This is a genomic window from Paenibacillus sp. YAF4_2, from assembly GCF_052113225.1.
GTDB lineage: Bacteria > Bacillota > Bacilli > Paenibacillales > Paenibacillaceae > Pristimantibacillus.
In genome coordinates, this window is sequence record NZ_JBFRCT010000006.1 from 115,343 (window position 1) to 230,685 (window position 115,343).

At 47.0% G+C, this 115,343-nt stretch carries 110 protein-coding genes and 1 pseudogene (2 of these 111 running past the window's edge); 77 read left to right on the forward strand and 34 right to left on the reverse strand.

Going from position 1 to position 115,343, the window contains the following annotated elements:
- The 5 genes from AB4Y93_RS15680 to AB4Y93_RS15700 all read left to right on the forward strand — a co-directional run.
- On the forward strand, nucleotides 1-2,198 hold the final stretch of the coding sequence (locus tag AB4Y93_RS15680; RefSeq protein ID WP_441893489.1) for an S-layer homology domain-containing protein. Its footprint begins 3,757 nt before the window's first position; 2,198 of the gene's 5,955 nt are visible here — the last part of the coding sequence; its start codon lies off the left edge, out of view; the stop codon is at nucleotides 2,196-2,198.
- A 157-nt stretch (nucleotides 2,199-2,355) separates the two neighbouring features.
- The gene (locus tag AB4Y93_RS15685; protein WP_441893491.1) at nucleotides 2,356-3,324 is read left to right on the forward strand and encodes a Gfo/Idh/MocA family protein; all 969 of its coding nucleotides are present in this window, start codon (nucleotides 2,356-2,358) and stop codon (nucleotides 3,322-3,324) included.
- A 188-nt stretch (nucleotides 3,325-3,512) separates the two neighbouring features.
- The gene (locus AB4Y93_RS15690) at nucleotides 3,513-4,736 is read left to right on the forward strand and encodes an enolase C-terminal domain-like protein (protein WP_441893493.1); all 1,224 of its coding nucleotides are present in this window, start codon (nucleotides 3,513-3,515) and stop codon (nucleotides 4,734-4,736) included.
- 28 nt (nucleotides 4,737-4,764) lie between these two features.
- Entirely contained in the window at nucleotides 4,765-5,604 is an 840-nt protein-coding gene (locus AB4Y93_RS15695) for an NAD-dependent epimerase/dehydratase family protein (protein WP_441893495.1), read from the forward strand.
- A gap of 153 nt (nucleotides 5,605-5,757) precedes the next feature.
- Complete coding sequence (locus tag AB4Y93_RS15700) at nucleotides 5,758-8,349, forward strand: GH116 family glycosyl-hydrolase (protein ID WP_441893497.1); 2,592 nt, start codon at nucleotides 5,758-5,760, stop codon at nucleotides 8,347-8,349.
- A gap of 57 nt (nucleotides 8,350-8,406) precedes the next feature.
- Here AB4Y93_RS15700 and AB4Y93_RS15705 read toward each other — a convergent pair whose 3' ends face one another.
- The 8 genes from AB4Y93_RS15705 to AB4Y93_RS15740 all read right to left on the reverse strand — a co-directional run bounded on the left by AB4Y93_RS15705 (nucleotide 8,407) and on the right by AB4Y93_RS15740 (nucleotide 16,013).
- Nucleotides 8,407-9,276 carry a carbohydrate ABC transporter permease gene (locus tag AB4Y93_RS15705; RefSeq protein WP_441893499.1) on the reverse strand — a complete coding sequence of 290 codons (870 nt, stop codon included), beginning with the start codon at nucleotides 9,274-9,276 and terminating at the stop codon, nucleotides 8,407-8,409.
- Entirely contained in the window at nucleotides 9,270-10,235 is a 966-nt protein-coding gene (locus tag AB4Y93_RS15710) for an ABC transporter permease (protein ID WP_441893501.1), read from the reverse strand. The genes AB4Y93_RS15705 and AB4Y93_RS15710 overlap by 7 nt, the downstream gene beginning before the upstream one ends.
- A 19-nt stretch (nucleotides 10,236-10,254) precedes the next feature.
- Complete coding sequence (locus AB4Y93_RS15715) at nucleotides 10,255-11,844, reverse strand: extracellular solute-binding protein (protein WP_441893933.1); 1,590 nt, start codon at nucleotides 11,842-11,844, stop codon at nucleotides 10,255-10,257.
- Between the two features lie 108 nt (nucleotides 11,845-11,952).
- A complete protein-coding gene (locus AB4Y93_RS15720; RefSeq protein WP_441893503.1) occupies nucleotides 11,953-12,813 on the reverse strand; it encodes an AraC family transcriptional regulator in 861 nt (286 codons plus the stop codon).
- A 121-nt stretch (nucleotides 12,814-12,934) separates the two neighbouring features.
- The gene (locus tag AB4Y93_RS15725; RefSeq protein ID WP_441893505.1) at nucleotides 12,935-14,083 is read right to left on the reverse strand and encodes a glycosyl hydrolase family 8; all 1,149 of its coding nucleotides are present in this window, start codon (nucleotides 14,081-14,083) and stop codon (nucleotides 12,935-12,937) included.
- 167 nt (nucleotides 14,084-14,250) lie between these two features.
- On the reverse strand, nucleotides 14,251-14,802 hold the full coding sequence (gene hxlB, locus AB4Y93_RS15730; RefSeq protein WP_441893507.1) for a 6-phospho-3-hexuloisomerase: 552 nt from the start codon (nucleotides 14,800-14,802) through the stop codon (nucleotides 14,251-14,253).
- A gap of 4 nt (nucleotides 14,803-14,806) precedes the next feature.
- Nucleotides 14,807-15,439 (reverse strand): 3-hexulose-6-phosphate synthase, encoded by a 633-nt coding sequence (gene hxlA, locus AB4Y93_RS15735; RefSeq protein ID WP_441893509.1) that lies wholly within the window; start codon nucleotides 15,437-15,439, stop codon nucleotides 14,807-14,809.
- 178 nt (nucleotides 15,440-15,617) lie between these two features.
- The gene (locus tag AB4Y93_RS15740; protein ID WP_441893511.1) at nucleotides 15,618-16,013 is read right to left on the reverse strand and encodes a winged helix-turn-helix transcriptional regulator; all 396 of its coding nucleotides are present in this window, start codon (nucleotides 16,011-16,013) and stop codon (nucleotides 15,618-15,620) included.
- Nucleotides 16,014-16,164: 151 nt separating this feature from the next.
- Here AB4Y93_RS15740 and AB4Y93_RS15745 point away from each other — a divergent pair, with 151 nt between their 5' ends.
- Nucleotides 16,165-17,652, forward strand: a complete 1,488-nt coding sequence (locus AB4Y93_RS15745) for a methyl-accepting chemotaxis protein (protein ID WP_441893513.1) — start codon at nucleotides 16,165-16,167, stop codon at nucleotides 17,650-17,652.
- 64 nt (nucleotides 17,653-17,716) lie between these two features.
- Here the strand turns inward: AB4Y93_RS15745 and AB4Y93_RS15750 are convergent, their stop codons facing one another.
- From AB4Y93_RS15750 to AB4Y93_RS15765, 4 genes are read right to left on the reverse strand one after another with little or no spacing between them, the layout of a single operon-like run.
- A complete protein-coding gene (locus AB4Y93_RS15750; protein ID WP_441893515.1) occupies nucleotides 17,717-17,938 on the reverse strand; it encodes a hypothetical protein in 222 nt (73 codons plus the stop codon).
- 1 nt (nucleotide 17,939) lies between these two features.
- Complete coding sequence (locus tag AB4Y93_RS15755) at nucleotides 17,940-19,109, reverse strand: Ger(x)C family spore germination protein (protein WP_441893517.1); 1,170 nt, start codon at nucleotides 19,107-19,109, stop codon at nucleotides 17,940-17,942.
- Nucleotides 19,110-19,117: 8 nt separating this feature from the next.
- The gene (locus AB4Y93_RS15760) at nucleotides 19,118-20,209 is read right to left on the reverse strand and encodes a GerAB/ArcD/ProY family transporter (RefSeq protein ID WP_441893519.1); all 1,092 of its coding nucleotides are present in this window, start codon (nucleotides 20,207-20,209) and stop codon (nucleotides 19,118-19,120) included.
- Nucleotides 20,210-20,229: 20 nt separating this feature from the next.
- Nucleotides 20,230-21,786, reverse strand: a complete 1,557-nt coding sequence (locus AB4Y93_RS15765) for a spore germination protein (RefSeq protein WP_441893521.1) — start codon at nucleotides 21,784-21,786, stop codon at nucleotides 20,230-20,232.
- A gap of 202 nt (nucleotides 21,787-21,988) precedes the next feature.
- On the opposite strand from AB4Y93_RS15765, the gene AB4Y93_RS15770 reads away from it, so the two are divergent.
- The 3 genes from AB4Y93_RS15770 to AB4Y93_RS15780 are packed head-to-tail and all read left to right on the forward strand — an operon-like array spanning nucleotide 21,989 to nucleotide 23,592.
- Complete coding sequence (locus AB4Y93_RS15770) at nucleotides 21,989-22,228, forward strand: DUF6199 family natural product biosynthesis protein (RefSeq protein ID WP_441893523.1); 240 nt, start codon at nucleotides 21,989-21,991, stop codon at nucleotides 22,226-22,228.
- A 17-nt stretch (nucleotides 22,229-22,245) separates the two neighbouring features.
- On the forward strand, nucleotides 22,246-22,833 hold the full coding sequence (locus AB4Y93_RS15775; RefSeq protein WP_441893525.1) for a hypothetical protein: 588 nt from the start codon (nucleotides 22,246-22,248) through the stop codon (nucleotides 22,831-22,833).
- 45 nt (nucleotides 22,834-22,878) lie between these two features.
- On the forward strand, nucleotides 22,879-23,592 hold the full coding sequence (locus AB4Y93_RS15780) for a hypothetical protein (protein ID WP_441893527.1): 714 nt from the start codon (nucleotides 22,879-22,881) through the stop codon (nucleotides 23,590-23,592).
- Nucleotides 23,593-23,641: 49 nt separating this feature from the next.
- Here AB4Y93_RS15780 and AB4Y93_RS15785 read toward each other — a convergent pair whose 3' ends face one another.
- Entirely contained in the window at nucleotides 23,642-24,520 is an 879-nt protein-coding gene (locus tag AB4Y93_RS15785) for an ROK family protein (protein WP_441893529.1), read from the reverse strand.
- Nucleotides 24,521-24,544: 24 nt separating this feature from the next.
- Nucleotides 24,545-25,492, reverse strand: a complete 948-nt coding sequence (gene manA, locus AB4Y93_RS15790) for a mannose-6-phosphate isomerase, class I (RefSeq protein ID WP_441893531.1) — start codon at nucleotides 25,490-25,492, stop codon at nucleotides 24,545-24,547.
- Between the two features lie 102 nt (nucleotides 25,493-25,594).
- On the opposite strand from manA, the gene AB4Y93_RS15795 reads away from it, so the two are divergent.
- Nucleotides 25,595-26,632 (forward strand): substrate-binding domain-containing protein, encoded by a 1,038-nt coding sequence (locus tag AB4Y93_RS15795; protein ID WP_441893533.1) that lies wholly within the window; start codon nucleotides 25,595-25,597, stop codon nucleotides 26,630-26,632.
- A gap of 10 nt (nucleotides 26,633-26,642) precedes the next feature.
- On the opposite strand, the gene AB4Y93_RS15800 is transcribed toward AB4Y93_RS15795, so the two are convergent.
- On the reverse strand, nucleotides 26,643-26,816 hold the full coding sequence (locus AB4Y93_RS15800) for a hypothetical protein (RefSeq protein WP_441893535.1): 174 nt from the start codon (nucleotides 26,814-26,816) through the stop codon (nucleotides 26,643-26,645).
- Between the two features lie 186 nt (nucleotides 26,817-27,002).
- On the opposite strand from AB4Y93_RS15800, the gene AB4Y93_RS15805 reads away from it, so the two are divergent.
- The 3 genes from AB4Y93_RS15805 to AB4Y93_RS15815 all read left to right on the forward strand — a co-directional run bounded on the left by AB4Y93_RS15805 (nucleotide 27,003) and on the right by AB4Y93_RS15815 (nucleotide 31,916).
- Nucleotides 27,003-27,602, forward strand: a complete 600-nt coding sequence (locus AB4Y93_RS15805; protein ID WP_441893537.1) for a TetR/AcrR family transcriptional regulator — start codon at nucleotides 27,003-27,005, stop codon at nucleotides 27,600-27,602.
- A 91-nt stretch (nucleotides 27,603-27,693) separates the two neighbouring features.
- Nucleotides 27,694-29,784, forward strand: coding sequence for a YhgE/Pip family protein (locus AB4Y93_RS15810; protein ID WP_441893539.1), 2,091 nt, complete (start codon nucleotides 27,694-27,696; stop codon nucleotides 29,782-29,784).
- A gap of 287 nt (nucleotides 29,785-30,071) precedes the next feature.
- The gene (locus AB4Y93_RS15815; protein ID WP_441893935.1) at nucleotides 30,072-31,916 is read left to right on the forward strand and encodes an LTA synthase family protein; all 1,845 of its coding nucleotides are present in this window, start codon (nucleotides 30,072-30,074) and stop codon (nucleotides 31,914-31,916) included.
- Between the two features lie 950 nt (nucleotides 31,917-32,866).
- Here the strand turns inward: AB4Y93_RS15815 and AB4Y93_RS15820 are convergent.
- Nucleotides 32,867-33,352 carry a hypothetical protein gene (locus tag AB4Y93_RS15820; protein ID WP_441893541.1) on the reverse strand — a complete coding sequence of 162 codons (486 nt, stop codon included), beginning with the start codon at nucleotides 33,350-33,352 and terminating at the stop codon, nucleotides 32,867-32,869.
- Between the two features lie 195 nt (nucleotides 33,353-33,547).
- On the opposite strand from AB4Y93_RS15820, the gene AB4Y93_RS15825 reads away from it, so the two are divergent.
- Nucleotides 33,548-34,027: a nucleoside deaminase gene (locus AB4Y93_RS15825; protein WP_167281944.1), complete on the forward strand. Its 480-nt coding sequence runs from the start codon at nucleotides 33,548-33,550 to the stop codon at nucleotides 34,025-34,027.
- A 301-nt stretch (nucleotides 34,028-34,328) separates the two neighbouring features.
- Complete coding sequence (yunB, locus tag AB4Y93_RS15830; protein ID WP_441893543.1) at nucleotides 34,329-35,459, forward strand: sporulation protein YunB; 1,131 nt, start codon at nucleotides 34,329-34,331, stop codon at nucleotides 35,457-35,459.
- 56 nt (nucleotides 35,460-35,515) lie between these two features.
- Here the strand turns inward: yunB and AB4Y93_RS15835 are convergent, their stop codons facing one another.
- Nucleotides 35,516-36,520, reverse strand: coding sequence for a M23 family metallopeptidase (locus AB4Y93_RS15835; RefSeq protein ID WP_441893937.1), 1,005 nt, complete (start codon nucleotides 36,518-36,520; stop codon nucleotides 35,516-35,518).
- 175 nt (nucleotides 36,521-36,695) lie between these two features.
- Here AB4Y93_RS15835 and lipA point away from each other — a divergent pair, with 175 nt between their 5' ends.
- On the forward strand, nucleotides 36,696-37,598 hold the full coding sequence (gene lipA / locus AB4Y93_RS15840; protein ID WP_441893545.1) for a lipoyl synthase: 903 nt from the start codon (nucleotides 36,696-36,698) through the stop codon (nucleotides 37,596-37,598).
- A 35-nt stretch (nucleotides 37,599-37,633) separates the two neighbouring features.
- Nucleotides 37,634-38,359 carry a YutD family protein gene (locus tag AB4Y93_RS15845; protein WP_441893547.1) on the forward strand — a complete coding sequence of 242 codons (726 nt, stop codon included), beginning with the start codon at nucleotides 37,634-37,636 and terminating at the stop codon, nucleotides 38,357-38,359.
- 58 nt (nucleotides 38,360-38,417) lie between these two features.
- Here AB4Y93_RS15845 and AB4Y93_RS15850 read toward each other — a convergent pair whose 3' ends face one another.
- Nucleotides 38,418-39,206 carry an NAD kinase gene (locus AB4Y93_RS15850; RefSeq protein WP_441893549.1) on the reverse strand — a complete coding sequence of 263 codons (789 nt, stop codon included), beginning with the start codon at nucleotides 39,204-39,206 and terminating at the stop codon, nucleotides 38,418-38,420.
- 86 nt (nucleotides 39,207-39,292) lie between these two features.
- The gene (gene ylbJ / locus AB4Y93_RS15855; protein ID WP_441893551.1) at nucleotides 39,293-40,357 is read right to left on the reverse strand and encodes a sporulation integral membrane protein YlbJ; all 1,065 of its coding nucleotides are present in this window, start codon (nucleotides 40,355-40,357) and stop codon (nucleotides 39,293-39,295) included.
- Between the two features lie 407 nt (nucleotides 40,358-40,764).
- Between ylbJ and AB4Y93_RS15860 the strand changes: the two genes are divergently transcribed.
- Entirely contained in the window at nucleotides 40,765-41,148 is a 384-nt protein-coding gene (locus AB4Y93_RS15860; RefSeq protein ID WP_441893553.1) for a globin domain-containing protein, read from the forward strand.
- A 14-nt stretch (nucleotides 41,149-41,162) separates the two neighbouring features.
- Nucleotides 41,163-41,882 (forward strand): DUF2225 domain-containing protein, encoded by a 720-nt coding sequence (locus AB4Y93_RS15865; protein WP_441893554.1) that lies wholly within the window; start codon nucleotides 41,163-41,165, stop codon nucleotides 41,880-41,882.
- Nucleotides 41,883-41,897: 15 nt separating this feature from the next.
- On the opposite strand, the gene AB4Y93_RS15870 is transcribed toward AB4Y93_RS15865, so the two are convergent.
- Both AB4Y93_RS15870 and AB4Y93_RS15875 read right to left on the reverse strand, forming a co-directional pair.
- Nucleotides 41,898-42,140, reverse strand: coding sequence for a hypothetical protein (locus tag AB4Y93_RS15870; protein ID WP_441893555.1), 243 nt, complete (start codon nucleotides 42,138-42,140; stop codon nucleotides 41,898-41,900).
- Nucleotides 42,137-42,328, reverse strand: coding sequence for a YycC family protein (locus AB4Y93_RS15875; RefSeq protein WP_441893557.1), 192 nt, complete (start codon nucleotides 42,326-42,328; stop codon nucleotides 42,137-42,139). The genes AB4Y93_RS15870 and AB4Y93_RS15875 overlap by 4 nt, the downstream gene beginning before the upstream one ends.
- 274 nt (nucleotides 42,329-42,602) lie before the next feature.
- On the opposite strand from AB4Y93_RS15875, the gene AB4Y93_RS15880 reads away from it, so the two are divergent.
- Nucleotides 42,603-44,387 carry a M3 family oligoendopeptidase gene (locus tag AB4Y93_RS15880; RefSeq protein ID WP_441893558.1) on the forward strand — a complete coding sequence of 595 codons (1,785 nt, stop codon included), beginning with the start codon at nucleotides 42,603-42,605 and terminating at the stop codon, nucleotides 44,385-44,387.
- Between the two features lie 94 nt (nucleotides 44,388-44,481).
- On the opposite strand, the gene AB4Y93_RS15885 is transcribed toward AB4Y93_RS15880, so the two are convergent.
- A complete protein-coding gene (locus AB4Y93_RS15885) occupies nucleotides 44,482-45,159 on the reverse strand; it encodes a DNA-binding response regulator (protein ID WP_441893560.1) in 678 nt (225 codons plus the stop codon).
- A gap of 894 nt (nucleotides 45,160-46,053) precedes the next feature.
- Between AB4Y93_RS15885 and AB4Y93_RS15890 the strand changes: the two genes are divergently transcribed.
- The 26 genes and pseudogenes from AB4Y93_RS15890 (at nucleotide 46,054) to AB4Y93_RS16015 (ending at nucleotide 72,799) form a co-directional block, all read left to right on the forward strand.
- On the forward strand, nucleotides 46,054-46,671 hold the full coding sequence (locus AB4Y93_RS15890) for a CBS domain-containing protein (protein ID WP_441893562.1): 618 nt from the start codon (nucleotides 46,054-46,056) through the stop codon (nucleotides 46,669-46,671).
- A 5-nt stretch (nucleotides 46,672-46,676) separates the two neighbouring features.
- A complete protein-coding gene (locus AB4Y93_RS15895) occupies nucleotides 46,677-47,474 on the forward strand; it encodes a pyruvate, water dikinase regulatory protein (protein WP_441893564.1) in 798 nt (265 codons plus the stop codon).
- 68 nt (nucleotides 47,475-47,542) lie between these two features.
- Nucleotides 47,543-48,511: a class II fructose-bisphosphatase gene (gene glpX / locus AB4Y93_RS15900; RefSeq protein ID WP_441893566.1), complete on the forward strand. Its 969-nt coding sequence runs from the start codon at nucleotides 47,543-47,545 to the stop codon at nucleotides 48,509-48,511.
- 25 nt (nucleotides 48,512-48,536) lie between these two features.
- Nucleotides 48,537-48,944, forward strand: coding sequence for a nucleoside-diphosphate kinase (gene ndk, locus AB4Y93_RS15905; RefSeq protein ID WP_441893568.1), 408 nt, complete (start codon nucleotides 48,537-48,539; stop codon nucleotides 48,942-48,944).
- A 90-nt stretch (nucleotides 48,945-49,034) separates the two neighbouring features.
- A pseudogene (locus tag AB4Y93_RS15910) lies at nucleotides 49,035-49,142 on the forward strand (transaldolase family protein); the annotation flags it as partial.
- A 274-nt stretch (nucleotides 49,143-49,416) separates the two neighbouring features.
- A complete protein-coding gene (locus tag AB4Y93_RS15915) occupies nucleotides 49,417-50,175 on the forward strand; it encodes a YveK family protein (protein WP_441893570.1) in 759 nt (252 codons plus the stop codon).
- 93 nt (nucleotides 50,176-50,268) lie between these two features.
- The gene (galU, locus tag AB4Y93_RS15920) at nucleotides 50,269-51,156 is read left to right on the forward strand and encodes a UTP--glucose-1-phosphate uridylyltransferase GalU (protein ID WP_441893572.1); all 888 of its coding nucleotides are present in this window, start codon (nucleotides 50,269-50,271) and stop codon (nucleotides 51,154-51,156) included.
- Nucleotides 51,157-51,168: 12 nt separating this feature from the next.
- On the forward strand, nucleotides 51,169-51,858 hold the full coding sequence (locus AB4Y93_RS15925) for a sugar transferase (RefSeq protein ID WP_441893574.1): 690 nt from the start codon (nucleotides 51,169-51,171) through the stop codon (nucleotides 51,856-51,858).
- A 26-nt stretch (nucleotides 51,859-51,884) separates the two neighbouring features.
- On the forward strand, nucleotides 51,885-53,255 hold the full coding sequence (locus AB4Y93_RS15930; protein WP_441893576.1) for a sugar phosphate nucleotidyltransferase: 1,371 nt from the start codon (nucleotides 51,885-51,887) through the stop codon (nucleotides 53,253-53,255).
- A 146-nt stretch (nucleotides 53,256-53,401) separates the two neighbouring features.
- Nucleotides 53,402-55,633 (forward strand): glycosyl hydrolase family 28-related protein, encoded by a 2,232-nt coding sequence (locus AB4Y93_RS15935; protein WP_441893578.1) that lies wholly within the window; start codon nucleotides 53,402-53,404, stop codon nucleotides 55,631-55,633.
- A 161-nt stretch (nucleotides 55,634-55,794) separates the two neighbouring features.
- Nucleotides 55,795-56,556: a YveK family protein gene (locus tag AB4Y93_RS15940; protein ID WP_441893580.1), complete on the forward strand. Its 762-nt coding sequence runs from the start codon at nucleotides 55,795-55,797 to the stop codon at nucleotides 56,554-56,556.
- On the forward strand, nucleotides 56,537-57,220 hold the full coding sequence (locus tag AB4Y93_RS15945; protein ID WP_441893582.1) for a CpsD/CapB family tyrosine-protein kinase: 684 nt from the start codon (nucleotides 56,537-56,539) through the stop codon (nucleotides 57,218-57,220). Before AB4Y93_RS15940 ends, AB4Y93_RS15945 begins: the two co-directional genes overlap by 20 nt.
- 231 nt (nucleotides 57,221-57,451) lie before the next feature.
- A complete protein-coding gene (locus AB4Y93_RS15950) occupies nucleotides 57,452-58,375 on the forward strand; it encodes a glycosyltransferase family 2 protein (RefSeq protein ID WP_441893584.1) in 924 nt (307 codons plus the stop codon).
- Nucleotides 58,354-59,763 (forward strand): O-antigen ligase family protein, encoded by a 1,410-nt coding sequence (locus tag AB4Y93_RS15955; protein WP_441893586.1) that lies wholly within the window; start codon nucleotides 58,354-58,356, stop codon nucleotides 59,761-59,763. Before AB4Y93_RS15950 ends, AB4Y93_RS15955 begins: the two co-directional genes overlap by 22 nt.
- Nucleotides 59,760-60,911, forward strand: coding sequence for a glycosyltransferase family 4 protein (locus AB4Y93_RS15960; RefSeq protein WP_441893588.1), 1,152 nt, complete (start codon nucleotides 59,760-59,762; stop codon nucleotides 60,909-60,911). Before AB4Y93_RS15955 ends, AB4Y93_RS15960 begins: the two co-directional genes overlap by 4 nt.
- 12 nt (nucleotides 60,912-60,923) lie before the next feature.
- The gene (locus AB4Y93_RS15965; RefSeq protein ID WP_441893590.1) at nucleotides 60,924-62,270 is read left to right on the forward strand and encodes a lipopolysaccharide biosynthesis protein; all 1,347 of its coding nucleotides are present in this window, start codon (nucleotides 60,924-60,926) and stop codon (nucleotides 62,268-62,270) included.
- A complete protein-coding gene (locus AB4Y93_RS15970) occupies nucleotides 62,204-63,394 on the forward strand; it encodes a glycosyltransferase family 4 protein (protein ID WP_441893592.1) in 1,191 nt (396 codons plus the stop codon). Before AB4Y93_RS15965 ends, AB4Y93_RS15970 begins: the two co-directional genes overlap by 67 nt.
- The gene (locus AB4Y93_RS15975) at nucleotides 63,391-64,446 is read left to right on the forward strand and encodes a glycosyltransferase family 4 protein (RefSeq protein WP_441893594.1); all 1,056 of its coding nucleotides are present in this window, start codon (nucleotides 63,391-63,393) and stop codon (nucleotides 64,444-64,446) included. Before AB4Y93_RS15970 ends, AB4Y93_RS15975 begins: the two co-directional genes overlap by 4 nt.
- Nucleotides 64,447-64,468: 22 nt before the next feature.
- Nucleotides 64,469-65,656 (forward strand): glycosyltransferase family 4 protein, encoded by a 1,188-nt coding sequence (locus AB4Y93_RS15980; RefSeq protein ID WP_441893596.1) that lies wholly within the window; start codon nucleotides 64,469-64,471, stop codon nucleotides 65,654-65,656.
- Nucleotides 65,653-66,846: a glycosyltransferase family 4 protein gene (locus tag AB4Y93_RS15985; protein ID WP_441893598.1), complete on the forward strand. Its 1,194-nt coding sequence runs from the start codon at nucleotides 65,653-65,655 to the stop codon at nucleotides 66,844-66,846. Before AB4Y93_RS15980 ends, AB4Y93_RS15985 begins: the two co-directional genes overlap by 4 nt.
- Complete coding sequence (locus tag AB4Y93_RS15990) at nucleotides 66,843-67,991, forward strand: glycosyltransferase (RefSeq protein ID WP_441893600.1); 1,149 nt, start codon at nucleotides 66,843-66,845, stop codon at nucleotides 67,989-67,991. Before AB4Y93_RS15985 ends, AB4Y93_RS15990 begins: the two co-directional genes overlap by 4 nt.
- Before the next feature lie 113 nt (nucleotides 67,992-68,104).
- Nucleotides 68,105-69,013 (forward strand): aldolase, encoded by a 909-nt coding sequence (locus AB4Y93_RS15995; RefSeq protein ID WP_441893602.1) that lies wholly within the window; start codon nucleotides 68,105-68,107, stop codon nucleotides 69,011-69,013.
- Nucleotides 69,010-69,303, forward strand: coding sequence for a lasso peptide biosynthesis PqqD family chaperone (locus AB4Y93_RS16000; RefSeq protein WP_441893604.1), 294 nt, complete (start codon nucleotides 69,010-69,012; stop codon nucleotides 69,301-69,303). Before AB4Y93_RS15995 ends, AB4Y93_RS16000 begins: the two co-directional genes overlap by 4 nt.
- A 6-nt stretch (nucleotides 69,304-69,309) precedes the next feature.
- A complete protein-coding gene (locus AB4Y93_RS16005) occupies nucleotides 69,310-69,744 on the forward strand; it encodes a lasso peptide biosynthesis B2 protein (RefSeq protein ID WP_441893606.1) in 435 nt (144 codons plus the stop codon).
- Nucleotides 69,745-69,778: 34 nt separating this feature from the next.
- Nucleotides 69,779-70,972, forward strand: a complete 1,194-nt coding sequence (locus tag AB4Y93_RS16010) for a nucleotidyltransferase domain-containing protein (RefSeq protein WP_441893608.1) — start codon at nucleotides 69,779-69,781, stop codon at nucleotides 70,970-70,972.
- 15 nt (nucleotides 70,973-70,987) lie between these two features.
- Nucleotides 70,988-72,799 carry an ABC transporter ATP-binding protein gene (locus AB4Y93_RS16015; RefSeq protein ID WP_441893610.1) on the forward strand — a complete coding sequence of 604 codons (1,812 nt, stop codon included), beginning with the start codon at nucleotides 70,988-70,990 and terminating at the stop codon, nucleotides 72,797-72,799.
- A 136-nt stretch (nucleotides 72,800-72,935) separates the two neighbouring features.
- Here AB4Y93_RS16015 and AB4Y93_RS16020 read toward each other — a convergent pair whose 3' ends face one another.
- Nucleotides 72,936-73,046 (reverse strand): paeninodin family lasso peptide, encoded by a 111-nt coding sequence (locus AB4Y93_RS16020; RefSeq protein WP_441893612.1) that lies wholly within the window; start codon nucleotides 73,044-73,046, stop codon nucleotides 72,936-72,938.
- A 281-nt stretch (nucleotides 73,047-73,327) separates the two neighbouring features.
- Here AB4Y93_RS16020 and AB4Y93_RS16025 point away from each other — a divergent pair, with 281 nt between their 5' ends.
- From AB4Y93_RS16025 to AB4Y93_RS16070, 10 genes are read left to right on the forward strand one after another with little or no spacing between them, the layout of a single operon-like run.
- Nucleotides 73,328-74,434, forward strand: coding sequence for a hypothetical protein (locus AB4Y93_RS16025; protein WP_441893614.1), 1,107 nt, complete (start codon nucleotides 73,328-73,330; stop codon nucleotides 74,432-74,434).
- The gene (locus AB4Y93_RS16030; RefSeq protein WP_441893615.1) at nucleotides 74,421-75,671 is read left to right on the forward strand and encodes a CpaF family protein; all 1,251 of its coding nucleotides are present in this window, start codon (nucleotides 74,421-74,423) and stop codon (nucleotides 75,669-75,671) included. Before AB4Y93_RS16025 ends, AB4Y93_RS16030 begins: the two co-directional genes overlap by 14 nt.
- A complete protein-coding gene (locus tag AB4Y93_RS16035; protein ID WP_441893617.1) occupies nucleotides 75,662-76,522 on the forward strand; it encodes a type II secretion system F family protein in 861 nt (286 codons plus the stop codon). Before AB4Y93_RS16030 ends, AB4Y93_RS16035 begins: the two co-directional genes overlap by 10 nt.
- Before the next feature lie 10 nt (nucleotides 76,523-76,532).
- Nucleotides 76,533-77,381, forward strand: coding sequence for a type II secretion system F family protein (locus AB4Y93_RS16040; protein WP_441893619.1), 849 nt, complete (start codon nucleotides 76,533-76,535; stop codon nucleotides 77,379-77,381).
- A gap of 34 nt (nucleotides 77,382-77,415) precedes the next feature.
- Entirely contained in the window at nucleotides 77,416-77,604 is a 189-nt protein-coding gene (locus AB4Y93_RS16045; protein WP_167282008.1) for a Flp1 family type IVb pilin, read from the forward strand.
- Complete coding sequence (locus AB4Y93_RS16050) at nucleotides 77,576-78,298, forward strand: TadE/TadG family type IV pilus assembly protein (RefSeq protein ID WP_441893621.1); 723 nt, start codon at nucleotides 77,576-77,578, stop codon at nucleotides 78,296-78,298. The genes AB4Y93_RS16045 and AB4Y93_RS16050 overlap by 29 nt, the downstream gene beginning before the upstream one ends.
- Nucleotides 78,295-80,523 carry a hypothetical protein gene (locus AB4Y93_RS16055; RefSeq protein ID WP_441893623.1) on the forward strand — a complete coding sequence of 743 codons (2,229 nt, stop codon included), beginning with the start codon at nucleotides 78,295-78,297 and terminating at the stop codon, nucleotides 80,521-80,523. The genes AB4Y93_RS16050 and AB4Y93_RS16055 overlap by 4 nt, the downstream gene beginning before the upstream one ends.
- Nucleotides 80,489-81,460 (forward strand): TadE/TadG family type IV pilus assembly protein, encoded by a 972-nt coding sequence (locus AB4Y93_RS16060; protein ID WP_441893625.1) that lies wholly within the window; start codon nucleotides 80,489-80,491, stop codon nucleotides 81,458-81,460. The genes AB4Y93_RS16055 and AB4Y93_RS16060 overlap by 35 nt, the downstream gene beginning before the upstream one ends.
- Nucleotides 81,457-81,972: an A24 family peptidase gene (locus AB4Y93_RS16065; protein WP_441893627.1), complete on the forward strand. Its 516-nt coding sequence runs from the start codon at nucleotides 81,457-81,459 to the stop codon at nucleotides 81,970-81,972. Before AB4Y93_RS16060 ends, AB4Y93_RS16065 begins: the two co-directional genes overlap by 4 nt.
- A 17-nt stretch (nucleotides 81,973-81,989) precedes the next feature.
- Nucleotides 81,990-83,483 carry a DUF6382 domain-containing protein gene (locus tag AB4Y93_RS16070; protein WP_441893629.1) on the forward strand — a complete coding sequence of 498 codons (1,494 nt, stop codon included), beginning with the start codon at nucleotides 81,990-81,992 and terminating at the stop codon, nucleotides 83,481-83,483.
- A gap of 9 nt (nucleotides 83,484-83,492) precedes the next feature.
- On the opposite strand, the gene AB4Y93_RS16075 is transcribed toward AB4Y93_RS16070, so the two are convergent.
- The 3 genes from AB4Y93_RS16075 to AB4Y93_RS16085 all read right to left on the reverse strand — a co-directional run bounded on the left by AB4Y93_RS16075 (nucleotide 83,493) and on the right by AB4Y93_RS16085 (nucleotide 85,719).
- Nucleotides 83,493-84,398: a TIGR01777 family oxidoreductase gene (locus AB4Y93_RS16075; RefSeq protein WP_441893939.1), complete on the reverse strand. Its 906-nt coding sequence runs from the start codon at nucleotides 84,396-84,398 to the stop codon at nucleotides 83,493-83,495.
- Nucleotides 84,399-84,416: 18 nt separating this feature from the next.
- On the reverse strand, nucleotides 84,417-84,926 hold the full coding sequence (locus AB4Y93_RS16080; protein WP_441893631.1) for a hypothetical protein: 510 nt from the start codon (nucleotides 84,924-84,926) through the stop codon (nucleotides 84,417-84,419).
- A 355-nt stretch (nucleotides 84,927-85,281) separates the two neighbouring features.
- A complete protein-coding gene (locus AB4Y93_RS16085) occupies nucleotides 85,282-85,719 on the reverse strand; it encodes a DUF2621 domain-containing protein (protein ID WP_167282022.1) in 438 nt (145 codons plus the stop codon).
- A gap of 101 nt (nucleotides 85,720-85,820) precedes the next feature.
- On the opposite strand from AB4Y93_RS16085, the gene AB4Y93_RS16090 reads away from it, so the two are divergent.
- The 4 genes from AB4Y93_RS16090 (at nucleotide 85,821) to ppnP (ending at nucleotide 90,402) form a co-directional block, all read left to right on the forward strand.
- Nucleotides 85,821-86,951 (forward strand): deoxyribonuclease IV, encoded by a 1,131-nt coding sequence (locus AB4Y93_RS16090; protein ID WP_441893633.1) that lies wholly within the window; start codon nucleotides 85,821-85,823, stop codon nucleotides 86,949-86,951.
- Between the two features lie 47 nt (nucleotides 86,952-86,998).
- Complete coding sequence (purU, locus tag AB4Y93_RS16095; protein WP_441893635.1) at nucleotides 86,999-87,877, forward strand: formyltetrahydrofolate deformylase; 879 nt, start codon at nucleotides 86,999-87,001, stop codon at nucleotides 87,875-87,877.
- Between the two features lie 154 nt (nucleotides 87,878-88,031).
- Nucleotides 88,032-90,050, forward strand: coding sequence for a transketolase (tkt, locus tag AB4Y93_RS16100; RefSeq protein WP_441893637.1), 2,019 nt, complete (start codon nucleotides 88,032-88,034; stop codon nucleotides 90,048-90,050).
- 34 nt (nucleotides 90,051-90,084) lie between these two features.
- Complete coding sequence (gene ppnP / locus AB4Y93_RS16105) at nucleotides 90,085-90,402, forward strand: pyrimidine/purine nucleoside phosphorylase (RefSeq protein ID WP_167282030.1); 318 nt, start codon at nucleotides 90,085-90,087, stop codon at nucleotides 90,400-90,402.
- Nucleotides 90,403-90,729: 327 nt separating this feature from the next.
- Here the strand turns inward: ppnP and AB4Y93_RS16110 are convergent, their stop codons facing one another.
- A complete protein-coding gene (locus AB4Y93_RS16110) occupies nucleotides 90,730-91,635 on the reverse strand; it encodes an NAD(P)-dependent oxidoreductase (RefSeq protein ID WP_441893640.1) in 906 nt (301 codons plus the stop codon).
- Between the two features lie 292 nt (nucleotides 91,636-91,927).
- Here AB4Y93_RS16110 and AB4Y93_RS16115 point away from each other — a divergent pair, with 292 nt between their 5' ends.
- The 6 genes from AB4Y93_RS16115 (at nucleotide 91,928) to AB4Y93_RS16140 (ending at nucleotide 97,939) form a co-directional block, all read left to right on the forward strand.
- On the forward strand, nucleotides 91,928-93,277 hold the full coding sequence (locus AB4Y93_RS16115) for a glucose-6-phosphate isomerase (RefSeq protein WP_441893642.1): 1,350 nt from the start codon (nucleotides 91,928-91,930) through the stop codon (nucleotides 93,275-93,277).
- A complete protein-coding gene (locus tag AB4Y93_RS16120) occupies nucleotides 93,277-93,909 on the forward strand; it encodes a YigZ family protein (RefSeq protein WP_441893644.1) in 633 nt (210 codons plus the stop codon). The genes AB4Y93_RS16115 and AB4Y93_RS16120 overlap by 1 nt, the downstream gene beginning before the upstream one ends.
- Before the next feature lie 241 nt (nucleotides 93,910-94,150).
- Nucleotides 94,151-94,966, forward strand: a complete 816-nt coding sequence (cysT, locus tag AB4Y93_RS16125; RefSeq protein WP_167282038.1) for a sulfate ABC transporter permease subunit CysT — start codon at nucleotides 94,151-94,153, stop codon at nucleotides 94,964-94,966.
- 2 nt (nucleotides 94,967-94,968) lie between these two features.
- A complete protein-coding gene (locus AB4Y93_RS16130) occupies nucleotides 94,969-95,766 on the forward strand; it encodes a sulfate ABC transporter permease subunit (RefSeq protein ID WP_441893941.1) in 798 nt (265 codons plus the stop codon).
- A 3-nt stretch (nucleotides 95,767-95,769) separates the two neighbouring features.
- Entirely contained in the window at nucleotides 95,770-96,834 is a 1,065-nt protein-coding gene (locus AB4Y93_RS16135; protein WP_441893646.1) for a sulfate/molybdate ABC transporter ATP-binding protein, read from the forward strand.
- A gap of 43 nt (nucleotides 96,835-96,877) precedes the next feature.
- The gene (locus AB4Y93_RS16140; RefSeq protein WP_441893648.1) at nucleotides 96,878-97,939 is read left to right on the forward strand and encodes a sulfate ABC transporter substrate-binding protein; all 1,062 of its coding nucleotides are present in this window, start codon (nucleotides 96,878-96,880) and stop codon (nucleotides 97,937-97,939) included.
- A 77-nt stretch (nucleotides 97,940-98,016) separates the two neighbouring features.
- Here the strand turns inward: AB4Y93_RS16140 and AB4Y93_RS16145 are convergent, their stop codons facing one another.
- Complete coding sequence (locus AB4Y93_RS16145; protein ID WP_441893650.1) at nucleotides 98,017-98,823, reverse strand: Cof-type HAD-IIB family hydrolase; 807 nt, start codon at nucleotides 98,821-98,823, stop codon at nucleotides 98,017-98,019.
- 172 nt (nucleotides 98,824-98,995) lie between these two features.
- On the opposite strand from AB4Y93_RS16145, the gene AB4Y93_RS16150 reads away from it, so the two are divergent.
- The 4 genes from AB4Y93_RS16150 (at nucleotide 98,996) to AB4Y93_RS16165 (ending at nucleotide 101,938) form a co-directional block, all read left to right on the forward strand.
- On the forward strand, nucleotides 98,996-100,414 hold the full coding sequence (locus AB4Y93_RS16150; protein ID WP_441893652.1) for a S41 family peptidase: 1,419 nt from the start codon (nucleotides 98,996-98,998) through the stop codon (nucleotides 100,412-100,414).
- A gap of 84 nt (nucleotides 100,415-100,498) precedes the next feature.
- The gene (locus tag AB4Y93_RS16155) at nucleotides 100,499-100,720 is read left to right on the forward strand and encodes a DUF1450 domain-containing protein (protein WP_167282048.1); all 222 of its coding nucleotides are present in this window, start codon (nucleotides 100,499-100,501) and stop codon (nucleotides 100,718-100,720) included.
- A gap of 89 nt (nucleotides 100,721-100,809) precedes the next feature.
- A complete protein-coding gene (locus AB4Y93_RS16160; protein ID WP_441893654.1) occupies nucleotides 100,810-101,313 on the forward strand; it encodes a ferritin in 504 nt (167 codons plus the stop codon).
- Between the two features lie 79 nt (nucleotides 101,314-101,392).
- The gene (locus AB4Y93_RS16165; protein ID WP_441893656.1) at nucleotides 101,393-101,938 is read left to right on the forward strand and encodes a hypothetical protein; all 546 of its coding nucleotides are present in this window, start codon (nucleotides 101,393-101,395) and stop codon (nucleotides 101,936-101,938) included.
- Here AB4Y93_RS16165 and AB4Y93_RS16170 read toward each other — a convergent pair.
- The gene (locus AB4Y93_RS16170; RefSeq protein WP_441893658.1) at nucleotides 101,929-104,007 is read right to left on the reverse strand and encodes an ATP-dependent helicase; all 2,079 of its coding nucleotides are present in this window, start codon (nucleotides 104,005-104,007) and stop codon (nucleotides 101,929-101,931) included. The two genes, AB4Y93_RS16165 and AB4Y93_RS16170, sit on opposite strands and share 10 nt — an antisense overlap.
- 93 nt (nucleotides 104,008-104,100) lie before the next feature.
- Between AB4Y93_RS16170 and AB4Y93_RS16175 the strand changes: the two genes are divergently transcribed.
- From AB4Y93_RS16175 to fur, 3 genes are all read left to right on the forward strand, one after another.
- Nucleotides 104,101-104,667 (forward strand): GNAT family N-acetyltransferase, encoded by a 567-nt coding sequence (locus AB4Y93_RS16175; protein WP_441893660.1) that lies wholly within the window; start codon nucleotides 104,101-104,103, stop codon nucleotides 104,665-104,667.
- 80 nt (nucleotides 104,668-104,747) lie between these two features.
- Nucleotides 104,748-105,284 (forward strand): GNAT family N-acetyltransferase, encoded by a 537-nt coding sequence (locus AB4Y93_RS16180; protein WP_441893662.1) that lies wholly within the window; start codon nucleotides 104,748-104,750, stop codon nucleotides 105,282-105,284.
- A gap of 140 nt (nucleotides 105,285-105,424) precedes the next feature.
- Nucleotides 105,425-105,895: a ferric iron uptake transcriptional regulator gene (gene fur, locus AB4Y93_RS16185; RefSeq protein ID WP_441893943.1), complete on the forward strand. Its 471-nt coding sequence runs from the start codon at nucleotides 105,425-105,427 to the stop codon at nucleotides 105,893-105,895.
- Between the two features lie 55 nt (nucleotides 105,896-105,950).
- Here the strand turns inward: fur and AB4Y93_RS16190 are convergent, their stop codons facing one another.
- Nucleotides 105,951-106,283 carry a DUF1904 family protein gene (locus AB4Y93_RS16190; protein WP_441893664.1) on the reverse strand — a complete coding sequence of 111 codons (333 nt, stop codon included), beginning with the start codon at nucleotides 106,281-106,283 and terminating at the stop codon, nucleotides 105,951-105,953.
- 184 nt (nucleotides 106,284-106,467) lie between these two features.
- Nucleotides 106,468-108,333, reverse strand: a complete 1,866-nt coding sequence (locus AB4Y93_RS16195) for a prenyltransferase/squalene oxidase repeat-containing protein (RefSeq protein ID WP_441893666.1) — start codon at nucleotides 108,331-108,333, stop codon at nucleotides 106,468-106,470.
- A gap of 101 nt (nucleotides 108,334-108,434) precedes the next feature.
- On the opposite strand from AB4Y93_RS16195, the gene AB4Y93_RS16200 reads away from it, so the two are divergent.
- Nucleotides 108,435-108,782, forward strand: a complete 348-nt coding sequence (locus tag AB4Y93_RS16200; protein ID WP_441893668.1) for a hypothetical protein — start codon at nucleotides 108,435-108,437, stop codon at nucleotides 108,780-108,782.
- 44 nt (nucleotides 108,783-108,826) lie between these two features.
- Here the strand turns inward: AB4Y93_RS16200 and AB4Y93_RS16205 are convergent, their stop codons facing one another.
- Both AB4Y93_RS16205 and AB4Y93_RS16210 read right to left on the reverse strand, forming a co-directional pair.
- The gene (locus AB4Y93_RS16205) at nucleotides 108,827-109,126 is read right to left on the reverse strand and encodes a DUF6509 family protein (RefSeq protein ID WP_441893670.1); all 300 of its coding nucleotides are present in this window, start codon (nucleotides 109,124-109,126) and stop codon (nucleotides 108,827-108,829) included.
- A 6-nt stretch (nucleotides 109,127-109,132) separates the two neighbouring features.
- On the reverse strand, nucleotides 109,133-110,071 hold the full coding sequence (locus AB4Y93_RS16210) for an RluA family pseudouridine synthase (RefSeq protein WP_441893672.1): 939 nt from the start codon (nucleotides 110,069-110,071) through the stop codon (nucleotides 109,133-109,135).
- A gap of 247 nt (nucleotides 110,072-110,318) precedes the next feature.
- On the opposite strand from AB4Y93_RS16210, the gene AB4Y93_RS16215 reads away from it, so the two are divergent.
- Entirely contained in the window at nucleotides 110,319-111,863 is a 1,545-nt protein-coding gene (locus AB4Y93_RS16215; RefSeq protein ID WP_441893674.1) for a stalk domain-containing protein, read from the forward strand.
- 142 nt (nucleotides 111,864-112,005) lie between these two features.
- Complete coding sequence (locus AB4Y93_RS16220) at nucleotides 112,006-113,832, forward strand: B12-binding domain-containing radical SAM protein (protein ID WP_441893676.1); 1,827 nt, start codon at nucleotides 112,006-112,008, stop codon at nucleotides 113,830-113,832.
- A 60-nt stretch (nucleotides 113,833-113,892) separates the two neighbouring features.
- Here the strand turns inward: AB4Y93_RS16220 and AB4Y93_RS16225 are convergent, their stop codons facing one another.
- Nucleotides 113,893-115,080, reverse strand: a complete 1,188-nt coding sequence (locus AB4Y93_RS16225; protein WP_441893678.1) for an MFS transporter — start codon at nucleotides 115,078-115,080, stop codon at nucleotides 113,893-113,895.
- A 180-nt stretch (nucleotides 115,081-115,260) separates the two neighbouring features.
- Between AB4Y93_RS16225 and AB4Y93_RS16230 the strand changes: the two genes are divergently transcribed.
- On the forward strand, nucleotides 115,261-115,343 hold the start of the coding sequence (locus tag AB4Y93_RS16230) for an ArsR/SmtB family transcription factor (protein WP_441893680.1). 232 nt of this gene lie beyond the right edge of the window; the window shows 83 of its 315 coding nt (coding positions 1-83); its start codon is at nucleotides 115,261-115,263; its stop codon lies off the right edge, out of view.

Sequence of the window (115,343 nt, forward strand, 5' to 3'; positions counted from 1 at the left end):
AGGTCATTTCACCGGACAGCTACAAAGATTTGTTCGTACCGGTCCGGTTCAACAATATCGCGCTTGGTGAGAGTGTGTCGATTAAGCTTCCTTATTTGTCGGGCGATACGCTGAAATATAAAGTGACGCTGGATAATGGGTATTCCTATGTGACCCAGGTGAAAACGGCACAGTCGTTCGCGACACGTCTCGATGACGAGAGCGAGGTTCAGCCTGTTATTGATATCTCAAGTGCGACAAATTACTCGAGCCTAGGCGGCAATTGGGGCGGCAAGGACGACCTGAGTGCACAATCAACCGTCCGGTGGGATGACGATAATTTGTACGTTACTGTCCGTTCAACGGATAATACGCATTATCAGACGTGGACAAACGGCGATATTTGGCAGGGCGACAGCTTGCAGCTTGGTATCGATTTATCGAGAAAAGATGGATCTGCCAGCCAAAATGTCAACGAGCTTGGTTTTGCGCTGACGAATAGCGGTACAGTATCGAAATGGAGATGGCGTGCGCCTGCTGGCGTAGCAGCTGGAGCTTTTAACGCAGCGGATGCTGTCATTACAAGAGATGAAGCGACGCATGCAACCATCTATGACATTACTCTTCCAATCTCTGCGCTTCATGGTGCGGGATATACCTTCTCTCCTGAGGATTCGCTTGGTCTGACGATCCTGCTTAATGAACATGATGGCGCGGGCCGCGCTGGTTTCATCGAATATAATCAAGGGATTGGAACAAGCAAAGATGCAACACAATTTGGCGATCTGTATTTGCTTGGCTCCGATTATGGAAGCCTGCTGGCGCAATCGGCTGAGTCGGCGGTTGCAGCGGCTGAAAAAGCGAAGGATGTTACAAGCATTGATGCGGCAGCCAACTTTGTCTGCCTTATTCCGCAAGGTACAGTGAAGTCTGGACTGGCAGCAAGACTGACTGCAATTGGCGGGACGACGAATCCGGGACCGGGTACAGGTTCTGGCTCCGGTACTGGTGCTGGTCAAGTTGAACAGCCGAAGGTGACGGTTAAGGCAGATGGAACGGTACAGGTGGAAGGTACTGCTGTAGTAGATGCAAGTTCAAAGAATGCGAAGCTTTCCCTGGAAGCCGCGTTGCTTGATCAAGCGTTCGCCAAAGCAGCGGATCAAGACGGCAAGAAAAAAATTACGGTTGTGCTGTCTGCTGCTTCTGGAGCAAACGGTTATTCCTTGGAGCTTTCGTCGGGTTATTTGACACAGCAATCCTCGAATCGGCAGATTGAGCTCATTACACCGTCTGGAACGATTCTATTGTCCAGTGATATGCTGACGCCTGATGCGAGTAAGCTTGGTCAAACTGTCATCATCAGCATCGGAAATGCGGACAAAAGTGGTTGGAGCGAAGAGCTGCAGAAGAAGATTGGAGATCGTCCAGTTGTCGATCTGACTGTACAATCTTCGGGTCACACCGTTGACTGGCATAACAGCCAATCACCGGTTACGGTATCACTTCCTTATGCCCCTTCGGTGACTGAGAAAGTGGATACAAATAAGCTGACCATCTGGTATATTGACGGAAGTGGCAAACCGTTCCCTGTGCCAAACGCACGTTATGATGCAGCTGGCGGACAGATCGTATTTACTACAAAACATTTTAGCCAGTATGCGGTTGTATATGTGCAAAAATCGTTTGCAGATTTAAACGGATACGGATGGGCGAAAGAAGCGATTGAGGTGCTTGCGTCAAAAGGTATTATTAACGGTGTATCGGAAACGGCATTCGATCCGAGCGCATCTATCAAACGGGCGGACTTCGTGAAGCTGCTCATAGATACACTTGGACTCACCTCAGATGCTCCAGCTAGTTTTGCAGATGTGCAGGCAAATCGTTATTATGCTGAGGCTGTAGGCATTGCGAAGTCGCTTGGTATTACTAATGGTGCCGGTGGTAACCGGTTTAATCCGGAAGCAGCAATCACGAGAGAAGAAGCGGCAACGTTTATCGAACGTGCTCTCGCAGCTGTGAAAGCCGGTCTTCCGGTTGGCACAGAGGATGCACTTGCGGATTATAAAGATGCGGATCAAATATCGGCTTATGCAAAAGGAAGTATAGGCTCGCTGGTGAAGGCTGGTCTCTTGCAGGGTTATGATGATATGCTGGAGCCAAAAGGCCAATTGACACGAGCAGAAGCAGCTGTTCTATTCTACCGAATTTATAATCGTTAATAAGTGTGAAAGGAGCCAGATTCCATGCAGGAATCTGGCTCCTTTTTGGCGTATTATTAGCGTACTACACAAGCTTATGGACAAATAAAATAGATTGGTAAGCGCTTACTAGAGTGCAGACAGAGGTATGGCTATTAATGTTGGGAGGCTGTATGTGATGAGTACAATTCGGATTGGATTTATTGGCACAGGAGGTATTGCCGGCTGGCATGCGAAACAGCTGCTGGAGCTCCCTGAAGTTCAGATTACGGCGCTTGCGGATACAAGCGAAAGCAACCGCCTTGCTTTTGTAGAGAAATTTGGTTTGCAGGATGCCACGTTGTTCTCCGACTATGAGGATATGTTGGAAGAAGGGGAGCTTGATGCCGTTGTCATCTGTTCGCCGCATACTCTTCATTTCAGACAAGCTTATGATGTGTTGGATCATAATTTGCATGTTCTGATTGAAAAGCCGATGACCTGCTCATCGGAGGAAGCTGAGCAGCTGATTCAGAAAGCTAAGCAGTCGGAGAAAGTGATGCAGGTATCGTACCAGCGGCATTTTCAGCCAGAGTTTTTGTACATCCGGGATGCGATCCAAAGTGGAGTGATCGGGAAGGTTACTTCCGTAACGGCATCGCTGTTCCAAGAGTGGTACCAGCTTACAACCGATACTTGGCGGCAGATTCCGTCGTTATCCGGCGGCGGGTTCCTGATGGATTCGGGAAGCCATATTATCGACGTGCTGCTATGGACAACCGGGCTGACTCCTGAGGACGTTCAATCGCGGATTAATAGCCATGGCGCTCCGGTTGAGATTGATTCCTTTACTTCGATCAAGTTTGAGGAAGGTGCTATTGCTAGTTTGAATTTCGTTGGGTATGCGCCTGGATGGCATGAGACGTTTGCCTTCTGCGGAGAGGAAGGCGGGATCTTCTACGACAATGGTACGATCACACTCCGTCGTATGGGCAAAGAAACCATCGTGCCAGAGCTGCCCGAACCCGTCACCAACCAAGATAAAAGCTTCATCGACGCCATCCTCGGCCGTCATGAAGTACTCGTTCCTGGCGAGTTCGCACTCAAAGTGGTGCGCCTCAGCGAAATGATCTATCAAGCAGCCGGTTATGAGCCGCTGAAGAGATAAATGAAATGGGCTGGAGCAAAGGAAGACCTTTGCGCCAGCCCATTTTTCTTGCGTGTCTTGGAAAGCGCGTAAACATAGCTGGAGCGAAAGAAGCCAATATTGCGACAGAAAGTTTAAATATGTCTCATTTAGAGTGCTTGTGAACGGGCTTAGAATGGTAGGAAGCACGACATGAGGAGGGCAATAGGATGGCAAAAATTACAGGAATCAAATGTATTCGTACCCGCAAAAATGGGGCTTGGACCATCGTCAAAGTCATGACGGACCAGGACGGACTTTATGGGCTTGGCTCTGCATCGGATGTGTATAACCCGGAAGCGGTCGTGCAGATTATTGAGCAATTGCTTGCCCCTCTGTTAATCGGCAAAGAAGCCGCTAATATAGAGGATTTGTGGCAGACGATGTATATGAGTGGATATTGGAGAAACGGCGCTTTGCTTCATACGGCGATTGGCGGTATTGATATGGCGCTGTGGGATATAAAAGGAAAAGAAGCCGGCCTGCCGGTCTATCAGCTGCTTGGCGGTGCATGCCGGGCAGCGGTTCCATGCTATGGCCATGCGGGAGGGAAGGATATTGGCGAGCTGAAGGAAGATGTACACAAGTTCATCGAAGAGGGGTATACCGTAATCCGTGTTCAAATGGGAGGTTACGGAGGCGGCGGCTTTATCGATCGGGATAAGGCGAATCTTCCTCAGCAGGCATGGGGCAGCGGTCCGGTATTCGACGAGCAGTCTTATTTGAACGCGATCCCGAATATGTTCGAGCAGCTAAGGAATGAGTTTGGGATGAACGTTCAGTTTACCCATGATGTGCATGAGCATCTATCACCTGTTAATGCCATTCAGCTAGCCAAGCGGGTTGAGCCGTATAGTCTGTTCTTCCTTGAGGATGCGTTAGCACCAGAACAGATCGGATGGTATCGCCATTTGCGGCAGCAAAGCGCAACACCTCAAGCTGTCGGCGAGTTATTCGTCAATCCACAGGAATGGATACAGCTGATCAAGGAGCAGCTGATTGATTTTATTCGCGTACGTGTCTCGAAGGCAGGAGGGATAAGTGCCTGCCGTAAAATTGCTGCCTTAGGAGAAGCGTTTGGCGTTCGAACCGCATGGCAGGAAGGCGGGGAAAATGACCCTGTCAACCAAGCGGCGGCTGTGCACCTCGATATGGCGATTTGGAATTTTGGCATTCAGGAAGTAAACCATTTCCGGCCGGAGGAGCAGGATGCTTTCGCGGGGCACATTGAGCGGAAAGGCGGGTACCTTTATCCGTCAAAAAAGCCGGGACTTGGCATTGAACTAGATGAGCTGAAAGCGCAGCAGCTGCTTGGAGAAGGCTGGAGCCGATCGGTTTATTTTAATCCCTATCAGCTTGACCGCAAGGCAGATGGTACGTTGGTTCGCCCATAACAATATGAGATAATAGGAGTGTAATCGCATGAAGACAATTGTAGTGACAGGCGGCAGCGGCAAGCTGGGCACGGCACTTATTAAGGAGCTCCTGCAAGAGGGTTATGCTGTTACCTCGCTTGATACACAGCGTTCGAATGAATTAAAGTGCAGGCAGATCAAAGTGGATCTGAATGATTTCGGGCAGGTCGTATCTGCCCTTCACGGGGCTGACGCGGTTATCCATTTGGCAGCCATTCCAGCTCCGCTTGGCCATACGTACCCGTATATTTTCGCTAATAATGTGGTGTCCAGCTATCATATTCTCGAGGCAGCATCGCTTCTCGGCATTCGTAAAGTAGTAGTTGGCTCCAGTGAATCCTCCTATGGCTTTGCTTGGGCACCAACACCGTTCTCGCCGGACTATTTACCAGTTGATGAGGAGCATCCGCAGCAGCCACAGGAGTGTTATGGGTTATCTAAAGTTGTAAATGAACTTACGGCTTCCATGTTCGATCGGCGCAATGGGATGCAGATTATCTCCCTCCGTTTCTCGATGATTACCAAGCCAGAGGATTATAAGCATCTTGCAGCTAGACCACCGGAGGCCTTCAAAAATATTATGTGGAGCTATATCGACATCCGGGATGCCGTCAGCGCTTGTATGGCTTCGCTTAAGGTTGAGGATCGAGGCGCGATCTGCCTCAATATTACAAGCAGCGATACGCTTAGTGATCTCCGCACAGAGCAGCTCATTGAGCAGTTCTACCCCGATGTGAAGGATTTACGTGACGCCTTCCCGGAACGGACCGCTCTTGTAAGTAACATGGAGGCTCAACGGGTGCTCAGCTGGAAGCCGCAGCATTCTTGGGCGGATACGATAAATTAAACTTAAGCCAGGACTTCTCTCTTAAGCAGAGGTCCTGGCTTTATTGTCATGATCTCTCATTTGTAAGGTTTTTCTAATTAATAGAGCCCATTATAATAGAATCATTAGCAACTTTCTCTTCATACTTCATTGGATTGTGAGAGGAGTTTTGAGATGAAAAAGGTTTATAAAGGTGCAAAAACGAGAGAAATCTCTTTCCCCCTTGGTGGGATTGGCAGCGGCAGCATCGGGCTTTCCGGCAATGGGAGGCTGATTGATTGGGAGATTTTTAATCGGCCGAATAAAAAGAGCTTTAATGGCTTTAGTCATTTTGCTATTAAAGCGGAGCAAGAAGGACGTCTATTAGACGCCAGGATTCTGAATGGGGATTTGCAGGCACCATACATAGGAGAGCACATCAGGGGAGGTCCGTGGTACAGCGGATATGGCTTTGGACCAGAAAGCCAGACGATGGCTGGCATGCCGCATTTTAGAGAGACCGAATTCAGGGGAGAATTTCCTTTGGCAGGAATGACGTTCGCAGACCCTTCGTTTCCCGGACGGGTGGAACTGCTGGCCTTTAATCCCTTTATCCCTCTTAATGATCAGGATTCGAGTATTCCTGCTGCTTTCTTCGAATGGGAGATCGAAAATACCAGTAAGGAGCCCATTACCTATACGATCGGTTTGTCGGTAGGGAACCCAATTCCTACGGAGAGGGTCATCCATCGATATCAAGAATCGGTGAGTGAGACGGGTCACAAAATACATACGCTGGGACTTTCCTCCAAGCAATACGGAGAGGATTATCCGCAGTATGGTGATATATGTATTGCTACGGATGCGGATGAAGTTAGTCATCAAGATTTCTGGTATCGCGGTGGATGGTGCGATGCGCTGGAAATGTATTGGCATGATTTTGCGAAGCCTGGACCACTGAATAATAGAACATATACCGAAGAGATGCCGCCTAGCGAGAGACATAAGGATACGGCTACACTTGCTGCACATTTTACCCTGAATCCTGGCGAGAAAGGGAAGGTCAGGTTTACGATCAGCTGGAGCTTCCCGAATATGGTCAATTTTTGGAATCCGCAAGTGGACGGGTCTAACAGTTGGAGACATTACTATGCTTCGTTATTCAAAAATGCTGAGGCAAGCGGAAAATATGCGTTAGAGCACTGGGATCGCCTTCTTGAAGAAACATTAACCTTTAAAGAGGCACTGTTTTCTTCCACTATACCCGAGGTCGTCAAGGAAGCTATATCTGCTAATTTATCCGTGCTAAAGTCAGCGACCTGCTTGCGATTGACGGATGGCTCCTTTTATGGATTCGAGGGGGTGACGGAAGATACCGGCTCCTGTGAAGGCTCTTGTACGCATGTGTGGAACTACGCCTATGCGCTGCCGTTTCTGTTTCCAAAGCTGGAAAGAAGCATGCGTGATCTCGATTTTCGCTATAACAGCCGCCCAGATGGCCGTATGACATTTCGACTCATGCTGCCCGTTGGCCGGGAACAACAGCACTATCATGCTTGTGCGGATGGTCAATTCGGCGGCGTTATTAAAGCGTATCGGGATTGGAAAATATCCGGCGATACAGAGTGGTTAATGTCGAATTGGTCTACGATAAGGAACTCCATTGAATATGCGTGGGCAGATACGAACGTTGATCAATGGGATCCTTTGAAAAAAGGGGTTTTGGAGGGGAGACAGCACCATACCCTTGATATGGAGCTCTATGGACCTAACTCCTGGTTGACTGGATTTTATCTCGCAGCACTGAAGGCGGGTTTCGAGATGGCTTCCTTCTTAGGGGAATTGGACACAGCTGAAACCTATAATCGAATGTTTAATAAGGGAAAAGAATGGGCAGATCAGCATCTGTTTAACGGTTCGTATTATGCACAGCGAGTGGATTTATCCGATCAAACGCTTCTTACGCAATTCGGGAGCGAAGCTGTACAAGGCTATTGGAATGAAGAGCTGGAGGAAATCAAATACCAGATCGCAGGCGGCTGCGTGATCGACCAGGTTATCGCTCAGTGGCATGCCAACTTATGTGGGCTTGGAGAGATTTTCGATAAGGCACAAACCCGCACGGCGTTGCAATCGTTATATCGGCATAATTTTAAATCAAGCATGAGAAATGAAGCTAACACATGGCGGTTATACTCTCTGAATGATGAAGCAGGTCTCGTTATTTGTACATGGCCGGAGGGAACCAGCAAGCCCTCGATCCCGCTGACCTATAACTCGGAGACGATGACAGGCTTTGAATATCAAGCGGCCTCGCATATGATTCAAGAGGGTCTTGTTGAAGAAGGCCTTTCAATTGTATCAGCGATTCGAGATCGTTATGACGGGGAGAAACGTAACCCTTGGAATGAGATCGAATGCGGCAGCAACTATGCGCGGTCCATGGCGAGCTACTCGTTGCTCCATGCTTTTAGCGGATTTGAATTCGATATGGTCCAAGGGATGATCGGCTTTCAACCCGTTCAAATGATGGAAGGCGAGTATCGGACCTTCTGGTCGCTCGACCAGGGCTGGGGCATATTCGAGATGTCAGCAGACAGTTTGAGCGTAAAGGTATTAGCTGGCAAGCTGAATCTAAAAGCGCTTAAGCTAGCTGTGTCCGAAATCAATCATATTTATATCGGTGATGAAGAGATAGGCTTCACAATCTCTGAAAACACCGTGCATTTTCAAAACGAAGTGATTCTTCAAGCGCAGCAGTCTGTCGTCCTGAAACTAGTTCATTAATTGATTAAAAAGCCCTGATCATCATCAAGATATCTTGATGGATCAGGGCTTTCGTCTTTATCCTTTAATCGAACCAATCATAACCCCTTTAACAAAATGCCGCTGCACAAAAGGATACATGATCCAGACAGGCAGGCTGGAGACGATAATAATCGCATATTTGATGCTCTCGGCCAGCAGGATCTTATCTTCCAGTCCGACAGTGCCGTCCGCAGCAGCAGATTGGCTGAACATCAATATTTCACGTAAAACAAGCTGAAGCGGGTAATGCGACTCGTCGCGCATATAAATAAGCGCGTTAAAAAACGAATTCCAATGTGCTACTGCATAGAACAAAATCATTACGGCCAATATTGGCTTTGACAGCGGCAAAATAATATTCAGCAGCAGCCGCCAATTCGAGCAGCCATCGATATGGGCTGCCTCCTGGATCTCCCAAGGTATGCTCGATTGAAAATAAGTTCTCATCACGATCAGATTGTAGGTAGAGATCGCACCGGGAACGATAAGGGACCACATCGTATCGACCATCCCCAGATCCTTGACCAGCAGATAAGTTGGAATAAGGCCACCGCTGAAAAACATCGTAAGTGTGATGAACAGCATCAATATTTTTCGTCCGGGAAGATCGGGCCTCGACAGCGGATACGCCGCCAAGATGGTCATGATGATATTAATAACGGTGCCAACTACCGTATACACGATCGTATTCCGATATCCGAGCCACACTTCTTTGTTATGGAAAATTTCCGTATAAGCCTCAGCCGTAACGCTCTTTGGCAGCAGCCATACTTCACCGCTTAGCACCCTCGCTGGATCGCTGACCGAAGCGCTGACCACAAATAGCAGGGGATAAAGCACAATGACGATAATTATCGCGGCTAATGCACAGACAACTACGTTAAATAACCGCTCCCCCCTTACCATAAACTCGTCTCCGACAGCTTGCGTGCCAAACGATTGACCACCAGCAGCAGCACCAAATTAATGACCGAATTAAATAGTCCAATCGCGGCCGTATAGCTGTACTCCCCTTTGAGAATGCCCGTTGTATAGACAAACGTAGAGATGACATCGCTTTTTTCAATATTTAAGCTGTTTTGCATGAGCAGCACCTTCTCAAAGCCAATATTCATGAAATGGCCGATATCAAGAATAAGCAAAATCACAATGACCGGAACGATGCCAGGCAAGGAAATATGCCAAATGCGCCGCATCCGGGAAGCCCCATCCATCTTGGCAGCCTCATACAGCTGAGGATTGATGCCGATTAGGGCTGCAATATACATGATCGACTGCCAACCCATGTTCTGCCAAATATTCGAGCTGATGAAGATGGGCTTGAACCAGGAGGCTTCCTCAAGAAAGCGGATTGGCGTGCCTCCAAAAGCCTCGATCAGCCCATTGACAGGGCCACTCTTGGGAGACAGCAGCAATTGCAGCATGCCGACAATAACAACAACCGAAATAAAATGTGGAAGGTACGTAATATTTTGCAGCCATTTGCTGAAGCCTTTGCTTGGAAGCTCTTGAATAATGAGTGCCAGCAATATCGGAATCGGAAAGGCAATCAGCAGTGAGAATAGATTAATAGAAACGGTATTCCACAGCAGCCTCCAGAAATAATACGAATCAAAAAACCGCGTAAAATGCTCAAAACCTACCCAACTGCTGCCCGCAATTCCCTTTGCCGGGTTGAAGTCTTTAAAGGCGATTTGGAGCCCATATAACGGTCCGTATTGAAAAATGAAATACCAGACGATAGGCAGAAGAAGCATTAAGTAAAGGTCATATCGTCTGGCGATCTGTTTAAACAGCCGGGAGCCGCGTATGACGCGGCTGCGGGAAGAAACGATGGTCGGATTTTTAGTCTGCGCCGAATTCATAAGCGCCCTCCTCGGTTAATTACTTGATTTTATCATAAGCATCCTGGTACAGCTTCTCAAGCTCGTCAATTTTCAGCTTCTTGAGAGTAGACTGGAAATCATCCCACTTATCAAAGCTGAGTGCACCAGTAATGAATTTGGAACTCTGCTCTTCGTAATACTTATCGATGTCGTTGCGAAGCACATCTACTTTCTTTGCGGTTTCCTCGTCAAACATCGGAGCTGCGTAGCGGACTTTTGGCATGTAAGGATCCAGCTTCGTTTGAGCCTCTTGTACTTGAGGAGGATTAATAAAGGAAGCTACCTTCTCGCTGATTAGGTGAGGAGCTCCCCCACCGGCATAAGGTGTGATTTTCCCTTGATTTCCTGTGTTCAAAAACTCCTCCGTATAATACGGAACGCCGTCCTTCAGCTCGTAATGTTCTCCTTCTCTACCGAATCGGAGCAGAGTGGAGCCTTCCTCGCCGTAGAAGTAATCAATCCAGCGCATAGTAGCTTCCGGATACTTGTTGACCGATGTGATGGCAAATGATCCTAGATCCCGCGGAACAGACGCGCCTTGACTTTGCAGACAATCGCCATGCGGACCTTTGAGCGGAGCAATTCCTGTATATTGATCCTGGATAGGCAGGAAGGAATTATTCGTTTGATCAAAGAAGAAGCCAACGGCGCCTGACCCTTGCTTAGCAAGGTATTGTGCTTCTGTCTGCGAGAATACTTCGGGATCCAGCAGCTTCTCGCTGTAGAGCTTGTTCAAATACTGGAGCAGCTCCTTGTTGCGGTCATTACCCATCCAGATATCGACTTTGTCATTATCCAGATTAATGTTATAGCCTAGCTGAGAATCGAGGCCAAAGGAGCCGCTCATCATAGGGAGAATAGGCAGACCTAGACCAACTCCGCTGCTTGCGCGTGCAGTCATTGGAATTTCATCCTGCTTGCCGTTTCCGTTTGGATCCTGATCGCGGAAGGCAACCAGCACTTTATACAGATCTTCTGTTGTTTGCGGTTCTTGTAAATTCAGTTTTTTCAGCCATGCTTGATTAATCCATTTCTTGTCTGTCCGCGCAGCACTTAAGGTAACGACAGTTGGGAGCGCGTAAATATGACCTTCCGGAGTAGTGATAGCTGGTGCAATTTCAGGGTATTGCTCCATCAGCTTTTTGAAGTTTGGTGCATATTTGTCAATCAGGTTCTCAAGCGGAATTAATTGACCAGCCGATCCGTAACGGATCGTTTCGAGAGAAGTGAGAGCCGAGCGGAACAAGGCATCCGGAAGCTCGTTGGCTGCGAACAGCAAATTCTTTTTCTCCTGGAAGCCGTCCGTAGGCACTTCGGTGAAATCCACCTGGATGTTGCTGAGCTTGGCGTAATCCTGAAACACAGGCATGTCTTTGAAAGGACCATTTACAGGAGCGATACGTGAAAACATCTTCAGCTTGATAGGTTCTTGTACAATTGGAAAACCACTTGCACTAACGGCATCTGCGGAAGCCTCGTCAGCCTTGTTATTCGTGTTATTACTGTCCTTACTAGAGCTGCATCCTGCAAGTGTCAGACTAAGTGCGATCATAGCGGACACGGTTAATTTACTTCGATGGTTATTCATCATTACAACATTCTCCTTTAAAACAAAGTATTCAAAGCCATATAGTTGGTTTTATGAGCTGGATTTAGCATAAATTAAGCTGCAGCAAATAGAAATAACATTTCGTTGTCATCGATTTAACATTTTGTTAGGGGTGCTGCGGTAATGGGAAGGCGACATCCCATAATAGGTGCTGAAAGCTCGGGAAAAGGTATACAAGTCCGAATATCCAAGCGACAGTGAAATTTCCGTAATCGATAACGTCCGGTTATGCAGCATTTCCTCAGCGCGCTCCATACGGAGCTTTATTAAATACTCACGGGGACTCATTCCAAAGCTATGTTTAAATCTGCTGGACAGATGAGAGCGATGCATGCCGGTCAATTGAGCAATGTCGGTGACGGTGATGCCTTCTGCATAATGTGTCTCCATATATTGCAGGCAGGCTTTTAACCAATCCTTGTCTTCCAGAACTTCTGGAAGCGGACGCGACAGTAATTCAAACAACTGGTATAGCTTCATCTGCAGCTGCAAATCTCCATCCTTCTGAGGTGTTTTCATCCGTTCCATACAAGCCTTTAATTGATTGGTGAGCTCGGTTGTGAGCCGGTTGCGCAAATACGGTCTATGCTCCGTTATTCCAAGTCTCTTCACTAACAGCTCCGCTTGTTCACCATTAAAGGCTAGCCAGTGCATCTGCAGCGGGGAATCGGGGTCGTATTGCGTAACCCAATAGCTATGCTTCACGTCGGGGAACAGACAAAACATACTTCCTTTCGTCAGCGTAATCGTCTCTCCCAAACTGGATAACGTGACCGTTCCGTTAAGCACAAAATGAAAGGAAAAGCATTCTATTACCCTCGGCCCAACGCTGTAATTKGCCTTCGCGATATTATGTCCTGTGCGAAGCGGCCAAAGCCCGCCAAGCTTCTCAAATTCATTTGGTGTGTAATAAAAAATGTCTGCAAATTCATGACCGTAATCCTTCATATTTGTTTCACCCCACAAAAAAAGACATAGCAGTAGTAGCTGCTATGTCTCTAGTTTTCTAGTCGACTATCCCGTTTATTGTAGCATAGAATGCTATCTTCTAGGGCTAGTAGGAGTGATATTAATAGATCCTGTAGCTGCCGCTTAACGCCAGCAGACTGAAGAAGTACAGGCAGTTATCGTAATAACGGCGCTCTCCTGTGCGCAGCGGAGTATTCCAGAACAACTGAACAAAATGCTCCACATCGGGTCCATCTGCTGCTAACGAGGCCATCGCATTCGTCGCAAGCAAGCCGATTGGATGCAGCGCCGGCTCCTCGAAAGGCTTGCCGTCAATCGTATAGCGGCGATAATCATTAACGTCAATGTTGCGGAAAAATTGTTGAATCCGGTTCGACTGCTCCACCTGCCAAGGATCTTCGCGGAACCATGCCCAGTCTAAGCCGATATTGGCTGCTGTGCGGTAAGCATCGCTGTAGAAATGCCGGAAGTCGCCATGACGCTGAACCGCTGCAGGCGTTCCATCATAATTCGCATACTCCGGTGAAAGTCCCGTCTCGGGATGACACGCAGTATGCAGGTAAGCCCGGCTTGCTTTAGCTGCCTCTTTCCAGAATGGCCTGTCCTCTTCATCTGCCCATAGAGCAAACAGATCGTAGAAGTGGGGAAGATGATAGGAAGGATCACTAAATAATGACTCCGGAACGAACTTAATCAGCTTTGTTGCTGGATCCCACATCGGATCTCCGCCGTTTCCATCCTCACCTTGATGTACGCATGCCCGCAAGATTCGTCTTGCCTGCTCCGAATAATTGTATGGCTCGGGACCATCTCCCCAGCGGTTAGTGGCAAAGAAGAGGGCCAATGCGAAAAATTCTTCTCCATCTGGAGCCGGTCCTTGTGAAAGACGAGTTCCGTCAGTCTTGCAATGCCAAGCGAAATAATCCTTGTAGCGGCCTTCTTTGTGCTGCATATAGGTGACGGAGAAATTCCACAACCGGTCGAAGATCTCCTTGTCATTCATTTGAACTGCCATCATCATCCCGTAGGACATGCCCTCTGACCGCACATCTATGTTGCCGGTATCCAGCAAATAACCTTTATCGTCGCCCATTGGATAATAGATTTGGACCTCTGAATTATCGCCAAGGAGATCGGACCATGCCTGCTTCAGCTTCCCTTGTACGGCTTCTTCCGAATACCCAATCTCCTCGAATAGATTCCGGTATTCCCCTGTATAAAAAGCCCCTTTATGTACATCTGTCTTCATAGAAAAATCCCTCCATTCAGCTTCTACAGGTCGATCTTAGCACATTCAAAGCCATATAAATTAAAGCGTTTTCATTAGAAAGTATAGATTTTCTTTATAACAAAAACTCGGCATCCATTCCATCCGTTGTATAACGGGAGGAAGAATGCTGAGTTTTTTTGCCGTTCTTATTCGAGGTTAGCGTGAATCTTGAACATAGCCGCCCCTTGAAGTTCATTTTTCTCCATCAGGTTTAGCACAACCGTATCCAGCAGCAGAAGCAGGCTTTGCTCGAACAAGCTGCCCATCGGCTGCCTGGAGCTGGCGGACGTGCTTTCTTTGGTAGCAGCTGGAATCTGGACGATTGTAGAAGCCAATGCGCCTAAAGTGGATTCCGGCACAATTGTGATGGCTGCTACTGAAGCGCCAATGCTGCTCGCTTTGGAAGCCATCGCCGTCAGGCTTTTCGTCTCCCCCGATCCCGAGCCAACTAGAAGCAGGTCTCCTTTAGAGATACCTGGTGTTATGGTCTCGCCGACAACATATACACGGAATCCCATGTGCATCAGGCGCATCGCGAATGCCCGCATCATCAGCCCCGATCGTCCTGCCCCAGCCACAAATATGTTCTCCGCTTCCGAGAGCTGCTTGGCAAGCTGCTTGATCTGATCTGGCTGAATATGTCGAAGCGTCCGCTCCAACTCCTCAATAATGGACGATGTTGAAATGAGCGTATTCATGGTATTACCCTTGTTTGATCAGCTGCTGCATTTGAGCGGCTACTGCTTGTTTGTCCCCAGCACTTGTAATGCCGCCGCCAACAATAACAAGATCAGGTTGTGCGCTGATAACTTCAGGCAATGTCTGAAGCTTAATGCCGCCTGCGATTGCTGTTTTTGCCTGTTTTACGACACGTTTAATCGTAGCCAGGTCTTCGAACGAGTTTTTACCCTCTGCTTGATGGTCGTAGCCGGAATGTACACAGATATAATCAACGCCAAGGCTGTCGATTTCTACTGCACGTGCAGCAATATCTTTCACATTGATCATGTCGACCATGATTTTTCTGTTTTGCTTCCGTGCTTCTTCCACAGCACCTTTAATGGTGGAATCGTCGGATACGCCAAGTACGGTAATAATATCTGCTCCGGCCTCAGAAGCTTTCATAACCTCATAACCGCCAGCATCCATAATTTTCAGATCAGCGAGTACTTTGAGGGATGGGAATTCTTCTTTCATTTCTTTCACAGCGCGAAGCCCTTCGTTTATAACAACAGGAGTCCCGATCTCTACGATATCGATGAAAGGGGCTACCTCTTTAACCACTTGTATTGCCTCAGGGATGTTGACCAAGTCCAGTGCTAATTGAAGTTCCATATGATGAATCTCTCCTTTAATATAAATGTTGTTGTTAGGGATGAGTTCATAGTAGGACGATACCGAAAATTAAGGAAGTACGCACTTTCAAGTAAGTCGGTATCCTGTAGGAAACTGTAACAAGCAAAAAGGCAGACCCCATGCGGAGTCTGCCCATTTGTGATACGAATCTTTTAATTTATTTTTCTGCTGCTTGAAGGGGAATAGGTTCGGAATCAGAAATTTTGCCTAGTACCTGCTCGCCATAATGCTTGCCCCAGTTGTACATCAGCTTCAGGATTGGGACTAGACTTTCTCCGTATGGAGTCAGCTTATATTCTACCTTAGGGGGAACAACCGGATAAACGGTCCGCTCGACAAGCTGGTCCTCTTCCAGCTCACGAAGCTGGTTGGTTAATATTTTTTGCGTGATATGGGGAATGAGCTTCTGCAGCTCGCTGAATCTCTTCGTGCCTTCTATACCCAGATGCCAGAGGATAATAAGCTTCCACTTGCCTCCGATTAACGCGAGGGTTAATTCTTTCTCACAGTTAATTTGATCAACTTCAATTCGGGAACGGATATCTTTCGCCACAGTCGAACACCTCCATGTTGCTATAGTGTCACAATAGATTACAGGATTATGGAGGCTATGTCCACTTTGTAAAAGAGGATGTCGAATAATAGCGATTTATGATATTATCAAAATTATTGCCTATATTATGGTAAAAAAAGGTGGAGAACTTATGGAGTATATGGAAACCCTACACCGCCGTAACAAATTACTCGTTAACATTATCTGGGGAATGCTTATTCTGGGTATAGCGGTTGATTTGTTAACAGGGGCGGGAATGGATTCCGTTATCATGTTGTGTATTGTAGGAACAATTACATGCGGCACGACCACATTATTTGTCTACAAACACTGGTTAACGACTTACATTATGTATTTTATTTCCGCTATCGTAACGATCCTGACCTTATTATTACTGCTTACTGGTCCGATTATTACAACCTATTTTCTGGTGTATGTGAATCTTGCCATTATGACGCTGTATGGTAATTCCAGGGCTATCGGTTTCTCCGGACTAATGGGTGTCCTTCTAACTGTTTATTGTTACATTAGCCCTGACAAGTCGGAGATCTTTGGCGATAATGCCCCAACAACAATGTTTATGTATTTGGCTATGGTTGCCGTACCTTTGTACGTCTCTACTAAGTTCAGCGAGCGGTTGCAACTTAATATTATCAAGCAAGGTGAACAAGCGATGCAGGACAACAACAGGTCGCTTAAGCTGGTCGGCCAAGTCTCCTCATCGGCAGCCCTGCTGAGTACGTTTAGCACCAACCTGAAGACGAATATGACGAAAACCGGATCGATCTCTAAAGAAGTAACCTCCGCCTTCACAGAGATTACTTCCAGTATGGAGGCTCAGACCTCCAGCATTACCGATATTAGCGAATCGATCCGTTACATCGAGCAATCCGTATCCTCGCTCGCGGACCGCTCTACCGAAATGAAAGAAATTTCGGCAAGCTCAGCTGTGCTGACGAAGGCTGGAAGCGATGGAACAACGGTGCTTGAACAAGAAATGGAGCGGGTCAACGAATCGATTGATTCGTYGGTCCAGCTTATGAATGAGTTAGGGGAGCAAAATGCGAGTATAAGTGAGATTGTCGCCACCATTAAGCATATTTCAACGCAGACGAATTTGCTGGCTTTAAATGCAGCAATCGAAGCTGCTCGTGCTGGTGAGCATGGCAAAGGATTTGGCGTTGTATCACATGAAATCCGCAAGCTGGCGGAAACTTCTCAGCAATCTACAGAACAGATTGAGCAAATTCTCGAAAGCATCCGTTCGAAGACGATCCGGGCAGCAGAGCAGGTGCTCGAAGGGCAGCAATCGGTTATTGGCAGTACGGCTGCAACCCGCAAAGTAGCCGATGTGATGAGAGCTTTGAGAGCAGATGCCAATAAACTGGAGAGCCATTCGACCGAAGTCGATCATTCAGCTGAGCAGCTGCAGGAGCAATACACAAGAATAACGGATCAGATCATGACCATCGCCAGTGCAACGGAGCAAAATATGGCGGCTATTCAAGAGATGTCCGCAAGTATGACGACGCAGGACAGCCGCATTATTGAGGTAGTCGAGAGCTTCCTGCAGCTGGACAAGCTGACTTCCAATTTGAATGAGATGACGGAACAGAAGGCTATGCCCAAGTTCTTATAAGCATTAAGCATTTAATAGAAAAGCCAATGAAACGGGTCGGCTTCATTGGCTTTTCTAACTTACGTTACCTTTCTGCCAAGCTTCTGAAGGGCTTGTACAGAAATTCGATCAAGGTGGGCGTACCGGGTGTGTTAGGAACGTCCAGGAAGAGAAAGATCCAAAGGACAGCCAGTAGAAAGAAAAATACCGTTTTTTCTTTCGAACCCCATTTCTTGAGCTTCTGCCATTCAAGCCAAATAATCAGGATGGTCCCTATGGCGATCAACATGATAAATTGCACTCTCATGTTACTCTACCTCTTCAAGCGACATTCCGCCGGGAGCATTAATTAAGCCTGGTTTTTTAATATCAGTCTTGACGTCAACCGAGACATGAACCTTCGGGAATTGTTCATCCCAGTGATCCTTTACCTGCTCCCATTGCTTTGGATATTTTTTTTGATATTCTCTGGAGAAATGAGCAGCATCCGTCTTCAAATTTTTTTGCATATAAAAGAGAGCAGACTCAATCCGGTCTTTAATATCCTCGCGAAAAGCCTCTTTCATCTTTTCCAGCTGTTCCGGCTTCATCGGATCCATATTCGTATTGTTCTGAATAATACTGCCCTCTGATTTCACCTTAACGGTCATCGACCAGATATTCCCCTCAATATGCGGGATCATGCGTACTTTGGTTTTGACGGGCTTTAGGGACACTTGTTTCTGCTCGTCGCCAACATTGAAGGTAACGCTGTATTCCCCTACTTCATTTGCCATAAGCAAAATTCCCCTTAGCAGCTTTTCCGGTAGAACCCCAATCAGCTTGCCTTTCTTCAGCACAGCTGCCCCCTTCATATAAGGGATAGTCTGAGTTGGTTTATCCGCAAGCTTGGACGGCGGTAAGATGTAGACCAAGGGGAGGAGGGTTACCCCGGAATCTCCTTTCAGATCTATACTCATTTGCTCGACCGTAATATGCAGGCCATTATGTAAATTAGATATCTCTCTTAAAGCTTCCGAAGATGTACGTTCAATAGGAGGGATCAATTCAAGCGCTTCTGCTGATTTTCCCTTGCTGATCATCATATAGGCACGTTCACGGGGCTGTGGATGCCGAATGAGAAAATCAAATTCTTCACGAATACCCATCTTCGCAAGCTCCTCGCTGAATATGAAAATTTTGCATTGTCCCCAAAACAATTTCCTTGGCATCTTGCGTTGCAGCTTGGACAGGGCATCCGCGATATTGCTTCCTTCTGCCGTTCTGGTAGTTGCTTTTGGACCGCTTCCTCCGCTCCCAATGTTTTGCTGCCCTCCGCCTTGATTTTGCGGAATAATGACTTGTACGGTAATAAGGATCTTATTGTTCTCCCCTTTGTCAAAGCTCGTAGCCGATACAAGCGCAAGATCATTAAGTTCTGTCCGATCCCAGCATCCACTAAGCAAAAGCAATGTCCCAAGCAGGATTGTAAGGATCATGATCCTCCTCATGAGACCAGCTTACTCCATTGTTTTCTGCATAAGGCAATAATCAGAAGCAGGAAAGGAACAGCGAGCAAGAAGGTAGCGAGGTGAAATATACCGGCATTGTGAAGGAAACCAGCAAGTCTGAAGTAGCTAGGGAAATCCCAAAAACAGTGGATGACAATCAGAATGCCGATTGGAAACACAAAAGGCTTGTAGTCCTTTATATTAAAGCAAGAAGTAAACGATAAGACCGCAACGTAATAAACGGCCGCTATCTTAATGAAATTACCAACGACCCACATAGCTAGAAGCAAGGCCTCCAGGTTCTCAAAGAAATCAGCCCGGGAGATGTATCGAAACGTTGTTAACACCGGATACACTTTGTTGGCAGTATCAGGCCCGAGTATGAACAGCGCGATCAGGCATACATAAGTCAAGCTGGCGGCAACAGCTATGAGAGAAAGAAGGCTGTACTTCACCGTTTTCTCCTGATCAATAACGCTCGGCAGGAAAAAGGCGATCATTAGAAATTCCGCATACCAGGATATAGGCGGCAGAGAGCCCTTCATAACCGGGGTTAATCCGCGGCTCATGAACGGCAGGATATTGCTAATCTCGAAATCAGGTATTAATAACAGGAGAAAAAATAACGGCAAAATAAAGAGCGGGGTTAACAAAACCGCACTTCTAACCAGCAGCTCTATCCCGCCGCGCACAGCAAATGCAGCAAGCAGAACCATTGATATAACAAGAAAAAACATCGGGGTTTTAAATAAATAATTGCCAGTAACAAATTCGGCATATTCTCTGGAGACAAGTCCGGCAGTCATTACAAAAAACTGAAAGTAAATGAGACCAAGCACTTTTCCCGGCACCTTCCCGATAATCCGTTCACCATATTGAACTAGATTATTGTTAGGGTATAACCGGTGGAGTTTTATCGCAATTGCAATAACGCTTCCCCCTGATAATAAGGCAATGATAGGCGTAATCCAGAAGTCATTATCTGCGTATTGGGCAGAAATGACGGGGATGGTAATAAACCCGGTTGCTAATATAACCGAGTACATCAGAAGCGACATTTGAAATGAAGTGATTTTTCCATTGTCCATTGTCATCACCATGCCTTTGCTTAGTCATTCTTGTCTTGCCCCGGGTCAGACATTTGATCGGGAGCCTGCCGGTATTTATTCGTTGTTCCAAATAGTTCGGGCCTGTTATCCATCATCCACATAGGAGACCTTGCGAGAATATCCCTCAGTTCATTTCTGGCCACACTGGACATATACGGCAGACCAAAGGACTTCAGGCTGCACAGATGGAGAATCAAAGCGATAAAACCTGACATAATGCCAAGCAGTCCAAGCGAGCCTGCAAGCAGGATAAACGGGAAGCGCAGCAGCCTGATGGGCAATCCGGTTACATAACGAGGGATCATGAAGGAAGAGATGCCAGTAATCGCAACAATAATAACCATCGGAGCCGATACAAGACCAGCTTGAACCGCTGCCTGCCCAATGACGAGCGCCCCCACGATGCTAACGGCAGCACCGATCTGCTTCGGCAGTCTAACCCCAGCTTCCCGTAAAGCTTCAAAGGTAATCTCCATCAGCAGCGCTTCAACCAGGGCAGGGAAAGGTACAGCTTCACGGGAGGTTGCCATACTGATTAATAAAGATCCCGGAACCATCTCCTGATGGAAAGTGAGCAGAGCTACATAGATGGAAGGCAGCAGAAGGGAGATTGCCCCGAAGAAATACCTTAGCCACCTGATTGCCGTACTGAACAGAAACCGCTGATAATAATCTTCGGCCGACTGCATAAAGGAAAAGAAGGTTACCGGAACAATAAGAGCAAAGGGGGTACCTTCCGTCAATATTGCAATTCGGCCTTCAAGAAGGTTGCTGCAGACCACATCTGGTCTTTCCGTACTTAAAATTTGCGGGAATGGTGATAACGGGCTGTCCTCAATTAATTCCTCGATATAACCGCTTTCCAGTATACCGTCTATCTGTATATGTTCCAGGCGCCGCTCAACCTCTTTCAGCAGTTCGGGGGCTGCCAAGCCGTCGATATACGTAATGATGACATTTGTCTGCGTATACTCGCCGAGATGGATGGAGTTCATTTTCAGCAGGGGGCTTTTAATGATCCGGCGGATAAGAGACGTGTTCACACGTAAGGTTTCCGTGAAGCCTTCTCTTGGGCCTCTAACAACGGATTCAGCGGAAGGCTCTTCGATGGACCGGGCTTGCCAGTTGCTCAAACCAAATGCGATACCCCGGGGCTCATCGTCCAAGAACAGCACAGGCTCTCCGATCGATAAATACTTAATGGCGTCCTCAAAGGTAGTTAGAAACTTCGAGGAGGCGGCAGTAACGAGATGTTCGGCTAAGTAAGCAATCGAAGAAACTTCTCCATTGAAACTCATTAGCGGCAGAATAACCGTTTGCTCGATTCTTGCTGTGTCCGTTAGCCCGTCGATATAAAAGACAGCCGCCTGTTTCGCTTCCCCAACAGGGAAGGAACGAATGATAAAATCGGAACAGCTTAAATAAACGGCAGCCAGCTGCTGTTTGTTCTGATCCAGACTAGAAAAGAGCGGATGCTGTTCCTTGTTCTGCCTAAGATTCTCATTGATTTGAGCCGTTCTTGTGTTTCCCATACGGAAGAGTCTAGATTTTCTCATAAATTTACTTTTTGCAGAATTGGATTGTCCTATTCAGAATGAGCTGCTCAATCTTTTTATCCCCTTTTAAGCCTGACTCCACAAAATGCTTAAAAAAACGATATAAATATCAATATTTTGATATTTCTATTTCACCTCGAATCTATTATATTGAAAGTTGATTCAGGCCTTCCCCGTCAAACAAGATCGGAGAAGGCCTTATTTGGGTGGTAAAGGGGATGATGACATAGTAGTTTTCATTTCGCTTATATTCATTATTGCAGGAGTATTAGGGTGGTTCTTCCCGTCCTTAAGCTGGCACATGAAGCATGGCTGGGCTATGGATGGCAAATCGGAACCCAGTGACAATTATATTTTTCTAAGCAGATTTGGGGCGGTATTCGTTCTCGGCTGGGGTTTCTACATTCTGATTACCGGTGATTTGGGCAAGCTGAATGGATAGAGGGAGTGGTGATTAGGATGAGAAGATTGCCTATGGAAAGGCCAACGGACCACTATGATGCACGCTTATTCAAGATTGATGAGCAGATTTGTTCTTTGCTGGAAGAACGAAGAGAGATTTCGAATCAGAATCCGGGGTATCCGCCCTTCAAGAGTATTGAGAGCTGGGCCGACCGTTATCATTTGCATGAGGATTTCTTGAAATCGTTGTTTGGACTGTTAATGAATGAGGAGCATTTTCTGCCAGTAGTAGACCCATCAGGCTTCCGTAAGTATTTGCCTGTTCTTCGGTATGTGGAGAGAGATGGAATTATCTATACGTTATCTGGCATTAGGCAGTATGAGAACGCAAGCGTCGTCTACCTTAGTATCCATGGGGATGATCAAGAACAGAATAAACACACCCATATCGAACTAGAGCTGGGAGAAGGCTATCACTGCCGGATCGATCAAGGAACAAGCTCAGGTGGTCATGCAGCTTACGGATTTGTTGTTTCACCCGCTCTTCCAGATGATCTTGGAGGAATTACTTTCGTGTTCAGCGAGTATGAGAAGCCATTGAAAAAGAAACCAACAGGCACGGAAATTGTTTTCCAGATGGAATAATAGACACATGCTGATCTGGGTAAGTTAACCAGGGAGGTTGTTAGGATGAAATGGATCTTAGTAGTTGTTATCTCTGTGATGCTTTTTGTGCCTGCACAATTAACTCAGGCAAAGCCCGGGGAAGATGTCATCGATAAATTCACAAAAGCCTTATTGGCTCACAAATATGAATTAGCCCAAAGTTACCTTAATCATGACGCGAAGATGCCCGAAATTCGTGAAGACAGTCCTATTCGAGGAGTAACAGGACTTCCAACTCCGATAAAAGGGGAACGTATCCTCGTCGCTTATTTCTGGGACGACGAGGGGGTAAAAGGTGAGCGAATAGCGTTTATTTGGAAGCTCACTATTAAACAGGATCATATTACACATATCGAGACGATTAGCGATGCGGCTAATCCTTTTATGAACGAAAATAAAACCGTAAATGATTATCGTACCCGCTATGACCTGCATGTAATGGTACCAGGAGAGTTTCCTTTTGACGTCAATACGGTTCAAGGTAAGATTATCGGTGAAGGTATTAAATTGATGTACGAAGATGCGGCCGATGATAAATATGTCCTCATCCAAGCTGAGCCAAATGAATCAAAATCTATCATGCACGACATGCCTACTAACCCGATGAAAGTGAAATCTGGATACGAGTCTCGATTCCTTAAAGACGGGGTGTACTACACGGTAACTCTTGGTCATAAGAGATGGCTTAGCCATATAAGTAAAAAAGATCTCATGAAAGTCGTAGAGAGTATGAAATAAAAAAAGGCCTTCCCGAGTTCAATGACACCGGGGAAGGCCTTTCTATCTATTATTGCTTCTCTAACGCGTCGATGCCAAGCGCGATCGATCCGCATAAGCCGGCGTTGTCGCCAAGTCCTGGCGGAACAATGTAAGAGTCAATACCTTCGCGGAGTGCTTCATGCGAAGCATAGCCATTCAAGTTCTTCTGTACTTCCGCGCGGATCAGAGGGAACAGCTGCTCTTGATGCATAACGCCTCCGCCAAGGATAACTTTCTTCGGGGATAGCAGCAAAATGGCGCTGGATAAAGCTTGGCCAAGATAGAAGGCTTCCATTTGCCATGCCGGATGATTCTTTGTCAGCTCATCACCTTTCACGCCCCAGCGTTGTCCAAGCGCTGGACCTGCAGCCATTCCTTCCAGGCAGTCACCATGATAAGGACAGCAGCCAGCGAATGTATCTTCCGGATGTCTGCGGGTGATGACATGGCCGCCTTCCGGATGAAGCAGACCATGGACAAGTTTGCCTTCGGTGTACACACCAACACCAATCCCTGTGCCAACGGTGTAATAAAGGCAGCTGTTCAGCCCTTTAGCAGCTCCCCACTTGGCTTCACCAAATGCTGCAGCATTCACATCTGTATCCCAGCCGTAAGGAACAGGCAGTTCACGTTTCATTGTCCCGAGAAAATCAAAGCCAGACCAGCCTGGCTTTGGAGTTGTGGTGACAAATCCATAAGTTGGACTGGAAGGATCAATATCGATTGGTCCAAAGGTGCCAATCCCAATGGCTTCAACATTCTTATCGCGGAAGTAGTTCAATACCTCACGAAGGGTTGACTCCGGATGTTCAGTAGGTAAGCTGATGCGCTCTTCAATCTCGCCATGTTCGTTGCCAATGCCGCATACAAATTTGGTTCCGCCTGCTTCAATTGCCCCAATACGCAAGTTTGTCGCCTCCTCTAGTGGTTGTTACTCATGTGAAATAATAAGTTCAAGCTTGCCACGGAGCGTAAATTCCCCGAAGCCAAGTGGAAGGATGAAGTGGTCGCCTTTGACCAGCGGATAGCTGCCGGTTTCATTAGCCAATTCTCCGCTGCCTTCGATCACACTGCAGATCGTGAATTTCGCTGGAGCTGGGAAATTGGACTCTCCGTCAGCTGTCCACTTTTGAACCGTAAAGAAGTTGTTGGATACCAAAGTCGTTACTTCTGTGGCACCAACGGTTTCAATGGTAGAGGATGCTTTGGCATCGACATGAGGCACCGTTGTTACTTCAATACCTTTGTCCAAGTGCAGCTCACGTTTAGCTCCTTTATCGTCAGTCCGGTCATAATCGTAGATGCGGTAAGTCGTATCCGAGCTTTGCTGCGTCTCGAGTACTTGAATACCTTTGCCTAGGGCATGAAGCGTTCCGCTAGGAACATAGAAGAAATCGCCTTGCTTCACCGTTACACGAGTGAGCAGCTTCTCCCATTCTCCTGCATCGACCATTTGCTTGAACTGTTCCTTGGAAGCCGCATGATGACCATAAATAATTTCAGCTCCAGGCTCACAGCCAAGAATGTACCAGCATTCGGTTTTGCCAAGCTCGCCGTTCTCGTTGACCAATGCATAAGCGTCATCGGGATGAACCTGAACGGACAGATCATCCGAGGCATCTAGAATTTTAGTCAACAATGGGAATTTAACAGCGCTCGAGCCAAACAGCTGCGGCTGCTGATCCCATAACTCTCCAAGCTTTAGTCCTTTATATGGTCCGTTATGAACAATACTTTGTCCATTCGGATGAGCGGACACTGCCCAGCATTCTCCAGTACGGTCTGATGGAATATCGTAATTAAACTGATCTCTTAATTGCTTGCCGCCCCAAATGCGTTCTTGAAATACTGGTTCCAGGAAAATGGGTTGATTCGCCAATCTTAATCCCTCCAAGTTATCGAATACAACTTTACTAAACTTGACAAAATAAATATTTGTAAAGTAAATTGATTATAACATAGGAACAGGGGAAGTAGAAGAATGCCGAGACCAAAAAAAATTTCGATGCAGACCATTGCCGACAAGCTGGGCATTTCACGTAATGCCGTCTCATTAGCGCTATCTAATAAGAAAGGAATCGGGGAAGATCTGAGGCAGCTTGTTATCCAGACTGCACAGGAGGTTGGCTACTCTGTAGATACCGGCCACTCATCCATTAGTGCTCCAATTCTTGTTCTCGTACCAGAGCGGGTGATGAGCCATGCGGATAACGAGCATTTTTTGTTTTATCATGATTTGATTTGGGGACTCGATGGTCGTCTGCAGGAGGAAGGCTATAGTGCGGTTATTGTACGGATCAGCCATGCACAGGAACAAGACAGAATCCTACCTGAGCTCGTGCAGCATATTGATTATCAGGGCATTATTGCCTTTGGCATATTAGAGAAGGAATATATCGAAAAAGTACAACAGACTTCTACGAAGCCAATGCTGCTCTTTGATTCCTACTATCGGGAGCTCGATACGCCGGCAGTTACTTCAGCTAATATTGAAGGAGCTTGTGAAGCGGTCACTTCATTGATACTAGCTGGACATCAGCGAATCGGCTGTATCGCGCCAATTCATTTGACAACTAGTCATGAGGAGCGGTGGTTCGGGTATACGAAAGCGATGCTGCAGTACAAGCTTCAGCCTGATTTTGCCTTGTGCCTGCTCGAGTCGGAAGGCTTCAGCCGGACGCAGGAGGAATTATCGGCTTATTGCGACCGGTTCAAGGAAGTAGAATATCCAACAGCCGTCTTTTGCGGGAATGATAGGATTGCCTTATTGCTGATGAAAGAGCTAGAGAAGAGGGGCGTAAATATTCCTGGGGATGTTTCGGTTATTGGATTCGACGGGCTTGCGATGTCGGCGGAGTCCAATCCACCGCTTACGACGATGGCAGTAAATAAAAACGCGCTGTGCACTGCGGCAGTTGAGATGCTTGGCCAAATGCTCCGGCATCCTGATTATCCTGCTATGCGCTGCAGTGCTGCGCCAGTCCTGCGTAATGGTGGTTCTGTCAGGGTGTTAGCCTAGTAACGAATTGTTATTCATCATGGTTATGGGGATTTTGCTGCACGTCCGTTTGTTTGGATACAATGCTGGTGGAAGCCGAGTCCTTTATTGAACGTTTATATACAATTGTTCCAATGACGATGACGAATCCTAAAACAGTAATGATGGGGATAATGGTAATCATAAGATCAAAGCCGTTATTCATAGTTCCTGATCCTCCGGTGCTTCCATGAGATGAAATGTACGTTGATTGTACCATGGGAGAGTGGAAAATTTATACTTGATCTTCTGATCTTTGTTATGCTATAAATAAGTCATGACTAATTGACTAAAAATGATTTTTGGTCATTTTTATAAGGCTCATGATCAAGAACGAAAGGAGAGAAGAAGCATGTCCGTTGACCGCAAAGCGTTAATATTGAAAGCAGCGACGCAGTCGTTTGCACAATTTGGCTATAAGGCGACAACAATGGATTTGGTGTCCAAGATCGCAAGCGTAGGGAAAGGCACGATCTATACTTTTTTCAAGACGAAGGAAGAACTGTTCGAAGCGATTCTGAACAAGGCTGAGATTGAATTGAAGGAAGCGATGAACTGCGGGTTTGCGAAAGACGATAGCCAAATATCCTTTATTCATAGTGTGTTCAACCTGCTTGATTCTATCCTGGAGTTTCGTTCGGATCATGAACTGTTCGTGAAGCTGGCCCAAGAGGTTCGGGATATCGGTACTGTCCAGGCGCTGGAAGGAATTCGGCGGATGGAGCAGTTTGGACTTGAGTTTTTGAAGCAGAGGCTTGATTTGGCCATTGAGAAGGGCGAAGTACGGGAGTGTGATACGACAATCACTTCCTATATGATTTTCCGTTTGTACCTTGGTCTGGCTACGGAATGGAACAAGTCACATAGCGAGCCGTTGACCAAAGAACAAATTAAGGAGAACATCGCAATGCTCATCACGCAAGGTATTATGAAAGAAGCTAGATCCTTGTAAAATTCCAGCCTGATAAGGGCTGTTTTTTTGGTTCAAAATGACCGAAATACGAATTTAGTCATTTATTCAATGGAAAGAAGGATGTGTGAGTATGAGACCGATTCAAGTTTTCTTCAGAGACATGAAAACTCTTATGACGAAAAGGATGCTGCTGCTCTCTTTTCTTGGCGTCGCATTGCTTCCGATGCTGTACAGCAGTATTCTGATTGACGGTTCAATGGACCCTTATGGCCAGACGAGCAAGCTGCCTGTTGCCGTTGTTAACCTTGACCAAGGTGCCGATTACGAAGGGAAAACGATGAATGTCGGGGAAGATTTTGTCGAGGAATTGAAGAAAAGTGATAATTTCAAGTGGGATTTTGTAAATGAGGAACAGGCGAAGGATGGGATGGAGCATAACGATTATTATATGACCATTACTGTACCAAGCAATTTCTCGGAAAATGCAGCGACTTTAACGCAGGATAATCCTGTTCAAGCCGAACTAATCTTCGAACCGAACAGCGAGTATAACTTTGTTGCCGGACAGATTGGTAACAGCGCCATGAAAGAATTGAAGTCAAAGCTGAACGCACAAATTACGGAAGCCTATACGCGCAGTATGTTCGACCAGGTCGGAACGATCTCCGATGGTCTTGGCCAAGCAGGAGAAGGCGCAACGGAATTGAAGGATGGCGCGGGCAAGCTGGAAGACGGTTTGGTTACGCTGAAAGAGAACCTGAACAAATTAGCAAGCGGTACGTCCGAGCTTAGTGGCGGCGTATCAAAGCTGTATGACGGAGCGGCTAGCTTGAATCAAGGCACAAGCCAATTGTCATCAGGCGCAGCAGGGCTAGCTGGCGGATTGAGTCAATTAACGGCAGCTGAGCAGAAGCTCGAAGACGGGGTTGCAGAGTCTAAGACTGGAACAGCTCAGTTAGCTCAAGGATTGAAGTCTTCTAAGGATGGTGCAGCAGAGCTGAAGCAAGGATTGACGGCTTCCTCCGCAGCAAGCAGTCAAGTAGCAGCTGGTGCTGCTGAGGTGGCTAAAGGACTTGAGCAGCTGATGGAGACAACACCAGAGCTGCAGGAGAATGAGTCGCTGAAACAGCTGCTTGCAGCAAGCAAGCAGGTTGCGGCAGGCAGCGCACAGCTTCAGGAAGGGCAGGGTCAGCTGCTTGCCGGAAGCAGCAAGCTGGCGCAAGGCCAGGATCAGCTATATGCCGGAGCAGCTCAATTAAGTGAAGGGCAAGACAAACTTGCCGCTGGGATGGTGACTTTTGGAGGGAAGCTGAAGGAAGCTGGTACTGGAGCAGCTAACCTTGCTGATGGTGCAAAAGCGGCTAACACCGGTGCTGCCCAGTTAAAAGAGGGACTTGGCCAGCTGTCTGGCGGTGTAGATGGAATTGCCGACGGTTCAAAGCAGTTGAATCAAGGCGCGGGACAACTGAAAGACGGCTCGGAGCAGCTCGTGAATGGTTCAGGCGAGCTTGCAACAAAGCTTAATGATGCTGCAGCTGAGACGGGCAGTATTAAGGATGGCGACAACATTGTTAATATGTTTGCGGAGCCTGTTGTAGTGAAGGAAAATACGGACCATAAACTGGATCATTATGGACTTGGTATTGCACCGTACTTCTTGTCACTAGCGCTGTTTATGGGGGCTCTTGTTTATACAACCGTATTCTCGGTTCGGGAATCGTACACATTGGGAGCATCGCCAATGGGCCGCTTCTTAAGCAGTACTTTGACTTATGTAACCATAAGCCTGTTGCAGTCCTTAATCGCGGATGCTGTTCTGCTTTATGGACTGAAGATTGAAGTGACGAGCGTACCGCTCTTTGTTCTATTTACCATTCTGACAAGTCTTGCTTACACCTTTATTATTCAAGCGCTTGTCACATGGCTGGATAATCCTGGCCGATTCCTGGTCGTGCTGCTGATGATCTTCCAGCTGACCTCCAGTGCGGGGACGTTCCCGCTTGAACTTCTGCCGGATTGGATGCAGAAGCTGAATCCATGGCTGCCGATGACCCATGCGATTACCGGCTTCAAGACGATTATTGCCAGCGGCGATTATGTGCTCATGCGTGAGCAGATGCTTGTCCTGGGATCGTTTGCTATCGTGTTCCTGGCATTGACCTTCTTGTACTTTATGCGTCAGTCGAAAAAGCCTGCTGACAACATTCAGCCAGCAGCGTAAGCTGGGATGCCAGCTATTAATTGACATGGAACATGCATCCTCCTCCCCTTTTCTCTTACTAGTAAATCGGTTAATATAAATAGAATAGTAGAGATGCATTGAAAGTGGCCGTCATTTGACGGCTTCTTTTTTTCTTAAAATATAAGAAAGTATAAATTTACTCTATACTGCGCTTATATTTCACCCGCGAAACGTATGCTGCTCCTCCTAAGGACGGCGCAGCCGTTTACGCTTGAGGAGTGATTACATTGTTATCGTTTTACAAAGATGATTACCAGCGTTCGCCGATGATATGGATTTTTGGGCTTTTGCTGATCAAATCCGTCCTGTTCCGGGTCTTCTTGTTTGGGGAACTACAGTGGGACGGACTGCTGGCTGACGCAGCCGCTTGGCTTGGCCTATTGTTCATCGTGGAGCTTGTTACCGCTGCAAGATGGAGAGGGATCGCATACTGGGCCGTGAATTTAATTGTATCTGTGCTGCTGTTTGCATCAACCGTTTATTTCAGTTATTACGGCTCTGTGCCGACTTATACAGCGTTGAAAGCACTCGATCAAGTCAATCAAATTCAGGATAGCGTAGAGTCGCTTATTAAGCGCGTCTATTATCTTTATTTTCTCGATCTTGTAATTCTAGCAATCTTATATATCGTTCGTATGGTGAGAGGAAACCGTGTTACAGGGCGGAAAAGAATTGGTCATGCGCGCATCGTGCTTGGGGGTTTGCTGGTATGTATCGCTGTATCGGGAACGATCGTATATGCGGGAAATGATATTCCGAATGAGCTGGAGCAAGCCGAGGGGCTTGGCTTTATCGGGTATCAGGCCGCAGCCGCTTGGGAAAACCAATCAGAGAAAGCGGTGGCGAGCAGCGGCAATATTGAGGAGACAAAAGCCGAGATTGAAGCTCTGATGTCTTCCTATTCCTATAAAGACCAGCCGGAGCAGCCGGCGATTCAATTCGGGAGTGCACAAGGGAAAAATGTGATTGTGGTTCAGATGGAAGCTTTTCAAAACTTTCCGCTTCATCTGTCCCTAGGGGGAACGGAGCTGACGCCAGTGCTGAATAAGCTGGCTGATGAGAGCTATTACTTCCCTCATGTTTATCAGCAGATTGGTCAAGGCAACACATCGGATGCCGAGTTTATGTCGAACACTTCGATCTACCCGACTGGAGAGATTGCGATGTCCACCGGGTACGGCAACCGGGAGCTGCCGAGTATGCCGCGTATGCTGCAAAGCAGAGGTTATGAAGCAGATACTTTCCATGTGAATGATGTTGCTTTCTGGGATCGTAATAAGCTGTACCCTGCCATTCATTTCGATCATTATTATGATAAGCCTTATTATACGAATGATCATTTTAACGAATTTGGCGCATCGGATGAAGAATTGTATCGGGTGGCTGTCGAGAAGCTGCAAGCTTTACATGAGCAGAACAAGCCATTCTACGCGCAGATGGTGACGGTATCCAGCCACTTCCCATTCCAGGTGCCGCAGGACCGTGCTCCATTAACGTTACCGGCAGAGATGGAAGGGACGCAGCTTGGCAACTATTTGCAAGCCATCCATTACACGGACTATGCACTTGGCACACTAATTGATAAGCTAAAAGCAAACGGTATGTGGGATGATACTCTTCTTGTCGCATATGGCGATCACTTTGGTCTGCAGCCGGATAAAGCGAGTGCTGAACAAATCAGTGAGCAGCTTGGCATTCATTATGATGACCGGCTCAGTCGTTTCAATATTCCGTTGATCATCCATGTACCTGGTCAAAGCAGCGGTCAGGTCGTTGATCAGCCGGGAGGACAGCTCGATATTATGCCAACCTTGGCGAACCTGCTTGGCGTTAAGCCGGCAGATGAAGGTGTCGTGGCATTTGGGCATGACCTGCTCAACACGGACCATAACGTGTTCGGGATGCGTTACTACTTGCCAACAGGATCATTCTTCAATAACGATATCCTATTTGTCCCAGGCAAAGGCTTCGATGATGGCACAGCATATTCACTCGAGACTATGCAGCCAGTCAACGATTTCTCCCAATACCGCAGCGATTATGACTATATCATGAAGCTGATGAGCCTTTCGGACGAATACGTGCAGCAGCTCCCGAAAAGAGCGCCATAGGAGGGGGATATTGTAGTTCGTCATGACGGAAATGACGGGATATATCGTAGGTTCGTCATGACAGAAATGGATCTCCTTACGGTCGCTGTTGCTCGCACTTTGCCTGAACAATGTTCTAGGCTGTTGCAAAGTGTGAGCAAAGGCGAACTCCTCCAGGAGTTCCATTTCCTCTATTCCTCCAACAATATATTTTATGAACAGTATGGGCAGCCAGTAATTTGGCTGCCCTTTTTTTAGGCATATTCAAGACAGCATTATTTTGTTTCGGCAGTGCTGTAGTACGGAAAAAGCGACTTAATGGCCTCGATTCGCCATCCGGAGTGGCCAACTGAGCGCTGTAACAAGGAAAAACCGACTTAATGACCTCTATTCGCCGCCTGGTACGGTCAACCGAGCGCTGTAACAAGGAAAAAGCGACTTAATGGCCTCGATTCGCCGCCTGGTGCGGTCAACCGAGCGCTGTAGCAAGGAAAAACCGACTTAATGACCTCTATTCGCCCCTAGAGTAGTCAGCCGAGCGCTGTAGTACGGGAAAAGCGACTTAATGGCTTCGATTCACATCCTCGTGCTGCCAACCGAGCGCTGTAGCAAGGAAAAACCGACTTAATGGCCTCGATTTGGTGGCCAACCGAGCGCTGTAGCAAGGAAAAAGCGATTTAATGCTGAGTTGAGGGTTCTAAAACTAATTTAGATATTAAAAGGGCAGCCCAGATTGAATGGGCTGCCCTTTTCTGCTTCCTTCACTTAGTCGGAGGAGGGTGGGGGTGGAGGAAATGTATCTCCTGGAAGAGCGGAGCGTATGCTTTCGAAGTAGCTTTCTTTCTGAAAGCTTTAAGCGCTCGCCTTTGTCATTCTGAATTCTCGCTATACGAGTAAATTCAAAATTCAGAATGACAACAGCGACTGGAAGGAGATACTTTCCGCAATCCCCCACTGCCCCTCCGCACCATTTACCCGATCTCCCGACTAAACCCTTCCTCTTCCATATACGCCTCTACCTCTTTATGCGTCTCAAACGCCATTTCAAGGTTCATTCCTGCGTAGACGTACCACATATCATCTTCCCATTTGACAACGAGACTCTCATTGTCCTCATTGATCCACAGCTGATCTTTCTTTTTCCGGTTACGCGACGGTTTTGGTGCAGGCTCTTCCTCACGAACCGACAACGAGTCGATCGATTGGCGAAGCAGCGTACGGAGCTGTATCTCACTATAGTCGCGGATATTGATCATGCCTTTATCATCCTGATTAAAATTGCGAAGCAATCCGGCATATACAAAACCGTTTCCGTTCGGGTGCAAATGGTACACAACATTTTTCCGGTCATATAAGCTGTTCTCGAACTGGAAGTTCACACGTCCAAGCGATACATCAGATCGCTCCAGCTCCGGGAACGATTCGATAATCGTGAGTTTTTCTTCAAAAGTTAACATAACATCCTCCATCTTTCCCCAATGTGCTTCGGCTATTATAGCATAAGCGAAGCTTCTTACGAAGCAGATCCGGACTGTGCGCGGGAACTAAAGAAAAAACGACTCATTAGTCGCCGCCACAAAGTTTAAGCTAAGCTCGTTTACTCATCCGATTAATGTCACTATGATAAGGGAAACGAGAGGAGCGAGAAGCGCATGAAACATGATCATACGTACTATTTGAAATATTGTATTGAGGTATCCCGCAAATCCAGAGAGAACGGTAATACGCCATTTGGCGCTATTCTTGTGAATGAGCAGGGTGAGATTGTTTTGGAGCAGGAGAATGTAGAGCTTACGGAAAAACGTTGTACCGGTCACGCCGAAACAGCTCTGATGGAAAAAGCGTCGCATCAATTCTCGCATCATGATTTGTGGAATTACACGCTGTACACCACGTTTGAACCATGTGCGATGTGCTCAGGTGCCATCTACTGGGGGAATGTAGGTAAAGTGGTTTACGCAGCTACAGAAGAAGCACTTCTGAAGCTGACTGGAGATCATGAACAGAATCCAACGTTTAATCTGCCGTGCCGAGATATTTTTGACAAAGGGCAGAAGCCGATCGAAGTTATTGGTCCATTCCCCGAGCTGGAGGAAGAGGTCGTGGAAGTTCATAGAGGATATTGGGAGTAACTGATCTTGGAATAACGGGAGGTCGTCTTTTTTGTCCTAGCTTCGCATAAGCATGTAGAGGTACAGGACCTGGATTAGGGACTGTGCTTGCGCAAAGCAAGAATTTCCACAAATGGCCGATAAGAGGCCGTTTGTGTGGCAATTCTTTGGACTATGCTTACGAAGCAAGAATTTCCACAAATGGCCGATACGAGGCCCTTTGTGTGGCAATTCTTTGGACTATGCTTACGAAGCAAGAATTTCCACAAATGGCCGATACGAGGCCGTTTGTGTGGCAATTCTTTTTAGGAGGCGATGGAACGTGACGAAATGGGGACGAAGGGGATGGCTGCTTCGATCGCTTGGCCTGAGCCGGGAGCAATTATGGTCTAATCGACCATTCGCCAAGGTGAAGCGGGTCAGTTGGGGCAGTAAAATCTCCACCTCAAGCAGCAATCCGAAGCCGTGGGGACAACGCAAGTGGCATTCACGTAAACCGAAGCCTGCCGCAAGCTGGGGCGGGATGTGGCAGCCTCGTAAACGTCCGGTAAGGTCATCGGCAAAGGCGATAAAGTCAATAAAGACGATGAACATCCGCTCCTCTGACAGTGGAGGTGCAAGGCTGAAGCCACGAAAGCGGAATACGAAAATGTGGATTATTGTGACCATCCTTGTCCTTTTGTTCGGAACGATCCAATCCCTTGTTTACATCGACAAACATATGCGTCCACCGCTCATGAAGGTAGCTCAGCTTCGTATTAAGCAGGTGGCCACGCAGGCTATTAATAAGGCTACTACGAATGAGGTCGTAAACAATGCCGACTTCGAAAAGTTAATTGATTGGAAAATGAACAGCAACGGAAAAGTATCCGGCTTTATGCTGAACTATGCGGAGCATACAAAGATCCGGTCGGAAACGATTAAAACCGTACAGGCTACTCTTGACGAGCTCAAGGAGATTCCTGAGCATATTCCAGTCGGTAATGCACTTGGCAGCGCACTGATCTCGACTTATGGTCCACGTATTCCTGTGAAGTTCGAGCCGGTTGGAGCGGTGAAAGTAGATCTGAATACACGTCAGACGAATGCGGGCATCAATATGATCTTGATTGAAGTCTACATTCATATCGTATCCGAGGTTGCTATTATCGTTCCGTTTGAGACCGACCCTCAGATTGTAGAAACCGAAATTCCGATCTCTTACTTACTGGTTGTTGGTGATGTGCCGATGTATTACTACGATAATGAAGGCAAGGCTGTTGGAGAATCTGCACCGAATGCACCAAATATATCTCTGCCGATGTCAAAAGGTGCAGGGGTTACCCAGCCTTCAGATGGAAGTATGCTCAAGGAACAGCTGGATTCGACTAATTCTCCGCTTCCTTCGAGTAAGGATAGTAACTCCGCTAATAACGCAAGTAATGCCAATGCCGGTAATGCTGGCGGTGAGTGAAGCGAAAATAAAGGGGCGTCCCTCAAAGTCTAATCAGACTTTAGGGATCGCCCCTTCTAATGGTTTGATTTTAACCTGCGCCGCTCATCCTGCTCCCAACGTCTCAGCAGCGGATAAGGATCAAATGCCCATTCGATAAGGCCTCGATCCCTGTAAACTCCGTAATGCAGATGAGGAGGGAATTTGCCTTGCGTTCCCGGTTTTCCGTAGCCTGAGCTGCCGACCCATCCGATCGTTTGGCCCGGCTTTACAATGGTACCGATTCCGACCGTCTTATCAAAGCCTGACAGATGAGCGTAATAGTGATAATAATTGTTCAAATCCCGAATGCCGATCCGCCAGCCCCCATAGGGATTCCAGCCCTTCACTTCTACTACTCCAAAGCAGGTGCTTCGAACAGGAATTCCGTAATTAGCAAAAATATCTGTTCCCTCATGGGTCCGCCTTCCTCCCCAGCCGCGGGCATTTCCCCAAGTGCTTCTGTAAGAATAATTGGTTCCAACCGGAACCGGGAAAGCATGGTCATACAGATCCAGGCGTCCAAAAGCGGCATAAATGCTTGAGAACTGCTGAATGCGCTGCACGGCTCTGCTGTTATGATAATATTCCCATAAGCCGATGGAGAAATCATCCTCTGTTGATCCGCCATATTGCAGAAGTCGTGTCGCGACGGAAAACAGCAGATCTAGATCACTTGAACGGTCAGCGAAGCCGTCACCGTCGCCATCGCGGCCAACACCGTTGAACCATTGAATGGATGCCGGTGAATTATCGGTTGGATTTGGATTCAATGCTCCAGCCCACAACTCCTCATCAATGAAGACACCAACGACACTGCCGAGCTGCGGACGGGCTTTCGGACGAGCTTTTGACAACGTTCGTTCGTATTGATCAACAGCAGCAAGGCGGTACCATGGAATACCAGTCATGACACTTAGCCGATCGTACAGCTGCTGTCTGCTAACCATAGGATCAATGTCCACGTTAGAAGATTGCGTATTGGCTGGTTCAGCTTTGCTAACGTTCTGATCTGCGTAGCATAATTGCCCGGTCATAAGCATGGAAGCGACAACGGCAGCTGTAATAATAGAAATAGTTGGTTTCAATCGTTCCACCCTTTCACAAGCTCGAAGCAATATTCGTTATGTTTTGCAAATCATTGGATTTTATCCGAACTATGCTATAATAAACGGTGAGATTCAGCTGTCCAATTGAAAGTGAAAGCAGGGAATTCCAATGAAATCGAGTAAAGAAAAACTGAAAAAGCCGGACTGGCTTAAAATAAAACTAACAACTGAAGGCAACTACACAGAAATTAAAGATATGATGCGTACAAAAACGCTGCATACCGTCTGTGAGGAAGCACGCTGCCCGAATATATATGAATGCTGGGCGAACCGTACAGCAACCTTCATGATTCTAGGTGATATTTGTACGCGGGCTTGCCGTTTCTGCGCTGTTAAGACAGGGCTGCCTACAGAGCTTGATCTTCAGGAACCGGAACGTGTAGCGGAAGCAGCGGAGCAAATGGGGCTTCGCCACTGCGTTGTTACATCGGTTGCAAGGGATGATCTTGCCGATGGCGGTGCTGCAATTTTCGCAGGTACAATCCGTGCGATCCGTGAACGGATGCCGTTCTGCCGGGTAGAAGTGCTGATTCCGGATTTTATGGGGAATAGCGATGCCCTTCAAGTTGTCATGGATGCCAAACCAGACATTCTAAACCATAATATCGAGACGGTTGAGAGAATGTCCAATCGTGTACGGGCGAAGGCAAAATACAGACGATCACTGGAGCTGCTGAGACGCGCGAAGGAAATGAATCCAAAAATCCCAACGAAATCAAGCATTATGCTTGGCGTTGGCGAAACGTATGAGGAAGTACTTCAGGCGATGGATGATCTTCGGGCGGTGGATTGTAATATTTTGACATTAGGCCAATATTTGCAGCCAACGCCAAACCATATGCCGATTGAACGTTATGTTCACCCGGATGAATTCAAAAGCTTGAAAGAAGAAGGATACAAGCGTGGATTCCGTCATGTCGAGTCGGGTCCGCTTGTAAGAAGCTCCTATCATGCTCATGAACAGACCGATTCCGCGGCGGCTGCGCAAGAACGCGAGCTTAGCAACGCATAGCTTCTATTGGGGAATTCGAAAGAGGGGAAACGGAATTGATCCAAGTTGGCGGCAAAATTTATGAACTTATTCATGAGAATCGCAATGGCTGGAATGTAGACGCGTTCAAGGACCGTTATAGTGAGGTACTGGAGCGTTACGATTTTATTATCGGCGATTGGGGTTACAGCCAGTTGCGCCTGAAGGGGTTCTTCCGGGACAACCATATGAAGGTGACCAAGGATAGCTCATTCTCGGGGATGTCTGACTATATTAATGAATACTGCAATTTCGGCTGTGCCTATTTTGTTTTGGAGAAGACAGGTACAGTGAAGAAATCAACTGACGAAGAAGAAGCAGAAGATCAGGAAGCTTCGCTGAAGCAGGAGACTCTCACTTCGGACAGGCGTTACCCCGAGGAAGAACTGGAGACAGGAGCTTCCTCCTTGCTTGCTGATGCCATCTTGGCTGGTGCAGCCGCAGCAGCCCGTGAAAGCACAGCAACGGGAAGAAGTCCACGCAGTAGTGAAGAATCTCCGCAGCCTGCCCGGCAGCAACAGCACAAGAGCGGTAAGGAGCAGCATCGGAAAAGCTATCGTCCAAACGGCAAGAAGCCAATTAGGCCGGCAGCGGGCAAAGATGTAGCCGCAGCATCTGAGCAAGTGCCAGTCCAATCCCATGCACAATCGGGACAAAAGCCAAGAGACAGGGAAAGAGGCAGAGAGCAGGGCAGGGAACACAGTAACAAGGAGCAAGGCAAGGAACAAGGAAGTCGTCAATAAGAAGAATAGGGGCTGTCCAAAAGTCGTATCGACCTTATGGACAGCCCCTATTTTGTACCTACATATCGACAAACGCGTCGCGGACGCGGTTCCAGAACGGGAACGGGCGATAGCGGGCAAAGCTGACTTTCCTTGTGGATACACTGCAGCGAATGGAGCGAATATCGGTCCGTTGGAAGCTGAGGTGGTCAATAGTCAGCAGCAAGCGCTGATCCTTCTTGGAGCTGATATCGCAGTGATGATGCTGCGGCAGCAGGAAGGACGAGCCAAGAGTTCGATAGACGCGGTTATTGATCGATGCGATCTCTGCAATCTGCAGCGATTCAATCGAAGGATGTACGATGGCGCCGCCGACACTTTTGTTATAAGCGGTGCTTCCCGAAGGGGTAGAGATAACGATTCCGTCCCCGCGGAACATCTCGAAGGATTCGTCATTAACTCTTAGTTGTACGACCAGTGTCGCATCAACGCCTTTTAATGTAAATTCGTTCAGGGCAAGGTAGTAATAGTTCTGTTCGACTGTTTCCACCGCGATCTCAGCTAATGGATAACGGACGATGTGGGGCGTTTCTTCTGCCATCATGGTGACAAGCTCCTCTAATTCATCCGCTTTCCAATCCGCATAAAAGCCAAGATGGCCGGTATGAATCCCAACAAAGGATACGTCGGTTACCCGGTCAACATATTTGTGGAAAGCTTGAAGCAGCGTTCCATCTCCGCCGATAGACACGATAATGTCGGGTGCGTCGTCATGACGCGTGAGTCCGCGCCCCGCCGCAAGCAGATGGAATTGCTCCGCCAATGATTTCGATAATTGATCGCCACGATCGATGATTGCATATTTCAAGAAATTTTAAACCCCTTCCGGACACATTGCATAGTACTATTGATGATATAGGAATATGGTTTCAAATTCAACGCTGAGCACAAAGTTTAAGGTGCCAGCCATCCCCATAACATATAGACTAGCACAACAGAGATGAAGCCATGCGCCAGGCGGGCGAACATAAGCGGAAGATAACGAAGGTCCGTGCGGCTTAACAAGCTGAGTACTTGGGCATGTACAGAAAGTCCTCCCCAAGAAAGAATCCAAACGGCAATTGCAGTCTGGTGCATAAGACCCGTACCAGCCTCGCCTGCAGCCCTTGCCCCAAGAGTAACCTCGAATAAGCCAAAAATACTGGCATCGGCCAGCTTAGCGGGAAGTCCAATTGCTCCAAACAACAGCCGCAGCCCCTCAGCTAATACCTCAACAACACCAGCACGTGTCAGAAGCTCCATCACAACGGAGAAAAAAACGACAAGGCCGCCAACAACGATCATAAGACGAAGCGCTGATTGGATACTGTCCTGCAGCAGCTTGCCGAGAGTTCTGCCGTCAAGAAGCCTTGCTCCATGCATGGCTTTGGTCGCCTCGACCAGGCGGGAGGTACGCCGTTGATGGGCACGGCGATGAACAGGAGACTCCGTGATCGGCGCCTGCCGATCATGGAAGCGCATGAGAAGCCCGATGATAAATGCTCCGCCATAGTGGGCAGCTGCAATCACAGGAGCTAAGGCCGCATTGTGGAAAAAGCCAACGGATACGGCTCCAATCAGAAAGATCGGATCCGATGTGGTGGTGAAAGCGACAAGGCGCTCCCCTTCCGCCCGATTCACGAGTCCCTGCTCCCATAACTGAGCAGTAAGCCGTGCTCCTACTGGATAACCGGATACATAGCCCATTGTAACGACAAAGCTGCCGATGCCCGGAAGCCGGAATAGCGGTCTCATGAGCGGATCAAGCAGCTTGCCGAAGAAATGGACGATTCCAAAGCCGAGCAGCAGCTCGGAGATGACGAAGAAAGGGAAAAGGGCAGGAAATAACACTTGCCACCATATCGATAACCCCCGAAGTGAGGATTCCAGCGTTTGAGCCGGGAAAACCGCCATTAGTAAGGCGATAAGCAAGGCACAAAGGCCTGTTAGCGAGGCCGGACGGGTAAGCGTTCGGAGCATAAATACGTCCTCCTTTGAATATACGGCAGGCATAATGTACAACCTCTACATGAGGTATATGAAGAAAGTGGGACATCCATCACTTTTGAAGGATTTATTGTACAAAAATTTTTTTCATAATTCTAAGAAAACGCTTGCAAAAAAGGGCTGGACGGTCCGTTTTTTTATGTTACAATGAAAGTACCTTTGAAGGCTTGGAGTGATGAGAATGAGTATAATCGCTGGCATTCTGGTCTGTGCATTTGTATATGTCATCCGAGAATCCTTAACAGCACCGGGAGAAGAGGACTACGAAGGTTAACACGTATCGTTTCGGCTTATTGATAACCATCCCGCATTGGAGACGATGCGGGATTTTTTTTTATGATATAATACTAAATACCTACATTTTGGAGATGAAATTGACGATGAATAGGAATATAAGCCTTTATGAAGCAATTGGTGGAGCTGAGTCTTTAAGACGAATAGTTGAGTCTTTTTACCCTAAGGTACAAGCGCATGAGCTGCTGGGCCCACTTTTTCCGGATAATATCCTTCCCGTTATGGAGAAGCAGATTATGTTTTTGACGCAGTTTTTTGGAGGGCCAATGTTATTTTCCGATGAATATGGTCATCCAATGATGCGGGCACGGCATATGCCTTTTCCGATAACGCCGAAACATGCTGAAGCTTGGCTCGATTGTATGAGAAGAGCATTACAAGAGGTTTCCGGCTTGGATGAACAGCTGCAATTGTACATTATTGAAAGACTATCAGGTCCTGCCCACCATTTTGTGAACACACCCGAATAGGAGATGGGATTGGTATGGAGCCGCTCTATCAGACAAAGATGAATTGCATTTGTTGTGAAACCATCTTTACGACATCACGCGTTCGCCCGAGCTTTAAGAAGGCGATGTCTATGGATTCTGATTTTTGCGGGTATTACCGGTCGGAAGCGAATCCGGATTATTATGTTGTCCGAGTCTGTCCGACTTGCGGATTTGCAACAACAGAGAATGGGACACAGAGGCTTACAGAGCGTCAAAAGAAAGACTACCATACGCAGATCGGTACACGTTGGACGATGTGTGATTATGGTGGAGAACGAGATGCTGCTGGAGCTATGAAAGTGTACAAGCTTGGCTTATTATCGGCACAAGCGATTGGCGAAAAACAGAGAGTTATTGCAGGCATTTTGCATCATATAGCGTGGTTATATCGTTATGAGAGCAATCAGCAGGAGGAACAGCGGTTTATGCGGTTCGCACTGCAAGCGTATATAAAAGTATTCGAGGAAGAAGGATCGGAGCTGAACAACGCGAAGCTCATGTATCTGATTGGGGAACTGAACAGGCGGACCGGCGAGCTTAATGAAGCGGTCAAATGGTTCTCTCGAATCGTTGGCGACAAGCGAATTATGGATGCCGCTATGATTCGGAAAAGCCGCGAGCAATGGCAGCTGATCCGCGAGCAGCTGAATAGTGGACAGCCAGTATCATCGGGCGAAAGCGAAGGGGATTCTCCTGTGCAAACGACGGCTTAACTGGCTTGTCCAACATTAACGGGTCAGCCTGCGCAGCGGTTGATCCGTTAGCATATAGTCATTATCCATATCAAGGATCGTGACTTTGTTATGACAGCAAGGAAAGACGAGCAGTCTTTTTTTGCCGTGATGAATCTCTTCGATCTCACGGACACGCAGAGGAATTAGAACGTTATCATTGCCGCAGAAGGGGCAGCTTGGAACGTATATATCCTTCATAATAATGTCGTAAGGCCAAGTCTTCTCGAATGGAATCATGAGGAAGACTCCTCAGAACCAGGAGCGGATTCAGACGGCTTATTAGCCTCTGCTTCCGCTTTTGCAAGTTCAGTAAGCTTTTGCAGCAAAATATGTTTAGGCATATGCATCAAATGTTCGATCGGCACGCCAAGCTGCTTGGACAGCTTAATGGCTGTGTCGGGCGAGATTTGCAATGGTTGAGACATGGTGTTATTCCTCCTTAAAAGAATTGCGAAGTAATTCTTACTTCGTAAGCATGAGCTTAAAAGAATTGCGAAGTAATTCTTACTTCGTAAGCATGAGCTTAAAAGAATTAGCGCGTTCTTTGCAATAATTCTTACTTCGTAAGTGTAATTTAGATATAATTAAGTTATACACCGCTGATAGAGATTGCGCAAATTTATTTCGCGATCTTTTGTGGCGGTGTTTTTGATGAAGGCTTACATAGCCTAAATGAGAATGAAGGAGAGGAACGGCAGAATGACGACAGGTAATTACCCGATGAAATGGGATTTGGAGACGTTTTATGAAGGAGGCTCGAATTCAGCCGCTTTCGCCGGAGAGCTTAACGGAATGGATAAAGATGTCGCCGAGCTGGAAAGACTGTTCTCAAGCAGCGGCACAGAAACAAAGAAGAAGATTGAGGAGACGACGGCTATTATACAATCTGTGCTGATTCGTCTGCGCCAGTCGGAATCTTTTGTGGAATGCTTGCAGGCGCAAAATATGAAGGACTCAGCAGCAAGCGGCTTAAGCGACCGGGTGAAGACGCTTAATGCTAAGCTGCTGGGGGTATTAACCCGTTATGATAGTGAACTTCGTCAGATCGGTGATGAAGAATGGGCAGGAATCATTAGTGACGGCCCCCTCGCAGAAGTGGCATTCAGCTTGTCTGAACGGCGTGAGCTGGCGAAGGAGAAGCTGGCTCCTGAGCTTGAAGCATTAGCTGGCGATCTGGCGGTTGATGGCTATCATGGCTGGGGCGCTCTCTATGACTTGATTGTATCCAGGGCGAAGTTTACAGATGTAGATGAAGAGGGTAAGGAAAAAGTATTGTCCGCAGGACAAATGTTCAATCGACTGTCGGACGGTGACCGTTCGGTTCGTATTCGGGCGTTTGCTGAGTGGGAACGGGAGTGGGGCGATGCGGCGGAGCTGTGCGCAGATTCCCTTAACCGTCTTGCTGGCTTCCGTCTGAAGCTGTACGACAAACGCGGTTGGGATTCGGTACTAAAGGAGCCTCTGCAAATTAATCGGATGAGCGAAGCGACTTTTAATGCGATGTGGTCTGCCATCAATGAGGGCAAGCCAAAGCTGGTCCGTTATTTGGAGCGTAAGGCGAAGCTGCTTGGTCTAGAGAAGCTGGATTGGCATGATGTCAGTGCACCACTTGGCTCTTCTGCACGGACAGTTAGCTTTGACGAAGGCGCGAAGTTTATTGTGGAGCAGTTCCGCAAGTTCAGTCCCGACATGGCAGACTTCTCTGAGATGGCATTCCGGGATGGCTGGATTGAAGCCGAGGATCGTGCAGGTAAACGCCCGGGTGGTTTCTGCACCTCTTTCCCGAAAAGCCGTCAGACCCGGATTTTCATGACGTACTCGGGCACAGCGGATAATGTATCAACACTTGCTCATGAGCTTGGCCATGCATATCATCAATATGTGATGGATGACCTGCCCGCGTTGTCGCAGGAATATGCGATGAATGTGGCAGAGACGGCGTCAACATTCGCAGAGCTGATTGTGTCGGATTCGGCGATGAAGACGGCTGTCAACAAGGAAGAGAAGCTAGGCCTATTGGAAGACAAAATCCAGAACGCTGTAGCCTTTTTCATGAACATCCACGCACGGGTACTGTTTGAGACGCGGTTCTATGAGCAGCGTAAGCTTGGCATTGTGCCAGTAGAGAAGCTGAACAGTCTGATGGTGGAGTCACAGCGCGAGGCATACAACGGAGCGCTTGGCGAAGTGCACCCACACTTCTGGGCATCCAAGCTGCATTTCTACATTACGAGTGTGCCGTTCTATAACTTCCCGTACACGTTTGGCTACTTGTTCAGCGCAGGCATCTATGCCCGTGCTCAGCAGGAAGGTCCGGCATTTGCCGACCGTTATGTGCAGCTGCTGCGGGATACGGGTCGTATGACTGTAGAGGAGCTCGCACAGAAGCATCTTGGTGTTAAGCTGGATGAAGCAGATTTCTGGCGTGATGCGGTTGAGCTTACAACGAAGGATATCGACTTGTTCCTGGAGCTCACGGAATAAAAGGTTTGTAACGTGAAGGAGGCGTGTCATCCTATGGATGATGCGCCTTTTTTATGCTTTTAAGTGCGCTTAATCGGAGGAGCCTTAATCCATTTTAAAGAATAACCCTCTCATCAACATTTGCTTTATTAACTACATAAGAATGTACGCGCAATGTCCCAGAACCATTTGGGATGAGTTTATTTTGCTGCGTTAGGTTTCGGAGGATTCGTCGCGCAGTCTCAATATGAATGTTTAAATAATTACTAACATCGCTGGGACGAATGGGCTGAGGTGAGCGAAGGGCAAGACGGAGCACCTCTTGCTGGATGATCGCTTCTGATGGGCGCTGGGTATAATGCTGATCGAGCCAGGTACTCATGAACTGCTGTACGATTTGCTCGCACATGCGTGGACGTTCAGTCACATCGTCGTAGGAGAATCTGAGGATTCTCCAGCCGTCAATAACAAGATGATTCTGGCGTATACGCTCATCGGAGAATTGTGTCCGGCTGGCTTGCGAAAAGTGTGGTCCGTAGCCATCGATTTCAATATTCAGCTTCAATGGGTATTTGATATAAGCGAAATCAAGGAATCGTGTGCCATCGCGGAAATCAGAAACTTCGTATTCAGGGTGCAGATGATCAAAAGAGCGGAAAGCCGGGTACCATACGTTCTGGAGGAATAGAATTTCTGCGTGGGCATGCCCATGTTGAAGTCTTTCCTTTGCTTTTCCTTTACGCAGCTTCAGATGCTTTTCGTACCATTTTTGGTGAAAGATTTGGAATGACATGATGTCGGGGCTCCTCTCCAAAATAAAACACGCCGCTCACCTCAACATCATGCGTTGAGGAAAACGGCGTGTTCTTCACGACCGAATGTTTGATTTGTGTAGATTGTACCATTATATGGATGATCTGATCAAGGGGGAGAGAGTGTTGATAGGTGCGAGAGTCAAATAAGACGGAAAAACCGTACTGTAGCCGGTACGAGTGGGTCCGGAGGAGCGAAAGCAGCCGAATAAGACGGAAAAACCGTACTACAGCTGGTATGAGTGAGTCTAGTGGGGTGAAAGTAGCCGAATAAGACGGAAAAACAGTACTACAGCGGGTATGAGCGAGTATGGTGGTATGAAAGTAGCCGAATAAGACGGTAAAACCTTACTACAGCAGGTATGAGTGGGTCCGGCGGGGCGAAAGTAGCCAAATAAGACGGAAAAACCGTACTACAACAGGTATGAGTAAGTCTATTGGGGGGAAAGTAGCCGAATAAGACGGAAAAACCGTACTACAGCGGGTATGAGCGAGTATGGTGGGGTGAAAGTAACTGAATAAGACGGAAAAACCGTACTGCAGTGGGTCCGAGTGTGTCCGGGTAGGGTGAAAGTAGCCGAATAAGACAGAAAAACCGTACTACAGTGGGTTTGAGCTGGTCCGCTTGGGTGTAAGTAGCCAAATAAGTCTTAAAAGCCGTACTAAGGCCGATAAGGGTAGGTCCCCAACGGCGTGAAAAGCAGGGTGATAGTAGCATAAATAGAGCACATATGACGTGATTGTGAACATATATTGTGTATTAAATATATATGTGATATATTATTTCCGAATAATGATGGTTATATGGGTAAATGTGTGTAATAAAGAGAATGAAAGGGTGAACCGTTATCCAGCTATCAAGTCGCCAGCTAGAATTGCTAGAGCTAGTTAAGAAGCACGCGCCTATTACAGGGGAACAGCTTGCAGAATATATGGGCGTCAGCCGTCCGACGCTGCGTTCGGATTTGTCGCTGCTTGTCATGCTTGGCCTGCTTGATGCTAAGCCGAAGGTTGGTTATTTTCTCGGCACGGCATACCGTTCAACGGACGATACGGCAACGCGGCAACGCTTCGACAATATCAAAGTTCGTGAAATTCAAGGGGTACCGGTCAATATACCGGAGACGTTGTCCGTTCATGATGCGGTCATTACCTTGTTCACTGAAAATGCGAATACTCTGCTCATCGTTAACGAGGATAAAAAACTGGCAGGTATCGTTACACCAAAGGATCTGCTGAAAATGACGCTCGGAAACCCGGGAGCAGCGACTGTGCCAGTCAGTATGGTCATGACACGTTATCCGAATATCGTCACCTTAGTTCCGGAAGAATCCGTTTCGGATGCGGTTCGAAAGATGATGCTCCATCAAATTGACTGCCTGCCTGTCATTATACCTGGCGAAGGCGGGCCGGAGATTAGCGGATGGGTATCAAAATCGAACATTATCCGGCTGATGTCGGATATTGCAACAGCTGCGGAACTGGGGGATTAGGAGCTATGTCAGAGCAGATTATCTACGTTTGTTCAGATGCGGTAGGGGAAACGGCAGAGGCAGTTGCAAAAGCAACCCTGCGTCAGTTCGCATCGGATCATGTAAAAATTAAACGATTCGGTCATATGAAGACCGAAGAAGAAGTGATTCAGATTGTCGCGGAAGCGGCGAGTACGGGCGGCTTCATCAGCTATACGCTTGTTCAGCCCGAGCTGCGTGAGCTTATGAAGGAAGAATCTTTTCGCCGGGGTGTGAGGGCGGTCGATGTGATGGGCCCAATGATGCAGGCTTTTGTTGATACCTTTGGCAGTTCGCCAAAGCGCATGCCAGGACTACTCCACTCCATCGATGATGAATATTACCGCCGTATGGATGCGATCGAATTCGCTGTCAAATATGATGACGGCAAGGACGCAAGAGGATTCATGCAAGCACAAGTTGTGCTGATTGGCGTGTCGCGCACATCGAAAACACCACTTAGCATTTTCCTATCCCACAAGGGGATTAAAACAGCTAACTTACCACTTATGCCGGAAGTCAGACCACCTGCCGAACTAACACCAGCACCTGGCAGATTGATTGTTGGGCTGACGATGCAGCCGGAGCCTCTGCTTCACATTCGAAGCGAGAGACTTAAGACGCTAGGACTTCCAGGCTCTGCCCAGTATGCATCTATGGAGCGTATTTTGGAGGAGCTGGAGTATGCAACTCAAGTGATGGAATCACTAGGCTGTCCGGTAATTGACGTCACCAATCGTGCGATTGAAGAGACCGCAGGACTCATTATTGAACGTTTATCCTAAATAAAAAAACGTTGCCAACGTATTTATCACATAAAAATGGCAATACGTTATGAGAGGATGCCCAATTAATGTTAGAACGCGAATTGTCTTTAGAGCTTGTTCGAGTCACGGAGCTTGCGGCGCTTGCCGCCTCCCCTTGGATGGGCCGGGGAGATAAGAACAGCGCCGATGGTGCGGCGACTGAAGCGATGCGGAGTATGTTTGATACGGTATCGATCCGCGGAACGGTCGTCATTGGTGAAGGTGAGATGGATGAAGCGCCGATGCTCTATATCGGTGAACAAGTGGGCAGCATGTTAGGGCCTGAGGTGGATGTAGCCGTCGATCCTCTTGAAGGGACGGAGATCGTTGCCAGAGGTCTTAACAATGCAATGGCTGTTCTTGCTGTAGCAGGCAAAGGTCAGCTTCTCCATGCACCCGACATGTATATGGAAAAGCTGGCAGTTGGCCCTGAGCTTGCAGGGAAATTATCGCTAAAGGATCCAATCCGAACGACGCTGGAAAAGGCGGCACTGGCGCTAGATAAGCCAATTACGGACCTGACCGTTATGATACTGGACAGGGAGCGTCATGCGGATATGACCCGTGAGCTGAGAGCAGCCGGCGTTCGCATCAAGTTTTTGTCGGATGGGGATGTAGCTGGGGCACTTGCACCATCCTTCCCAGAAGCGGGCATCGATTTGTATGTTGGCTCAGGCGGTGCGCCGGAAGGTGTGCTGGCAGCGGCTGCGCTCAAATGTCTAGGCGGCGAGATTCAAGGCAGGCTGATGCCGGAAAGCGAAGAGCAATATGAGCGCTGTGTCTCTATGGGGCTGTCTGACCCTCGCAAAATATTAGCGATTGACGATATGGTAGGTAATGGAGATGTCATCTTTGCAGCGACTGGTGTGACGCCAGGAGAATTCCTTGGCGGTGTGCGTTATATGCCGGATCAACGGGCAGAGACTCATTCGATGGTGATGCGGGCGCAGACCCGTACCGTGCGATATGTGAAGTCCCTGCATTATCTGCCGAATAAGCCTCTTCTACGCAAATAAACTAGGAATGAAAGAAGGAATGGGAATGGAACGAACCTTTGTCATGGTGAAGCCCGATGGTGTGAAACGTGGATTAATCGGCAGCATAGTAGCAAGATTCGAGCACAAAGGCTTTAAGCTCATACAGGCGAAATTGATCGACATCGATAAGCCTTTGGCAGAGCGCCATTATAGTGAGCACGCAGCGAAGCCGTTCTTCGGAGAGTTAGTCGAGTTCATTACTTCAGGTCCTTCTTTCGCTATGGTCTGGGAAGGCCCTGGTGCCGTAAAAAATGCCCGTACCTTGATTGGCCGGACGAATCCATCGGATGCAGATGCCGGTACCATTCGTGGTGATTTTGCGCTAAGTGTAGAGAGCAATATTGTGCATGGTTCTGATTCTGTCGAGAGCGCAGAACATGAGATTCAAATGTTTTTCGGAGATCAGCTGTAACGCATGAGGAACCAAGGCGAAGCTTGTTTTGGTTGACGGCGTGATCACGAATCCATCACTGATTGCATAGGAAGGCCGTGACTTCAAGGACAGGGCTTAATAGCTGCAAAGGCTGGAGCAACCTATATTAGTCCTTTTGTCGGACGCCTGGATGATACTGGTAGTTACCGGCATATTGGTCATGTTGAGCAGGCTGCACCGACGCTGGGGTAGCGAGATTTCTAAGTGATTGGGGCAATAGAAAGCTATAATTGCAGAGTCGTTTCAAACACAAAAACTCATGTAACGGGTAACCGTTTGCATGAGTTTTTGTGCTTTTTATAGAAAATTACCATGCAACAAAATGTCGCAATGTTATGAAAACACATGAAAAAGCTATTGACAATGATACGTTTTGTATCTTAAAGTAAGTAGTACAAATAAGGATACGATTTGTATCGAAAGTCCTACTCAGGTTGCAGGAGGGAAGCGTGTGGAGCTAAAGCAGTATGTACAGATCGTGATGAAGAAGTGGTGGTTGATCGCAGCCGTCGTCATAGTCGCCGTCGTTGCAACCGGCATTAAGAGTTATTTTTTCACAACCCCTGTCTATCAGGCTAAAGCAACTCTTATTGTCAATCAATCCCCGCAGCAGGCTGGTGTAGAAACGCTTAATCTTGGATTATTGCAGTCCAATGTTATGTTGATCAACTCTTATAAGAAAATCGTTGAATCAGCTTTCATTATGGATAAGGTTGTCGAGCAAAATCCTAATATTGGCGTTACCTCTGACCAATTATCCTCGAAAGTTACAGTCACCTCCGCAGATGAATCGCAAGTAATGGACATCATGTACAGCGGTTCTTCCTATCAGCAGGCAGCTCAAATTGTAAATGTGGTATCCGAAATTTTCAAAGAACAAATCCCAAATATCATGCAAGTGGATAACGTCACCCTTTTGGATAAGGCAGATGAGAAAGATGTGCCGAGTCCCATTAACAATAGCCCTATTCTTAACATGCTGATCAGCTTTATCGTATCGTTAATGCTGGCTGTCGGCATTATCTTCCTACTTGATTATTTGGACGACACAATCAAGAGCGAGACCGAAATGCTGCAAACCCTGGATCTTCCTGTTCTGGCCTTGATCAATAAAATCAATAGACAGGATCTAGGAGTTTCCAAGAAACCACCATCTATATTGATGAAAAAAGATCATAAAGAAGCATCATACGCCACACTTAATCAGTAAGGATTGCTCCGGGTTTGGCAGCTCTGGACCTTTTGTCAGAGCTTTGTTTTATATAGAGATAAACAAAAACGGATAGGTGAGGGTGAGAGTGAAATGAATAAGGTGAAAAAGGCAATTATACCTGCTGCGGGACTCGGAACCCGGTTCCTTCCGGCAACAAAGGCTATGCCCAAAGAAATGCTGCCAATTGTCGATAAGCCAACGATTCAGTACATTGTCGAAGAAGCAATTGCATCAGGCATCGAAGACATCATTATCGTAACGGGCAAAGGGAAAAGGGCAATCGAGGATCATTTCGACCATGCCTTCGAGCTGGAGCATAATTTGTTCAGCAAAGGCAAGTTTGACTTGCTGGATGAGGTTCGGCGTTCATCAAACGTCGCTATCCACTACATCCGGCAAAAAGAAGCAAAAGGACTTGGCCATGCGGTATGGTGCGCACGTAATTTTATCGGTAATGAGCCATTCGCTGTTCTGCTCGGTGACGACATTGTGCAGTCGCAAGTACCGTGCGTGAAGCAATTGATTGAGCAGTACGAACGGACAGACCGCTCTGTTATTGGTGTTCAGTCTGTCAAGGAAGATCAGACGGATCGATACGGGATTGTAGATCCAATGGAGAAGTTTGATCGGCTCTACCAGGTGAAGCGTTTTGTCGAAAAGCCTAATAAGGGACAGGCGCCTTCCAATCTTGCTATTATGGGACGTTATATTTTAACCCCTGAAATATTCGATTACTTGGAGAATCAAGAAGAAGGAACTGGAGGCGAAATCCAGCTGACGGATGCCATTCAGAGGCTGAATGAAAGTCAGGGCGTATATGCTTATGATTTCGAGGGGATTCGGTACGATGTTGGGGAGAAGCTAGGTTTCATTACGACAACGCTTGATTTTGCTTTAAGAAATGATGAGCTTAGAATTCCTCTGCTTGCCGCTATGGAAGAAATGATCGTGCGAGAGCAGTCTAATAAGATTAATTAGAGGTGAAAGGTGATGGCTCCAACCCCTCAGCAAAATGATCTCGAAGCGGTCTTTGATGCCGCAACCCTGTACACGGCTTACGAGCGTCGGCCTTTACGGCTTTATTTAATGATTAAGCGAGGGTTTGATCTTATTGCCGCTACCACGGGAATAATCATACTTGCTCCGATTTTTCTCCTCGTTGCCTTGTGTATCAAGCTGGAAAGCCCAAAGGGCTCTGTTTTCTTCTATCAAACCCGGGTCGGGCGTAATGAGCAGGTATTCAAGATGTTTAAATTCCGCTCGATGGTTGCCAATGCTGAGGAGCTGCTAGAAGGACTGCTTAGTCAGAATGAAATCGAAGGAGCCATGTTTAAGATGAAGGAAGATCCCCGGATTACGAAAGTGGGGAAATTCATCCGGAAAACAAGTATCGATGAGCTGCCGCAGTTATGGAATGTGATTAAAGGCGATATGTCACTAGTTGGTCCACGTCCTGCATTGCCACGTGAGGTACAGGACTACAGCAGCTACGATAAACTTCGGCTTAAGGTGCAGCCCGGATGCACTGGGCTGTGGCAGGTTAGCGGCCGTAACGAGCTCAGCTTTCAGGAAATGGTTGAGCTGGATTTGAAGTATATCGAAGAGCGGGGATTTCTGTTTGATCTGAAGCTGGTCCTGCTTACCGTGAAGGTCATGTTCGGCTCCAAGAACGCTTATTAGAGATAGAGCGAAACGGAGGAGTAGGAATGAAGCTAGTACTGTTGTCCGGAGGCTCGGGGAAAAGGCTATGGCCGCTTTCCAATGATGCCCGTTCGAAGCAATTCCTGAAGGTGCTCGAGGATGAGCAGCATCAGTTAGTATCCATGGTCCAGCGGGTATGGGGACAAATTGCCGATAAGGGACTCTCTGAAAATAGTTATATTGCAACAGGCAAATCGCAGGTCGAAATGATGCAAACTCAGATTGGCCGGCATGTGCCGTTAATTATTGAGCCCGAGCGCAGAGATACCTTCGCCGCTATCGCTTTGACCGCAGCTTATCTCTATTCGGAGCAAGAGGTCGGGCTGGATGAAGTAATTGCTATTCTGCCCGTAGATCCCTATGTAGAGAGCCGTTTTTTTGATGAAGTCAAGCAGCTCGAAAACGTCCTGCATGCTACGGAGGCAAACCTCGCATTAATTGGTGTCAAACCAACCTATCCTTCCTCGAAATACGGGTATATTATTCCTTCCGGTGATCAAGATGGAGATGGCTATCGTGATGTGAACCGGTTTGAGGAGAAGCCTTCCGAAGAGCGTGCCGCTGAGCTTATCGAAGAACATCATGCGTTATGGAACTGCGGCGTGTTTGCCTTTAAGCTTGGCTTTCTTATTCAATTGCTTGAGCAGAAAGGGCTGCCTCTTCATTATAAGGAGCTATTGAAGCAGTATCATACACTGCCGAAAGTCAGCTTCGATTATGAAGTGGTCGAGCGGACTAGTCATATTGTCGTCCGGCCGTATGAAGGCTACTGGAAAGATCTTGGCACCTGGAATACGTTGACAGAAGAGATGGGCAATCATCTGATCGGCAAAGGCATGATTAGTGAAGACAGTATCAACACTCATCTGATCAACGAGATTGATATTCCGGTATCTATTCTTGGATTATCGAATGTAGTTGTTGCTGTAAGCCCGGATGGTATTCTTGTATCGGAGAAAAGCGCAAGTCCCCGGGTGAAAGATTTCATCGATTACAATCAGGGCCCTATGTTCGAGGAACGGAGCTGGGGCTGGGCTCGGATTCTCGATGATCAGCATTATGATGATGGACGATCAGTGATAACCAAGCGTGTTGGTATATTGCAAGGCCGGAATATCAGCTATCAACTGCATATTAACCGGGAGGAAGTATGGACCATCGTGAAGGGTGAAGGTGAGTTCGTCCAGAACGGCAATTATATGAAGGTGAGAGCTGGCAATGTGCTGCATATTCCGATGAAGACCTTGCACAGCATCCGTGCGGTATCTGATCTGGAGATCATTATTGTACAATCCGGCAATGGAGGAGAGGACAGCCGAATCGTCGAGCTGTACAATACGTGGGAAGAAGTCGAGGAGCATTGTACGAATATGTAGGAATAGGCATGGAACAAGGCGCATTCGTCTCGACGAATGCGCCTTTCTATTATTTGAAATCTATACAAGAGAGGAGGGCTGGTTACAGTTGCATTTCATAGTTTTGTTTCATATATGGAAGGAGGAGATGAAAGGAGGATGAATGTATGGCGACAGGCAAAACAAAAAATATGGGCATGAACAGCTGGGGAACAAATGAAACGGTAAAACAAACCGATTTAAACGCAAACTTTGACGCTTTGGACAGCGAGCTTAGTGCACGCGGTTTTAATATTCGCTGGAAAGGAGCGGATGCCAGCGGAGCAGCGGGCAGTTACAACGCGCTGTTAACAGCAGTTAATGATACCGCAACAACAGCCATTTTTATTCCGCCAGGCTTGTATTTAATTGAAAAAAATATTACGATCCCAGCTGCGAAAAGGCTTGAATTTGCAAGAGGTGCCCGGCTGAAACCAGCAAAGGGGATTACCATTACTGTAAACGGAACCATTGCGGCAAGTATTTATGATTGGATCTTCGACATTACGGCTGGAGGCATCATAGCAGGAATGCCTAAGGTAGGTGATATTTATCCAACGTGGTTTGGGGCAGTAGGTGATAGTACGGCAGATGATACTGCTGCATTTCAGGCAGCAATGTCTCTATGCGGGAAGAAATATCGGATTTTTATCCCAGTGGGTAAATATCGTATCCGTCAGACGATTACCAATAATTCACGCGGAATGTATGGAGCGGCTAACTATTTGGATGATGGTCAGGCTGGTTCTTTGCTGGTGTGGGATCCGATTGATAAAACGACGGACCTACTACCCTGTATCCGGATTGAGAACGCTGCAGTTGGCGCAAGCTTTGAGAACTTCGCCATTATTGGCCAGGTGAGCTATAATTCCCGAAACTTGTCGACTTGGATTAACAAAAGTCTGTTTGATCAGGATTCATACAGTATGTTTGCATCTGGTACCGCAGCTATCGAGGTGGCGGGAGGAGCTAAACCGATCTTTAGGAGTGTCAGTACCAAACAAGTGAAGGTAGGCTTGCTGCTTAATAGCACTGATGGGCATGTGACCTCATATGATTGTACGTGGGACGGATTAATTGGTCTTTATTGTATGAAAAACAGTGAGGATTATTTCATTGAGGGCGGTGGAATTACTGGTGCGTTCTGCTGCATTATGCTGGGAATTAAAGAACATGTCGGCCACTTCGGCGGCTTTAATGTAACGATGAAGCGTGTGCATATGGGATACTCCCCATACGGTATTTACCAAGTAATCGATTCGGACACCTATAATAATGGCAGTGGTGTTGTTGGGGGAATAAGCGGGACGATGGAGTCTGTCCGTTTCGAGCAAATCGGGGAAGCAGCTATCCGGTTGTTGTCTAAATCAATAACAAGCGGGTTATATATGTCCGGCTTTGGCATGTCTTGGTCTTCTATTGATCCGGCTTCGGCAGAATATTATGCTCTTCCCGATACATTAAAGGCTAGGGAAGCGAAGCAAAGCTACGGGGTATATCTGGGGACCATCTCGAATGCTCAGTTTGATAATATTGAAGGTGTTGTCGTCAAATCAAGCGCTCCAGGAACTTCAGGAACAGCGAGCATCAACATGTTAGAAAAGGGTAATGTCATAACAGGGTTGCAGCCGGAGTATGTGAAGATCCTGCAACGAAACGTAGCATCTACTCTGCTTTATTCGACACCGCTTTCTATAGGAGAATTGATTCACGCCAAAGCAAACAGTCCGGTCAGCCACGGTAACTTAATTGTAAATCCCGAACTGTTGAAAAACTGGAACATCGTTGCAGGTACCGGAGTTGGTCTCTCTATGATAACGAATTTGGACACCTTGCCTGTCCCATTCAGCTCTGAAATGAAGTCTTTCGTGGATAAGACAGTCGCAGGTGTACTCAAAATAACTCCGAACGGATCAAGCAACCCGTTTGTAGGGATATCGTTTAACCCTTCCCCGCTTACAGTAGACATGAAACGTTTCATTTGCTTTGAGTATTATGTTCTTTCCCCGCAAGCGAGATACCGCAGCAGGCTGGAATTCGGGAACTTCACCACATTGTACGACAACACCTTTGAAGTACCGGTGAACCAATGGACACGGATCACTTGCCGGGAGCAATCTGCTCCGAATACAAGCGCTTATTCCGCCTCCTTCTTTGATTTATCAGCTACACAGCCCACTTACCTTGCTGCCGTTATGGTATCTTACGATTTTAACGGCTCCTATTCTCCATATAATCATGCTTATGCGAAGCAAGCGATCGAAAGCGGAGATGCTTTCATTCTTACGGATAAAGCAACAGGTGCAAGAGGCAAAGTTGAATTAATAAATGGAAAACTGCAGATTACACCGCTCACGTAAGAAATTAACTCCGCCATAAGAGAAGCTATTAGCCGGTATCTCTGAATGCTCATTCAGAAATACCGGCTTTTGATTTGGAATAGCTCTTGACATGCTACTATTTGTATCATAAAGTTGTATATATACAAATCGTATCGTTAAGTACTGGCGGAGGTGCGAAATTGGAGATTAAACAGTATCTCAGAATTGTACTCAAAAAGTGGTGGCTGATTCTTATACTTGTCCTACTGGCTTGCACGGCTTCTGGAATAAAAAGCTACTATTATACAACACCAATTTATGAAGCAAATGCAAAGTTGATCGTCAACCAATCAGCTAATGAGAATCAACAGGGATTTCCGAGTGTCGGTTTATTACAGACGAACTTGATGCTAATGGACTCTTACAAAGAAATAATCGTATCGTCCGCCATATTGGATAAAGTCATACAGCTACATCCTAATCTTAAGGATTCCTCTTATCAAATGGCCAGAACGCTTTCAGTCAGTTCCTCAGATAATTCGCAGGTGCTTAACCTGACCTACTGGTCCACATCCTATGAAGCCGCAGCAGAAACAGTAAATGCCATTTCGCAAGTATTCAAAGCACAAATTCCAAGCATTATGAATGTCGACAACATCACCATTTTAAATGAAGCAAAAACAGGTGATGGTCTAGCGCATGATCCTGTTAACATTAATGTCTTGATGAGTGTACTAATGGCATTTGTACTTTCTCTAATGGCTGCAATTGCTCTGGTCCTCGTTCTCCACTTCCTTGACGATACCGTGAAAAATGAAGAAGAACTCAAGGAGCTTCTTGGAATACCTCTCCTTGCAGCAATGGGCAAAATAAAGAAAGATGATTTACGGAATAGTCGCGGAGAATTAGTCCTAATTCGAAATGAAGCAGGTGAGAATTCCTATGTCACGCTTAAGCAATGAAAATCGGTTAGTCGTTATGATAAATCCAAGCTCAGCCGTATCTGAAGCCTACCGAACGCTTCGGACCAACATTCATTACTCTTCGGTAGATTCGCCAATTCAGCTATTAATGGTTACCTCTGCACAGCCGGGAGAAGGCAAATCAACGGTAATCAGTAATTTGGCGGTTGCTTATGCGCTGGAAGGAAAGCGAGTTCTGCTGATTGATGCTGATTTGAGGAAACCCATCGTTCATCGTATTTTTTCACAAACTAATCGTGTAGGTCTGACGAATCTCTTAACGGGTATGAGCACCTTGCAGGAAGTGGTAAGGGACAGCGGAGTGGAAAATTTATCGCTTATTACTTCCGGAGCGACACCGCCAAATCCGGCAGAACTGCTTGGATCGACCCGAATGAAAGTTCTGATCGAGGAGCTGCGAGGACGCTACGATTTAATCTTGTTTGATACGCCACCGGTTCTGGCAGTCACAGACAGCCTGATCATCAGCTCTTTCTGCGACGGTGTTCTACTTGTTATCCATGCGGGCAAAGTAAAGAAGGCATATGTACGTAAGGCGAAGGAAAAATTGGATTTTGTCCAATCCCGCATTATCGGTGCTGTTTTTAACCAGATGAAGCGACATGAGGTAGCTTTTGCGAAATATTACGGATCAAGCAAGTAGAAGGTAAAAGACATCAGCGGCGCAGCAGAAGAGGTAATGTCTACTGGACCTTTATCACTGTAGGCACTCGGTCACGCTGTGGGTCAATTGACCTTAGACATCATTGTCGCTGGTGTGATGTGAGGACAGGTTGAATGCCTACTTATTTTTAAATAGCTAGCTATGTTTTCTTGCACAGCAAGAGGATATAGCTAGCTTTTTTAAAATCGATAAAGGATCGGTGAAGAGCTCATGAAAATTAGCGTCGTCATTCCTACCTATAAGCGCGTGGACAGCTTACGGAATTGTTTGGATGGGCTATCCAAGCAGCAGCGGCAGCCGGATGAAATCGTAATCGTTGCGAGAGATACGGATCGGGCAACATTGGACTTCCTGACCAGCTTCTTGCTGCAGCACCTAATATGTGCGGTTATTCACACCCCAGGCGCTGTGGCGGCGTATAACATGGGCTTAATAACAGCCTCAGGTGATATTATCGTCATTACGGATGACGATACGGTAGCTTATCCGGATTGGCTGGCTAGAATAGAACAGCATTATGAGGCGGATTCGCAGCTGGGTGGGCTTGGCGGGAAGGATTGGGTCTATCACGCAGGTCATCTGGAGTACGGGGAAGCAAGGAAAGTCGGAAAGCTGTCCTGGTTTGGCAGAATGACAGGCAATCATCATATTGGCATTGGCGTACCGAGGGAAGTAGATATATTGAAAGGAGCCAATATGAGCTTCCGCAAGCAAGCAATTGAAAATATCAGATTTGATGAGCAGCTTCGGGGAAGCGGGGCGCAGGTTCATCTTGAAATTGGAGTAAGCCTGCTTGTGAAGAAAGGTGGTTGGCGTCTTAGTTATGATCCGAGCGTATGCGTAAACCATTATCCGGCTGAGAGGTTTGATGAGGACAAACGGAATACATTTAACGAAACGGCTTGCTTGAACATGGCGCATAACGAAACCTACATTATTTTGAAACACTCCGGTATCTTACGCAGAATCATGTATGTGTTGTGGATCATAGCAGTCGGCAATAGTCCTTCGCCTGGGTTGTTGCAATTGGTTCGGATGGTTCCGCGTGAAGGATTAACCGCCTTTCGGAAGCTGCGAACGACTTTCAGAGGCAGATGGGATGGTTGGAAAACGTGGAAAACATCGACAGATTAATAGATTCGACCAGGTCAGCCATTCTGAAGAGCTTCAGTATTGGCGGCGTATTGCTTCTTGCAGCGGTCATTGGCAATACAACAGCGAAGACCTATCTATTTCAGGATCTTTGGCAGCTGTCGGTTGTCTTCCTCCTGACGATGGGTGCTGTATTCATCCATCATGTGAGACCCATTGCCTATTTGCCTTATATGCTGGCGGTCTGGTCCGTATATCCGGAGCTTAGACGGCTCCTGGACTGGTCGTATGGCTCCTACAGCGATATACCTATTATGACACTAGCGCCGTTTTTGGTAAGCCTGACAATGCTGATTCCGATTATTAAAGGGTTCAGAAATCTTTCCAAAAGTTCACGGGGGGTACTCGTGACAGCATTATTTATATTTGTATATGGTCTGGCTATTGGAATGCCCCGGTTTGGAGGAGTTGCATCTGGGTTTGATTTCATCAATTATATATCGCCGCTTCTTGTTGTTCCGTATGTCAATGCAAGTGATTTTAAGAGCTCTGCAAGAGATATCTGGTTKAGGAGTTTCTCGTGCATCGCTGTTTTAGTCGGAATATATGGGATCATACAATATTTTTTTATTCCTCCATGGGATGCATTTTGGATGATTAGTGCCGAAATGACATCAATCGGTCACCCTGAGCCAATGATGGTAAGGGTATTCTCCACATTGAATTCTCCAGGTCCTGCAGGTGTATATCTCTCATTTGCACTTGCTGTTATGGTGATGAACAAAAAATGGAGGGCATTTGGGTTTGCCGGTATTCTAATTGTTGCATTTGCTTTGCTGCTAACCCTTGTCAGAAGCAGCTGGATCGGACTTGCTGCGATGATTATTGCTTATTTCATGCAGGCTAAATCTCAAAACAAGATGAAACTTATTGCGATGTTAGGCGGATTGGTATTATTTGTTCAATTTGTTCTCCCTAGTCTGCCGGGTTCAGATTCGATTACTACGCGCTTCCAATCGTTTGGTAATCTGAACGAAGATACTTCCTACCAAGAGCGGCTTGCTTTCTCTACACAAATTACGTCGTATATATCAGCTAATCCGATGGGCAACGGTCTTGGCAGTACGGGGCTTAGCGCTAAGCTGAACAATACCGCTCTACAAGATTTCGATAATGGCTTTTTGAATATATTTTATACCTTTGGTTTACCAGGAGGACTGTTTTTTATCGGTCTCTTATTGTTTCTACTGGGCTATACGTTTAAGAGCAGTAAAGAGAATACGGAGTACCAGCATCTTGCCTTCGGGACGATGGTGGCGGTTATGTTCCTGCTGCTGAGCAGCAATATTTTGAGTGGTACCGGGGGAGTGTGTATCTGGTTTTTAGTATCTATGACTTTTGTGGAACCTGGAGAGAAGGTGAATTTATGAGAATGTGCTTCGTCACCCATAAGGTGAAAAAAGGCGATGGGCAGGGGCGTGTTAATTATGAAGTTATTCAGGATGCCATTGGACATGGCCATCGTATTGTCATTATCGCCTCTGAGCTGTCTGAGGATTTAAAGAATCATCCTCAGGTTGAATGGAAGAAGATATCGGTCAATGGCTGGCCTAGTGAATTGATAAGAAACCAGATATTTGCGGTTAAATCGACACTTTGGTTGATAAAGCTTCGTTCCCTTATTGATTTTACAATTGTTAACGGGTTTGTAACTTATGCCCGGTCGCATATGAACTGTATTCATTTTGTCCATAGCGCGTGGCTTGCTTCCCGCTATCACCCCTATCAGGAAGGGAAAAACTTCCGTTCATTTTATCAATATATATATACCCGGCTCAATCGAAGCCTGGAGCGCTATGCTATGAAGCGTACAAGCACGATTGTTGCTGTATCGGATCAAGTGAAGCAAGAACTGGTTGATAAAGCAGACATTTCGGCGGAACAGATATCTGTTATTCGCAACGGAGTGGATTTACAGGAGTTTTATCCTAGGCTAGTTGAGCGGGAAACACTTAGGCTGTCGGAGGATACGGTCTATGCTATGTTTGCCGGTGACATCCGTTCCTCACGCAAAAATCTGGATACCGTGCTGAAGGCGCTCGCTGAAGTACCGGATGTTCACTTGCTCGTAGTCGGATGGACGGAAGGTAGCAGCTATCCTCAGATGGCAGCCGATCTAGGCATTAAGGACCGGGTTCATTTTCTGGGATACCGTAAAGATATGGCCGAGCTGATGTCCGCTGCTGATCTGTTCGTCTATCCTTCCCGCTATGAGCCGTTTGCCCTTGTTCTGCTGGAAGCAATGGCGGCAGGGCTTCCTATTATTGCAAGCCGTAATTGTGGAGCAGTTGAGCTGCTGAATGAAGAAGCAGCAGTTATTCTGGATGATCCCGACGATAGCAAGGCTTTGGCTGAAGCGATACGGTCCTGCGCTTTTAACCGCAATCGGTTAAAGCAGATGGGTGAACAAGCAGCTCGTATAGCCAGAAGCCATTCTTGGAAGGACATGGCCCGTCATTACAGCCGGTTAATTGAAGAGACGGCACATTGCAAAACCATGACGGCCGCTGAGTCGTGAAAGGAAAACGATATGGCTCTATTAAAAATGTTGAAACGTAAGGACAGCTTTGGCTACATGGCCCAGATTTTTGCATCCAATGTATTTATTCTCGTATTAAATACGTTGACGGGAATCATTATTGCGAGATTTCTGGGGCCGGAGGGCAGGGGCGAACAGGCGGCGATGATAATGTGGCCGCAGTTGCTGTCTTATATTGTTACGCTTGGGTTGCCATCCTCAATTATTTATTATATGAAGCAAAAGGACAGTGATCAGGGTTCTCTCTTCCTTGCTTCACTGGGGATGTGCTTTGGACTAGGGACGATGTCAATGATCGGGGGGATGATTTTTCTTCCTGGCTGGATGGACGGCTATTCCTCTGATAAAATCCAATTCGCCTGCTGGGCGCTTGTTCTGGTCCCGTTCGGACTTCTTGGGGCAATTAATAATGCCGTTCTGCAAGCCCGAGAAGAGTATGCCTTATTTAACCGCATACGGTATTTACCGAATATCATTACGCTCATTCTGCTGCTTGTTCTGGTTCTAGCAGGTCATGTCAATCCGTTTTATACATCTTTGGCTTATCTCGCACCAACGATTCCGCTTTCTCTTTGGATTATGGTTCGACTGCTGACTGTGTACTCGTTCAGACAAAAGGGGATTTTGAATTCTTCGAAGCAACTGGTGCAATATGGCATCCGCTCTTATGGAACGGATCTAGCAGGTACCTTGTCCTTTTATATCGATCAAGTGCTTGTTGTTGGTTTACTGTCTCCTGTCAGCCTCGGCATCTATCTGGTAGCTTTGAATTTGTCGAAAATGCTGGACATCATTCAAGCTTCTGTTGTGTCCGTTCTGTTCCCGCAAGCCTCAGGATTAAAGCAAGCCGAAGCCATTCAGCTCACACTGAAGGTTTACCGGATTAGCTCGGTCATTACTATTGGACTCGTAATTGCCGCTATAACATTTGCACCATTCGGGTTAATGCTACTGTATGGCAAATCCTTTGCAGATGCCATACCGATCTTCCGAATACTGATCATCCAGGCTGCAATCGGGAGCGCAACATGGACTCTGGCTCAAGGGTTTATGGCAACGGATAAGCCAGGCAGGGTAACCCTGCTCAAGGTTGTCTCCTTATTTATGAATGTCGTATTAATCAATCTACTTACACCTCATCTTGGAATTATAGGAGCTGCTTATTCGCTGCTGATCTCTGCAGGAGTGAACTTTTTGTTCATTTTGCTGCTTTACCGTCTGGAGCTTGGAACAAGTTGGATGGCTTTCTTGTTTGACAAGGAGGATTGGCTTTGGATGAAAGAGCAGTTGAGCCGGAGAAGAACAAAATCGATGGACGAGGGGAGGGCTTTATTATGAACATACTCTTATCCATTCATCATGAAATGAATATTAATGCAGGGGCTGCCAACGTTACCTATCAATTGTCCAGGCAATATGAGCAATCAGGCCATCAGGTCAGTTTGTTTTCATACGACAATTTACCAACCTATCTGCCGGGAAGATTGAAGGCCATAGCCTTCCCCTATTATTTATTCAAGCATATCAGGCGCTCGAGAGGCCGGCTGGATATTGTAGATGCATCAAGCGGTGATGCCTGGATATGGAGTCTGTTCAGGAGAAAGAGCCGAGAGCCGGCACTTGTTACAAGAAGCCACGGACTGGAACATACGATGCATGAAGGTCTACTAGAGGAGCATAAGCGTGGGAATATCAAGCTTTCCTGGAAATATCCGATATATCACGGTGGCATTCGTCTTTGGGAAGTAGCGTTATCTTTTCGGAAGGCGGATGGAGCTTTGTTCCTAAACCAACAGGATTATCGTTATGCAGTAACCAGATTGAAGGTGAAAGAGGACAGCACCCGCCTCGTCAGGAACGGTCTGCCAAGCGAATTTCTTGGATTGCCGATAATACCTACCATTCTTGAGCCAGGTGAACCAATTCGGATTGTGCAGATAGGTAGCTATATTTTACGTAAAGGGATTAGATATACCGCTGAGGCAATGAACTTAATTTTACGGGAGTATCCTCATGTGGAAATATCGTTTATCGGGACGGGCTGTCAGCCTGAGACGGTTATTGCAGACTACGATCCTTCCGTTCATTCCCGGATCCGCGTCATTCCAGGCTATAACCATAAGGAGCTGCCGTCACTGCTGACTGGTCATCATATCAAGCTGCTGCCGACATTGTCGGAAGGTTATCCGTTATCGTTAATTGAAGCAATGGCCTGCGGCTTAGCTCCTGTTACCTCATTTACGACAGGTGATTTTCTGCGTGATAACGAGGATGCGATAGTTATTCCGATGCGGGATTCAGCTGCAATTATTAAAGGACTGAAGCAATTGCTCGAGAATCCTGAACTTTTATTAACTCTCCGGTCGAAGGCTTATGAGACAGCGCAGCTGCATGACTGGGGTCAAATTGCCGGGGAAGCTATCCAATTCTATGAAGAAGTGCGCGGGGTGAAGGGCGGATGAAGATCGTACATATCGCGAATCATGTGCAGGAGGTTGGCAACGGCATTGTTAACGTAATGGTCGATCTGGCTTGTGAGCAAGCAAAGATGGGCAATGAAGTCATTGTTGTTTCTGGAGGAGGAAGCTACGAGGAGCTGCTCAACCAGTATGATGTCGTCCATTACAAACTTGATCAAACGAGAAAGCCTGCACCGATGCTACGGGCTTTTTTTCAATTTCGTGCTCTAATGAAGCGGGTTCGTCCGGATATTATTCACGCTCACATGATGACAGGCGCTCTGTTATCTCGTTATTTGAAAGGGCTGAACTCCTACAAGATTGTTACACATGTACACAATGAGTTTCAAAAGAATGCCGACTTGATGAGGGTGGGCGACGCCGTCATCGCCGTAAGCAATGCGGTAGCCGAATCAATGGCTGCAAGGGGGATTAAGGAAAGCAAATTAAAGGTCGTACGCAATGGCACGGTCGGAAGCCCGAGGAAGATACATGTTTCATCCATGCTGGATCTGAAAGGATCAATTATTGTGACAGTTGCAGGCTTGTATACACGCAAAGGAATCGGGGATCTAATTGAGGCATTTGACCGGATCGCCGCCAAGGTAGAGGATGTCAGGTTATATATTGTCGGAGAAGGTCCGGACCGGACCTTGTTCGAGAAAATGGCCGGCTTATCGATTTACAGGAACCAGATTAAATTTGAAGGCTTTCAGCTTGATCCTGCCTCATATATGCAGGCCGCAGACGTATTTGTTCTAGCTTCCCACAAAGACCCGTTTCCGCTTGTGCTCATCGAGGCGAGGGAAGCGGGCTGTGCCATCGTAGCCACTGATGTGGACGGCATTCCTGAAGCACTTGATCATGGGGGTTCCGGTGTGCTTGTTCCTCCCAAACAGCCCGCTCTACTTGCGGAGGCGATTATCGAGCTGCTTGAGGATACAAAGAAACGGGAATATTTCCGCGAGCGCGCAAAGCAGGGGCTGGAATTTTATCAAGTGCAGCGGGTTGCAGAAGAAACACTTCATATTTACAGAGAAGTTTTGAGTCGATAAGGGATGAAGAGAGTGATTGCCGATGAACGTGTTAACGACTGGATTAGGATGGAATGAACAGCAGCCTGGAGGATTAAATCGATATTTCGTTGATTATACGAATGCCATGAAGGAATACGGACATACCGAGCTCGGTCTTATTGTGGCCGAGCCGGGAGTAGAACTAAATACCAGCTTGAATGTAAACAATACAGCGACTAATGCATCCGGCCTTCTGTCACGGATCCGGTCGGTGAGGGCTCATGCGCTGCAATCGTTGAGTACGTTTCGTCCGGATGTATTTAACCCGCATTTTGCCTTATATGCTTCCATGGTATCCAGACAGTCACTACCTGATCATATCCCGATCGTCACTCATTTTCATGGCCCGTGGGCTCTTGAGTCCAAAATGGAGGAAGGCGGCAAGCCCCGAATTGTGAGAGAAGCCAGGTACCTGCTCAAGAAGCAGGTCGAACAGCTGACCTATCGCCGCACTGACCGCTTTATTGTACTCAGTGAATATTTTCGCGATATCTTGTCGAACAACTATGGCATTGACCACAGTAAAATTCACATTATTCCAGGAGCTGTGGAGCATGAGCGGTTCAAGCCTCACCCGGACCGACCGGCATTACGGGCAAGACTGGGGATAGCACCTGGTCAAAAGCTTCTGTTCTGTGCTAGGCGCATAGTCCACCGGATGGGTATTGATCGGCTGATAGATGCCATGCAGGCGGTTGTCCGGGAGCATCCGGGGATCAGGCTGTATATTGCCGGAGACGGTCCGATGCGAAGTAAATATGAACAGCAGATTGTTAGGCTGGGCTTATCTGCGAATGTAAGGATGCTGGGCAGGGTGTCAAACGAAGAATTGGTCGAGTGGTATCAAGCGGCAGATTACAGTATTGTTCCGACCATAACCCTCGAAGGTTTTGGTCTTGTCACGATTGAGTCAATGGCTTGCGGGACACCAGTATTCGGTACGCCTTATGGAGGAACGAGTGAAATTTTGCGTCAAATCTCTCCGGACTTGCTGTTCAAAGATGGGACGGCTGAAGCAATGAGTGGGAAGCTGATAAATGCTTTAAGGGGACAGTTTTTGCTGCCGTCAAGAGAAGCATGCAGGGAGCATGTGCTTCAGCGGTACACATGGAGCAGTGTGGCAGGGGCAGTAACCGATGTGTTCCGAGATGCCATAGAGATGAGGAGTAAAGGAGGGGCTAGCCGATGAGAGTCGCCTATTACAATCATACCAGTGCGGTAAGCGGAGCTGAGATAAATCTGATGGTGACGGCCAAGCACTATACGAAAGCTCATCCGATTGTTTTTGCGCCTGAAGGCGAGCTGCTTGATCGGGCCAGAAAGGACTGGCTGGAGGTTGTGCCGCTGCCAAGCTATAATGCGCGGCTTAGCCGCAATCCATTCCGGCTGGCTGCGGGAGTGACCGGCATGATTAAAGCCGGGTATCAGCTTTCGGAAGTGGTGGCAGCTCGTGGGGTAGATGTGATCCATGCCAATTCGCTTCGGGCAGGGATGATGGCATCGTTGTTTTATTGGCGGCACCAGATTCCTGTTATATGGCATTTGCATGATATTCCACCGAAGGGGCTGATTGGTAAAGCGATACGGTTGTATGCTTCGCATGCGGCACAGTCGGTTATTGCCATCTCAGAGCCAGTTATGAAAGAGTATCAGAAGCTGGGGAAGCGTGTTCATCTCGTCCATAACGGAGCTGTACTCAGCGAATTTTCTGATAGAGAAAAGGCCTATAACCGGGAAAAAATTCGGGCCGAGCTGAATACACCCCAGGAAGGTCGTGTAATGACAATAATTGGCCAAATTGCGCCTTGGAAGAGGCAGGCTGATGCGATAAGGGCGCTTCATACCTTACTTCAACATGGAGAGGAGAATTATTTATGGATTGTCGGAGAGCCCAAGTTCCGTGAGGAGAATGAGAGATATCTGGAGGAGCTTCACCAGCTGGCCGACCAGTTAAAGGTAAAGCATTACATCCGTTTCACAGGTTTTCGTGAGGATGTAGACGAAATATGCTGCGCATCTGACCTGCTGCTGCTTTGTTCGGAGAACGAGCCTTTCGGTAGAGTCATAATAGAAGCGATGGCACAGGGGACTCCGGTCATTGCAACAAACGGCGGCGGGGTAACAGAGATTATTCAGCATGGACGGAACGGATTACTGTATTCGACCGGGCAGATTTTGGAGCTTGTTCAATGTATTAAGGATCTTCAGAGGATGGAGCCGCTGCGCAGGCTAATCAGTGATAACGCCATTGACCGGATTAAGGAACGTTTTTCGATCGGGCAGGCAGTGGCTAGGACGGAGCAGATCTATATGCAGGCAGTCAGCGGAGGAGCGGGTATTGGGGGCGAAATCCAGGAAACCAAGGGGGTGGCGAAATGAATTATCGGGTAGCCATTGTACATGATTATATGAATCAAATGGGAGGAGCTGAAAGAGTTGTCGGCGTTATGCACAAGCTGTTTCCAGAAGCACCGATTTATACAACCATTGTAGACAGGGAAAAGTTATTGCCTGAATTTCACGATGCCAAAATTGTGACAACATGGATGCAGCGTATCCCGAATATTTTACGTGATTTCAAGCTGTACTTTTGGCTGTATCCGTTTGCCGTCCGTTCAATGAATTTAAAAAACTATGACATCATTATCAGTTCCAGCAGCGCCTATGCTAAAGGAATACGTAAACCGGAGCATGCAGTTCATTTATGCTATTGCCACTCCCCGATGCGGTTCGCTTGGAATTTTGATGATTATATTGAGAATGTAAGGGTGTCACGGTTCCGTAAAACAGCGGCCAAATGGCTGACCTTTCCTCTGCGGATTTGGGATAAATCCAATTCGAAGAAGGTAGACCGTATGGTTGCCAATTCCAGTATTGTGAAAGAGCGAATCAAAAAAAATTACGGTTTGGAATCAACTGTCATTTATCCTCCTGTTGAGGTGGGAAGGTTTACCGTAAGTCAAGAGGAGTCCCAGGATTATTACCTGATCGTCTCCAGGCTTGTCTCTTACAAGAAAATTGATATTGCCGTCGAAGCCTGCTCCCGCCTTGGACGCAAGTTGTTGATCATAGGAGACGGAGATGATCGGGAACGGCTCGAAGCAATGGCAGGTTCAACCGTTCAATTTTTAGGACGCAGGAGTGATGAAGAAGTTGTCCGTTATATGCAGAGATGCCGGGCACTGCTCTTTCCAGGGCTTGAGGATTTTGGGATTACTCCTCTTGAAGCCAACGCCTGCGGCAGACCGGTCATTGCATTCCAGGCAGGAGGAGCATTAGATACGATTAAGTCCGGATTAAACGGGATGTTTTTTAAAAATCAAAGTGCAGGGTCTTTAATGGTTGCTCTGCAAAACTTTGACGGTATGAAATGGGATCCGCAGCTTATTAGGGAACATGCAGAGTCGTTTAATGAACGTTTCTTTATTGAGAGGCTATTGTCCAGTCTGCAAAGTGCAATTGATCCACATGGAAGCAACTTGAAACATTACGGGGTGGAGGCAGGCGTCCATTTTGGGAGATAGTTCTGTGTGTGCTGATACATTTTGTTGATAATTTTGGGTTATTTTGCTACAATTAGTATCATAAAGAAAGAGAGGTGAGTTCAATTAGGGAGAATGGATGGATAGATCAAAAGTTGTATTCCGCATACGGACTGCGAATGGCGAGTGAAATCGATCTGCCGGAACTATGGGACGTAGAGAGCGGAGAGCCTGATGTCTATATTGAATTTGCAGACTTGAGTGACTATGTAAAGGATTGGGAAGCGGACAGACTCGAACGGGCAGGAAATGATGAGGTCGTCTTCAGAGTTCCGGATGTGGCTAACTATCGTGTGGTTGGCAACCATCTTATACAAGTCATGCCTGTCAATGGAGCTGATCCAAGAGAATATCGGATGTATATTCTTGGTGCATGCTGCGCAGTGCTGCTGGTACGAAGAGGAATGGTACCACTACATGCCAGCGGTGTGGTGATAGATGGTAAGGCCTATGCGATTCTTGGTGATTGCGGCGCAGGCAAGTCTACACTTGCTACGGCTTTCAGGCATGCTGGATATAAATTGCTAAGCGACGATATTGTTGGAGTGTGGATGGACGAGAGGACAAATAAGCTGACGGCTTATCCTGGATATCCGCAGCAGAAACTATGGAAACAAAGTTTGGATTATTTCCACATGGATTCTGATCATTACAATCCGATATTGGAGAGCTATGACAAATTTGCTGTCCCCGTGCATGATCAGTTCGTACACCACTCATTGCCGCTTTCAGGTATATTTGAACTCGAGAAGGCAGACATCCCTCGGGTAGCTCTGAATCCTTTAACTCCGCTTGAGCGGGTTCGATTGCTCCGCTACCATTCCTTTTTAGATAAGTTGTTAAAAGAAATGCAAATGGAACAATGGTTGTTTGCTCTGGCAGTAAAGATAGCACTCGCAATTCCCTTCTATCAATTAAAGCGTCCGCTTAACGGATTTACCGCACCGGATTTGGTTAACCAAATTATTAATACCGTCAGAGAAGGAGAGGTCGTTTCTTTATGAATAATCTCGATGTTATGGTAAGCGGCACCATCATGCGTGCCGAGGGTTTGCTTGTCAGCGACATGGGCGGGGAAAAAGTGATGATGAGTATCCAAAGCGGTAAATATTATAACCTGGGTCAATCGGGTGGAGTAATCTGGGAGCATCTTGCAGTCCCTACTACAGTCACAGAAATTGTGAATAAGATTTGCGAAGAATATGACATTGATAGAGAAGCGTGCGTGGGTCAGGTGTCAGTCTTCTTGCAGCAACTGGCAGAGCAAGGACTAATCGTAAGCACTGAGGTGTAGACGTTGATGGGTAAGCTTCGGAAATTTATAGCTTCCGATATTAAGCTGTTGCTGGCAGAGGCTTTTATATACCTTGGATGGGCAAGAATTCTAAAAGCCCTGCCGTTCGCAAAGGTGGCTCCCGGTCTAGGTGTTTCCTTGAAAGAAACATCATATCAGACGTCATTTCAAGATGATGAGCTTATACATAAGATTGCAAGTGCAATCCGGATTATGAGCCGCCATACCTTATGGGAAAGCAAATGTTTGGTAATGGCAATCGCCTGTATGAAAATGCTGGAAAGAAGACAGATCGAGAGCACGTTATATCTGGGGACAATGAAAAATGAACAAGGTAAGATGAATGCACATGCATGGCTTCGCACAGGTCCTCATTATTTAACCGGTGCCGAAATCATGGAACGCTACACGGTTGTTGGTATCTTTGGAAAATCGCTTTAAGAAGGGTCAAGATAAAACAAGGGGAGAGCTGGAGATGAACCGCCCTACTGCGCTGGATATAAGTACATTCTCAAACGAAATGAAATTTATGTTGAAGCTTCTGCGCACTGATCTTCCATTGGAAGCGGATGAGATAATCCGGCATTCCCGTGATATAGATTGGAATTCTTTCCTGCGTTTTGCTGTATATCATGAGACATTTCCTGTTTTGTATCCTTTGCTGGTGGAGCTTAATGAGGAACAGTCATGGACACCGGAATTCATAATGAACAGGCTCAAGACGCTGTATGTTAGAAATACAATGGAAATGCTTCATTTGCGGGGCGAACTGGAGCGGGTGAATAAGCTGCTTGCTGATAAGGGGGTTCGTTCGCTGATTCTTAAAGGACCGGTGCTGGCCGATATGCTGTACGGAGATATATCGGGACGAACTTCAGGTGATCTGGATATTCTGGTGTCGAAGAAGGACTGGGATAATTCCGTACTTGTTTTACTTGAAGCAGGCTACGTTCGAGGCGAGCAATATGAGGTTGATGGTGAGGTATTCAAGAATACAGAACGGAAGACCCACCATATCTCCTATGTTCATCCCACGAAAAATGTTGAGATTGAGCTGCATTGGAGCCTTAACCCGGATACAGTTATTGAACCGTCCTTTGATGATCTGTGGAGCAGAAGGCAGAAAAGCACTCTGAGCAAGCTCATTTATACACTTGGCAACGAAGATATGTTTGTTTATCTGATCCTGCATGGCACCAGGCATGCCTGGACTAGTCTGCGGTGGCTTTTGGATATCGACCGCATGCTGAGCAGATTTCTGAATTGGAACCGAGTACGCCAGCTTTTTGAAGAAAGCAAAAGCACGGTTCTGGGAGGAAAAGCAATTATATTGGCAAGCAATCTGTTAGGCAGTCTGCTTCCTGAAGAGGCATACGCCATGACCCAAAATCAAAAAGCCCACCGTCTTGCACAAACCGTGACTTTGTTCATTCGTGAAGAGGTTATCTTGTATCCCAAGCCTGCGAAGAAAGAAATTGCGGTAGCTTACAACCGGTATCTCCTCTCTACAATGACCCCCAAGCAAAAGCTGTTGTATGTGACAAACAAGCTGTATCCGAGTACCAAGGATATGATGGTATTACCGCTGCCAAAATCCTTGCATTTTCTCTATTTCCCTCTCCGTCCTTTCTTATGGTTCTGGCGGCAAGTGAAACGGCAAACCATATAAGGGAGGCTGCTCATCTTGAAGGACATTCTCCTGCTGCTTCGAAAATTATATGCCTCTTCCGGCAATCGACTCTATCTGCATTTTCTCATGATGCTATTCGTTAGTGCCTTGGAAGGGGTTGGGATTTTTTTGATTATTCCGCTCCTTAGTATAATTGGCGTATTTGATATGGATATGGGAGTAATTCCGTTTATCAATTCTGCCATGGATAAGTTGAGGCAGTGGAATTTCCCTATGAATTTACCTGTTGTCTTGTTAGTATACGTTGTTCTTGTTGGCGGCCAGGCCTTTCTGCAACGTAAGCAATTCTTATTGGCAACCGAGATTGAACAGCGTTACATCAGGCAGCTAAGAGTAGAGACTCATGAGTCGCTGCTTAATGCCAAATGGGAGTTTTTTTTGAACCGAAGAAATTCAGACTATAATCAGGTTCTCTCTACAGAATTGAATCGGGTAAGCAACGGTATTAATCTGCTGCTGACGTTAATTTCAGCGGCTGCCTTTACCCTTATCCAAATCGGATTTGCTCTATGGCTTTCTACAGAACTCACTTCCATCATTATTATTAGCGGACTGCTGCTTTCTCTGGTCTCACGTAAATTTGTTAGAAAATCAGCTAAGCTTGGCAAAGAAACCTCACACCTGTTTAAAAACTATTTTGCCGATTTGAGTGATCATTTCAACGGGATCAAGGACATTAAGAGTAATTTGCTGGAACGATCGCATATCAGGAAATTTATTGATCTTTGCAGCAAAATTGAAAGTAATTATACGAAAGCATTCCGGGTATATGCCAATTCCCAGTTTCTATACCGCGCCTCTTCTGTCGTTTTAATCGCGGTATTTGCTTATGTTTCGATTACTTTACTGCGTGTGGCTGCGGAGCAGCTAATTTTAATTGTTTTAATTTTTACACGACTATGGCCGCATTTTATTACGATACAATCTAGTCTTGAACGAATTATTTCCCAACTGCCTGCCATGAAGGTACTTATGGATTTGCAGAGGGAGAGCCGGCTTGCGCGCGAATCACTTTTGCTGCAGGACATTAAGCCGGATACTTCCTTTTCGGTAAAAAATCATATTTCATGTAGTCATGTGTCATATCAGTATGATAAAGACAGCTCCCAGCTCGCCTTAAAGGATATCCAAATTACGATTCCAGCGAATCATATGACAGCTATTGTCGGCAAGTCTGGTGCTGGGAAAAGTACGCTTGTTGAACTGCTGATGGGACTTATTCAACCGGATGAGGGAACGGTACTCATTGACGGGAAGATTCTGGATGAGGAGCAATGGTTCCATTACCGGAATAAAATCGGCTATGTTTCACAGGATCCTTTTTTATTTCATGGCAGTCTGCGTGAAAACTTGCAATTGGTCGTACAGGATGCGACAGAGGCCCAAATGTGGGAGGCGCTCCGATTTTCTGCTTCGGATGAGTTTGTTCGTAAGCTTCCGCAAGGGCTTGATACAGTCATTGGCGACCGTGGGGTAAGGCTGTCAGGCGGAGAAAAGCAGCGGATTGTACTGGCCAGAGCCATATTGAGGAAGCCGTCTATTCTTATTCTGGATGAAGCTACAAGTGCTCTGGACAGCGAGAATGAGGTGCTTATTAAAGAGGCGATAGAAAGGCTGCACGGTTCGATGACTATTATTATCATCGCCCATCGTCTATCTACGATCCGTCATGCTGATCAGGTTATTGTACTGGAAAATGGAGAGGTTGTTCAGCAGGGCGGTTATATTCAGCTCTCGATGGAGACGCGTGGAACCTTTAAGAAGCTGCTTAATTATCAAGCTGAAGCAAAGGAACTGATTCAATAACGTATAATCATTATTAATAATCAAAGCTGCTCATTGCTAGTATATACTGGTGATGAGCAGCTTTTTTAGTAAATAACAAATGAACCCGTTATCTCTTAAAGAGATGACGGGTTCATTTGTCTATTTCAATGCAAAATTACCATTTTTTGCTTCCAGGTTTATGGTTGAAGGATTCAGCTTCAACATCTGTGAAAGTCATTTTCACATCGAGTACTTCCAATGCAGGAGCTTCCCATACTTTTTTCATACTTTCACCTCCCCCTTTTGGTTCATGTACCTCGATATGTATGAGATACGTTACGTTTCTAATTATAGCATAAGTTGATACGAATTGTATCTTTTTTCTTAAAAAGTTTTTTTGTTTTTTAATAGATGATGGTTGACGGGCATTTGGATGGAATGGTAAGATTTGTACATTACAAATTGAATCGGCAATTTTACGGAAGCACCGTAGAAGATCGCAGGTAACTGCGTCTTTTACGGTGCTTTTTTGTGTTTTGTCGGAAGAAGAAAGGCAGGAGCAGGCAGGTGAGGCAGCAATTAGCGATAGCAGTTAAAGAGCAGGATTATGTGAAGAGACTAGCTGATTATGTTCGGGATAGTCCGTTCAGTGAGCAATGGCAGCTAACGGCTTTCACACATATAGATGCCTTTGTTCAATTTTTAAAATCGGGATTCCCGATTCATGGGATAGCTGCACAGCCCTGGATGTTGGAAGCTGCTGCTGATGTATTGCCGGAAGGTGTACCGGTTGCAGCACTGGTAACGGCACGAGGTCAGTGTCCTGATTATCATGAGCTGCTGCAATTTCAAGCGCTGCCCGGGCTGCTGCAGGGAATAGCTGCTTTTATGGCCGTTGCCCCTCAGCTTACTGTAAGAGAACAAGAGGTAAATATTATTACTGTCTATTCAGCCTCCGGTGGCGTAGGGAAGACGACATTAGCCAGGCAGCTTGTTCAAACGGCGGCAAGTAATGGTCATCGTGTTTTCTATTTGAATCTGGAGCGTTGGAGTGCTGCCGGTGCTTGGCTTGAAGAAGCTGGAATAACAGCAGGTGAGGAAGGATTGTCCCAACTGCTCTATACGCTGCAATCTCATCCGGATAAAGTTGGAGAGTGGCTGACTAGACATAGTAAGCGGCATGCTTCGTTCAAAGGTGATTATCTCCTGCCTTGTACGAATCCAGAGGATCGTAGGACGCTTCAAGCTGAGGATGCTGCTGCGATCATTCAGGGGCTAGTCTCCACAGGCCAATATGATCAAATCGTCATTGACCTGGAGGATGGACAGGATGAGCTGCATCTGGCTGTATTGGAGCTTAGTCATCAGATCGTATGGCTCGTTACAGAGGATTTGGCAGTTCAGCGCAAAAGCCAGCTGGTGTATCAGTATGCTATGCAGCGGTGGGGAGAGCGATTTCGTACGATTGAGCGGCGTATTCTTCCAGTTATTAATCGAAGTGACGGTCAGTCTCACGCGTTACATTTATTCAAGCCTGCAGCTGCAGCATTACCGGACATACGGCTAGGTTCCTCGACCTCTGTCTTGGCTTCGCCTCTATATAAAGCTGCTGTTGAACGGTTGTTCAAGGAGTTTGTGAGGGAGGAAGGAGGTGCGTTGATTGCTAACCGATGAATCTGTGCTGGAACTCAAGAATCGGATCAAAGAAAGGCTGGATTACAGCGGGGCAGTATCTGATGAGCAGTTAACCACAATTGTAGAACAGACGGTATTCGCCTGGAGCAGCGGCCATCGGCTTACTGCATCTGAATTGGCGTCACTCGTACGAAGGCTGTTTCATTCTTTTCGTGGACTCGACATTTTACAGCCTCTTATGGATGATCCCACTGTCACGGAGGTCATGATCAACCATCATTCAGAGATCTTTATTGAACGAAGCGGCAAGCTCAGTCTATTGCCCGTAGCCTTCGAAAGCAGAGAGCGCCTTGAAGATTTGATCCAATCGATTGTAGCGAGTGTGAATCGGGTTGTTAATGAATCCTCTCCTATCGTAGATGCGCGGCTAAAGGATGGATCTCGTGTTCATATCGTACTTCCGCCAATCGCGCTCCGGGGGCCGGCCATGACCATCCGCAAATTCCCAGAGCGGCCGTTATCCATGAACGAGCTTGTACAGAGAGGGGCGTTAACGCAGGAGGCTGCTTCTTTCCTGCAACTGCTAACAAAAGCGCAATATAACATTTTTATTAGTGGAGGAACCGGAACGGGGAAAACAACCTTTCTTAATGCCCTCTCCCAGTACATTCCAAGCGATGAGCGACTGGTTACGATTGAAGATTCTGCGGAACTGCAAATTCGAAGTGTTCCTAACCTTGTATCGCTGGAGACACGCAATGCGAATACCGAAGGCAAAGGAGAGATCCCCATTCGCGACTTGATTCGAGCCTCGCTGCGGATGAGGCCAAATCGGATAATCGTCGGGGAGGTGCGCGGCGGTGAAGCACTCGATATGCTGGCAGCTATGAATACAGGGCATGCGGGAAGTATGTCCACTGGGCATAGCAACGGCCCGAGGGATATGATGTCACGTCTCGAGACGATGGTAATGAGCTCAGCGGATATGCCGGTGCAAGCTATACGAAAACAGATCGCTTCCGCTCTTGACATTGTCATTCATCTCTCTAGATTCAGAGACCGTTCTCGCCGCGTCACGGAAATTTGTGAGGTCGTTGGGCTTGAAGAAGGGGAGATTGCTACCCGGCCTCTTTTCCAATTTGAAGAAGCAGGTGAGAAAGACGGGAAGGTCATCGGATCGCTTAAGCGGACAGCAAATAAGCTTCAGCATACAGAGAAGCTTACAATGGCCGGAATATCTATGGAGCATGGTTGGGAGGAAGCCGTATGCCTGTAGCCAGGACAGCGGGCAAACCCTCTCCTTCCGATCGTTTGCGATTATGGCTGGAATGGTGTGGATGGGAGAGCTCATCTTGGGGGAAATCACCACAAAGTAAGCCGGTAAAGCTTAAGAGCTATGATCAGTACCATTTATCGGTTGGGCAGTTTATTGGTTCAGCTGCTATAGGATATGCAGCTGTTTTTACAGCAATTTATCTTATCTATCACTCATTTGTTATATCCAGTTTGCTTGCGTTTAGCGGCATTATTGCACCAAGACTGTACAGGTCATCCCTTCTGATCCGCAGGAAGGAGCGGCTGCAGCTGCAATTTAAAGAGGCGCTTTATTCTCTTGCTTCGTCGCTGGCAGCAGGCAGGTCGGTTGAAAATGCGTTTCTTGCAACGATAGATGATCTAAAGCTGCTGTATCCAGATCCTCATACGGAGCTGATTGTAGAGTTTCAAATCATCAAGCATCGACTGGATAATGCCGAACCATTGGAGCAGGCGCTGCGCAGCCTGGCAATACGGGCCAATTTGGACGATATAACCCAATTTGCAGATGTATTTGCAGTATGCAAACGATCGGGCGGCGATCTGGTCGAAGTGATGAAGCGTACTTCGCAGGCAATAGGCGAGAAGCTGGAAGTCAAACAAGATATTGCTGTTTTGCTTGCGCAAAAGCGGTTTGAAGCCCGCATTATGATGGCTGTTCCCTTTGCTTTTCTAGGTTTTCTTAATGCATTTGCTCCTGACTATATGAAGCCATTGTATGGAGGAGCTGGATATGTACTGCTTACAATCGGCCTTGTGGTTCTAGTATTTTGCTTTTGGCTGATCCATAGGATTATGCAAATTCGGGTTTAGGGGGCGGGAGATGGCTTTTATTGTACTGCTGCTGGCTGTACTATGGCTTCTGCTTATCGGGAAGACAGCGCTGTCCAGTCTGTTGAAGAGAAATAAGCCGGCGTGGAAGGAGCTTCTGATCATCATCCCTTTTGCCCGATTGCTGGAACGGAGCAAGTTTTATGAGCACCTCCAGCTCCCGATTAGCAGCTATCATTCGAAGCAGGTTTTGCTCAAAGGGACAGACTGGCAGTTGACACAAACGAAGCAGCAGATAGCGGAGACGGTTGGCTTTGGATATGTGGTCTTAATGGGATGCTCTTTGCTTGCTTTACTGGCTAAGGAACCACTTCTCTTAGGAATGGGAATACTGCTTGGTTTGCTTCTGCCGCTCCGCCCCTTTATGGAGGCAGGTCGAATCGTTGAACGTAGAAAACAAGCCATCGTTACTGAACTGCCGGAGACATTAAGCAAGCTGATGCTGCTTGTTGGTGCAGGAGAGCCGGTGCTGCAGGCTTTCGTCCGCTGCCTCGAAGGCAAGGAGACAACGACTCATCCACTATATAAGGAATGGAGTAAAGTCGCAGTTGCTTTACGCAACGGTGAATCCTTCAGCACTGCGATTGAACGTTTTAACCGGGGTTGTGCTGTGCAAGAGGTATCTATTTTTACAACAGTTCTATTGCTTAATTACCGCAGAGGCGGCGATCAATTTGTACTTGCCTTGCGGGAGATCTCCTACACCTTATGGGAGAAACGCAAAGCCGTTGCCCGTTCCCGAGGGGAAGAGGCTTCATCGAAACTCGTATTTCCGCTTGTTGGTATATTGCTGGTATTAATGGTTTTTGTTGCGGCACCAGCCATGCTGCTAATGTCGTAATCCAATTCTTAAATGATTAGAGGGGATGTCTATTATGTTGAAAAAAATAGGGAAAGCAGCTCGTTCATTCTGGCGCTCAGAAAGTGGTCTAGGCACACTTGAAGTGATACTGATTATTGCGGTAGTTATTATTATTGCACTGCTTTTTAAAGACTGGATTATCGAGCTAATTGAGAAATTAATGGGCAAAGCCGATGATGAAGCGGATAAAATTTTCTCGTAATCGCGTACGCAGATGGCTCCGCTGGCTTCAGAATTCGGAAGGAAGCTTTACGCTGGAGTCAACCTTGGTATTTCCGATCATCTTTTTTCTTATCTTGTTATTCCTACTCTTCAGTATGTATATCTATCAAAAGGTTGTTCTCTACTATTCGGCTTCGGAGACGGCAGAACGAGCATCATTCAGCTGGGATAATAGCCACCGGAATGCCCGTAATGGCATGCTTGTCACCCATGAATATGACAGCTTGTATTGGCGTATTGGCGAGGATTATATGCTGGGTTCACTCTTTGGTATGAGTACTGGTGAGACCGATCTTTCTTTGGAATTGCCTCTGATGCAGGATGTGAGTTCGCTAAAGCTGTCTGGAGCCAAACTGAATAAAGCATCTGCCTGGCTGACAGGTGAAACCGGGCTGCCCTTTCAAGGGGCAGTCAGTTATTCAAACAGCATATGGAATCGTAAAGTAGCTGTTAAGCTGATGCAGCCGATGTCGCTTGTTCCGCTCGAACGTACGCTTGGGTTGTCGGAGCCAAAGACGGTTGCATCGGCAAGTATAGTAGACCCCGTTCAATTTATCAGGGATGTGGATCTGGTCCGGTATTACACAGGCAAATTCAATAATGGAACGTCGAAGCAAAAAGCTGGAAAAGCGCTTCAGGCATACAGCGGTGGCGAGAAAGCGGGAACTTCGTGAACAAAGTTAAAAGTGATGCCTCACAAGGCTCTATAACGATTTTTTCTGCGGTTGTATTATCAGGTCTGCTGTTGTTCTCGGCAGTACTGATTGATTATGCACGGATTGCTGTACTGCATAAATTGACCGAGGATGCTGCACGGTCTGGCGTCCGGTCTGTTCTTTCTGCTTATGATGAGAGGTTATATGAACGTTACGGGTTATTCGGTCGAGGCGGAACTAATGGTGATGAGATATTCGAACAAACGGTGCAGGCCAACTTCGGAAGGGATGCGGATGCGGGCTCTATCCAAGGAGAGGATTCATTCAAGCTCGTACAGGCGGAGCTTCAGTCGGCTCATACAGACCCTGCGGAAGTACTTGGCAAACATGATGTTTTTGTCCATCAAGTGCTGGAAGAGACCAAATATAAAGCGCCAATTGATTTTACCTTGGAGCTGGCAGCAAAGTTTGCACCACTCTCCGGAACGATGAAGGAAGCCACTGTTACCATCGATATGCTTGAAGAACTAAGAAAGCTGTATGACAAACGGGAGGAGAAGCTGTCTACCGTCCTGCAACTGCAGCGGGATGCGGCGGAGACAGTAACTAATGTTGCTGGACTTATTCCAACGAAAGCATTGGCGCTAGCAACAGGTACCCAGCATGCTGCCAGATTGGCTGGAGATTATGCACAGTATGCAAGCTGGGTGCTAACGGATAGACAACTGGCGGAACAAGGGAAGAAAGTCAGGTATTCGGAACAAATCACGGATTATGAACAAAAGGCAAGAGCCTGGATGGACGAAATGGCCCGCGAGTTGGCTTTGGCAAAGAAACAGCATGATAAGCTGCAGGGAGAAGCGGTTCAAGCACTTCAATCAGCCAAACAGTTTAACGAAGAGATGCAGCGGATTAAGCAGGAAGCTGCTAATGCTCCTTCCAATAATGGATATGACCGTGTTACAGGAAAAAAACTCGCAGGTGAGGATGTTGAGGTAATAGGGGCTGATCCGGCAAACGAGATTAAGGAGATTCAGAATACTGCGGATGAGCTTGTATTGTCTGACAGCTGGTTTACCGAGTATAATCAGGAAATTTCGGATCAGGCATCTGTCTTTGCATCCTTGCAGATGGAAGCGGGAGGGTTCATATCTAATTTGGCTGCGGGTATAGCAACCCCAAGTTTGAACAATGAGCAAATAAAAGAAGGCGAAGTAAATCTGCGCATCGCTTATGAACAATACGAGGGGGCTTATTTGCGCAAAGGCTCAAGAATAGATGAGCGCGAGCAGAAGCTGACGGACAAAGAAGTGAAGAAGGAACGGCAGGCTCAAGAGGCAAAAGCCGGTCAATTATGGTCGAAGGCAAGGAATCTACTGCATGGCATGACTTCAGTTCCTCAAACGGAAGAGCATCTTAAGGTTATTCAAGAGATCGAGAAAAGGTACAAAGATAATCTCTTATTCAATCAGAAGGCAGACGATGCGGTAGCAGCAGGTCTTGAGGTAGCCGGGGACGCACATGAGGAAGCAGAGAATGCATCCTCTTTAATCGGCGGATTGTTCGGAGGTATCGCAGATATGCTCGAGCAAACGAGAGACTCGGTGTATATGTCGGAGTATGTGCTCCAGCACTATGCTTCTTTTGCTCCACAAAATCTTCGAGCACTCTTAATGAACGGTGATCAGGCAGAGCTTGCTCATGCTGTCGCGTTTAACAATCAAGAAGCGGAATATGTCATTTACGGGTTTCATAGTACAACAGCTAATTTGGCGGCTGCTTATGGGGAATTGATTGGCGTTCGGATAGCGATAAGAACGATGGAGGGCTTGTCAGCCTGCAAGGCATCCGCACATCCATTGTTAATATTGTCTTGCTCTATTGTTTACGGATTAGAGAAAACGATGGAAGATATGGTTGCTTTTACAGAACGAGGGGCAGCACCATTATCCAAATATATAAATGTGGATGTTGCTTATACCGATTATTTGCGGTTGTTTATGCTGATACATGGCGGATCGGACCGTCCATCTTCGCTTGCTAGGATGATTGCGGTCATTGAGCATAATGACGGAGTGACGTTATCTCAAGTACCCACCGCCATTACAGGTGAGGTACAAGCTTCCGCAAAGCTGTGGTTTTTACCTGGCGTAATGGACATGATTCAGTACTTTGGATCTCTGCAGGGAAAGGTTGTCGACGGAAAGTATGAAACGACGCAAACGATTGGATGGTCTTATTAGGAGATTAAACCGGACTAGAAAGAGGGAAGATGGCAGTATCGTGCTCGAGGCGGCTCTTGTTATGCCTCTATTGCTTATTATCCTGCTCCTGTTTATTGTGTTGATCCGTCTCTGTGCTGTACAGATGGCACTTCAATCAACGGCTTCGCAGACTGTCAGGCAAATTGCGACTCATATACGTCCGGCCGATCTTGCATTCCAGAAAGCTTCCTCGTCGATCCCCAATCTGGGGTCAATCAATTTGCCGCTGCCGGACTGGGGTGGAACGCTTGCGGCTGAGGCTGCGGAGTGGCTGCCAGCTCCTGCTGGTGTATTAGCATCAGCTGTTCTAGAAGGCAACTGGAAGCCGGTAACAGATGCAGCAGCTACTGAGATAGGACGTACGGCCGTTGAACCGCTGCTCCTTCAGTTTGCAGATGAAGCAGTGTTGGAGAAGGAGCGTTTGAAGCTGTCACGGCTATCGCTTCCTGATTTGAAAGAGAAGGAAAAACCGTATTTGACGATTGAAGCAGAATATACCTTCCCATTGTCGTTGCCTTTTATAAATAAAAAAATCGTATTACGGGAGCAGGCTGCCGAGCGTGTCTGGGTAAACGATTCCTTACCAGCAAAAGAGCAAACAGCTTCGGCCGACATTATACCGATTCAGATTGTTTCTATTCAGCCAGTTCCGTTACGCCCCGGCAATAGAGCAACGGTAATCGCATTAACCTCACCTGGTGCTTCTGCTTCACTTGAAGTGAAGTACAAGAGCGGCACAAGTGAAGCGAAGCATCTTGGAAGCGCAACGGCTGATGCCAATGGTTATGTGCAATGGACCTGGCTCGTTTCCGGCAATACAACACCGGGCACCTGGGAGTTAACAGCAACCTCGGCATCGGGCCAAATCGTTTCCATGCATTTTGATGTCGTCAAGAAGGAGGAGGCCGCGTCATGACTATACCTTTTGCAGCAGTTGCGATTCTATTATTAGCAGCCTTTTATACGGATCTGAAATCAATGACTATACCTAATCTCCTTACTGTTTCATTTTTAGCAGGAGGCTTCTTTTTTGCTTTGTTATCGGATGGATGGCATGGCCTGCTCCTTTCTCTTGGTGGTGCGGCTGCAGGGTTTATTCCACTGCTTGTTCTGCATTTGGCAAAAGGAATAGGTGCCGGAGATGTGAAGTTATTTGCTGCTATCGGTGCGTGGATTGGAACAATGGCTGTACTTCAATTAATGATGTATGCCATTTTGTATGCGGGTTTAGTAGGGCTGCTTCTACTTGTATTTAATAGACCATTTGCAAGACGAATGACAGCAGGCCTCTCCATGCTGACGTCCTTGCCATTAGGCAGCCGTTTGGGGGCTTCGTCTTGGTTTACTTGGGCCAAATCCGGCAGGACCTTTCCATTTATGCTGGCGGTAGCGCCTGGTGCAATAACGATGTGGATGTTAACGATCTGATTGAAAGGGGGAGAAGTATGAGACAGCCTTTTATGATTGATTTTTCGATAAATCGTGGACATGAGATGATTATTGACCGGAAAAATGGGATTCGTAGAGAAGAGCTGGATGGGCTTGAGTTACAGATGCTGCAGTCCAGCAAAATTCCTCATCTCTTGCCGATTGAATGGCTGGAGATTGATGGGCGTGTTACGTTCCGATACGGATTGGCTGGCAGGAAAATGCTGCTTCACCGGCTGCAGGTTCAGCCTCTGACTATGGAGCAGTTTTATACCTTATTGCTTGGCATTGTAGAAGCATTTGAAGAATGCAAGCATCATATGCTGCGGCCTGAGGGCTGCCTGCTGGATGACCAATATTTATTTGTAGGCGAGCAATTAAATGATATAGCAGTTGCTTATGTGCCTTTGAAAGAAGGACAGCTTGACGGTGTTCCGAGTGCAGGTGACTTGCTTTCGCTGGTCGTCCGCTGGACGGCTTATATTCAAGAAATTGACGGAGCTGGTTTGCAGCGAGTGCTTCAGCCCCTCAACGGGAGCAAATGGCCGTTAAGCGAGCTTCGGTCTGTTTTACTCGGACTGATTGGGGATGCTTTTATCCAATCGGGGCCTCGTCCAAACCAGCCAATTGTGCCTTCTTTTATCCCGGCGGCCAGGCAGTCTGAATCTATTGATCCTTTACGTCTTCAAACCGAAATGCCTATACCGCAAGTAAAGCTTCATGCTGCTGATAATCAGCCTATTCAGTTGGTAGAAGTAGAAGAGGAGCCTGATTCCGATACAACGAAAAAGAAGCTATGGATTACAGCTGCTGTCGTTGCGATAGCTGTCGCTTGTGTATGGAAATATATTTATATGCCTTCTCATTCAAGAAGCAGCTTATATATTAGTTTGGGTTTGAGTTTTATGGGAATCGCTGCTTTATATATGGTGTGGATGCGGAGGCTGCCAACAGGGTTATTGGCACAAAACGAGGAGTCGGAAGAGTTTATTCCAGAATCACAGCCACTCGGGATGTGGCCGCGTTATGAAGAGGAAGAGCGTCTTATGGACAAGGCTGAGTTTAATATTCCAGCTAAGCCAATTGTTGATTTAGAAGCTGGATCATACGCTTACGTAGGGAACACTGCCGATCTCCGGAGCAAAGAGAATGCAGCTGAAGCAACGGTGCTGCTGATGGAGCGGGAAGGTGAACAGGGATTAGAACCGTCATTATATCGGGAGTGGGCAGGCGGCGGTGCATGGATAAATTGGCAGGAAGTACGGTTTACAATCGGCCGATTAGGCGAACAGGTCAGCTATGAGGAAGAAGCGCATGGGATTTCACGGCTTCATTTGGAACTAGAGAGGGAAGCGGGGACTTTTCGGGCGAAGGATTTGGGATCCCGGAACGGCAGTATGCTGAACGGACAAACAATGATTCCGTATAAGTCATATCCTTTGGCAGTAGGGGATGTTATTCAGCTTGCTGGCAGCAGCGGGCCTAAATATGAGCTGAAGATGAGAGGCTGACTCTCGTCTTCAGCTTTTGTTTGTTAATTCCTTCATAGCACTTTCAATATCGGGATATTTGAACGCAAAGCCATGCTCTAATGCTTTGCGTGGAATGGCACGCTGGCCGTCAAGGAGCAACGAGGACATTTCTCCGAGCACAGCTTTCATTAGAAAAGCAGGTGCGGGAAGCCAATGAGGCCTGCCTATAGCCCGGCCCAGTGCTCGTCCAAAGGTATCATTCGTCACGGGTTCAGGAGCAGAACCGTTAACCGGACCTTGGATCGTATCATTATCGATACAAAATAGAAGCAGCGTGATCATATCCTCCAAATGGATCCAGGACAGCCACTGCGTGCCGCTGCCAAGCTTGCCTCCGGCGAACAAGCGATGAGGCAAGGTCATTAGTGGATAAGCCCCACCTTCCTTATTCAGCACAACTCCTACACGAAGTTTTACAAGTCGCTTCACCGGAATGGTATCGGCCGCCTTTTCCCATTGCTCTACTACGCCCGATAGGAAGTCGGTTACATTGATGGGGCTGGTCTCGTCGAATGTTTTTGTGAGAGAGCTTCCGTACGCAGAAATGCCGGAGGCATTAATAACGGCCTCCGGCTTCTGGTTCAATCTTTCAATTAGCGCTGCGATACGTGCTGCGGCATCTATCCGGGATTGCAGTACTCTCTGTTTGGCTGCTGAAGTCCACCGCTGGTTTATGCTTTCGCCGGCCAGGTTCACAATGGTGTCCATGCCTTCTAATCTTTCAGGCGATGTGGCAAGCTCATTCCATGTCACATAATGAAGCTTGGTATTTGCTTGTGAGGAATCGGTCGTACTAGCTCTCGATACAATCCATACTTCGTCGCCGCGTTCAAGCAATGCTTTCACCAGCCTCCGGCCAACAAAGCCGGTGCCTCCCGTTACTGCAACACGCATCATTCATCCGCCTTCAATTTAGGATTTGGCTTCCACTTTCTTCAGGAAGTATTGCGTTACTTGCTGATCGCCGCTTCCAATGACTTTCTCGGTATATTCGAATTGGACCTTAGTATCGGGAGCGATGCTATTAAGAGTATCAGTCATGTCTTCTGTAAATTGAAGGACCATTGGTCCTTCGGGCAGATCGATCTCAACCGAGGTTGTATCAGCTTGTCCAACAAAGACCCCTTCATTTGTCTTGACGACACTTTCTTCAGGTGCTGCGCTTGTTGCCGGATCCGGCGATGCGGTTTCAGGATCCATTACGCCGCTGTTGTTATTCTCTGTACTGTTATTATTTTCTGCTGCCGGATCAGTACTTGCTTCAGGTGCAGCATTTGCTGGTTGTTCAACCGACGAGCCTTGCTCCGTATTGTTTGTGCTGGCTTTGTCTGAGCCGCATGCAGATGCGGTCATCATAACGGCGAGTAGTACGGCGCTAGCCGCGATTAAGCTGCTCTTCTTTTTTGTTTTCATAGTTGTCATAGGGCACCTCCTAAAAGAATTGTGAAGCAATTCTGCTTCGTAAGCATTAGCTTAAGAATTGTGAAGCAATTCTGCTTCGTAAGCATTAGCTTAAGAATTGTGAAGCAATTCTTGCTTCGTAAGCACTAGCTTAAGAATTGTGAAGCAATTCTACTTCGTAAGCAGTAGCTTAAGAATTGTGAAGCAATTCTTGCTTCGTAAGCACTAGCTTAAGAATTGTGAAGCAATTCTACTTCGTAAGCTAATGCTTATATTAACGAAATAGAACGGTTTAAGGTTCCAATATACTTGTATACACTATTTGTACAAGTATAACAATAGGCTGCTGCTCGCGCAGCAACCTATCGAACTAACTTTATTTATTGAGCAAATGCCGAAACGGGTCGTAATCTATACCTTTACGTTCCAGGAAGGAGACAAGGCTTCGATAATCACGCTTTGGCGTTGCGCGTATGTATCCTTCAATGCAGTGGTTCCGGGTGACCTCGGTTGCGCCATTATCAATGGCTACCTGTCCGATCTTCGCCGCAATGGAATGCTTGGCAATATCGCGGAAAGCGGTTGGAACCGGGGAAACTAACTCGTCCAGAAAATGCTTCGAGTCATCCGTCCACATGCTGCGGCTCCGTTCGACCCAATAATTTTGCCAATCAAGCTTCGACTTGCCGTCTCGCTGCGGCAGCACCTTCAGGAACTTACGGAACATAAAGAAACCGCCGATGGACATTGCGCCGATCATCACTACTGCCCAGAAAACAATGAAAAACATAAACCAATCGGGAGCTGATTTCATACTGTACCTTCACCTCAGGAAGAATTATACCGTATTCCTAGATTTATTTCGACATTCCTTGTAAAATAAGGGTTGATCAACCGAAAGGGGCGTTTTAAAAGATGTTGAAAATCGGTTCCCATGTATCATTTTCGGACAAGGGGCTGCTTACTGCGGCCAAAGAAGCTATGTCCTATGGTTCAAGCTCTTTCATGATTTATACCGGTGCACCGCAGAATACCCGGAGAAAGCCAATTGAATCTTTATATATTGAAGAAGGCAAAGCGATGATGGAGACGGCTGGCATTAATGAGATTGTGGTGCATGCGCCATATATCATTAATCTGGGCTCCTACAAGGACGATACCTTCGAGCTGGCTGTACGTTTCCTCCAGGAGGAAATCCGCCGTACCGATTATATCGGTGTAAGAAATATCGTGCTTCATCCTGGTGCTTATACGGATAAGGACGCGGAATTTGGCATTGCCCGTATAGCCGAAGGTCTTAATGAAGTTTTGGAAGGTACAAAGGATACAAATGTTAACATTGCTCTTGAGACAATGGCTGGCAAAGGAACAGAGATTGGCCGCAGCTTTGAAGAGATTGCGCAGATCATTGATAAAGTGCAAAACAATGAGCGTCTAACGGTATGTATGGACACTTGCCATATGCATGATGCAGGTTATGATCTGGTTGGCGATTTGGACGGTGTACTTCAGAAGTTTGATCAAATTGTTGGACTTGACCGTGTTGCAGTTGTCCATGTTAATGACAGTAAAAACCCATGTGGAGCAGGCAAAGACCGTCACGCTCCTGTAGGTGCAGGTTGGCTTGGACATGAGGCGATCCGTTCGATCGTTCATCATGAGGGGCTTGCAGGCAGACCGTTTATTTTGGAGACACCATGGATTGGTAAAGACGATAAAAAGCAATTCCCGATGTATGAAGCAGAGATTGCATTGCTTCGCGGCGATGCGATGGATCGTTTCGGCGAATCCTTCTTCGACCATGTAGAACGTCTGCATCATTTCTATGGCAAGCAGGAAATCGACCCTCGTACATTTGTCCTGTCGACTTGGGATGTGCTGAAGAACGATGCTAAGGCGAAAAAAGCAGATCCACGCGAGCCGATGGAGCGCTTGTTCGATTTGCTGGCTGACAGTGACGCACTTCCGGGCGATTTGAGTGAAGAGCAAGTCAACCAACGGATTACAGCATGGTTCGCAGGTAAGCAATTGCTTAAGAATGTGTAATTATGCTTTAAGATAACCATTGCAAAAGGAAGGAAGTTTTAACGTTTATGTCTTCAACAACTACTGAGTCGCGCAGCGGACGCGCGCGCATGCTGATCTCGTGCCCGGATCGACCGGGTATCGTGGCGGCGGTTTCCCATTTTTTGTACGAGCATGGGGCTAATATCGTACAATCGGACCAATATACAATGGATCCGGAAGGCGGAATGTTTTTCATCCGTTTTGAATTTGATTTGAACGATATGGACAAGGAATTGCCTATTCTTGTCGAAGATTTTGCCCGTGTGGCAGATCGTTTCGATATGAAGTGGCATACGTTCCGTGCGAGCCGCAAGAAGCGCCTTGCAATCTTCGTGTCGAAGGAAGACCATTGCTTAATGGAGCTTCTGTGGCAGTGGAAAGCAGGCGATCTGGACGCGGACATCTCGATGGTTGTCAGCAACCATCCGGATATGAAGGATATGGTCGAGTCATTTGGTATTCCGTATCATCATATTCCGGTAACAGCTGATTCGAAGGTGGAAGCAGAGCGCAAGCAGATGGAAGTGGTCGCTGACAAAGCTGACCTCATCGTGCTTGCCAGATATATGCAGATTATCTCGCCGAAATTTATCGAGCAATTCCCGAACCGCATTATCAATATCCATCATTCCTTCCTTCCGGCCTTTGTTGGCGGCAAGCCGTATGCGCAAGCGTATAACCGTGGTGTTAAAATCATCGGCGCAACGGCACATTATGTAACGGAGGAACTCGATGGCGGCCCGATTATCGAGCAGGACGTCCAGCGCGTCAGCCACCGTGACAACGTAGAGGAATTGAAGCGTATTGGTCGTACAATTGAGCGTGTAGTACTCGCACGTGCTGTGAAATGGCATACCGAAGACCGCATCATTGTGCATCAAAACAAGACCGTAGTCTTCAATTAATCCAATAAATGCTCTAGAAATTCTATATTTTAAAGATGGCAAACGTGTTTTCGGAATGGTACAATATTCAAAGCCATTGCGCTACAACTCGCGCTATATCATGAAATATAGAGAGAACGAGCAATTTTACACAGGAATTAGGAGGAAGTATGTAATGACAGTTACACAAAAATCGATTGAACAGCTTTCGATCGACACGATCCGCACACTTGCAATCGACTCCATCGAGAAAGCTAAATCCGGACATCCAGGTATGCCTATGGGCGCAGCTCCAATGGGCTACCAATTGTTCGCGAAAAACATGAACCACAATCCGTCGAACCCGACTTGGATTAACCGTGACCGTTTTGTTCTGTCCGCAGGACATGGTTCGATGCTGCTTTACAGCTTGCTTCACCTGAGCGGTTATGATCTTCCACTGGAAGAGCTGCAAAACTTCCGTCAATGGGGCTCCCTGACACCAGGTCACCCAGAGTTCGGCCACACTGCTGGCGTTGACGCTACAACTGGTCCACTTGGACAAGGTGTTGCAATGGCAGTAGGTATGGCGATGGCAGAAGCTCACCTTTCAGCGACTTACAACAAAGAAGGCTTTAACGTTGTTGATCACTTCACATACTCCATTTGCGGCGACGGCGACTTGATGGAAGGTATCTCTCATGAGGCAGCTTCCTTCGCAGGTCACTTGAAGCTTGGCAAATTGGTTGTTCTATATGATTCGAATGATATCTCCCTTGACGGCGCACTTGATCTGTCCTACTCCGAGAGCGTTCAAAAACGTTTCGAAGGTTACGGCTGGCAAGTTCTTCGCGTAGAAGACGGCAACGATCTGAATGCATTGTCCAAAGCAATCGCTGAAGCGCAAGCTGAAGCAGGTAAACCAACTTTGATCGAGGTCAAAACTGTTATCGGTTACGGCAGCCCGAACAAAGGCGGCAAAGGTGGACATGCTGGTCCTCACGGTTCCCCACTGGGTGCTGATGAGACTAAATTGACAAAACAATTCTACGGCTGGTCGGAAGATCATCAATTCCATGTACCAGACGAAGTTCGCGCTCACTTCGCAGAAGTGAAACAAAACGGCGAGCAAGCAAATGCAAAATGGAACGAAATGTTCGCAGCTTACAAAGCGGCTAACCCAGAACTCGCAACTCAATTCGAGCTTGCTACTTCCGGCCAACTGCCTGAAGGCTGGGACGCTGACCTTCCTAAATACACAACGGCTGACAACGCAGTATCGACTCGCGTAGCATCGGGTAACGCCCTGAACGGCCTAGTGAAAAACGTGCCTAACCTGGCTGGCGGTTCCGCTGACCTGGAGAGCTCGACAATGACTCACCTTAAAGGTCTTGAACAATTCAAACCAGGCAGCTACGACGGCCGCAACATCTACTATGGTGTTCGTGAGTTCGGTATGGCTGCAGCAATGAACGGCATGAGTCTGCATGGCGGTATGAGAGTATTCGGTGGTACGTTCTTCGTATTCACAGACTACCTGCGTCCAGCTATTCGTCTTGCTGCTATCATGAAGCAACCAGTAACTTACGTTCTGACGCATGACTCGATCGCTGTTGGCGAAGACGGTCCTACACATGAACCTATCGAGCAACTGGCTTCGATCCGCATCATTCCTGATCTGACAGTTATTCGTCCTGCTGATGCGAACGAAACTTCTGCAGCTTGGGCTTACGCGGTTGAAAACCAAAGCAATCCAGTAGCGCTTGTTCTGACTCGTCAAAACCTGCCGATCCTGGAAGGCACTGTAACTGGTTCCCGTGACAACATCAAACGTGGTGCTTATGTTGTATCTGATGCAGCAAACGGCGCTCCACAAGCTCAAATCATCGCTACAGGTTCCGAGGTTCAACTTGCTGTTGCTGCTCAAAAAGCACTTGCTGAAGAGGGCATTCAAGTTCGTGTTATCAGCATGCCAAGCTGGGATCTGTTCGAGAAACAAGAGAAAGCTTACAGAGATTCCGTTATTCTGCCAGAAGTTAAAGCTCGCGTAGCGGTAGAAATGGCTCATCCATTTGGTTGGGAACGTTATGTTGGCGACCAAGGCACGATTATCGCAATCGATCGTTTCGGCGCATCCGCTCCTGGCGATCGCGTAATCAAAGAATACGGCTTCACTGTTGAGAACGTAGTGAGCAAAGTTAAGTCCGTACTGTAATCCAATAAGTATTGGCGTAGAGGAGCTAACCATAATGTCACAATTTGAAAATGTAACTGTTGTCAAAGAAGCTAATGTTTACTTTGACGGTAAAGTAACAAGCCGTGCTGTCCTGTTCGCAGACGGCACGAAAAAAACGCTTGGCATTATGCTTCCTGGCGACTATGAGTTCGGCACGGATTGCATTGAAATTATGGAAATTTTGGCTGGTGACCTGAAAGTGCAGCTTCCTGGGGAAACAGAATGGCTGCATATCCAAGGTAAAGGTGAATTTACCGTTCCAGCTAACACGAAATTCAAGCTTCAAGTAGCGACAGTAGCCGACTACTGCTGCTCTTACATCTACGAATAGCATTGATTGAAAAAGGGGCCGTCCCATTCGTCATAAATATGACGATGGGACGGCCCCTTTGTATTTAGGTTAAACAGCACACTGCGCATTTCAATGTTCTTCCGATCGCCATTGCTCAGGGATTCCTTTGAATCAACGAGGTATGGTTGGTATCCCTTCACAAAAACGACCGCTTGAAAGCTTTCTGCAAGAAAGCTGCTTCGTAAGCATGCGCTAACGCTTCTCCAGAATCATTGAAATGCTCCGTTGCCATTAACCTGTTAATTTCAAAAACAGCAAGAAACTAAAAAAAAGTGGCCATGATAGGAACTGCATGGCCACAATTAATTACACTTTCTTGTTATTTTTATCACCGATTTTACGGCCGATCCATTGCTCGTAGGCTTGCGTGACGCTGCTCATGTCAAGCTCGCCAAGACCCATAGAGTCGCCGACCTGGAACAAGCTTTTTGCAGCTTCAAGCATTGGGGTTGGTACCTTCAAATTATCCGATAATACGGATGATAAGCGAAGGTCCTTCAGCATAAGCGCTAAAGAGAACTGGACGTCATAGTCGCTTGCGAGAATTTTATCGCCTTTCAGCTCCGCCGTCCGGCTGGCTGCACCACCCGATTGCACGAGCTCGAAGAACGCGCTGCCGTTAATACCGCCTTTTGCTGCAATTGCCATACCTTCGGCAAGTGCCGCCATATTAATGCCGACAATCGTGTTATGGGCGAGCTTGGCGGTAGCACCGCTGCCGTTAGCCCCCATATGTATCACTTTGCGTCCCATGGCAAGAAGAACGTCCTCCACGGCTTTGAGAGCAGCGTCAGTACCGCCGACCATAAACGTCAGTGTACCGCCCTCTGCAGCGGGCTTACTGCCTGTTACTGGAGCATCCAGGAATACAGCACCCTTTGATTCGGCTGCTTCTGTCAGCTCTAGAGCCAAGGATGGGGAGATGGTACTGCTGTCGATCAGTGTTGTACCCGAAGCGACTGCTCCGAAGATACCATTCTCGCCAAAGTAAACCTCACGGATGGCAGCATCATTACTGATCATGGTAATAACGATATCCGATCCGCGAACAATGTCCGCTGGGGTTGCTGCTTCTTTTGCACCAAGTGTAATCAACTCGCCGGCTTTTCCGGATGTCCGGTTGTAGACCGTAACGTCAAATCCTTTGCGAAGCAGGTTCGCAGCCATTCCATAGCCCATAACACCAAGGCCGATAAATCCAATTTTTTTCATTTTATTTTCCCTCCTGTGCATTTATAAATCCTAAAGTATTTATAAGTATTACCTTATAAAATGGCTTAGAATTCTTCGGAGTGAAACGCGCCACGCTGTCAAAGGACGGCGAAGCCGTTTCACCTTGGTATGATGGATTATCCATCAGCTATAAATACTTTTACTAATCATTATAGATAATCTTCATACCTTTTTCATTGTTTAGTCGCTTGTTTTTCAAATCTAAATCCTATATTCTAAAGGCTAAGACAAGCAGGTTACTGAAAAACATGATCAGGGAGGCCTTTTTTTAATGAGTAAAACAGTAAAATTTGATTACACGAAAGCACTTGGCTTTATTGGACAACATGAAATTGATCACCAAACAGAACAAGTTCGTGTCGCCCACGAACAATTACATAACGGTACTGGCGCAGGATCTGACTACCTTGGCTGGATCGATCTGCCAACTAATTATGACAAAGAAGAATTTGCTCGTATTAAGCAAGCTGCTGAGAAAATCAACTCCGATTCCGAAGTTTTGATCGTAATCGGTATCGGTGGTTCTTACCTCGGCGCACGTGCAGCGATTGAGATGCTGTCGAACTCCTTCTACAATCTGCAAACGAAAGAACAACGCAAGACTCCTCAAGTTCTGTTCGCAGGCAACAACATCAGCTCCACTTATGTGACTCACCTGCTTCAATTGATCGAAGGCCGTGAATGGTCGATCAACGTCATCTCCAAATCCGGCACAACAACTGAGCCTGCGATTGCCTTCCGTATTTTCCGTGAAGCACTGGAGCGCAAATATGGTAAAGAAGAAGCTCGCAAACGGATCTATGCAACAACTGACCAAGCTAAAGGCGCCCTCAAAAAGCTGGCGACTGAAGAAGGTTATGAGTCGTTCATTATTCCTGATGACGTAGGCGGTCGTTACTCCGTTCTGACAGCGGTAGGCCTTCTGCCAATCGCCGTTGCTGGCATCGACATCGACGCGATGATGCAAGGTGCAGCAGACGCATCCAAAGAATACAGCAATCCGAACCTCGCTGAGAACGAGGCTTATCAATATGCAGCAGCACGTAATGCGCTGTACCGCAAGGGCAAAGTAACAGAAATTCTCGTGAACTACGAGCCAAACCTGCACTTTGTATCCGAGTGGTGGAAACAGCTCTTCGGCGAAAGCGAAGGCAAAGACTACAAAGGCATCTATCCGGCATCCGTTGATTTCTCGACAGACCTGCACTCGATGGGCCAATTCATTCAAGAGGGTAACCGTAACATCTTTGAGACTGTTATCCAAGTAAACGAAGTATCGGAGCATATCACAATCGGTACTGACGCTGCTGACCTTGATGGACTTAACTTCCTGACAGGCAAAACAATGGACTTCGTGAACAAAAAAGCATTCCAAGGTACTCTACTTGCTCATACTGACGGTCAAGTGCCTAACTTTATCGTGAACATTGCGGACATGACACCATATACATTTGGTTACATGGTGTACTTCTTCGAGAAAGCATGTGGCATCAGCGGTTACCTGCTTGGCGTGAATCCATTCGATCAACCTGGTGTTGAAGCGTATAAAACGAACATGTTTGCTCTGCTGGGTAAACCGGGCTATGAGAAAGAAAAGGCTGAGCTCGAAGCTCGTCTGTAATGCTGGAACGTTTTTCAACGGTAAGAGAGTATAACAGCGAAGAGATCGTCATTAAGAAATCTCGGTTTATCGGATATGCGAAGCCGGTAGAGACGGAAGAAGAAGCTGTTGCTTTCATTGATGAGATTAAACGGCTTCACCGCAGTGCGACGCATAACTGCTCTGCTTATGTTGTAGGGGGACGCGACCAGCATCAGAAAGCATCCGATGATGGTGAACCAAGTGGAACGGCTGGCAAGCCAATCCTTGAGGTCATCAAGCATAAGGGGTTAAAAAATGTTGCGGTTGTCGTAACCCGTTATTTTGGCGGTATTATGCTTGGAGCAGGCGGTCTTGTCCGTGCCTATACGGATGGAGCTGTGGCCGGCATCGAAGCAGCTGGAGAGATCGTTAAAGTACTGCACCGTGAAGTATTCGTTGACGTGGACTACACGTGGTACGGTAAATTGGAGAATGAGCTCCATGGCCGGGGCACGCGGCTTGGCGGAACCGAATTTATGGACCGTGTTATCGTAAAATGCCTGCCTGTCGTTTCGGAAGCGGATGCCTTTATCGCATGGATGACTGATTTGACCCAAGGCCAAGCGGTAATCACTGAAGGCGAAGAGCTTTATTATATTGAAGGCGAATAATGAAAAAGCCGCATGTTGTCTTGAGCCCAAGACAATGTGCGGCTTTTGCTTGATATAGAATCGAAAATAACAAATTTGGACAGCCAAACAGAGCAGAAATTGTAAAAATGGGATTGACTAGACCAGTTGTTGTCTGCTAAATTAAGAATACCAAGTGATCTAATAGGAATTCTATATTTACTAACATTTATTTCAGCAAACACCTGCGGCTCGAGCCGATGGTTTGGAGGTCAAAGGCAGCATGAATGTCATGTTTCGCAGTAAGTGGTGGAGCTTCGGATTCCGAAGCGCGATAATGCTCTACTTTGTTATCTTAATTGTACTTCCCATTATCGGAATTTATTCGCAGTCAGTCTCAAGCGGTTTCGTACCGTTCTGGGAGAGTATATCAGATCCTCTGGCATGGAAGGCAGTCCTGCTGACTATCAAGCTGGCACTTATTGCAACCGTCATTAACGTGCTGCTGGGGTCTATGATTGGCTGGGTACTTATCCGTTACCGTTTTCCAGGGAGACGGATCTTAAATAGTTTGGTTGATTTGCCGTTTGCTCTTCCGACAGCAGTAACCGGGCTTATGATTTTGTTATTGCTTGGTCCGGGCAGCCTCGTTGGTGATTTGGCTTCAAAACTTGGTTTTGAAATCGTCTTCCACCAGCCTGCTATCGTCATTGCGATGGTGTTCGTTACCTTCCCGTTTGTGATCCGGGCTGTACAGCCTTTGCTCGAAGAGATCGACAAATCGGAAGAGGAAGCAGCCTATACGATGGGTGCGACCAAGCTGCGTACGTTCTTTAGTGTCATCTATCCATCGATGCTCCCAGGCGTGCTCAGTGGTGCGATGCTGGCCTTTTCCAGAGCGCTGGCAGAGTTTGGAGCGGTTGTTCTTGTTGCAGGTAATATACCGGGCAAGACGCTTATAGCAGCCGTTTATATTTTCGGGGAAATTGAAAGTGACAATCCGCAAGGAGCCGCAGCCGTTTCTGTATTACTGCTGACGCTTTCGTTTATCATTTTATGGACGGTCAACCTGATTCAATCTAGGAGGCCGGGCAAATGACAATTAGACGAACGTGGATTGGGCTTACGTATATTGTGTTTACAGTATTGTTAATTATTCCGCTTATTGAAATATTCACAGGCTCTTGGGCGGATGGCTGGAGCGGTTTTGCTGAAGGCTTAACCCGTAAGCAGTCCATTCATGCCTTGCAGATGACCGCTAGTATCGTTGTTGTCGTAACGGCTATAAATACCGTATTTGGTGTCATGCTCGCGCTGTACCTGGTTCGAGCTGAGTGGATGGGAGCACGCTTGAAGCGACTGCTCAACAGCATTGTTGATCTACCGTTTGCTGTATCACCTGTTATTGGCGGTTTGATGATTGTTCTCTTGCTTGGACCAAACACAGTGATTGGTGCCTTTTTCGAAGATGCTGGATTTAAAGTGGTGTACGCTTTGCCAGGCATGATCTTAGCTTCTTTGTTCGTCACCTTCCCGCTTATGGTGCGTGAAGTACTGCCGGTTCTGCAGGAGATTGGTGCCCAGCAGGAAGAGGCAGCGTCTACACTAGGCGCGTACTCGTGGTATACGTTCTGGAAGGTGACATGGCCTTCGATTCGATGGGGTGTCATCTATGGTGTCGTTCTGACGGTTGCTAGAACACTTGGCGAATTTGGCGCGGTTCTGGTCGTTTCAGGAAACATTATGAATAAGACGCAGACTGCTACGACTTTGGTCTATCAGGATGTCGAGAACTTTAACGTCGTTGAAGCCAATGGTGTAGCTTTGGTGCTTGCGGTGTTCTCAGTTGGCCTTCTCCTTTTAATGGAATGGGCGAAAAAACGAAAGGAAGTGCATTAAGCCATGCATATTGAAGTTCGCAACCTTAACAAAAGCTTTGGCGATTTCCATGCCGTGCAAGATGTCAGCTTTGAGATTGAAAAGGGTCATTTGATTGGGCTTCTTGGACCAAGCGGTGGCGGTAAAACGTCGATTCTTCGTATGCTGGCTGGCCTTGAGACACCTACCTCCGGCGATATCATTTTTCATGGCAAGCGTGTAAATGATCTTCCTCCGCAAGAGCGGGGGATCGGCTTTGTCTTCCAGAACTATGCACTCTTCAAACATATGACCGTGTATGATAATATCGCTTTTGGGTTAAAAGTGAAGAAACATTCCAAAGAGCAGATTCGCGAGCGTGTATCTACGCTGGTTGAGCTTACAGGTCTCAAAGGCTTTGAGCATCGTTATGTGCACCAGCTCTCTGGTGGTCAACGTCAGCGTGTTGCATTCGCCCGTGCGCTTGCTCCTGAACCGCAGCTCTTGCTGCTAGATGAGCCGTTCGCAGCGATTGACGCAAAGATCCGTACGGAGCTTCGGACTTGGCTGAAAGAGATGATAGAGCGTGTCGGCATTACGTCGATCTTTGTTACCCATGACCAAGACGAGGCCATTGAAGTTGCGGATGAGATTATGATCATCGGCAAAGGCAGGCTTGAGCAGAAGGGTACGCCTTGGGAGATTTACAAAAATCCTGAAACGCCGTTTGTTGCAAGCTTCATCGGTGAGTCAACGATTGTAGAAGATATTAAAGTATTAAAAGGCTTTGATTCTGCACTGAATTATCCAGGAACAAAAGCACTCATTCGTCCAGAGTATATTGAGATCGGCAAGCCAGGAGAGATCCGCCTGCAATCTGCGACGGTAAATGCAACGGTGAAGGCTTTGCATTTCCGTGGCAGTGAATGGATGGTTGAGCTCTTAGTCGACAATGTGAAGCTGATTACGTACCGCTCGCTGGAGAAGGAAGTCCTACAGCCAGGTGAACAGGTAAGTGTACTCGTTCATCGTGCTTATCTCTTTAATGATACGGACAGCTGGATTATGGAAAACAGCTTGAAAGTTGACCCAATGCCAATTCATATCTAAGCGTTTGAACACTCATTTTTAGCAGAAAGAGTTGTATACGAACATGAATATAAATCGAAGAGCAAGCCGGCGGATCGCCGTGCTGCTCCTTACGGTTCTGCTTCTTATTACAGCAGGCTGCGGTAAGGAGAAGCCGGAACCATCCACCGATTCTACCGCACAAGACGGTGATGTGACGCTTGTCATCGGTGCCTATTCCGTAGTAAAGGATGCGTTCAGTGAGCTGCTGCCGCAATTCCAGGCCTATTGGAAAGAGCAGACAGGTCAAAAGGTTGTTTTTCAAGAATCGTATGAAGCCTCAGGTACACAAGCCCGTGCTATTGCCGGCGGTTTTGAAGCAGATGTAGCTATTTTGGCGATGGACGGCGATCTGGATAAAATAACAGATGCGGGTTTCATCACTTCCGATTGGAAGGCACAGCCTAATCATGGTCTGGTAACGAAATCGATTGTGGTACTAGGCACGAGAGCGGGGAATCCGAAGGGGATTAAAGATTGGGATGACTTAACTCGCAAAGATGTTAAAGTACTGTATCCAAATCCCAAAACCTCAGGTGGAGCGCAATGGGACATTAATGCGATCTACGGTGCAGGACTCAAGAAATCGGAAGCAGAGACGGGTACGAAGGACCCGGAATTTGCGAAGAAATATTTGGCGTCCATCCATAAGAACGTGGAGTCACTAGATAAGAGCGGTCGTGCTTCAATGGCAGCATTCGAATATGGCGTTGGTGATGTTATTGTGACGTACGAGAATGAGCTGCTCGGCCGGATTATGAATGGTGTGAAATACGATATCGTGATTCCGAAGAATACGATTCTAATTGAGAACCCAGCGGCTGTTGTAGACAAAAATGCTGATAAGCATGGAACACGTAAAGTAGCGGAGGCGTTTATCTCTTATCTGCAAAGTGAAGAGGCGCAGCGTATATTCGTGAAATACGGTTTCCGTTCCGTTAACGAGAAGGTGGCGGCGGAGTCGAAAGACAAATACGTCGAGCCCGAGGGATTGTTTGATATTGGGTATTTAGGCGGCTGGAAAGAAGTCCGCCAGACGCTTTATTCGAAGAAAGGCGTCTGGTACCAGGTGCTTGCGGGAATTTAATCGGATGATAAGAAAAAACCTCCATTCAGCAGCGGCAATTAGCAGCTCAGAAATGGAGGTTTTTTTGCTTGAAATTTTTATTTTGCAGCAGGCTGCAGCACGAATTTCTCAATCACATGGCGCACGCCTTCTTCATTGTTTGATAACGTAATGTAGTCAGCAATTTCTTTCAGCTTAGGCGTAGCATTGCCCATTGCAACACCAAGTCCGGCAGCTTCGATCATTTCATGGTCATTCCACGCGTCGCCGATGGCAATCGTTTGATCGATTGTGCAGCCGAGATGTTCCGCCATGAAGCGAAGGGCATGGCCCTTTGTTCCTTCTTTGTGCATGAACTCCAGATAATGTGCTTTGGATTTCGTAATATGAACCCGATCGCCAATCATCGGCTTCAATTGCTCGGCAAGCTGATCGAGATAAGCAGGATCGTCGATAATGAGCATTTTATTGTTAGGCTTGTCCAGCAGAGCCTCGAAATCATCGGCTACAACGTAAGGGATATTCGTTAGGGTAGAATATTTGATAGCTTTGTCGTTTGCTTCTTTGACATATAGAATATCGTCCGCATACAGCTGCAGATGCAGACCATGCTCTTCAGTGAACGCATACAGCTCTTTCGCCGCATCCTGAGGCACACAACGTTCATAGAGGACCTCGCCGTCCAGTAAAGTTTTGACGAGCGATCCTTGGTACGTAATGATCGGTACGTTTAGTTGGATTTGGTCAGCGATTTTTTTGGCAGAAGCGTACATCCGGCCTGTTGCAAGTGTAACCGTTACACCTTGCGCAATAGCCGCCTCCATCGCTTTCTTAGTTCCTTTGGTTACAATCAGATCATCGTTAAGAAGCGTATCATCAACATCAATGGCAATTAATTTGTACATATTCTCTCTCCTATCTATATCTCGTCCATTTAAAAGCTAGGTTGATTGTAGCGGAAAATAATGCCCGGTTCAAGCGTATGCAGGCGGGCTCTTCCCAATATTTGCTCAGCAGCCCCTAAATGAGCTACAGTAGAAGACAGAACGATCAGTCATAAGTCAGGAGTGACCTTAAGTGAAATATTTCTCGAACGCCGACGCCAAACAGCGGGTAACGACGCTTGCGATTCTCGGAGCATTACTATTTACAATTATCGGATTTATATTAGGCTGGCTGTGGATGGAGGTACGCTATCCGATGCTGAAAGAGCCTTCATTCCGCAATTTTACCGTATCCTATAATACGATTATGGATAAATATTTGAATGGAGCAAAATCAGAGGATCTGATTAACGGTGCTTCTCAAGGTATGCTCGCATCCCTAGGAGACCCTTACTCCAGATATTTGATTAAGGATCAGGGCAGCGCTTATACGCAAGGCTATGAAGCTGAGTTTTCCGGAGTAGGGATTACGCTTCAAGAGGCGGACGGCAAATTTCTTGTTGCGAGTTTGACGGAAGGGGCGCCAGCAGAGCGTGAAGGTGTCCATGCTGGGGATGAGATCGTTGCGGTGAACGGGACGTCGATTGTAGGAGAAGCCTATGAGGATATTATCACGCTGCTACGCGGCGATGTGGGTACGAAGGTAAAGCTGACGCTGCAGCGTGGAGGAGCGGCGAAGCCAATTGAGGTGGAGCTGACACGGGAATCGATCGCGGTTCATACAGTAACATCCGAGATGCTTAGCGGCGGAGTAGGACATGTGACGATATCGAAGTTTGCAGAGAAAACCGATGCTGAATTCAAGACCGAAGTGGAGAAGCTGCAAAAAGACGGGATGACCAAGCTGCTGCTTGATCTTCGTTCGAATCCCGGCGGGCTGCTGAAATCTACTATTCAAATTGCTAATATGCTGGTGCCGAAGGATAAAGTGATCCTGAAGGTTGTCTACAAGAACAACAGTAAGACAATTACCTACAAGTCGAAGCAGGAGAAGCCTTGGACGATTCCAATTGTGGTGCTTGTAAACGGCCAATCAGCCAGTGCCAGCGAAGTGCTTACGGCAGCACTTAAGGAATCCGCAGGCGCGACAGTTGTAGGAGAGAAGACATTTGGCAAGGGGATTGTCCAAACGTTCCAGCAGTTTAAGGATAAATCTGTACTGAGTCTTACGGAAGCGCAGTGGAAAACACCAGGTGGTACATGGATTCACAAGCAAGGGGTAACACCTGATGTCACGGTAGCTCTGCCAGCTTTCGCAAGTCTAAGTCAGCTTCCTTTTGGTACAGAGCTTAAGGTGGGCAGCTACGGGGAAAATGTGAAAACTCTACAGCTCATGCTGAAGGAGCTTGGTTATACACCGGTAGGGGATATTGGTTTGTTTGATGCCCGGACCTCCGATGCATTAAGCCGCTTCCAGAAGGATCAGAAGATGACAGTGACCGGTGCATTTAACGATATGACGGGTTACCGTATTATTGAGCTGCTGAGCAAGAAGCTGAAGGAAGAGGATACGCAGCTACAGAAAGGGATCGAAATTCTAGCCAGCAAATAAGCCGAAGCTATTGACAACGGGAATGATAATTAATATCATTTGGAATAGCAAGTATTGCACCGTTGCACAGCGAGGTGAGCCGGCATGAAGAAGATCAAATATTGTACCCGGAATTTGAAGAATGGGACGAAGCCCGTCTATAAGGCCATGAAGGCGAAATATCCGGATATTAAGATGAAGAAGAAGGATTGTCTTGGCGATTGCAGAACCTGCAGGCGTGAAAGCTTTGTTATGATTAAGTCAAAGAGCATCTGCGCAGCAAGCCCGGATCAATTGTATAAAGAACTAAAGAAGCTAATTGGATGAATTTTGGATAAATTTTGCATGGGACGGCTTTTGCCGTCCTTTCTGTTTGTGTTAGAATAAGACCAAACAATGAAAGAGGTGCATAAGCGATGAATGATAAATTAGCACAAGAACTTAATGAGCAGATGAATTTTGAATTTTATTCGGCGCATGTGTATCTTGCAATGGCAGCATATTGCTCCGGCGAAAGTCTGGATGGATTTGCGAACTTCTTCATTATTCAAGCCGAGGAAGAACGTTTCCATGCTATGAAAATATACAATTTCCTGAACGACCGCGGCCGCCGCGCAACGCTTGCTGCACTTGGCGAACCAAAGAACGAGTACGCTTCGATGCTTGATGCATTCGAGCATGGCTATGCACATGAGCAGCAAAATACGAAACGCTTCTACAACCTGGCTGATATCGCTTTGAACGACCGTGAGCATGCGACAATGTACTTCCTGAAATGGTTTATCGACGAGCAGGTTGAAGAAGAAGCTTTGTTCGATAACATTATCCAAAAGCTGAAGCGGATCGACAAGGACAGCAACGCCTTTTATATGATGGACTCGGAGTTCGCACAACGTTCCTTCACAGCACCTGCGGAATAATAACAGACATGAGAAACGGGACTTGCAGATTTACTGGCAGGTCCCGTTTTTTGATCTTATGATGAGGTGAATCATACTAGTGAATGTATTGTTTCTGGCACAGCGATTATTAGGCTTTGCAGCGATATTATTTGGAATCATTATATTGTTTTCCAATATTGTGACCGGGCTGATCGTTGCAGCCGCAGGTTCTGTGCTTGTATCATTAGCAGAGCTTGTTCGAATGCAGCAGGGAACTTATTATTTGGCCTTGGGGCTGCCTTACAAGAATGAGCAGATCAATGAAATGATAAAGCTTAGCCAGCCTGTGAAGGTATCTTCATCAGGCTTAACTATCCATCCCTTTGATGGTACGACGTATCCGCTACTGTTGCTGCATGGAGAGTATTATCTGCGGGCAAAAGCTTTTGTTCCTTATATCGAGCAGCAAGAAATGGAGTACAAGTTCGTCTTTCCAGACACTGAACCTGTACTCCTCCTATGCGAATCTCGCTGCAGGCAAGGCAGCAGCTTATTTCAGTTTAATGACCAGGTATTCGTCAGGCTGTCGGCACTGCCTCTAGCCATTCAATTGGAAGGCGACAAGCTGCAGATTGCAGTCAAGACATCATCAGCTCAACTATAAGCATTAATAATAAAAGAGGATACCGCTGCAGGTTTACCGCGGTAATAAGCAGGGGAGCTGATATACAGCTCCTCTTCTGCTCTTGTTACGGCTACATAAGCAAGCCGCCGTTCTTCTTCCATCGCAGCTTCCGCAACATTATCACCAGCTTGAATCGCGCTTCGGTCGCTGTTTTTCTCGGCCGTAATTGCTGAGCTGTGAGGCAGAATTCCTTCGGACACGCCGCAGACAAAGACGACCGGGAATTCCAGTCCCTTCGATTTGTGAATGGTCATGAAGTTGACCGCATCTGCGCTCCGATTGTCGAGCTTCAGCCGTTTCATCTCCTCATGCTTGATGGCAATCTCATCAATGAAGGAGAGGAAAGCTTCAATCTGATCGAAGCGTTTGGCCGAAGCCTCCAGCTCGTCCAGCATTTCTTTTAGTGAATCCTTATGCTCGGTAAGTGCAGGTCCGCTCTTATTAGCTTCAAGATACTGATCATAGAATTCGATGCGCAGTCGGCGTATAGCCATTTCCGGCTTTAGCTTCTCCAAAGAACGGATCAATTTGATTCGTTCTTTTATTTTCTCCTGATGGAAAGACTTAATCTCAGGGAAGCGAGTTAAATGAATGAGCGGCCATTTCTTTGGCTGCTTCTTATCCTCATTCCAAATAAACGCCATCGCTTGGTCCGGACGAACGTACATCGTTGCCAGCATCGCTTCCATCGCGTCGAAATTACGGCGGTCAATGGATAAACGAAGATGAGCAATAACCGGCTTAATCACCCATTGCTCGTATAACGATTCACCGTTCCCGTAATCGATGAACGGCACTTGCCGGATGACTAGCTGATCAAACACCGCCCTGCTGCTGCTCGCTGTCCGGAATAATATCGCAAAGTCACGGTATGACCGATCCTTCTTCTCCTTCTGCTGGAGCAGCGTGTTTACTATCAGATCCGCTTCATCATCACTATTACCGGGCCGTGCGAATACCGGAGACAGACCATGTGGCTTAGCTGTCAGAAGCGTCTTGCTCCGCCTCTGCTTATTGTGACGGATAACGGCATTACCAAGGCCAACGATACCGGAGCCTGAACGATAATTGACATCCAGGATGACATTTTTCGCGCCTGGGAATTGCTGTTCGAAGTTCAGGATATAATCATTGCGTGCTCCATTGAAAGAGTAGATCGTCTGATCATCATCACCTACGACCATCAGATTCCGATGTGGACCAACTATCAGCTTGATGATCTCGTATTGGATCGTATTCGTATCCTGGAACTCGTCGATCATGACATAACGGAAACGGTTCTGCAGAGACTGTAATAAATTCTCGTCCCGTTGAAGAAGCTGATAGGCTTCAAGCAGCATATCATCGTAATCAATCAGGTCAGCTTCTCTTTTCCAATCTTCATAACAGGTAAACAAAAGTTTCAACTGCCGTTCCTCTTCAGACTTCTCTGGGAGGTCCGAAACTGCGATCATTTGCATTTTATAAGAGGAGAGCAAAGTAATAAGGGTCTCGGGCTGGTACGTTTCATGCAAATTTCGCTCCCGCAGCAGCCGCTTGAAGAAAATTTGCTTACGTCCGCTCTCTCCCAGAATGTTCTGCTTGTACCCTCGTCTTCGCAGCATAAGCAGACAGAACGAGTGGAACGTTCGAGCTTCGATACGGGAAGCTGCACCTGGCTCGATATTTGGCAGCTGGCTAATGCGGATTCGCATCTCATCGGCGGCCTTTTTCGAGAATGTCATGAGCAGTAACTGCTGTGGTGCTATACCACGCACGGACAGCATATAGCCCGTTCGGCAGACTAGGACAGATGTTTTGCCTGAGCCTGCTCCAGCAAGTGTCAGAATTGGTCCGTCAATATGGCGGACTGCGGTAATCTGCCGTTTGTTCAGCCGGATGCCTTGGCTTTCCAGAGCGCGGAAATAGAAAGCATCCTTATCAGAGGCCGGAACGAGCTGCTCGCTTGTATCAGCGGAAGCATGTGCGGCTGGCGCATAATTTTTGTTTACGACCCCATAAGGTCGTTTGTAGTAGATTTTATTGTTGGAATTTGTTGCGTTATTCATTGTCTATAATCACCTGTTGTCGATTATATCATGATAGAATGGGTGTTCGTACATATAACTGAAATTATTAATATTTGGAGAAGGAGTGTTACCATGATTGAACCAGCAGGCAAGGAAGATGTGGAGCAAGTGATGCCGCTGCTTCATGAAGCGATTGGCAATATAGCCTGTTCGCTTGCAGGAGTTGAGGATGAGGCGGAAGCGATGCGGGTTTTGGCGCATTTTTATATAGAAGAGGGCAACCGGGTGAGCTACCGGAATGTGATTGTTGATAAAAGAGATGGTGTCGTAGCCGGAATAGTAGTCTGTTATGCCGGAGATGAAGCGGAACAGCTGGATAAGCCGCTAATTGAGCGTGTGAAACAGGTGACAGGGCTAGCTGAATATTCAATCACATCGGAAACTCGCCCAGGTGAGTTCTATCTGGATTCTATTGCTGTTGATGCTTCTTTCCGCAATCAAGGAATTGCGAAGGCGCTTATGGCTGCTTTCGAGCGTGAAGCCGTAAGGCGGGGTTACCATCTGGTCTCGTTAATTGTGGAGGAGTACAATGGTCAAGCTCGTTTGTTATACGAGAAAAGGGGTTACAAGGAAGACGGGGAGATGATCGTCAGCGGACATCGCTACACGAGAATGGTAAAGACTGTTTCCGATCATTAAAGGGGAAAAAGGAGGAATAGGGCGAGTTATGTCGAAAAAGTAGATCCGGCGTAACTATTAATCATGATGGGTGATACATAATGAACCTTATTCCTTCGCAGTGGAGTACCCCGACTTTTATTTGTGAAGATATGCAATCTTTCGAGATTGGTATTGTGCAAGAGCTGTACATGGCAAGCGCACCCGTCACTTTATGGGATGGGAAGGAACATGATCCCCATTATGTTGAGCTTTCCTATCATGAGGGCATATTGCCGGAGGGCGGCGCGAAGGAGCGTTTCCGGATCCAAACGGTGAGAATGAAGAGCACGGAGGAAATCATCGGCTTTGTTAGTCTTTATCATGGCTATCCAGAGGGTGATTCGCTTTATCTGGCTATGATGTGTATTAGTGGAGATTTTCAGAATCAAGGCTATGGTCAAGAAGTGATGAAGCATTTCCTGCTGGAGGCCAGTCTGCTTGGTTATTCGGAAGTAAGGGTGAATGTTTCACTCCGCAACTGGGCGGGATTACGTTTCTGGAACAAGTCCGGCTTCAATTACATTAGCGGGATATTCGGTGATAAGGAGTTTGCAGAAGGCAAGTTTGCAGATATCGAGCTGATTAACCGATGGTAAAGAAGCAGATACTGAGAAATTTTAGCTGTCATTGTGTAATGTTTGTAACTATGTTAAGATTATAATTATTCTAAATAAGAATTATTCTAAATAAGATTAAAGTACAAAGACGCAAGAAAGGCGGGTGAGTAATTGCGATGATCGATGAACAATTGGAGACGATCAACCGTCAGTTAAGAACAAAAGGGTATAAGTTGACTCCTCAACGGGAGGCGACGGTACGAGTATTGCTGGAGCATGAGAAGGATCATTTGAGCGCGGAGGATGTCTACATGCTGCTGAAGCGCAGCAATCCGGATATCGGGCTTGCAACGGTCTATCGTTCCCTGGAGCTGTTAAGTGAACTGCATGTTGTGGAAAAAGTGAATTTTGGCGACGGCGCGACACGTTACGATCTCCGCAGCACTGATCAAGCACATCACCATCATCATCTTATTTGTACCGAATGCGGTACAGTTGAGGAAATTAAGGATGACTGGCTGCTTCCGATGGAGAACCGGATTGAGAAGGAATTTGGATTTAAAGTATTGGATCATCGGCTTGATTTTCACGGCATTTGCCAGGCTTGCAAAAGCAAGGCGAAGGACAATGATCATAAAGCGGTATCTTAAAAATAGCAAGGAGCCGGGGGTTAAATCGACCAGCAGGCTCCTTTTTTGCGGATACCTATCCGCATGGTTTTCCGTTAATGTAATAGCTGTCTTCCCGGTAGGTACGGAAGGCAACCTCCACTTCATCAATGCCGACTTGTGCCAGCCGTGCCGTTACGGCTTCGGCGAACCGGTCTCTAACAGCTTGTCCGCGCTCGAACCAGCCTACTTCAACGAAGGGATAAGACTCTCCTTCTGTTAAACCGCCAAAGATTGCAGTTGTATGAAGGCTTTCCATTGTAAAGTTATCCGTTGCGCATTCACACACATTAGCTAAATCTTCTGCCAGTGCAAGGCAAATCGTCTTCAGCTTGTCTGCGGGTACTCCTCGAAACAATAATTGCGGCAATCTAATCTCTCCCTTTCTTGCTGTTACCTATCCCATAGATTACCTTGATCTGGCAACCAATTGCAATGGATGCATCAATGGTTGCAGATTCAGCTATTCGTAAGTTATGGTAATAGAAGATAGACATGATTAATGGGACAGCTCCCTGAAAATCCTTGTTCCCGATCTACAGGGAGCGTATCGATTAAATGTATTTCAACCAAACATTGCTGAGAGCAAGCAGCGGCCATATATAATTGTTACTGGCATAATGGACGTATACACTGCCTGGCAGCGCTCCGCCTGTTGGATACGTATAGGTCCAGTCATGGCGGTCTAGCGACTGCAGAAGGGCTTCAACGCCTCGCTCCAAAGCAGGAGTTGGCTTCGGCAGCGCAGCGGTGAGCGCATCTAGCGCCCATGCGGTTTGGGAGGGGGTGCTATGGTTTAATGGCACATAACGTCTGACCTTGTCGCTGATACAGGACTCGCCCCAGCCTCCATCTTCATTTTGTACCTGAAGGAGCCAGTCGATTCCTTTCTTGATAGCAGGATGATCTTCCGCCATACCTACTGCGATTAATCCTTGAATAGCTGCGCTGGTGCCATGGATGTAGGTTATACCCCATCGGCCATACCAGCTTCCATTTTTCTCCTGCTGCGACAGAACCCAACGAATAGTCGATTCGATCCAGTTGCTGCTGATGTTCATGCCAAGCTCCTCGCCTAGAAATTGCAGTGTTCGCGAGGTGAGATCAACGGTCGACGGATCAACAGCAATGTCTTTGGCTCCATCAAAGGCGAAGAAGCTGATCGGAAGCCATGATCCCTCCCGTTCAAAGGCTGGCCAGCCCCCATTATCATTGCGCATGGTTAGAGCCCAGTTCAGCCCTCTTTGCCAATCAGCCTGCAGCTCCGGTGAGCGTAAGCTATAAGGACGGATCGCACGAAGAGCGGCGGTGGTATCATCCACATCCGGGTAAAGCGTATTGACATCGGAGAAGCCCCAACCGCCAGCTGGAGTGTTTGGATTACGGATATCCCAATCTCCGCGCAGATTCTGCTGTCTCATACGCAAGTAAGATCCCGAAAGCTCCAAAGCAGAAGAGGTTGGACTGACACCAGCTTTCCTAAGGGCATGGACAAGCATCGCCGTATCCCATACTTCGGAGGAGGCGATTTGCACATGGCTGTTCGCACACATGACGGATCGAATGCCAGTAATCATACGATGAATCATCGGCGAGCTTGGTGAATAACCAAGCATGAGAAGCGTCAGAATCATAAACATGGTAGCTGTTGTGTAGGTAAGAAGCGTACCGTTTGGTTCAATGCGGTCGAACAGAAACTGAACGGCTTTTTCCTGGGGAGTAGGGGACTCGAAAGGAAGCAGCTCAGACAGGGATAGTGAGCCGACTAAGGTTGCGAGAGCCGCGATCCAGGGTGAATCATTCTCGAATTTCTTGGAGCTGCTTGTGAACAGATCGGACAGATCGGGCATTGTGCTGCTTGCCTGGACGAACCCCGCATTAGCCAGCATAATGATCGGTACGATATGTACACGGGCATGCCCGGACAGGGAGAAGAGATCGATCCCGAGACCATGCTCGGAGAAAAAAACTTCCAGCGGTATTCGCATCGACTTGGGCCATGTCGCTTGTCCCGCTGCAGCGAGAAGGGCTTGCGTCAACAGGGAACGGATTTTAGCCAGTCCGCCTTGTCGAAGGATAAACTGCTTAGCTAGCTGTAAACGTGGATCTAGCTTGCGCATATAGCCGGAATAGAGCAAGGCAAAATAAGCTTCGGCAGTGGCGTCAAGGTTGCCGTCTTCTTCATCAGGGTATATTTTCCAAGCGCCGTTTGGCTGCTGCTTTGACAGGATCCGCTCTGCAATAGATCGAATAAGCACTTCTTCATCCTTGTAGCCGAGCATACGAAGAATGACGATGAAGTAGCTGTCCGGCATCGTGCCGGAATCAAAGCAAAGGCGCCATGACCCATCCGTTGATTGAAGCTGCAGGAGTTCATGTTTTAATTGTTCAATCCGTTCGCGGATTCGATTCATATCCATAAACCGCATTCATTCCTTTGCTGCCATGATGTTGCTGCTTTGATATGTATATGCGGGATTAAACAACAGATTCGTCTGCGATAAGAGAGGAGTTTTTTTCTATGTACCAGATTTCAATTGATTTATATAAGGATTGGACCAATACCGTCAAGGAAGTGTTCAGAGGTTCAGGGCACCCGCTGCCCGAAGAACTAAGTGATCAGGAGGCCAGCAGCGCTTATTTCCGCCAGACCGCTCAGACGGATGAGGAGGCTTTGCTTCAGCAGCAGTCAAATGAAGAACGTCTACGCGGCCTTCAGCAGACAATAGTAGACAACTTTGAGGCTGTTATTTTACCGGACATTAAAGCTCGTACGGGTTATCAGGACAATATCTTTACATTTAAATGGGTGTATATCAATGGCGAGCATATTGTCGAGGAGCACTCGTCATATCGTATCCCCTTGTGAAAAGTAAAAAGCGGCTGACCCGCCCGGGTCAGCCGCTTCTTCTCTTATTGTGCATCTGCTTCTGCGTAATGCTCTGCACAGAAGGCGAGCAGCTCCTCGACTTCTTCATCCTCTAATTCGAAATCAAGCAGCTTGTCTGTTACCCGCTCGATCAATTCGTGCTTTACAAGTCGATTGCCGCCTTCTTCCACACTGTACACGGCCCGAATGTAAATCCCGTTACTGGAATAAAGATCATCTTCCTCGTCCAGTTCGATATCAACCAGAAATTCATATCTGCGTCCGGACAAAATGCCAAATGGATCCTTAATAAACTCTACACTGTAAGTTGTAATCTCAAGCATGCTTGATCATCCTTTGCTTTTTCGATCTGGTTTGGCTGTTTCACTCCGGAATGGATTGTAGAACAGCTTTGGAATCTTGGTGTCGAACTGCAGCAGTTCTCCTGTTACCGGGTGCTCGAAAGCAAGAATACGCGCATGCAGGCCGAGACGCCCGATTGGCTTTGTTGTTGAACCATATTTCTTATCGCCAACGACAGGATGTCCGATATCCTGCATGTGCACGCGAATTTGATTTTTACGGCCAGTCTCCAAATGTACTTCCATCAGTGAGAAGCCTTTACTTGCTTGCAACAATTTATAGTGAGTTACGGCGTGTTGTCCGTCATTAGGGTATTGGCTGGAATACATCTTGAGCGTCTTACTCTCTTTTAGCCACGATGTAATGGTACCTTCGCTCCGTTTGACCTCACCTTCGACGAGTGCCACATAGGAACGTTCCTTTACGATCGTCTGCCATTCATTTTGCAGCTTCTGCTGCACTTCTTCGCTTTTTGCGAACATCATAACACCGGACGTATCCCGGTCAAGACGATGGACGATAAAGATTCGGTTCTTCGGGTTAGCCGTGCGAACATGCGCCGTCAGCTGGCGGTAGGCGGTTACATCGCTTTCTTTGTCCGAGGCGATGGAGAGAAGACCGGCATCTTTATTTACAACAATAAGATGTTCGTCTTCATGTAGGATAGATAGTCCCATCAGAGGAATGGTCTCCGCTGCCCGTTCCTTGCGAATGACAACCGTTTGTCCTGGCTGCAGCTGGTAGTTATATTTCGTTTCAACGTGATCGTTCACGTATACCTGTCCATGCGCAAGCAGTGATTTGACCGAATTGCGGCCTTGGTTCAGATTGCTTAGTAAAAAGGCCAACAACTCTGACGTTTCAGTGACATCGAATGATTTGTTTGGCACTTGGCTTTTGGCCGGGGGATGTGATTTCTTGGACATTACTTAGGACCTCCTGCTTAAGTCCGCTTCTTCTTTAAGCTTGACTGCTACCACTATACCACGATCAGCTTTACAAATTCTACGCGGAAGGCTTCATATTGTGTTCATGATCAGCCGATATAATGGGTAATGGGATTATTACCCTATGAAACCAATTTCATAGACAAGCGCAGGTCGATAGTGTTACGATTATTAAATCTATCATTATCACTGGTAATACAGTAAGAATTTGGAGGAAATGGTAATCGTGAAAAGAAAATTAGCTTATTCCCTATTAAGTCCGCTGCTTGCTGCAGGCTTACTGCTCTCCCCTCTTGCAGGTGTGAATCATGCAAATGCTGCCACACCTGTCAAATTGGCGGCCACGTCTAAGGCTTCGACAATCGGTGTTTATGTGGATGATAAGAAGCTGTCGGTATCGAAAGCTCCTTACACCAAAAACGGTGTGACGTTTGTTCCAATGCGCGAACTGTTCAAAGCCCTGGATGCATCAGTTACATGGGAAGCGAAAGCACAAACGATTATTGTCCGTAAAAACAATACGTCTATTACGCTAACAATTGGCAACAAAGTTGCACTTATTAACGGCAAAGCCGTGAAGCTTGATGCAGCTCCCGAAATGAAATCCAATACGACTTTTGTACCGGCACGTTTTGTAGCAGAATCACTTGGCGGCACGGTGAAATGGGATAGTGCTAATCAAGCCGTTCGTATTACAACAGAAGAATATGAATTCCAGAAGGAATATGAACAATACCAGAATGAGTTGAATAACCGTACGAAATATACACCTAAGCAGATCGTAGATATGTACGATGATAGTGTTGTAACCATTACGACAAATAAAGGACTAGGCAGCGGTATTGTGATTGATGACCGTTATGTACTGACGAACTACCATGTCATTCAGGATGCCTCTTCTGCAACTGTGACTACAATTGATAACGAGCAGATCAAAGTTACTGGCGTAGCAGCCTCGGATAAAGAAAACGATCTGGCCATTATTCAAACGGACCGTTCCATTGGTGCAACACCAGTTGAAATTGGCTATAACAGCATGAATGTAAAAAAAGGCGATAAAGTTGTTGCGATCGGCAGCCCGCTTGGTCTGCAGAACACGGTATCCGACGGACTTGTCAGCAATATTATGTACATAAGTGGAACCCGTTATATCCAAACAAGCGCTCCAATCGACCATGGCAGCTCCGGAGGTGCATTGTTTGATGAATACGGCGAACTGATCGGGATTACGGCAGCAGGCTACACTTCGCAGGCTGATTTGAACTTTGCCGTATCTTCGTTATATGCGACTATTCTTATGGAGGATCTGCCAGAGAAGCCAGCAGATAACTTGAAGTTCCTTGACCCTACCTTACCAGCTACTCTTGTTGGTGAGTCGAACGAAAAAATCGCTGCTCTTTTGAAAGACCAATTTGGTACATTTGATACCGAACAGGGTACGGCGGAACTGAGCAACTGGAAAGTTACTCGTGATTCGCAAGGCTGGCTTGTCATCACAACGGACATGGACCCTGTGTTCTATACCTATTACGGCGGTCAGACGAAAGAGGATCTTCGCACCTGGGGGATTAACCTTGGTTCCGAGCTCCACCGCATGCTTCCGGATGACACGATTCAATTTACAATTAACTTCGACCGTGTGTTTGGCTTCGAGCCACGTGGCTTTGATTCCAGCGAAGTGAAGGCGCTTGGCGATGGAAAATGGGAAGTGAAATTCCCGATTTTGGATATGCAGCTTAAAGATCAGCTTTATATTGATTTAAGGAACTAATTACTATTATCTCATTTATCCGCTTGAAAAGAGGCTTTTCGTTAGGGGCATTTATGCTCCTTGCGGCGGGCCTCTTCTTTTTTGCCTCACTTTTCTGGTACAATAGTAGTCATCTTGCATGAGAGTAGAAAGAGGTACCGTGATGAAAGTAGTGTTAAGCACTTTAAATGCCAAATATATTCATACCTCGCTTGCCCTGCGCTGCTTGAAGGCCTTCAGTGGTGAGCAATTCGATATGGAAATTGCAGAATATACGATTAAAGATCCGGCGATGAACATCGTTTCGGATATTTTCTCACGTAAACCTGAAGTCGTTGGTTTCTCCTGCTACATCTGGAATATCAATGAGACGATTACAGTAATTAATATGCTGCGTAAAATAATGCCGGAAGTGAAGATCATCCTTGGTGGACCTGAGGTCAGCTACGATACGGAATATTGGATGAAGCGTATCCCTGAAGTTGATTTTATTGTTGTTGGTGAAGGAGAAGAGACATTCCACCATCTGCTGACTGAGATCGAGGGAGCGGGCAAATACCATATGGTATTTGGAATTGCTTACCGCAAGCAGCGTGCGGATCACGTTGAAATTCTCCTCAATCCAGGCCGTCCGAAGCTGGATCTGGCTACACTTCCGTCGCCGCATCGATTCCAAGAGGATATTCCGCATCTCGGAAGCCGGGTCGTTTATTTCGAGACGAGCCGCGGCTGTCCGTTCAGCTGTCAATTCTGTTTGTCGAGTATTGAGGTTGGGGTACGTTATTTCGATATGGACCGCACCAAAGCGGATATTAATTATTTGATTGATTCTGGTGCGAAGCTGATCAAGTTTGTTGACCGTACGTTTAATATTAAGCGTGACTATGCCCTTGAGATGTTCAAGTTCTTGATCGAGAACCATCGTGGATGCGTCTTTCAGTTCGAGATTACAGCCGATATTATGCGACCTGAGGTGCTTGATTATTTGGCAGAGCATGCGCCGCCTGGTGTCTTTCGCTTCGAGATTGGCGTTCAATCGACGAATGATCCCACCAACGAAGCGGTTCAGCGCCGCCAGAATTGGTCGAAGCTTGTTCGTACCGTTACGAAGGTGAAGGAATCGGGCAAGATTGATCAGCATCTTGATTTGATCGCCGGATTGCCGCTCGAGAATTATGATACGTTCCGCGGTACTTTTAACGATGTGTTTGCATTAGGTCCGGAAGAGCTGCAGCTTGGCTTTTTGAAAATGCTCAGAGGGACTGGTCTGCGCCGTGACGCGGACAAATGGGGTTATATTTACATGGATCATTCTCCTTACGAAATGCTGGGTAATGATTTGATGCCGTTTGGTGATATTGTGCGGATCAAACGGGTTGAGGATGTGCTTGAGAAATATTGGAATGCACACCGAATGGATCGTACACTTCATTATTTGGTGGATAAAGTATTCCCATCAGCCTTTGACTTCTTCCAGTCGTTTGGCGATTATTGGGAATGCAGAGGCTGGCAGAAGATTGGCCATCAGCTTGAGGACTTGTTCTCCCGGCTGTGGGCGTTCCTTACGGAGTTCAAAGCCAGTGCTGCTGCTGAAGAGGCAGATAAACTTGATCTGGATGTCGTGCTTGGTTTAATGAAGTATGACTACTTCTTGAATCATAATTTCAAGCCGCGTAAAACATGGTGGGAGTTCACGATGGATAAAGCGGTATGGATCGGCTGGATGCGCCGCCTTGTCGAGCGTCCAGAGGATGTGTCTGAGGCGTTTGTCGCTCTTGGCCTAAACGAGAAAGAGCTTCATAAGCATACTGTAATTGAGATGATTCCGTTTGATCTGGAGCAATATCTGGAGACCGGAGAGATCAATAAGAACTCGCATACGCTGCTTGCTATGCTGTATGCTCTTGGTGGAGGCGAGCGTCAAGCGAAGCCAACACCTAAGCCATTTATGCTGAAGGTAAGCACGGAAGCTTTGCCGGCAAGTATGTAAGCAATGAATACGAAAAAAGAAGCCATTCTATTTAAGAGTGGCTTCTTTTTTGTTTCTTCTTCAGCTGTTTACAACCGAACTCTCTTTTATTTTCACTTGTTGTTTAGGGCTGTAGAATGAAGCTCTCACAATAATCAGTACGAGGCTGACCGCGAGGAAGATTAAGCCGGCTATCGCCGTGTATTGTGTGCCCATCCCTGTGATGAAGGCTCCACCGATAAACGTACCAACTGTGATACCCAGATTGGCAAAGGCTACAAATAAACCGTTTGCGAAATCAGGTGCTTCCGGTGCAGCTGAAGTAATCCAATATTGAGAAATATTAAGTCCCAGGGTGAAGAGGACTCCCCATACTGCAATTAGGATAATCATTGGCGTTGAATAATGTCCGAAGACGAACACGAGCGTGTAAATAACTCCAAAAACAAGTGGATAAACGAGCGCAGTTGGAATTGCTTTTTGGTGAAGAGATTTGCCAGCTAGCAGATTGCCTGCAACACCTGTTACACCAAACAGGATTAACATGAGGCTGATTTGTTTGCCCGACATATGCGTTACGTCATTCAGATACTCCGCGAAGAAGCTGTACATGGCATACATAGCCGAGTTTATGGAAATGACGGTTGCTATACTGATCCAGACCAGAGGTTTTCTCAAGACACTCAATTGTGCTCCGTAGGTTAGCTTCTCTTGTACAGGCATCGATGGAACGAAGAGGCTGATCGCTGTGAAGGTAATGGCATTGACGACTGCAAAGAACCAGAGCGAAGCTTCAAGGGAAATGGTGTCAGCGATAAAAGAGGAGATCGGCGTGCCAATGACCATTCCGGCAGTGACGCCCATGAATACTTTGGAGGTCGCTTGAGTGACCTTCTCTTTGCTGACCATATTAGCGGCTGCTACAAATGCTACCGAGAAGAAGACCGGATGGAGGAAGGCGGGGACGATGCGAGCGATTAAGAGTACGGTGAAGTTAGGGGCATATACGGAAACAACATTGGAGATGACAAAAAGTCCGATAACTAGTAGCATTACTCTCTTGCGATTCATTCCCGAGAAAAGCAACGGCATCACAGGGCCTGCAATCGCAACAGCTAATGCGAAGAGACTGACAAGCAGGCCGGTTTGAGAAGCGCTAATGCCGAATTGCTGAGAGATCTGGGGCATGATTCCGATAACCCCCATTTCTGTATTGATAATACCAAAGACACCAAAGGCAAGAATGTAAATAATAAAATATTTAGCCATAGTCTATCCCTCTCCTTACAATCGTTTTGGGCAGCTGGTTGAATTTTCTTGTTGTTCGAATTTTCTAGTACAATAGGATAATAACATACGCACGCAGGAAGTCAACCATTATTTTAAAGTACTAGTATTTTGGTACATTAGTAATTTGAATGGTACGTGTTTATGTGTTATTCTTGTCATATGAGAAAACAATATCAACCACAAACAAGCGAAATTCGTTTATCAACGGTTCTGCACGCCTTAAGCGATCCGCGGCGCCTGCA

What these genes read in the sequence shown, in the direction of transcription:
- AB4Y93_RS15685 (WP_441893491.1), top strand. Translation starts at nt 2,356, where the DNA reads ATGAGTACAATTCGGATTGGATTTATTGGCACAGGAGGTATTGCCGGC.
- AB4Y93_RS15690 (WP_441893493.1), top strand. Translation starts at nt 3,513, where the DNA reads ATGGCAAAAATTACAGGAATCAAATGTATTCGTACCCGCAAAAATGGG.
- AB4Y93_RS15695 (WP_441893495.1), top strand. Translation starts at nt 4,765, where the DNA reads ATGAAGACAATTGTAGTGACAGGCGGCAGCGGCAAGCTGGGCACGGCA.
- AB4Y93_RS15700 (WP_441893497.1), top strand. Translation starts at nt 5,758, where the DNA reads ATGAAAAAGGTTTATAAAGGTGCAAAAACGAGAGAAATCTCTTTCCCC.
- AB4Y93_RS15705 (WP_441893499.1), bottom strand. Translation starts at nt 9,276, where the DNA reads ATGGTAAGGGGGGAGCGGTTATTTAACGTAGTTGTCTGTGCATTAGCC.
- AB4Y93_RS15710 (WP_441893501.1), bottom strand. Translation starts at nt 10,235, where the DNA reads ATGAATTCGGCGCAGACTAAAAATCCGACCATCGTTTCTTCCCGCAGC.
- AB4Y93_RS15715 (WP_441893933.1), bottom strand. Translation starts at nt 11,844, where the DNA reads ATGAATAACCATCGAAGTAAATTAACCGTGTCCGCTATGATCGCACTT.
- AB4Y93_RS15725 (WP_441893505.1), bottom strand. Translation starts at nt 14,083, where the DNA reads ATGAAGACAGATGTACATAAAGGGGCTTTTTATACAGGGGAATACCGG.
- hxlB (WP_441893507.1), bottom strand. Translation starts at nt 14,802, where the DNA reads ATGAATACGCTCATTTCAACATCGTCCATTATTGAGGAGTTGGAGCGG.
- hxlA (WP_441893509.1), bottom strand. Translation starts at nt 15,439, where the DNA reads ATGGAACTTCAATTAGCACTGGACTTGGTCAACATCCCTGAGGCAATA.
- AB4Y93_RS15750 (WP_441893515.1), bottom strand. Translation starts at nt 17,938, where the DNA reads ATGAGAGTGCAATTTATCATGTTGATCGCCATAGGGACCATCCTGATT.
- AB4Y93_RS15755 (WP_441893517.1), bottom strand. Translation starts at nt 19,109, where the DNA reads ATGATCCTTACAATCCTGCTTGGGACATTGCTTTTGCTTAGTGGATGC.
- AB4Y93_RS15760 (WP_441893519.1), bottom strand. Translation starts at nt 20,209, where the DNA reads ATGGACAATGGAAAAATCACTTCATTTCAAATGTCGCTTCTGATGTAC.
- AB4Y93_RS15765 (WP_441893521.1), bottom strand. Translation starts at nt 21,786, where the DNA reads ATGAGAAAATCTAGACTCTTCCGTATGGGAAACACAAGAACGGCTCAA.
- AB4Y93_RS15775 (WP_441893525.1), top strand. Translation starts at nt 22,246, where the DNA reads ATGAGAAGATTGCCTATGGAAAGGCCAACGGACCACTATGATGCACGC.
- AB4Y93_RS15780 (WP_441893527.1), top strand. Translation starts at nt 22,879, where the DNA reads ATGAAATGGATCTTAGTAGTTGTTATCTCTGTGATGCTTTTTGTGCCT.
- AB4Y93_RS15795 (WP_441893533.1), top strand. Translation starts at nt 25,595, where the DNA reads ATGCCGAGACCAAAAAAAATTTCGATGCAGACCATTGCCGACAAGCTG.
- AB4Y93_RS15800 (WP_441893535.1), bottom strand. Translation starts at nt 26,816, where the DNA reads ATGAATAACGGCTTTGATCTTATGATTACCATTATCCCCATCATTACT.
- AB4Y93_RS15805 (WP_441893537.1), top strand. Translation starts at nt 27,003, where the DNA reads ATGTCCGTTGACCGCAAAGCGTTAATATTGAAAGCAGCGACGCAGTCG.
- AB4Y93_RS15810 (WP_441893539.1), top strand. Translation starts at nt 27,694, where the DNA reads ATGAGACCGATTCAAGTTTTCTTCAGAGACATGAAAACTCTTATGACG.
- AB4Y93_RS15815 (WP_441893935.1), top strand. Translation starts at nt 30,072, where the DNA reads ATGATATGGATTTTTGGGCTTTTGCTGATCAAATCCGTCCTGTTCCGG.
- AB4Y93_RS15820 (WP_441893541.1), bottom strand. Translation starts at nt 33,352, where the DNA reads ATGTTAACTTTTGAAGAAAAACTCACGATTATCGAATCGTTCCCGGAG.
- AB4Y93_RS15825 (WP_167281944.1), top strand. Translation starts at nt 33,548, where the DNA reads ATGAAACATGATCATACGTACTATTTGAAATATTGTATTGAGGTATCC.
- AB4Y93_RS15835 (WP_441893937.1), bottom strand. Translation starts at nt 36,520, where the DNA reads ATGCTTATGACCGGGCAATTATGCTACGCAGATCAGAACGTTAGCAAA.
- lipA (WP_441893545.1), top strand. Translation starts at nt 36,696, where the DNA reads ATGAAATCGAGTAAAGAAAAACTGAAAAAGCCGGACTGGCTTAAAATA.
- ylbJ (WP_441893551.1), bottom strand. Translation starts at nt 40,357, where the DNA reads ATGCTCCGAACGCTTACCCGTCCGGCCTCGCTAACAGGCCTTTGTGCC.
- AB4Y93_RS15860 (WP_441893553.1), top strand. Translation starts at nt 40,765, where the DNA reads ATGAATAGGAATATAAGCCTTTATGAAGCAATTGGTGGAGCTGAGTCT.
- AB4Y93_RS15865 (WP_441893554.1), top strand. Translation starts at nt 41,163, where the DNA reads ATGGAGCCGCTCTATCAGACAAAGATGAATTGCATTTGTTGTGAAACC.
- AB4Y93_RS15870 (WP_441893555.1), bottom strand. Translation starts at nt 42,140, where the DNA reads ATGATTCCATTCGAGAAGACTTGGCCTTACGACATTATTATGAAGGAT.
- AB4Y93_RS15875 (WP_441893557.1), bottom strand. Translation starts at nt 42,328, where the DNA reads ATGTCTCAACCATTGCAAATCTCGCCCGACACAGCCATTAAGCTGTCC.
- AB4Y93_RS15880 (WP_441893558.1), top strand. Translation starts at nt 42,603, where the DNA reads ATGACGACAGGTAATTACCCGATGAAATGGGATTTGGAGACGTTTTAT.
- AB4Y93_RS15885 (WP_441893560.1), bottom strand. Translation starts at nt 45,159, where the DNA reads ATGTCATTCCAAATCTTTCACCAAAAATGGTACGAAAAGCATCTGAAG.
- AB4Y93_RS15895 (WP_441893564.1), top strand. Translation starts at nt 46,677, where the DNA reads ATGTCAGAGCAGATTATCTACGTTTGTTCAGATGCGGTAGGGGAAACG.
- glpX (WP_441893566.1), top strand. Translation starts at nt 47,543, where the DNA reads ATGTTAGAACGCGAATTGTCTTTAGAGCTTGTTCGAGTCACGGAGCTT.
- ndk (WP_441893568.1), top strand. Translation starts at nt 48,537, where the DNA reads ATGGAACGAACCTTTGTCATGGTGAAGCCCGATGGTGTGAAACGTGGA.
- galU (WP_441893572.1), top strand. Translation starts at nt 50,269, where the DNA reads ATGAATAAGGTGAAAAAGGCAATTATACCTGCTGCGGGACTCGGAACC.
- AB4Y93_RS15925 (WP_441893574.1), top strand. Translation starts at nt 51,169, where the DNA reads ATGGCTCCAACCCCTCAGCAAAATGATCTCGAAGCGGTCTTTGATGCC.
- AB4Y93_RS15930 (WP_441893576.1), top strand. Translation starts at nt 51,885, where the DNA reads ATGAAGCTAGTACTGTTGTCCGGAGGCTCGGGGAAAAGGCTATGGCCG.
- AB4Y93_RS15935 (WP_441893578.1), top strand. Translation starts at nt 53,402, where the DNA reads ATGGCGACAGGCAAAACAAAAAATATGGGCATGAACAGCTGGGGAACA.
- AB4Y93_RS15945 (WP_441893582.1), top strand. Translation starts at nt 56,537, where the DNA reads ATGTCACGCTTAAGCAATGAAAATCGGTTAGTCGTTATGATAAATCCA.
- AB4Y93_RS15950 (WP_441893584.1), top strand. Translation starts at nt 57,452, where the DNA reads ATGAAAATTAGCGTCGTCATTCCTACCTATAAGCGCGTGGACAGCTTA.
- AB4Y93_RS15960 (WP_441893588.1), top strand. Translation starts at nt 59,760, where the DNA reads ATGAGAATGTGCTTCGTCACCCATAAGGTGAAAAAAGGCGATGGGCAG.
- AB4Y93_RS15965 (WP_441893590.1), top strand. Translation starts at nt 60,924, where the DNA reads ATGGCTCTATTAAAAATGTTGAAACGTAAGGACAGCTTTGGCTACATG.
- AB4Y93_RS15975 (WP_441893594.1), top strand. Translation starts at nt 63,391, where the DNA reads ATGAAGATCGTACATATCGCGAATCATGTGCAGGAGGTTGGCAACGGC.
- AB4Y93_RS15980 (WP_441893596.1), top strand. Translation starts at nt 64,469, where the DNA reads ATGAACGTGTTAACGACTGGATTAGGATGGAATGAACAGCAGCCTGGA.
- AB4Y93_RS15985 (WP_441893598.1), top strand. Translation starts at nt 65,653, where the DNA reads ATGAGAGTCGCCTATTACAATCATACCAGTGCGGTAAGCGGAGCTGAG.
- AB4Y93_RS15990 (WP_441893600.1), top strand. Translation starts at nt 66,843, where the DNA reads ATGAATTATCGGGTAGCCATTGTACATGATTATATGAATCAAATGGGA.
- AB4Y93_RS16000 (WP_441893604.1), top strand. Translation starts at nt 69,010, where the DNA reads ATGAATAATCTCGATGTTATGGTAAGCGGCACCATCATGCGTGCCGAG.
- AB4Y93_RS16005 (WP_441893606.1), top strand. Translation starts at nt 69,310, where the DNA reads ATGGGTAAGCTTCGGAAATTTATAGCTTCCGATATTAAGCTGTTGCTG.
- AB4Y93_RS16010 (WP_441893608.1), top strand. Translation starts at nt 69,779, where the DNA reads ATGAACCGCCCTACTGCGCTGGATATAAGTACATTCTCAAACGAAATG.
- AB4Y93_RS16020 (WP_441893612.1), bottom strand. Translation starts at nt 73,046, where the DNA reads ATGAAAAAAGTATGGGAAGCTCCTGCATTGGAAGTACTCGATGTGAAA.
- AB4Y93_RS16035 (WP_441893617.1), top strand. Translation starts at nt 75,662, where the DNA reads ATGCCTGTAGCCAGGACAGCGGGCAAACCCTCTCCTTCCGATCGTTTG.
- AB4Y93_RS16040 (WP_441893619.1), top strand. Translation starts at nt 76,533, where the DNA reads ATGGCTTTTATTGTACTGCTGCTGGCTGTACTATGGCTTCTGCTTATC.
- AB4Y93_RS16045 (WP_167282008.1), top strand. Translation starts at nt 77,416, where the DNA reads ATGTTGAAAAAAATAGGGAAAGCAGCTCGTTCATTCTGGCGCTCAGAA.
- AB4Y93_RS16050 (WP_441893621.1), top strand. Translation starts at nt 77,576, where the DNA reads ATGATGAAGCGGATAAAATTTTCTCGTAATCGCGTACGCAGATGGCTC.
- AB4Y93_RS16060 (WP_441893625.1), top strand. Translation starts at nt 80,489, where the DNA reads ATGAAACGACGCAAACGATTGGATGGTCTTATTAGGAGATTAAACCGG.
- AB4Y93_RS16065 (WP_441893627.1), top strand. Translation starts at nt 81,457, where the DNA reads ATGACTATACCTTTTGCAGCAGTTGCGATTCTATTATTAGCAGCCTTT.
- AB4Y93_RS16070 (WP_441893629.1), top strand. Translation starts at nt 81,990, where the DNA reads ATGAGACAGCCTTTTATGATTGATTTTTCGATAAATCGTGGACATGAG.
- AB4Y93_RS16075 (WP_441893939.1), bottom strand. Translation starts at nt 84,398, where the DNA reads ATGCGTGTTGCAGTAACGGGAGGCACCGGCTTTGTTGGCCGGAGGCTG.
- AB4Y93_RS16080 (WP_441893631.1), bottom strand. Translation starts at nt 84,926, where the DNA reads ATGACAACTATGAAAACAAAAAAGAAGAGCAGCTTAATCGCGGCTAGC.
- AB4Y93_RS16085 (WP_167282022.1), bottom strand. Translation starts at nt 85,719, where the DNA reads ATGAAATCAGCTCCCGATTGGTTTATGTTTTTCATTGTTTTCTGGGCA.
- AB4Y93_RS16090 (WP_441893633.1), top strand. Translation starts at nt 85,821, where the DNA reads ATGTTGAAAATCGGTTCCCATGTATCATTTTCGGACAAGGGGCTGCTT.
- purU (WP_441893635.1), top strand. Translation starts at nt 86,999, where the DNA reads ATGTCTTCAACAACTACTGAGTCGCGCAGCGGACGCGCGCGCATGCTG.
- tkt (WP_441893637.1), top strand. Translation starts at nt 88,032, where the DNA reads ATGACAGTTACACAAAAATCGATTGAACAGCTTTCGATCGACACGATC.
- ppnP (WP_167282030.1), top strand. Translation starts at nt 90,085, where the DNA reads ATGTCACAATTTGAAAATGTAACTGTTGTCAAAGAAGCTAATGTTTAC.
- AB4Y93_RS16110 (WP_441893640.1), bottom strand. Translation starts at nt 91,635, where the DNA reads ATGAAAAAAATTGGATTTATCGGCCTTGGTGTTATGGGCTATGGAATG.
- AB4Y93_RS16115 (WP_441893642.1), top strand. Translation starts at nt 91,928, where the DNA reads ATGAGTAAAACAGTAAAATTTGATTACACGAAAGCACTTGGCTTTATT.
- AB4Y93_RS16120 (WP_441893644.1), top strand. Translation starts at nt 93,277, where the DNA reads ATGCTGGAACGTTTTTCAACGGTAAGAGAGTATAACAGCGAAGAGATC.
- cysT (WP_167282038.1), top strand. Translation starts at nt 94,151, where the DNA reads ATGAATGTCATGTTTCGCAGTAAGTGGTGGAGCTTCGGATTCCGAAGC.
- AB4Y93_RS16135 (WP_441893646.1), top strand. Translation starts at nt 95,770, where the DNA reads ATGCATATTGAAGTTCGCAACCTTAACAAAAGCTTTGGCGATTTCCAT.
- AB4Y93_RS16140 (WP_441893648.1), top strand. Translation starts at nt 96,878, where the DNA reads ATGAATATAAATCGAAGAGCAAGCCGGCGGATCGCCGTGCTGCTCCTT.
- AB4Y93_RS16145 (WP_441893650.1), bottom strand. Translation starts at nt 98,823, where the DNA reads ATGTACAAATTAATTGCCATTGATGTTGATGATACGCTTCTTAACGAT.
- AB4Y93_RS16155 (WP_167282048.1), top strand. Translation starts at nt 100,499, where the DNA reads ATGAAGAAGATCAAATATTGTACCCGGAATTTGAAGAATGGGACGAAG.
- AB4Y93_RS16160 (WP_441893654.1), top strand. Translation starts at nt 100,810, where the DNA reads ATGAATGATAAATTAGCACAAGAACTTAATGAGCAGATGAATTTTGAA.
- AB4Y93_RS16170 (WP_441893658.1), bottom strand. Translation starts at nt 104,007, where the DNA reads ATGAATAACGCAACAAATTCCAACAATAAAATCTACTACAAACGACCT.
- AB4Y93_RS16175 (WP_441893660.1), top strand. Translation starts at nt 104,101, where the DNA reads ATGATTGAACCAGCAGGCAAGGAAGATGTGGAGCAAGTGATGCCGCTG.
- AB4Y93_RS16180 (WP_441893662.1), top strand. Translation starts at nt 104,748, where the DNA reads ATGAACCTTATTCCTTCGCAGTGGAGTACCCCGACTTTTATTTGTGAA.
- AB4Y93_RS16195 (WP_441893666.1), bottom strand. Translation starts at nt 108,333, where the DNA reads ATGGATATGAATCGAATCCGCGAACGGATTGAACAATTAAAACATGAA.
- AB4Y93_RS16200 (WP_441893668.1), top strand. Translation starts at nt 108,435, where the DNA reads ATGTACCAGATTTCAATTGATTTATATAAGGATTGGACCAATACCGTC.
- AB4Y93_RS16205 (WP_441893670.1), bottom strand. Translation starts at nt 109,126, where the DNA reads ATGCTTGAGATTACAACTTACAGTGTAGAGTTTATTAAGGATCCATTT.
- AB4Y93_RS16210 (WP_441893672.1), bottom strand. Translation starts at nt 110,071, where the DNA reads ATGTCCAAGAAATCACATCCCCCGGCCAAAAGCCAAGTGCCAAACAAA.
- AB4Y93_RS16220 (WP_441893676.1), top strand. Translation starts at nt 112,006, where the DNA reads ATGAAAGTAGTGTTAAGCACTTTAAATGCCAAATATATTCATACCTCG.
- AB4Y93_RS16225 (WP_441893678.1), bottom strand. Translation starts at nt 115,080, where the DNA reads ATGGCTAAATATTTTATTATTTACATTCTTGCCTTTGGTGTCTTTGGT.